112 protein-coding genes, 1 tRNA gene and 35 pseudogenes (1 of these 148 running past the window's edge) are annotated in these 115,343 nt (G+C 38.4%); 33 read left to right on the plus strand and 115 right to left on the minus strand.

The features are described from left to right. From pgeF to ACEWFH_RS13615, 36 genes and pseudogenes are all read right to left on the minus strand, one after another. On the minus strand, positions 1–247 hold the 5' portion of the coding sequence (gene pgeF, locus ACEWFH_RS13440; RefSeq protein ID WP_473724407.1) for a peptidoglycan editing factor PgeF. It extends 545 nt beyond the left edge of the window; only the first 247 of its 792 coding nucleotides appear in the window; it begins with the start codon at positions 245–247; its stop codon lies beyond the left edge, outside the window. Between the two features lie 74 nt (positions 248–321). Then, entirely contained in the window at positions 322–606 is a 285-nt protein-coding gene (locus ACEWFH_RS13445) for a YlmC/YmxH family sporulation protein (protein ID WP_066289211.1), read from the minus strand. 90 nt (positions 607–696) lie between these two features. Continuing rightward, the gene (gene sigG / locus ACEWFH_RS13450) at positions 697–1,479 is read right to left on the minus strand and encodes an RNA polymerase sporulation sigma factor SigG (RefSeq protein WP_066240567.1); all 783 of its coding nucleotides are present in this window, start codon (positions 1,477–1,479) and stop codon (positions 697–699) included. A gap of 120 nt (positions 1,480–1,599) precedes the next feature. Next, a pseudogene (sigE, locus tag ACEWFH_RS13455) lies at positions 1,600–2,320 on the minus strand (RNA polymerase sporulation sigma factor SigE). Between the two features lie 29 nt (positions 2,321–2,349). Continuing rightward, a pseudogene (gene spoIIGA / locus ACEWFH_RS13460) lies at positions 2,350–3,260 on the minus strand (sigma-E processing peptidase SpoIIGA). Positions 3,261–3,372: 112 nt separating this feature from the next. Beyond that, positions 3,373–3,567, minus strand: coding sequence for a hypothetical protein (locus ACEWFH_RS13465; RefSeq protein WP_473724408.1), 195 nt, complete (start codon positions 3,565–3,567; stop codon positions 3,373–3,375). A 636-nt stretch (positions 3,568–4,203) separates the two neighbouring features. After that, complete coding sequence (gene ftsZ, locus ACEWFH_RS13470) at positions 4,204–5,391, minus strand: cell division protein FtsZ (RefSeq protein ID WP_473724409.1); 1,188 nt, start codon at positions 5,389–5,391, stop codon at positions 4,204–4,206. A gap of 32 nt (positions 5,392–5,423) precedes the next feature. Further along, positions 5,424–6,707: a cell division protein FtsA gene (gene ftsA, locus ACEWFH_RS13475; protein WP_066240556.1), complete on the minus strand. Its 1,284-nt coding sequence runs from the start codon at positions 6,705–6,707 to the stop codon at positions 5,424–5,426. Between the two features lie 144 nt (positions 6,708–6,851). Continuing rightward, entirely contained in the window at positions 6,852–7,205 is a 354-nt protein-coding gene (locus ACEWFH_RS13480) for a small basic family protein (RefSeq protein ID WP_066240553.1), read from the minus strand. 1 nt (position 7,206) lies between these two features. Next, the gene (locus tag ACEWFH_RS13485; protein WP_473724410.1) at positions 7,207–7,914 is read right to left on the minus strand and encodes a DUF881 domain-containing protein; all 708 of its coding nucleotides are present in this window, start codon (positions 7,912–7,914) and stop codon (positions 7,207–7,209) included. A gap of 5 nt (positions 7,915–7,919) precedes the next feature. Continuing rightward, positions 7,920–8,321, minus strand: a complete 402-nt coding sequence (locus tag ACEWFH_RS13490) for a DUF881 domain-containing protein (protein WP_473724411.1) — start codon at positions 8,319–8,321, stop codon at positions 7,920–7,922. A gap of 107 nt (positions 8,322–8,428) precedes the next feature. Then, the gene (locus tag ACEWFH_RS13495) at positions 8,429–8,614 is read right to left on the minus strand and encodes a hypothetical protein (protein ID WP_473724412.1); all 186 of its coding nucleotides are present in this window, start codon (positions 8,612–8,614) and stop codon (positions 8,429–8,431) included. After that, complete coding sequence (locus ACEWFH_RS13500) at positions 8,601–9,044, minus strand: cell division protein FtsQ/DivIB (RefSeq protein WP_473727299.1); 444 nt, start codon at positions 9,042–9,044, stop codon at positions 8,601–8,603. The genes ACEWFH_RS13495 and ACEWFH_RS13500 overlap by 14 nt, the downstream gene beginning before the upstream one ends. A 2-nt stretch (positions 9,045–9,046) precedes the next feature. Continuing rightward, positions 9,047–9,379: a cell division protein FtsQ/DivIB gene (locus ACEWFH_RS13505; protein ID WP_473724413.1), complete on the minus strand. Its 333-nt coding sequence runs from the start codon at positions 9,377–9,379 to the stop codon at positions 9,047–9,049. 231 nt (positions 9,380–9,610) lie between these two features. Beyond that, positions 9,611–10,520 (minus strand): annotated as a pseudogene (murB, locus tag ACEWFH_RS13510) (UDP-N-acetylmuramate dehydrogenase). Positions 10,521–10,593: 73 nt separating this feature from the next. After that, a complete protein-coding gene (locus ACEWFH_RS13515; RefSeq protein WP_473724414.1) occupies positions 10,594–10,794 on the minus strand; it encodes a hypothetical protein in 201 nt (66 codons plus the stop codon). 164 nt (positions 10,795–10,958) lie between these two features. Beyond that, a pseudogene (spoVE, locus tag ACEWFH_RS13520) lies at positions 10,959–12,025 on the minus strand (stage V sporulation protein E). A 69-nt stretch (positions 12,026–12,094) separates the two neighbouring features. Beyond that, on the minus strand, positions 12,095–13,447 hold the full coding sequence (gene murD / locus ACEWFH_RS13525; RefSeq protein ID WP_473724415.1) for a UDP-N-acetylmuramoyl-L-alanine--D-glutamate ligase: 1,353 nt from the start codon (positions 13,445–13,447) through the stop codon (positions 12,095–12,097). Then, positions 13,448–14,419 (minus strand): annotated as a pseudogene (gene mraY, locus ACEWFH_RS13530) (phospho-N-acetylmuramoyl-pentapeptide-transferase). It lies immediately after the preceding gene. Beyond that, positions 14,416–15,525 (minus strand): UDP-N-acetylmuramoyl-tripeptide--D-alanyl-D-alanine ligase, encoded by a 1,110-nt coding sequence (locus ACEWFH_RS13535; protein WP_473727300.1) that lies wholly within the window; start codon positions 15,523–15,525, stop codon positions 14,416–14,418. The pseudogene mraY and the gene ACEWFH_RS13535 overlap by 4 nt, the downstream one beginning before the upstream one ends. Next, positions 15,465–15,791 carry a Mur ligase domain-containing protein gene (locus ACEWFH_RS13540; RefSeq protein ID WP_473727301.1) on the minus strand — a complete coding sequence of 109 codons (327 nt, stop codon included), beginning with the start codon at positions 15,789–15,791 and terminating at the stop codon, positions 15,465–15,467. The genes ACEWFH_RS13535 and ACEWFH_RS13540 overlap by 61 nt, the downstream gene beginning before the upstream one ends. 1 nt (position 15,792) lies before the next feature. Next, positions 15,793–17,258 (minus strand): annotated as a pseudogene (locus tag ACEWFH_RS13545) (UDP-N-acetylmuramoyl-L-alanyl-D-glutamate--2,6-diaminopimelate ligase). Positions 17,259–17,598: 340 nt separating this feature from the next. Continuing rightward, positions 17,599–19,533 carry a stage V sporulation protein D gene (locus tag ACEWFH_RS13550; RefSeq protein WP_473724416.1) on the minus strand — a complete coding sequence of 645 codons (1,935 nt, stop codon included), beginning with the start codon at positions 19,531–19,533 and terminating at the stop codon, positions 17,599–17,601. A 63-nt stretch (positions 19,534–19,596) separates the two neighbouring features. Next, positions 19,597–20,388, minus strand: a complete 792-nt coding sequence (locus ACEWFH_RS13555) for a PASTA domain-containing protein (RefSeq protein ID WP_473724417.1) — start codon at positions 20,386–20,388, stop codon at positions 19,597–19,599. An 8-nt stretch (positions 20,389–20,396) separates the two neighbouring features. Further along, the gene (locus tag ACEWFH_RS13560; protein ID WP_473727302.1) at positions 20,397–20,969 is read right to left on the minus strand and encodes a penicillin-binding transpeptidase domain-containing protein; all 573 of its coding nucleotides are present in this window, start codon (positions 20,967–20,969) and stop codon (positions 20,397–20,399) included. Then, complete coding sequence (locus ACEWFH_RS13565; protein ID WP_473724418.1) at positions 20,966–21,694, minus strand: penicillin-binding protein 2; 729 nt, start codon at positions 21,692–21,694, stop codon at positions 20,966–20,968. The genes ACEWFH_RS13560 and ACEWFH_RS13565 overlap by 4 nt, the downstream gene beginning before the upstream one ends. A gap of 136 nt (positions 21,695–21,830) precedes the next feature. Further along, entirely contained in the window at positions 21,831–22,190 is a 360-nt protein-coding gene (gene ftsL, locus ACEWFH_RS13570; protein ID WP_473724419.1) for a cell division protein FtsL, read from the minus strand. Positions 22,191–22,204: 14 nt separating this feature from the next. Continuing rightward, positions 22,205–23,136: pseudogene (gene rsmH / locus ACEWFH_RS13575) on the minus strand (16S rRNA (cytosine(1402)-N(4))-methyltransferase RsmH). Between the two features lie 31 nt (positions 23,137–23,167). Then, a pseudogene (gene mraZ / locus ACEWFH_RS13580) lies at positions 23,168–23,598 on the minus strand (division/cell wall cluster transcriptional repressor MraZ). Positions 23,599–23,723: 125 nt separating this feature from the next. Continuing rightward, positions 23,724–25,209: pseudogene (bshC, locus tag ACEWFH_RS13585) on the minus strand (bacillithiol biosynthesis cysteine-adding enzyme BshC). Between the two features lie 214 nt (positions 25,210–25,423). Next, positions 25,424–25,807 carry a DUF3397 domain-containing protein gene (locus ACEWFH_RS13590; protein WP_473724420.1) on the minus strand — a complete coding sequence of 128 codons (384 nt, stop codon included), beginning with the start codon at positions 25,805–25,807 and terminating at the stop codon, positions 25,424–25,426. 27 nt (positions 25,808–25,834) lie between these two features. Next, positions 25,835–26,413, minus strand: a complete 579-nt coding sequence (locus ACEWFH_RS13595) for a ketopantoate reductase family protein (RefSeq protein ID WP_473724421.1) — start codon at positions 26,411–26,413, stop codon at positions 25,835–25,837. Beyond that, positions 26,371–26,697 carry a ketopantoate reductase family protein gene (locus ACEWFH_RS13600; protein WP_473724422.1) on the minus strand — a complete coding sequence of 109 codons (327 nt, stop codon included), beginning with the start codon at positions 26,695–26,697 and terminating at the stop codon, positions 26,371–26,373. Before ACEWFH_RS13600 ends, ACEWFH_RS13595 begins: the two co-directional genes overlap by 43 nt. A gap of 255 nt (positions 26,698–26,952) precedes the next feature. After that, positions 26,953–28,491 (minus strand): annotated as a pseudogene (locus ACEWFH_RS13605) (acyl-CoA carboxylase subunit beta). Positions 28,492–28,543: 52 nt separating this feature from the next. Next, positions 28,544–28,756, minus strand: coding sequence for an acetyl-CoA carboxylase biotin carboxyl carrier protein subunit (locus ACEWFH_RS13610; RefSeq protein WP_473724423.1), 213 nt, complete (start codon positions 28,754–28,756; stop codon positions 28,544–28,546). A 21-nt stretch (positions 28,757–28,777) separates the two neighbouring features. Beyond that, positions 28,778–30,121 carry an acetyl-CoA carboxylase biotin carboxylase subunit gene (locus ACEWFH_RS13615; protein WP_473724424.1) on the minus strand — a complete coding sequence of 448 codons (1,344 nt, stop codon included), beginning with the start codon at positions 30,119–30,121 and terminating at the stop codon, positions 28,778–28,780. A 165-nt stretch (positions 30,122–30,286) separates the two neighbouring features. On the opposite strand from ACEWFH_RS13615, the gene ACEWFH_RS13620 reads away from it, so the two are divergent. Continuing rightward, the gene (locus ACEWFH_RS13620) at positions 30,287–30,766 is read left to right on the plus strand and encodes an N-acetyltransferase (protein ID WP_473724425.1); all 480 of its coding nucleotides are present in this window, start codon (positions 30,287–30,289) and stop codon (positions 30,764–30,766) included. A 34-nt stretch (positions 30,767–30,800) separates the two neighbouring features. Here ACEWFH_RS13620 and ACEWFH_RS13625 read toward each other — a convergent pair whose 3' ends face one another. The 5 genes from ACEWFH_RS13625 to ACEWFH_RS13645 all read right to left on the minus strand — a co-directional run bounded on the left by ACEWFH_RS13625 (position 30,801) and on the right by ACEWFH_RS13645 (position 33,042). Beyond that, positions 30,801–31,367, minus strand: a complete 567-nt coding sequence (locus ACEWFH_RS13625; RefSeq protein ID WP_473724426.1) for an RsfA family transcriptional regulator — start codon at positions 31,365–31,367, stop codon at positions 30,801–30,803. 87 nt (positions 31,368–31,454) lie between these two features. Then, entirely contained in the window at positions 31,455–32,195 is a 741-nt protein-coding gene (locus ACEWFH_RS13630) for an enoyl-CoA hydratase/isomerase family protein (protein ID WP_473724427.1), read from the minus strand. Positions 32,196–32,297: 102 nt separating this feature from the next. Beyond that, complete coding sequence (gene rpmF, locus ACEWFH_RS13635; RefSeq protein WP_066240492.1) at positions 32,298–32,471, minus strand: 50S ribosomal protein L32; 174 nt, start codon at positions 32,469–32,471, stop codon at positions 32,298–32,300. Between the two features lie 24 nt (positions 32,472–32,495). Further along, positions 32,496–32,843 carry a YceD family protein gene (locus ACEWFH_RS13640; protein ID WP_473724428.1) on the minus strand — a complete coding sequence of 116 codons (348 nt, stop codon included), beginning with the start codon at positions 32,841–32,843 and terminating at the stop codon, positions 32,496–32,498. Further along, on the minus strand, positions 32,749–33,042 hold the full coding sequence (locus ACEWFH_RS13645; protein ID WP_473724429.1) for a YceD family protein: 294 nt from the start codon (positions 33,040–33,042) through the stop codon (positions 32,749–32,751). Before ACEWFH_RS13645 ends, ACEWFH_RS13640 begins: the two co-directional genes overlap by 95 nt. A 141-nt stretch (positions 33,043–33,183) precedes the next feature. Between ACEWFH_RS13645 and ACEWFH_RS13650 the strand changes: the two are divergent. After that, positions 33,184–34,397 (plus strand): annotated as a pseudogene (locus ACEWFH_RS13650) (nucleotidyltransferase). Positions 34,398–34,669: 272 nt separating this feature from the next. Here ACEWFH_RS13650 and ACEWFH_RS13655 read toward each other — a convergent pair. Further along, positions 34,670–35,710 (minus strand): annotated as a pseudogene (locus tag ACEWFH_RS13655) (SepM family pheromone-processing serine protease). Then, positions 35,700–36,493: pseudogene (locus ACEWFH_RS13660) on the minus strand (patatin-like phospholipase family protein). The pseudogenes ACEWFH_RS13655 and ACEWFH_RS13660 overlap by 11 nt, the downstream one beginning before the upstream one ends. 124 nt (positions 36,494–36,617) lie before the next feature. On the opposite strand from ACEWFH_RS13660, the pseudogene ylbJ reads away from it, so the two are divergent. Beyond that, a pseudogene (gene ylbJ / locus ACEWFH_RS13665) lies at positions 36,618–37,791 on the plus strand (sporulation integral membrane protein YlbJ); the annotation flags it as partial. A gap of 37 nt (positions 37,792–37,828) precedes the next feature. On the opposite strand, the gene coaD reads toward ylbJ, so the two are convergent. Next, positions 37,829–38,317 carry a pantetheine-phosphate adenylyltransferase gene (coaD, locus tag ACEWFH_RS13670; protein WP_473724430.1) on the minus strand — a complete coding sequence of 163 codons (489 nt, stop codon included), beginning with the start codon at positions 38,315–38,317 and terminating at the stop codon, positions 37,829–37,831. 22 nt (positions 38,318–38,339) lie between these two features. Beyond that, complete coding sequence (rsmD, locus tag ACEWFH_RS13675) at positions 38,340–38,894, minus strand: 16S rRNA (guanine(966)-N(2))-methyltransferase RsmD (RefSeq protein ID WP_473724431.1); 555 nt, start codon at positions 38,892–38,894, stop codon at positions 38,340–38,342. Positions 38,895–39,232: 338 nt separating this feature from the next. On the opposite strand from rsmD, the gene ACEWFH_RS13680 reads away from it, so the two are divergent. After that, positions 39,233–39,610 (plus strand): DUF7147 family protein, encoded by a 378-nt coding sequence (locus ACEWFH_RS13680; protein WP_473724432.1) that lies wholly within the window; start codon positions 39,233–39,235, stop codon positions 39,608–39,610. 330 nt (positions 39,611–39,940) lie between these two features. On the opposite strand, the gene ACEWFH_RS13685 is transcribed toward ACEWFH_RS13680, so the two are convergent. After that, a complete protein-coding gene (locus tag ACEWFH_RS13685; RefSeq protein WP_473724433.1) occupies positions 39,941–40,216 on the minus strand; it encodes a YlbG family protein in 276 nt (91 codons plus the stop codon). A gap of 67 nt (positions 40,217–40,283) precedes the next feature. Between ACEWFH_RS13685 and ACEWFH_RS13690 the strand changes: the two genes are divergently transcribed. Next, positions 40,284–40,607: a hypothetical protein gene (locus tag ACEWFH_RS13690; RefSeq protein ID WP_473724434.1), complete on the plus strand. Its 324-nt coding sequence runs from the start codon at positions 40,284–40,286 to the stop codon at positions 40,605–40,607. A 5-nt stretch (positions 40,608–40,612) separates the two neighbouring features. On the opposite strand, the gene ACEWFH_RS13695 is transcribed toward ACEWFH_RS13690, so the two are convergent. From ACEWFH_RS13695 to ylbD, 5 genes and pseudogenes are all read right to left on the minus strand, one after another. Then, positions 40,613–41,047, minus strand: a complete 435-nt coding sequence (locus ACEWFH_RS13695; RefSeq protein ID WP_473724435.1) for a YlbF/YmcA family competence regulator — start codon at positions 41,045–41,047, stop codon at positions 40,613–40,615. A gap of 113 nt (positions 41,048–41,160) precedes the next feature. Next, positions 41,161–41,466 carry a hypothetical protein gene (locus tag ACEWFH_RS13700; RefSeq protein WP_473724436.1) on the minus strand — a complete coding sequence of 102 codons (306 nt, stop codon included), beginning with the start codon at positions 41,464–41,466 and terminating at the stop codon, positions 41,161–41,163. Between the two features lie 219 nt (positions 41,467–41,685). Further along, positions 41,686–41,958, minus strand: coding sequence for a YlbE-like family protein (locus ACEWFH_RS13705; protein ID WP_473724437.1), 273 nt, complete (start codon positions 41,956–41,958; stop codon positions 41,686–41,688). A 6-nt stretch (positions 41,959–41,964) separates the two neighbouring features. Next, positions 41,965–42,144, minus strand: a pseudogene (locus ACEWFH_RS13710) (hypothetical protein); the annotation flags it as partial. After that, positions 42,123–42,299 (minus strand): annotated as a pseudogene (gene ylbD, locus ACEWFH_RS13715) (spore coat protein YlbD); the annotation flags it as partial. The pseudogenes ylbD and ACEWFH_RS13710, both read right to left, overlap by 22 nt. Before the next feature lie 270 nt (positions 42,300–42,569). On the opposite strand from ylbD, the gene ACEWFH_RS13720 reads away from it, so the two are divergent. Beyond that, positions 42,570–43,031 carry a PaaI family thioesterase gene (locus tag ACEWFH_RS13720; protein ID WP_473724438.1) on the plus strand — a complete coding sequence of 154 codons (462 nt, stop codon included), beginning with the start codon at positions 42,570–42,572 and terminating at the stop codon, positions 43,029–43,031. 64 nt (positions 43,032–43,095) lie between these two features. Here the strand turns inward: ACEWFH_RS13720 and ACEWFH_RS13725 are convergent, their stop codons facing one another. The 3 genes from ACEWFH_RS13725 to ACEWFH_RS13735 all read right to left on the minus strand — a co-directional run bounded on the left by ACEWFH_RS13725 (position 43,096) and on the right by ACEWFH_RS13735 (position 44,689). Further along, complete coding sequence (locus ACEWFH_RS13725) at positions 43,096–43,665, minus strand: CAP domain-containing protein (protein WP_473724439.1); 570 nt, start codon at positions 43,663–43,665, stop codon at positions 43,096–43,098. Next, positions 43,650–44,126, minus strand: coding sequence for a CAP-associated domain-containing protein (locus ACEWFH_RS13730; RefSeq protein WP_473724440.1), 477 nt, complete (start codon positions 44,124–44,126; stop codon positions 43,650–43,652). Before ACEWFH_RS13730 ends, ACEWFH_RS13725 begins: the two co-directional genes overlap by 16 nt. A 134-nt stretch (positions 44,127–44,260) precedes the next feature. Next, positions 44,261–44,689, minus strand: coding sequence for a CBS domain-containing protein (locus tag ACEWFH_RS13735; RefSeq protein ID WP_473724441.1), 429 nt, complete (start codon positions 44,687–44,689; stop codon positions 44,261–44,263). Between the two features lie 158 nt (positions 44,690–44,847). Here ACEWFH_RS13735 and ACEWFH_RS13740 point away from each other — a divergent pair, with 158 nt between their 5' ends. Continuing rightward, positions 44,848–45,198, plus strand: coding sequence for a YugN family protein (locus tag ACEWFH_RS13740; RefSeq protein ID WP_473724442.1), 351 nt, complete (start codon positions 44,848–44,850; stop codon positions 45,196–45,198). A 29-nt stretch (positions 45,199–45,227) separates the two neighbouring features. Here ACEWFH_RS13740 and ACEWFH_RS13745 read toward each other — a convergent pair whose 3' ends face one another. The 8 genes and pseudogenes from ACEWFH_RS13745 to cyoE form a co-directional block, all read right to left on the minus strand. Next, a complete protein-coding gene (locus tag ACEWFH_RS13745; RefSeq protein ID WP_473724443.1) occupies positions 45,228–45,788 on the minus strand; it encodes a hypothetical protein in 561 nt (186 codons plus the stop codon). Continuing rightward, the gene (locus ACEWFH_RS13750) at positions 45,715–45,948 is read right to left on the minus strand and encodes a nucleotidyltransferase domain-containing protein (RefSeq protein ID WP_473724444.1); all 234 of its coding nucleotides are present in this window, start codon (positions 45,946–45,948) and stop codon (positions 45,715–45,717) included. Before ACEWFH_RS13750 ends, ACEWFH_RS13745 begins: the two co-directional genes overlap by 74 nt. A gap of 100 nt (positions 45,949–46,048) precedes the next feature. Beyond that, on the minus strand, positions 46,049–46,921 hold the full coding sequence (locus ACEWFH_RS13755) for a cytochrome c oxidase assembly protein (RefSeq protein ID WP_473724445.1): 873 nt from the start codon (positions 46,919–46,921) through the stop codon (positions 46,049–46,051). Positions 46,922–47,056: 135 nt separating this feature from the next. Further along, a complete protein-coding gene (locus tag ACEWFH_RS13760; protein WP_289495816.1) occupies positions 47,057–47,401 on the minus strand; it encodes a cytochrome C oxidase subunit IV family protein in 345 nt (114 codons plus the stop codon). Positions 47,402–47,405: 4 nt separating this feature from the next. Beyond that, complete coding sequence (locus ACEWFH_RS13765) at positions 47,406–48,026, minus strand: cytochrome c oxidase subunit 3 (protein ID WP_473724446.1); 621 nt, start codon at positions 48,024–48,026, stop codon at positions 47,406–47,408. After that, positions 48,026–49,870 (minus strand): cytochrome c oxidase subunit I, encoded by a 1,845-nt coding sequence (gene ctaD, locus ACEWFH_RS13770; RefSeq protein ID WP_473724447.1) that lies wholly within the window; start codon positions 49,868–49,870, stop codon positions 48,026–48,028. The genes ACEWFH_RS13765 and ctaD overlap by 1 nt, the downstream gene beginning before the upstream one ends. Before the next feature lie 31 nt (positions 49,871–49,901). Beyond that, positions 49,902–50,920 (minus strand): annotated as a pseudogene (gene coxB / locus ACEWFH_RS13775) (cytochrome c oxidase subunit II). 175 nt (positions 50,921–51,095) lie between these two features. Continuing rightward, positions 51,096–51,989 carry a heme o synthase gene (gene cyoE, locus ACEWFH_RS13780; RefSeq protein ID WP_473727303.1) on the minus strand — a complete coding sequence of 298 codons (894 nt, stop codon included), beginning with the start codon at positions 51,987–51,989 and terminating at the stop codon, positions 51,096–51,098. A 381-nt stretch (positions 51,990–52,370) separates the two neighbouring features. On the opposite strand from cyoE, the gene ACEWFH_RS13785 reads away from it, so the two are divergent. Continuing rightward, a complete protein-coding gene (locus ACEWFH_RS13785; RefSeq protein WP_473724448.1) occupies positions 52,371–53,258 on the plus strand; it encodes a COX15/CtaA family protein in 888 nt (295 codons plus the stop codon). A gap of 274 nt (positions 53,259–53,532) precedes the next feature. On the opposite strand, the pseudogene pyc reads toward ACEWFH_RS13785, so the two are convergent. The 4 genes and pseudogenes from pyc to ACEWFH_RS13805 form a co-directional block, all read right to left on the minus strand. Next, a pseudogene (gene pyc / locus ACEWFH_RS13790) lies at positions 53,533–56,974 on the minus strand (pyruvate carboxylase). 22 nt (positions 56,975–56,996) lie between these two features. Further along, positions 56,997–57,973: pseudogene (locus tag ACEWFH_RS13795) on the minus strand (FtsW/RodA/SpoVE family cell cycle protein). A gap of 5 nt (positions 57,974–57,978) precedes the next feature. Next, positions 57,979–58,161 carry a hypothetical protein gene (locus ACEWFH_RS13800; protein WP_473724449.1) on the minus strand — a complete coding sequence of 61 codons (183 nt, stop codon included), beginning with the start codon at positions 58,159–58,161 and terminating at the stop codon, positions 57,979–57,981. A 517-nt stretch (positions 58,162–58,678) separates the two neighbouring features. Continuing rightward, on the minus strand, positions 58,679–58,948 hold the full coding sequence (locus tag ACEWFH_RS13805) for an Fpa/YlaN family protein (RefSeq protein ID WP_373869433.1): 270 nt from the start codon (positions 58,946–58,948) through the stop codon (positions 58,679–58,681). Positions 58,949–59,091: 143 nt separating this feature from the next. On the opposite strand from ACEWFH_RS13805, the pseudogene ACEWFH_RS13810 reads away from it, so the two are divergent. Next, positions 59,092–59,593 (plus strand): annotated as a pseudogene (locus ACEWFH_RS13810) (peptidyl-prolyl cis-trans isomerase). Between the two features lie 41 nt (positions 59,594–59,634). On the opposite strand, the pseudogene ACEWFH_RS13815 reads toward ACEWFH_RS13810, so the two are convergent. Further along, positions 59,635–60,968 (minus strand): annotated as a pseudogene (locus tag ACEWFH_RS13815) (PhoH family protein). 134 nt (positions 60,969–61,102) lie between these two features. Here ACEWFH_RS13815 and ACEWFH_RS13820 point away from each other — a divergent pair. Beyond that, positions 61,103–61,737, plus strand: a pseudogene (locus tag ACEWFH_RS13820) (YhcN/YlaJ family sporulation lipoprotein). A gap of 170 nt (positions 61,738–61,907) precedes the next feature. Further along, positions 61,908–62,107, plus strand: a pseudogene (locus tag ACEWFH_RS13825) (YlaI family protein). 533 nt (positions 62,108–62,640) lie between these two features. Here the strand turns inward: ACEWFH_RS13825 and ACEWFH_RS13830 are convergent. From ACEWFH_RS13830 to typA, 3 genes and pseudogenes are all read right to left on the minus strand, one after another. Continuing rightward, on the minus strand, positions 62,641–62,919 hold the full coding sequence (locus ACEWFH_RS13830; RefSeq protein WP_473724450.1) for a hypothetical protein: 279 nt from the start codon (positions 62,917–62,919) through the stop codon (positions 62,641–62,643). Between the two features lie 15 nt (positions 62,920–62,934). After that, positions 62,935–63,213, minus strand: coding sequence for a YlaH-like family protein (locus ACEWFH_RS13835; protein ID WP_289497643.1), 279 nt, complete (start codon positions 63,211–63,213; stop codon positions 62,935–62,937). A gap of 78 nt (positions 63,214–63,291) precedes the next feature. Next, a pseudogene (gene typA / locus ACEWFH_RS13840) lies at positions 63,292–65,126 on the minus strand (translational GTPase TypA). 153 nt (positions 65,127–65,279) lie between these two features. Between typA and ACEWFH_RS13845 the strand changes: the two are divergent. Continuing rightward, positions 65,280–65,678: a DUF5325 family protein gene (locus ACEWFH_RS13845; protein ID WP_473724451.1), complete on the plus strand. Its 399-nt coding sequence runs from the start codon at positions 65,280–65,282 to the stop codon at positions 65,676–65,678. On the opposite strand, the gene ACEWFH_RS13850 is transcribed toward ACEWFH_RS13845, so the two are convergent. Together ACEWFH_RS13850 and ACEWFH_RS13855 are read right to left on the minus strand one after the other, a co-directional pair. After that, the gene (locus ACEWFH_RS13850) at positions 65,670–66,446 is read right to left on the minus strand and encodes an inositol monophosphatase family protein (RefSeq protein WP_473727304.1); all 777 of its coding nucleotides are present in this window, start codon (positions 66,444–66,446) and stop codon (positions 65,670–65,672) included. The genes ACEWFH_RS13845 and ACEWFH_RS13850 overlap by 9 nt on opposite strands. Before the next feature lie 125 nt (positions 66,447–66,571). Continuing rightward, complete coding sequence (locus tag ACEWFH_RS13855) at positions 66,572–66,760, minus strand: hypothetical protein (protein ID WP_473724452.1); 189 nt, start codon at positions 66,758–66,760, stop codon at positions 66,572–66,574. 166 nt (positions 66,761–66,926) lie between these two features. On the opposite strand from ACEWFH_RS13855, the pseudogene ACEWFH_RS13860 reads away from it, so the two are divergent. Then, positions 66,927–67,555, plus strand: a pseudogene (locus ACEWFH_RS13860) (YktB family protein). 102 nt (positions 67,556–67,657) lie between these two features. On the opposite strand, the pseudogene ACEWFH_RS13865 reads toward ACEWFH_RS13860, so the two are convergent. Beyond that, a pseudogene (locus tag ACEWFH_RS13865) lies at positions 67,658–68,622 on the minus strand (NAD(P)H-dependent flavin oxidoreductase). A gap of 346 nt (positions 68,623–68,968) precedes the next feature. On the opposite strand from ACEWFH_RS13865, the pseudogene ACEWFH_RS13870 reads away from it, so the two are divergent. Next, positions 68,969–70,443 (plus strand): annotated as a pseudogene (locus tag ACEWFH_RS13870) (aminotransferase class I/II-fold pyridoxal phosphate-dependent enzyme). 46 nt (positions 70,444–70,489) lie between these two features. Here ACEWFH_RS13870 and ACEWFH_RS13875 read toward each other — a convergent pair. Both ACEWFH_RS13875 and ACEWFH_RS13880 read right to left on the minus strand, forming a co-directional pair. Beyond that, on the minus strand, positions 70,490–70,612 hold the full coding sequence (locus ACEWFH_RS13875; protein WP_082820825.1) for a GapA-binding peptide SR1P: 123 nt from the start codon (positions 70,610–70,612) through the stop codon (positions 70,490–70,492). Between the two features lie 112 nt (positions 70,613–70,724). Beyond that, a complete protein-coding gene (locus ACEWFH_RS13880) occupies positions 70,725–71,024 on the minus strand; it encodes a DUF3055 domain-containing protein (protein WP_473724453.1) in 300 nt (99 codons plus the stop codon). Positions 71,025–71,238: 214 nt separating this feature from the next. Between ACEWFH_RS13880 and ACEWFH_RS13885 the strand changes: the two genes are divergently transcribed. Continuing rightward, entirely contained in the window at positions 71,239–71,667 is a 429-nt protein-coding gene (locus ACEWFH_RS13885; protein WP_473724454.1) for a DUF1885 family protein, read from the plus strand. Here the strand turns inward: ACEWFH_RS13885 and ACEWFH_RS13890 are convergent, their stop codons facing one another. Next, positions 71,668–71,790 carry a hypothetical protein gene (locus tag ACEWFH_RS13890; protein ID WP_473724455.1) on the minus strand — a complete coding sequence of 41 codons (123 nt, stop codon included), beginning with the start codon at positions 71,788–71,790 and terminating at the stop codon, positions 71,668–71,670. 353 nt (positions 71,791–72,143) lie between these two features. Here ACEWFH_RS13890 and ACEWFH_RS13895 point away from each other — a divergent pair, with 353 nt between their 5' ends. Further along, positions 72,144–73,646: a glycine betaine uptake BCCT transporter gene (locus tag ACEWFH_RS13895; RefSeq protein ID WP_473724456.1), complete on the plus strand. Its 1,503-nt coding sequence runs from the start codon at positions 72,144–72,146 to the stop codon at positions 73,644–73,646. On the opposite strand, the gene ACEWFH_RS13900 is transcribed toward ACEWFH_RS13895, so the two are convergent. From ACEWFH_RS13900 to pdhA, 5 genes are all read right to left on the minus strand, one after another. Next, positions 73,639–73,869 (minus strand): hypothetical protein, encoded by a 231-nt coding sequence (locus tag ACEWFH_RS13900; protein ID WP_473724457.1) that lies wholly within the window; start codon positions 73,867–73,869, stop codon positions 73,639–73,641. The two genes, ACEWFH_RS13895 and ACEWFH_RS13900, sit on opposite strands and share 8 nt — an antisense overlap. A 354-nt stretch (positions 73,870–74,223) precedes the next feature. Continuing rightward, positions 74,224–75,636, minus strand: coding sequence for a dihydrolipoyl dehydrogenase (lpdA, locus tag ACEWFH_RS13905; protein ID WP_473724458.1), 1,413 nt, complete (start codon positions 75,634–75,636; stop codon positions 74,224–74,226). 4 nt (positions 75,637–75,640) lie between these two features. Continuing rightward, complete coding sequence (locus tag ACEWFH_RS13910; protein ID WP_473724459.1) at positions 75,641–76,969, minus strand: dihydrolipoamide acetyltransferase family protein; 1,329 nt, start codon at positions 76,967–76,969, stop codon at positions 75,641–75,643. A 104-nt stretch (positions 76,970–77,073) separates the two neighbouring features. Further along, positions 77,074–78,051, minus strand: coding sequence for an alpha-ketoacid dehydrogenase subunit beta (locus tag ACEWFH_RS13915; RefSeq protein WP_473724460.1), 978 nt, complete (start codon positions 78,049–78,051; stop codon positions 77,074–77,076). Position 78,052: 1 nt separating this feature from the next. After that, on the minus strand, positions 78,053–79,135 hold the full coding sequence (gene pdhA / locus ACEWFH_RS13920; protein ID WP_473724461.1) for a pyruvate dehydrogenase (acetyl-transferring) E1 component subunit alpha: 1,083 nt from the start codon (positions 79,133–79,135) through the stop codon (positions 78,053–78,055). A 694-nt stretch (positions 79,136–79,829) separates the two neighbouring features. On the opposite strand from pdhA, the gene def reads away from it, so the two are divergent. Then, positions 79,830–80,381, plus strand: coding sequence for a peptide deformylase (def, locus tag ACEWFH_RS13925; protein ID WP_473724462.1), 552 nt, complete (start codon positions 79,830–79,832; stop codon positions 80,379–80,381). A 228-nt stretch (positions 80,382–80,609) separates the two neighbouring features. On the opposite strand, the gene ACEWFH_RS13930 is transcribed toward def, so the two are convergent. Continuing rightward, complete coding sequence (locus ACEWFH_RS13930; protein ID WP_473727305.1) at positions 80,610–81,518, minus strand: DMT family transporter; 909 nt, start codon at positions 81,516–81,518, stop codon at positions 80,610–80,612. A gap of 381 nt (positions 81,519–81,899) precedes the next feature. Here ACEWFH_RS13930 and ACEWFH_RS13935 point away from each other — a divergent pair, with 381 nt between their 5' ends. Further along, complete coding sequence (locus ACEWFH_RS13935) at positions 81,900–82,109, plus strand: DNA-dependent RNA polymerase subunit epsilon (protein WP_473724463.1); 210 nt, start codon at positions 81,900–81,902, stop codon at positions 82,107–82,109. Positions 82,110–82,112: 3 nt separating this feature from the next. Further along, on the plus strand, positions 82,113–83,783 hold the full coding sequence (rnjA, locus tag ACEWFH_RS13940; protein ID WP_473724464.1) for a ribonuclease J1: 1,671 nt from the start codon (positions 82,113–82,115) through the stop codon (positions 83,781–83,783). Positions 83,784–83,826: 43 nt separating this feature from the next. Here the strand turns inward: rnjA and ACEWFH_RS13945 are convergent, their stop codons facing one another. Next, positions 83,827–84,492 carry a potassium channel family protein gene (locus ACEWFH_RS13945; RefSeq protein ID WP_473724465.1) on the minus strand — a complete coding sequence of 222 codons (666 nt, stop codon included), beginning with the start codon at positions 84,490–84,492 and terminating at the stop codon, positions 83,827–83,829. Positions 84,493–84,675: 183 nt separating this feature from the next. Next, positions 84,676–85,224 (minus strand): peroxiredoxin, encoded by a 549-nt coding sequence (locus ACEWFH_RS13950; RefSeq protein ID WP_473724466.1) that lies wholly within the window; start codon positions 85,222–85,224, stop codon positions 84,676–84,678. A 252-nt stretch (positions 85,225–85,476) separates the two neighbouring features. Here ACEWFH_RS13950 and ACEWFH_RS13955 point away from each other — a divergent pair, with 252 nt between their 5' ends. Next, on the plus strand, positions 85,477–85,680 hold the full coding sequence (locus tag ACEWFH_RS13955) for a ChaB family protein (RefSeq protein WP_473724467.1): 204 nt from the start codon (positions 85,477–85,479) through the stop codon (positions 85,678–85,680). Positions 85,681–85,684: 4 nt separating this feature from the next. Here the strand turns inward: ACEWFH_RS13955 and ACEWFH_RS13960 are convergent. The 5 genes and pseudogenes from ACEWFH_RS13960 to ACEWFH_RS13980 form a co-directional block, all read right to left on the minus strand. Then, positions 85,685–87,008 (minus strand): annotated as a pseudogene (locus ACEWFH_RS13960) (hemolysin family protein). Between the two features lie 116 nt (positions 87,009–87,124). Further along, positions 87,125–87,370: a YkuS family protein gene (locus tag ACEWFH_RS13965; RefSeq protein WP_473724468.1), complete on the minus strand. Its 246-nt coding sequence runs from the start codon at positions 87,368–87,370 to the stop codon at positions 87,125–87,127. A 120-nt stretch (positions 87,371–87,490) separates the two neighbouring features. Next, complete coding sequence (locus ACEWFH_RS13970) at positions 87,491–88,612, minus strand: N-acetyldiaminopimelate deacetylase (RefSeq protein WP_473724469.1); 1,122 nt, start codon at positions 88,610–88,612, stop codon at positions 87,491–87,493. Between the two features lie 24 nt (positions 88,613–88,636). Next, positions 88,637–89,352: pseudogene (gene dapD / locus ACEWFH_RS13975) on the minus strand (2,3,4,5-tetrahydropyridine-2,6-dicarboxylate N-acetyltransferase). Between the two features lie 69 nt (positions 89,353–89,421). Beyond that, positions 89,422–90,290 (minus strand): annotated as a pseudogene (locus ACEWFH_RS13980) (LysR family transcriptional regulator). A 123-nt stretch (positions 90,291–90,413) separates the two neighbouring features. Here ACEWFH_RS13980 and ACEWFH_RS13985 point away from each other — a divergent pair. Both ACEWFH_RS13985 and ACEWFH_RS13990 read left to right on the plus strand, forming a co-directional pair. Further along, entirely contained in the window at positions 90,414–91,148 is a 735-nt protein-coding gene (locus ACEWFH_RS13985) for a sulfite exporter TauE/SafE family protein (protein ID WP_473724470.1), read from the plus strand. Positions 91,149–91,153: 5 nt separating this feature from the next. Then, positions 91,154–91,519 (plus strand): VOC family protein, encoded by a 366-nt coding sequence (locus ACEWFH_RS13990; RefSeq protein WP_473724471.1) that lies wholly within the window; start codon positions 91,154–91,156, stop codon positions 91,517–91,519. Here the strand turns inward: ACEWFH_RS13990 and ACEWFH_RS13995 are convergent. From ACEWFH_RS13995 to ACEWFH_RS14015, 5 genes and pseudogenes are all read right to left on the minus strand, one after another. Continuing rightward, positions 91,516–92,376 carry a cation diffusion facilitator family transporter gene (locus ACEWFH_RS13995; RefSeq protein ID WP_473724472.1) on the minus strand — a complete coding sequence of 287 codons (861 nt, stop codon included), beginning with the start codon at positions 92,374–92,376 and terminating at the stop codon, positions 91,516–91,518. The genes ACEWFH_RS13990 and ACEWFH_RS13995 overlap by 4 nt on opposite strands. 114 nt (positions 92,377–92,490) lie before the next feature. Then, on the minus strand, positions 92,491–93,237 hold the full coding sequence (locus tag ACEWFH_RS14000) for an SDR family NAD(P)-dependent oxidoreductase (protein ID WP_473724473.1): 747 nt from the start codon (positions 93,235–93,237) through the stop codon (positions 92,491–92,493). Between the two features lie 138 nt (positions 93,238–93,375). Then, positions 93,376–93,840 carry a CotD family spore coat protein gene (locus ACEWFH_RS14005; protein ID WP_473724474.1) on the minus strand — a complete coding sequence of 155 codons (465 nt, stop codon included), beginning with the start codon at positions 93,838–93,840 and terminating at the stop codon, positions 93,376–93,378. A gap of 491 nt (positions 93,841–94,331) precedes the next feature. Beyond that, a tRNA-Val gene (locus tag ACEWFH_RS14010) sits at positions 94,332–94,406 on the minus strand. Between the two features lie 109 nt (positions 94,407–94,515). After that, positions 94,516–95,072, minus strand: a pseudogene (locus ACEWFH_RS14015) (phosphatidylglycerophosphatase A family protein). A gap of 142 nt (positions 95,073–95,214) precedes the next feature. Here ACEWFH_RS14015 and ACEWFH_RS14020 point away from each other — a divergent pair. The 4 genes from ACEWFH_RS14020 to ACEWFH_RS14035 all read left to right on the plus strand — a co-directional run bounded on the left by ACEWFH_RS14020 (position 95,215) and on the right by ACEWFH_RS14035 (position 97,745). Continuing rightward, positions 95,215–95,946 carry an alpha/beta hydrolase gene (locus ACEWFH_RS14020; RefSeq protein ID WP_473724475.1) on the plus strand — a complete coding sequence of 244 codons (732 nt, stop codon included), beginning with the start codon at positions 95,215–95,217 and terminating at the stop codon, positions 95,944–95,946. Between the two features lie 59 nt (positions 95,947–96,005). Continuing rightward, complete coding sequence (locus tag ACEWFH_RS14025; RefSeq protein WP_473724476.1) at positions 96,006–96,521, plus strand: YjcG family protein; 516 nt, start codon at positions 96,006–96,008, stop codon at positions 96,519–96,521. An 8-nt stretch (positions 96,522–96,529) separates the two neighbouring features. After that, entirely contained in the window at positions 96,530–96,964 is a 435-nt protein-coding gene (locus ACEWFH_RS14030) for a GNAT family N-acetyltransferase (protein ID WP_473727306.1), read from the plus strand. An 85-nt stretch (positions 96,965–97,049) separates the two neighbouring features. Next, the gene (locus tag ACEWFH_RS14035) at positions 97,050–97,745 is read left to right on the plus strand and encodes a DUF421 domain-containing protein (RefSeq protein WP_473724477.1); all 696 of its coding nucleotides are present in this window, start codon (positions 97,050–97,052) and stop codon (positions 97,743–97,745) included. On the opposite strand, the gene ACEWFH_RS14040 is transcribed toward ACEWFH_RS14035, so the two are convergent. From ACEWFH_RS14040 to ACEWFH_RS14090, 11 genes are all read right to left on the minus strand, one after another. Beyond that, positions 97,717–98,355, minus strand: coding sequence for an MBL fold metallo-hydrolase (locus ACEWFH_RS14040; RefSeq protein WP_473724478.1), 639 nt, complete (start codon positions 98,353–98,355; stop codon positions 97,717–97,719). The two genes, ACEWFH_RS14035 and ACEWFH_RS14040, sit on opposite strands and share 29 nt — an antisense overlap. Continuing rightward, positions 98,352–98,483 carry an MBL fold metallo-hydrolase gene (locus ACEWFH_RS14045; protein ID WP_473724479.1) on the minus strand — a complete coding sequence of 44 codons (132 nt, stop codon included), beginning with the start codon at positions 98,481–98,483 and terminating at the stop codon, positions 98,352–98,354. Before ACEWFH_RS14045 ends, ACEWFH_RS14040 begins: the two co-directional genes overlap by 4 nt. Continuing rightward, on the minus strand, positions 98,480–98,629 hold the full coding sequence (locus ACEWFH_RS14050; protein ID WP_473724480.1) for a hypothetical protein: 150 nt from the start codon (positions 98,627–98,629) through the stop codon (positions 98,480–98,482). Before ACEWFH_RS14050 ends, ACEWFH_RS14045 begins: the two co-directional genes overlap by 4 nt. A 1-nt stretch (position 98,630) precedes the next feature. Continuing rightward, positions 98,631–98,762: a hypothetical protein gene (locus ACEWFH_RS14055; RefSeq protein ID WP_473724481.1), complete on the minus strand. Its 132-nt coding sequence runs from the start codon at positions 98,760–98,762 to the stop codon at positions 98,631–98,633. A 387-nt stretch (positions 98,763–99,149) separates the two neighbouring features. Next, positions 99,150–99,377 carry a hypothetical protein gene (locus ACEWFH_RS14060; RefSeq protein WP_473724482.1) on the minus strand — a complete coding sequence of 76 codons (228 nt, stop codon included), beginning with the start codon at positions 99,375–99,377 and terminating at the stop codon, positions 99,150–99,152. Between the two features lie 66 nt (positions 99,378–99,443). Further along, complete coding sequence (locus ACEWFH_RS14065) at positions 99,444–99,653, minus strand: hypothetical protein (RefSeq protein WP_473724483.1); 210 nt, start codon at positions 99,651–99,653, stop codon at positions 99,444–99,446. 169 nt (positions 99,654–99,822) lie between these two features. Then, complete coding sequence (locus ACEWFH_RS14070) at positions 99,823–100,209, minus strand: hypothetical protein (RefSeq protein ID WP_473724484.1); 387 nt, start codon at positions 100,207–100,209, stop codon at positions 99,823–99,825. After that, positions 100,164–100,469: a hypothetical protein gene (locus ACEWFH_RS14075; protein WP_473724485.1), complete on the minus strand. Its 306-nt coding sequence runs from the start codon at positions 100,467–100,469 to the stop codon at positions 100,164–100,166. Before ACEWFH_RS14075 ends, ACEWFH_RS14070 begins: the two co-directional genes overlap by 46 nt. Positions 100,470–100,522: 53 nt before the next feature. Continuing rightward, positions 100,523–100,711, minus strand: coding sequence for a hypothetical protein (locus ACEWFH_RS14080; protein WP_473724486.1), 189 nt, complete (start codon positions 100,709–100,711; stop codon positions 100,523–100,525). Positions 100,712–100,844: 133 nt separating this feature from the next. Beyond that, entirely contained in the window at positions 100,845–101,420 is a 576-nt protein-coding gene (locus ACEWFH_RS14085; RefSeq protein WP_473724487.1) for a hypothetical protein, read from the minus strand. Between the two features lie 178 nt (positions 101,421–101,598). Beyond that, a complete protein-coding gene (locus tag ACEWFH_RS14090) occupies positions 101,599–101,955 on the minus strand; it encodes a hypothetical protein (RefSeq protein ID WP_473724488.1) in 357 nt (118 codons plus the stop codon). A gap of 120 nt (positions 101,956–102,075) precedes the next feature. Between ACEWFH_RS14090 and ACEWFH_RS14095 the strand changes: the two genes are divergently transcribed. Continuing rightward, the gene (locus ACEWFH_RS14095) at positions 102,076–103,101 is read left to right on the plus strand and encodes a hypothetical protein (protein ID WP_473724489.1); all 1,026 of its coding nucleotides are present in this window, start codon (positions 102,076–102,078) and stop codon (positions 103,099–103,101) included. Continuing rightward, on the plus strand, positions 103,094–103,246 hold the full coding sequence (locus tag ACEWFH_RS14100) for a hypothetical protein (protein ID WP_473724490.1): 153 nt from the start codon (positions 103,094–103,096) through the stop codon (positions 103,244–103,246). Before ACEWFH_RS14095 ends, ACEWFH_RS14100 begins: the two co-directional genes overlap by 8 nt. Before the next feature lie 37 nt (positions 103,247–103,283). Here the strand turns inward: ACEWFH_RS14100 and cysC are convergent, their stop codons facing one another. Both cysC and sat read right to left on the minus strand, forming a co-directional pair. Beyond that, the gene (gene cysC, locus ACEWFH_RS14105; RefSeq protein ID WP_473724491.1) at positions 103,284–103,889 is read right to left on the minus strand and encodes an adenylyl-sulfate kinase; all 606 of its coding nucleotides are present in this window, start codon (positions 103,887–103,889) and stop codon (positions 103,284–103,286) included. A 22-nt stretch (positions 103,890–103,911) separates the two neighbouring features. Next, a pseudogene (gene sat, locus ACEWFH_RS14110) lies at positions 103,912–105,041 on the minus strand (sulfate adenylyltransferase). Positions 105,042–105,227: 186 nt separating this feature from the next. Here sat and ACEWFH_RS14115 point away from each other — a divergent pair. Then, positions 105,228–105,920, plus strand: a complete 693-nt coding sequence (locus ACEWFH_RS14115; protein WP_473724492.1) for a sulfotransferase domain-containing protein — start codon at positions 105,228–105,230, stop codon at positions 105,918–105,920. 205 nt (positions 105,921–106,125) lie between these two features. After that, positions 106,126–107,381, plus strand: a pseudogene (locus ACEWFH_RS14120) (glycosyltransferase family 2 protein). Positions 107,382–107,515: 134 nt separating this feature from the next. On the opposite strand, the gene ACEWFH_RS14125 reads toward ACEWFH_RS14120, so the two are convergent. From ACEWFH_RS14125 to wecB, 5 genes and pseudogenes are all read right to left on the minus strand, one after another. Next, positions 107,516–108,385 (minus strand): NAD-dependent epimerase/dehydratase family protein, encoded by an 870-nt coding sequence (locus ACEWFH_RS14125; RefSeq protein WP_473724493.1) that lies wholly within the window; start codon positions 108,383–108,385, stop codon positions 107,516–107,518. Continuing rightward, positions 108,382–108,894, minus strand: coding sequence for a sugar nucleotide-binding protein (locus ACEWFH_RS14130; RefSeq protein ID WP_473727307.1), 513 nt, complete (start codon positions 108,892–108,894; stop codon positions 108,382–108,384). The genes ACEWFH_RS14125 and ACEWFH_RS14130 overlap by 4 nt, the downstream gene beginning before the upstream one ends. Further along, positions 108,891–109,187, minus strand: coding sequence for an NAD-dependent epimerase/dehydratase family protein (locus tag ACEWFH_RS14135; protein ID WP_473727308.1), 297 nt, complete (start codon positions 109,185–109,187; stop codon positions 108,891–108,893). Before ACEWFH_RS14135 ends, ACEWFH_RS14130 begins: the two co-directional genes overlap by 4 nt. 5 nt (positions 109,188–109,192) lie before the next feature. Continuing rightward, positions 109,193–110,178 (minus strand): annotated as a pseudogene (locus ACEWFH_RS14140) (polysaccharide biosynthesis protein). Continuing rightward, positions 110,171–111,261: pseudogene (gene wecB, locus ACEWFH_RS14145) on the minus strand (non-hydrolyzing UDP-N-acetylglucosamine 2-epimerase). Before wecB ends, ACEWFH_RS14140 begins: the two co-directional pseudogenes overlap by 8 nt. 175 nt (positions 111,262–111,436) lie before the next feature. On the opposite strand from wecB, the gene ACEWFH_RS14150 reads away from it, so the two are divergent. Together ACEWFH_RS14150 and ACEWFH_RS14155 are read left to right on the plus strand one after the other, a co-directional pair. After that, a complete protein-coding gene (locus ACEWFH_RS14150; RefSeq protein WP_473724494.1) occupies positions 111,437–111,979 on the plus strand; it encodes a hypothetical protein in 543 nt (180 codons plus the stop codon). Further along, positions 111,897–112,493, plus strand: a complete 597-nt coding sequence (locus ACEWFH_RS14155; protein WP_473724495.1) for a glycosyltransferase family 4 protein — start codon at positions 111,897–111,899, stop codon at positions 112,491–112,493. Before ACEWFH_RS14150 ends, ACEWFH_RS14155 begins: the two co-directional genes overlap by 83 nt. Positions 112,494–112,668: 175 nt before the next feature. Here the strand turns inward: ACEWFH_RS14155 and ACEWFH_RS14160 are convergent, their stop codons facing one another. From ACEWFH_RS14160 to ACEWFH_RS14170, 3 genes are read right to left on the minus strand one after another with little or no spacing between them, the layout of a single operon-like run. Further along, entirely contained in the window at positions 112,669–113,388 is a 720-nt protein-coding gene (locus ACEWFH_RS14160) for a glycosyltransferase family 2 protein (RefSeq protein WP_473724496.1), read from the minus strand. A 15-nt stretch (positions 113,389–113,403) separates the two neighbouring features. Then, positions 113,404–114,327, minus strand: coding sequence for a glycosyltransferase (locus ACEWFH_RS14165; protein WP_473724497.1), 924 nt, complete (start codon positions 114,325–114,327; stop codon positions 113,404–113,406). A gap of 58 nt (positions 114,328–114,385) precedes the next feature. After that, positions 114,386–114,619 carry a hypothetical protein gene (locus ACEWFH_RS14170; protein WP_473724498.1) on the minus strand — a complete coding sequence of 78 codons (234 nt, stop codon included), beginning with the start codon at positions 114,617–114,619 and terminating at the stop codon, positions 114,386–114,388. 242 nt (positions 114,620–114,861) lie between these two features. On the opposite strand from ACEWFH_RS14170, the gene ACEWFH_RS14175 reads away from it, so the two are divergent. After that, complete coding sequence (locus ACEWFH_RS14175; protein ID WP_473724499.1) at positions 114,862–115,236, plus strand: hypothetical protein; 375 nt, start codon at positions 114,862–114,864, stop codon at positions 115,234–115,236. Positions 115,237–115,343 lie beyond the last annotated feature (107 nt).

Below are 115,343 nucleotides of genomic sequence, written 5' to 3' on the forward strand. Positions count from 1 at the left end.
TAGCACCATGAACTTGTTTTGAGCCCACCCAGTTTTCCACAGGGAACCCAATTGACTCTGCGAACTCTTTTCGATTTTTTCGAACCATGTCAGGATCATCGTTTACATGAAAACCCATGTTCATGGAGTGAAAGGGCTCTAAACTATTCCCGCCTTCACGCGTTGTAAAACCTGCAACCATTTTAGGATTTTGTTCCTGCCATTTAAGTAATTTAAGGTGCTTTCCAGATTGTTTAAATGTGTTCATATGTAAGGACTCCTCCTGGAAAGTTTTATCTTTATTTTAACACATTTTCTAATGAGAAAGAAAAAAAGAACCGTTTATTTCAATTGATCAAACGGTTCTTTTACATATTCATTTAATTCGCTTGCTTCCATATGTCTGACCAGTATAACATCCGCCCCGATTTTTACAATGTTGCGCCATGGTATCACAATATCATTTTCTCTTGCAAAAAAACCAAGCATCTTGCCCGCTCCTGGGATGATGATCGCATCTATCTTTCCTGTATTTAAATTGATCTCAAGATCTGCTATATGACCGAGCTTTTTTCCGTTTGCTACGTTAACGACATCCTTCACTTGAAAGTCTGATATTTTATTCATCCTTTGATCCCCGCCTTTCTTTTCCATTATATGAAGGACAAAGCTGTTTCATGTTTATGGCCAAAAATAAAAACCCGCATAAAACGGGTTTTAGCTACTTTGAATATTTTTATTCATTTGTGAGATTGCTGCTTTTTCTAGCCTTGAAACTTGTGCTTGCGAAATTCCGATCTCATCGGCTACTTCCATTTGTGTTTTACCTTGAAAGAACCTCATGGTCAAAATCATTTTTTCTCTGTCGTTCAAACGCCGCATTCCTTCTTTTAACGCGATTTCTTCGATCCATTGCATATCCTTAGCCTTATCATCACTTATTTGGTCCATTACAAATATCGGATCTCCACCATCGTTATAGATCGGTTCAAAAAGCGAAACCGGATCCTGGATTGCATCAAGAGCAAACACTACTTCTTCTTTTGGAACATCAAGTGCTTCTGCAATTTGTTGTGCTGTTGGCTCCCGAGATAATTTGTTCATAAGCTGGTCACGAACTTGCAGTGCTTTATAAGCGATATCCCTTAAGCTTCTTGAAACTCGAATCGGGTTATTGTCTCTAAGATATCGGCGAATTTCACCGATAATCATTGGCACTGCATAGGTAGAAAACTTAACATTCTGACCTAGATCAAAATTGTCGATAGACTTCATAAGTCCAATACAACCAACTTGAAATAAATCATCAACATGCTCACCGCGGTTGTTGAATCGCTGAATTACACTCAGAACAAGTCTGAGGTTTCCGTTAACCAAAGTCTCGCGTGCATCAGGATCTCCCTTATGCATCTTATCAAAAAGAATGCGCATCTCTGGATTTTTTAAAACAGGAAGCTTTGATGTGTCAACTCCGCAAATCTCAACTTTATTTCTTGTCAAGTCTTTTCCTCCTGCCGGGAGCTAATTTCAAATTAAGTATCACCGAACGGAGGGAAATTTATGCAATTGTAAATTTTGATTAAATTAGTTAATGATTCAACATCCTATATAGAATAATGTCTAAACCATCTTATTAAATTCTTTTTGAAGCCTTTTAATAATTCTTTTTCGAGTCTGGAAATATAGGATTGAGATATCCCCAGCATGTCTGCTACATCTTTTTGTGTTTTTTCTTCGCCGCCAGATAAACCAAACCGCAGTTCCATGATCTGTTTCTCTCGGTCATTGAGCGTAAACAGTGCTTTTAATAATAACTTTCGATCTACATTTGCCTCGATTCGACGAGTAATGATATCGTCTTCTGTTCCTAAAACATCCGAAAGTAAAAGTTCATTTCCATCCCAATCCACATTTAATGGTTCGTCAAAGGATACTTCAGAACGCGTTTTGTTATTGCGGCGCAAGTACATCAATATTTCATTCTCTATGCATCTGGAGGCATATGTGGCAAGTTTGATCTTTTTTCTGGATTAAACGTATTCACCGCTTTAATAAGACCGATTGTTCCAATACTGATCAAATCTTCTATATTTATTCCTGTATTCTCAAATTTGCGTGCGATGTAAACAACAAGGCGAAGGTTTCGTTCAATTAAAAGTGATTTAGCTGCTTGGTCACCAGAGGGCAGTTTTTCTAGTAGAATTGCTTCTTCTTCTTTACTTAACGGCGGTGGCAATGCTTCATTACCACCGATATAATAGATCTCATCAGACTTGAGTCCAAGTTTAAATAATAACTTATACCAATACATCGTTAATTTAAGACGCCACTTATTGAACATAATAACTCCCCTTTCACCTTATCTTCATACTAAGACGCTTGTACATGTTGCAGATACATCTTCGGGTGCACAATCGCATCAAATTGACCTTCACTTGATAATACAGTCCAGCTTAATCCAATTAAACTTTGCGGAGTAACAACCGACGTTCCATCTTTCTCAATTTCAATGTGATCAGGTTTTAAACAAGCTAAAAATTGCTGATGTCCCACTGCACGATATGGTACGAGTCTAAGTCTGTTCAGCCATGGGTGCTCATTTTCACCGGTGTCCATTGAGAGGACATCCTTAGCAGCGGTTCGAATCACTTCTGGAAATGAATCCCCATGAATGTTCATATCCAGAATCATTACAGGCATTTTAGAGATAGGATCATATAATTTATTACCAGTATCAATAAGTCCATTTGCAGAAATAATGACTTCTCCGATTGAGATTTTTACAGAGACAAGACTGTTGGAATCCATTTTTTCCACAGTAATGTCATCCACTCTTCTCTTAGAGAAAAACATAAGAGCAGGTACACCTGCAGCAACAAACATCCAGCTTATCGGATCACCCATACCTGAACTTTTTGTCGTTATAACTCCATTCATAATCACGGCATCACTTTGCATAAAGTAATGAAGAGCAAAAATTCCACCGCCTGTTACAAAGGAAACAAAATAAAACATGGCAATATTCTTCAATACAAATTTGAATCGCTTAAAGCCGAACGCCACAATCATAATCACAATTGAGAAAAAAACTTTAAGACAGGTTGTGAAAATAACATAAGTTCCGGGTAGATCACTAAAAACACATAACAAGATGCTAATAGTGAAGCAAGAAGGATTCTTGTTTTCGATGCATTGCGCTTAAGCACATACGCTGTTAGAGAGATCAAAACATAATCAATGCAGAAATTAAGAAACCAAATGACGTCCAAATAAAGGGTCATTGGTTTTCTCCTTTCTTAATTTTGAAATTAGTATAACGTATAGGTTGTTTGAAAGTCTGTCAGTTTATGAGAGAAGTATTGTTCTTATTTTCTCTTTTTTTGTCAAAAAAACTTATATGTTAGATATACGCTTTTCGGACAAGAATATGACAAAATTTAAGATTGTTTTCGCATACTTTGTTGCTTTTGGAAGTGAATGATTTCCGTTCCAGGCTGCTCGCTTTCCGCGGGGCAGGCGGTGAGCCACATTCGTACGTTTCACTCTTAAGTGTCTCACCCGCCCGCCTGTCCCGCAGGAGTCTCGCACCTTCCACTTCAATCAACTGTGCAAAGAAGAAAATGAAAAAATATTATAAACCATAAACTTCTAGAAAAAATTCTATTAAATACTTTGAAAATGACCCGATCTTGTTTCAATGAGCCGATTTTTCATTCTTTTTAAAATGAGACAGCTTTTTTATATAAGAACGAGGGTTGAAGTCTGTAAATTTTAAGTGTTGGGGCGAAACGAGGTGCCCACTGCGCGAAACTCAGTTCAGTTGGAGCGAAAAAAGGGTACACCGCGCGAAATTAAGGATGTTTGGAGCGAAACACAACTGAGTTTGAGCGAACGTGTAACAGATAAAAGAACACGTACCGTAAAACTTAAAAAACCGAATTACTGAGCGAAACGTGCTACCCTCGTAAAACATAACGATGATAAAGATATTGGTCGAAGTAACCTTATAATGTGTGTCAGCACTGACCTAGCCACCTTCGTATTTTGCAACCTTACTATTGCTTTCCATAGTCTCACATCTTGCACTCCAATCAACTTATCAATAAAGGTAATGAAGAGATAAAACGAATGAAATAACACGTTTTTTGAGAAGAACATTTTAAAAAAGACAAAACAAAAAAAGCATGCTCTCGTTTTATTGAGAACATGCTTTTACTTTTGTATTTATCTTCTTCTGTTACGACTGCGGTTACGCAGGAATGTTGGGATATCCAGCGTATCTGAATCAGCGTTTGAATAAGAAGTACTTCTTGATTCAGACTGGCTTTCTTCACGTGACTGCCCTTGAGATTGGCTCTGAGGCTGTGATTGGCTTTGTGAAGAATGAGATTGGCTAGATGCAGGAGACTGCTGCATTCTTGGACGCTCAGCTCTCTGTTGATTGTTCACCATTTTTTCAGTTTCATCAAATCCAGTCGCGATAACCGTAACTAAAATTTCATCTTTTAGCTCTTCGTTGATTACGGAACCGAAGATCATGTTAACTTCAGGGTCTGATGCGGAAGAAACAATATCAGCTGCTTCGTTAACTTCATAAAGACTCAAGTTAGCTCCGCCAGTAATATTCATCAATACTCCTTTTGCTCCATCAATTGAAGTTTCAAGAAGTGGAGATGAAATGGCTTTTTTCGCTGCTTCAGCGGCACGGTTTTCACCTGTGCCTACACCAATACCCATAAGTGCAGATCCACGTTCAGTCATGATCGTTTTTACGTCTGCAAAGTCAAGGTTAATCAATCCTGGTACAGCGATCAAATCAGAGATACCTTGTACACCTTGGCGAAGAACGTTATCTGCTTCGCGGAACGCTTCTAACATCGGTGTATTCTTGTCCACGATCTCAAGCAAACGATCATTTGGAATAACGATTAGAGTATCTACTTTTTCTTTCAAAACAGAGATTCCGCCAACAGCTTGTGTAGAACGCTTACGTCCTTCAAACGTGAACGGTCTTGTTACAACACCAACAGTAAGAGCTCCAAGATCTTTAGCGATCTCAGCTACTACAGGAGCTGCACCTGTTCCAGTACCGCCGCCCATTCCAGCAGTTACGAAAACCATGTCAGCACCGCTAAGTGCTTCTTCAATCTGCTCACGGCTTTCTTCTGCAGCTTTCTTTCCGATATCAGGATTTGCGCCTGCCCCTAATCCTCTAGTTAGTTTAGTTCCGATTTGCATTTTTACTGGTGCTTTTGAAAGATTTAGTGCTTGTGCATCTGTGTTCACACAAATAAACTCTACACCTTGTACACCATGCTCAATCATTCTGTTAACCGCGTTGCTTCCGCCGCCGCCAACACCGATTACTTTAATTGTCGCCAATTGATCCATATTCATATCAAACTCTAACATGAGCGTTCCTCCTAATGACTAGTTCCTTAATGTTATTCGAAAAATAAACCAAACCAGTCTTTGACTTTTGATTTCATGCCACCGGGCTGTTTTTCTTGAGCCGGCTTTTGGCTGGATTGTTGTTTCTTCTTTGGTAAAGGTTCTCCAGCGTTTTCAGCTAACGCAGAAGCAACTTCTTTACCTTGTACTTTAATATTTTTGTGAGTGAATTGAATCAATCCAACTCCAGCTGTAAATTTTGGTTCTCTAACTCCGATATAATCCGGCAATGAAACTCTTACATTCTGCTGGAAGATATCTTGAGCGAGTTCCAGTACTCCAGGAATGGCAGCAACTCCACCTGTTATAACAAAACCGCCTGGCAATTCGGAATATCCACGCTGATGCAATTCATCGTCAATCATCTCAAAAATTTCAGCCATGCGGGCCTCAATAATTAAAGAGAGTTCATATTGAGAGATTTCCTGATCTTGTGAAGATCCAATTTGTGAAACGGTAAATGTTTCATCTTTTGAAGCATAATCCACGAATGAATGTCCATGTTTCAATTTGATTTTCTCTGCATCCTCAGCAGATGTCCTTAAACCAATAGATATATCTTTTGTTATAAAGTCTCCGCCGATTGGAAGAACAGATGTAAGCTGCATTGTGCCTTGGTCAAAAACGGAAAGCGTTGTTGAACCACCGCCAATATCAATCAATGCCACTCCAAGTTCCATCTCATCTCGTGAAAGTGCAATAGAAGATGTAGCCAATGGCTCTAAACAAATATCCGCCACTGTAAGTCCTGCTCGCTCTACGCAACGTAATAAATTATGTAAGATTGTTTTGGAACCAGTAATAACCGTTCCTTCCATCTCAAGGCGCACACCTAGCATGCCTCGCGGATCAATAATCTCATCTGTTCCATCAACTATGAACTGTCGAGGAATCACATCTATAATTTCTCGCTCTGGAGGCACTGACATAACTTGAGCTGCCTCTATTACTCTAGCAATATCATCATCACCGATTTCACGATCTTCTCTTGATACTGCTACTACGCCATGACAAGGCTGAAGTTGTATATGGTTTCCTTTCACACCTACTATAACTGCATTGATCGGAATACCTAACATTCTTTCTGCCTGCTCAACGGCCTTTCTTATGGAACGAACAGTTTCATCAATATCTACAATGGAACCTTTTCTGATCCCAGCTGATTTTGCATGGCCAACACCAATAACATTAAAGGATTCACTGGTCATTTCTCCAATGATTACCTTAATATTGGATGTACCGATGTCTAAACTTACATAAATTTCATTGCTGTTCATTCTGTGGCACCTCCTAACCTTTCATCCATTAAATCTTCTTCATCTATAAAAGATGAACGAAATTCCTTGATTTTCGCTTAATTATGGAATAAATTCCACAAACAACGGGTTATCCCTCTTTTTTTTACCGTTTTTTCAAATTTTTTAGGCCTTTTTGCGTGAATCTGACCATTTTGAAATAATTAATCGCCTGATAACAGCAATATTATTAAACAACCTTACACCAAACGCAAAAATTGCGGCTAAATACAGGTCAATACCTAGGTGTACTCCTAAGTAAGCGAGCCCGGCAGCCAGTAAAATATTAAAGAAAAAACCTGTAATGAACACTTTATCTTCAAAACTGCCTTGCAGGTGTGCACGTATACCGCCAAATAGGGTATCTAATGCAGCCAAAACAGCTATTGATAAATAATTTGAGTATTCAGGAGGGACCCGGATATCAGACATGAAACCCAATAACAGGCCTAACAATAGTCCAAGTACCGGTAACCACATCTTAAGTTTCCTCCTTTGCCGGTTTCATAAACTTCACTTTCATACTTTTATCAAAAGCTGGCAGAATTACTTTTGCTGCTGGAGATGATTCTACAAGGAAATTTTCTCGTATAAACTCTTCTACAGCAGGTGATGCAATGATCTTCTGATGAAGTTTTTCATTGTCTTTTGCCAGCACTCTGATTTCAATTGGAAACGAAGAAACAGGCTCATTGTTTATGTAAATGTTGCCATTTACTTCCCGGATCGGTGTTTTCGATACGATACGCTGGCCATCTATACTGATTTCCTTCGCATCATATCTGTTTAACTCATTAACAAGTCTTCTAAGCATATCAGGATCAATCTTCGGCAGAGGGCGATCTACTCCAATTAGCTCGTCATTAAAAGGTTCGATCGTCATTACGATTCCTTGTCCGCTAACTGTCGTTAATCCAGCCTGTTTTTTTAAATCTGACAATGCTTTTTCCATTGCTTGGATTTTTTCACCTTTACCATCACCTTGATACTGATTTAAAAGTTCACTATACCGTTCAAACTCCTCATTAAGCTCCTGCTGACGCTGTTTTTCTTTTTCCAAATCAGCTCTTAATTCCCATAGATCTCTAGTGTCTCGAACGATAGGGTTATTTGTGGTCTCAAATTGGATCGCCAGCATTCCGCCTATTATGAGGGCAATTGTTGCAAACATGAATTGTCTTTCTTTCAACTAACTCATCCCTCTTCTGTAATAAATGGCTCCATCTCGATCGCGCTCTCTTGTTCTACCCTTACTTCTACACCATCATTGACTATTTTATCAACTAAATAGAGATTTAAAGATTTTTCCAATGTGGAAGAATTACCAATAGCGGTAATGACAAATGGTGCAGGATATTGATTTCCATCTACAGATACAACAGGTCCGATACATGCAATATAGGTATCATGAGAAATTCTCTGACCGTTTATCGCAATCGCTTCTGCACCTGATACGTGAAGTTCATCAATAACACTCCTGATATGTTCTTCATGGACGATATAATCGTTAGGGTTCGCCCCTTCCGGGATATAAGAGGAGTCTTGAAGAGTAACCTCCACTCCCTCCCCTTTCACTTTTACATTTCCAACTACCATTCTGAGCTCTTTTAAATCTTCAACTAGTTTAGAAGATATCTCTTCTTGATCAGCCAGCTTGCTTTCTTTCTTCTGAACATCCTGCTGCAGGCCTTTAAGCTCACCTGCTAATCCACGATTTGTTTTTGAAGACTAAGAATCTGGCTGCGCAATGAATCTTCTTTTTTCCATTCATTGTTTTGAACTGCATCGTGCTTTTCAATCTGTGCTCTTTGATAGGAGAAGGATAAAATGAACCCGGTAACGAGAAGGATTAAAGACAGAAAAAGATGCTTCCCATTAATTTTGCTCATTACTTTCCTCCGTAACTGCTCGGTTGTATCTTTCAAAGCGTGTGCTGATTCCTAAATAAAACGTACCTTTTTCATCTGGCTTCAGTTCATCCACTAGAGAAGGATAAGCAGAAAGCCTTTCTGAGAACTTCGAGATCGAAGTAACAACTTTGTTCCCATCTGTCATAAACAATGTTAGCTGATTTGAATTATTTGAAGCGGGTGTATGCGTTATTTCAGATATCCGATGAATGATTCCCTCAGGCAGTTTTTGAAGTTCCTGAGCCATCGTTTCAAGCTGATCAGGATCTTCCCAGCTCACGATAACCGGTGCGTTTACAGGTCTCTCATTCTTTGTAAGAGGCTCTAACATTTTACCGTTCTGAAGCATCGGATAATATGTATTTTCTTTTCTGAAATAACCGACACGCTGAAATTCGCTAACCTTGATTACTACTTGGTTAAAAAACTTTTTTCAATAGATACGGAACTGATTTCTGTGATGCTTTCTAATCTCTCTGCAATGTCGTCTTCTGAAACATTTAAATATTTTGTTTTTGTAGAGACTCTACTTTTTTCCAGAATTTCATTATCGGTAACAAAATAGTTGCCTGAGACCGTAATTTTTTTCACATGACTTAGATCAGATTGAAAATAAACAACGATCATCAATAACAGGAAGAAAAAGGACAAGTAAAAAATAAGACGGCGATTTGCTTTTTGTTTACGGTGTTCTTTCAGCTTCGGAATTCGGTCCTCAATTTTGACAACCTTTACCTTGTCCATCCTCTTCCTCCGATTTATAAATATAGTACAAGAAACCATTAACTGGTGACAGAAATAAAAGAACTTGGCAGTCAGACGCCAAGTCTTCATTAAAGGTACTGATTACAGTCCAACTATCAGAAGAAAACGAAATAAATAGTTCGTTTAGAAACGTCAAAAGTTAATTTTTTCTTGTTCTCTGTATTATAGCACGGATAAGTCCCAATTCAGCACTATTTATCCAATTTTTTGTTAATCATTTCGGCCGATAATTTCAACTTCTGTTTCAAGTTCAACGCCGTGCTTTTCTTTTATTGTTTTTTGAATAAAGCTAATAAGGTCCAATACGTCTTTTGCTTTGGCATCTCCAGTATTTACGATGAAATTTGCATGCATTTCAGATACTTGAGCTCCGCCAATCTGTGTTCCTTTGAGACCTGATGTTTCAATTAACTGACCCGCATAGTTAGGCAATGGATTACGGAACACACTTCCGCAGCATGGGAAGTTCCATGGCTGAGTGTTTTTTCTGTATTCCTTATTTTTTTAAGCTCTGCCATAATGGTTTCTTTTTCACCTTTTTCTAAGATGAGTACTGCCTCAACACAGATTCCGCCCGTTTCTTGAAGTATGGATGTACGGTAAGAAAAACGTAGCTCCTCGTTTGAAAGCCATTTTAATTCACCATCCGGAAATAGGATCAAAGCTTTTTCAACGATCTTTGACATATCTGATCCGTGTGCACCTGCATTCATAAATACGGCACCGCCAAGTGATCCTGGGATACCTGCTGCGAACTCAAGCCCAGTAAATGCTTCACGAGACATTAAAGTCGCAAGAGTAATTAGGGAGTATCCTCCGCCAACTCTTATCTTATTATCATTTTTTTCAAGGTGGTTAAGCCCCTCCCCACTTTGATAACAACACCTTCAATGCCTCCGTCGGCTACTAGAAGGTTCGATCCTCTTCCTATGGCACGAATCGGAGCATTTGCTTCTTTAATATGAGTTAAGGCTTTTTTCAAACTTTCAATGTCTTTTGGCTCATAATAAAGATCGGCAGGTCCACCAATTTTTAAAGTGGTATGATTTTTCAATGGTTCATTAACAAGTACTGTTCCTAGATCTTCATTTTTTAATGTTTCCGCTAATTGGCTATACATCATAAAACCCCTACATTCATACGCATCATTCTATTTATATGCTATGCGTTAATCTTTTCCATGTTTTCGATGTTCATAAACATCGACAAAGTAGTATTCGAATGAATTGCTGATTTTGTTGCTTGTTTTTAAAAGAAAACCACTGGATGCTCTTGAAAGTGGTTGATTTCCGCTCCAGGCTGCTCGCTTTCCGCGGGGCAGGCGGTGAGCCACATTCATTACGTTTCACTTTTAAGTGTCTCACCTGCCCGCCTGTCCCGCAGGAGTCTCGCATCCTTGCGCTCCAATCAACTTTTCAATGATGGCTTAATACATTTTGAAAGCAAAATTCTTTTAGAAAACAACTAAAGAAACAGAAGATACCCTGCCATAATTGACAGGGTATTGTCTTTAAATCGCTATGTTTAGAATAAGAGAAATTCCATTGAAACTCAAGTATTAATACCTTGAATAGCGGCTTATATTGAGGATTACCCCAATTGAAGCAAGCATCAAAGTCAGAGAAGATCCTCCGTAACTTAAAAATGGCAATGTTATACCTGTAACTGGCATCAAGCCGGTTACTACTCCGATGTTAATCATGACTTGAATGGCAACCATTCCAATGATTCCAATCGCTAAGAAGCTTCCGAATAGATCTGGAGCACCTAATGCAATTCTAATTCCACGCCACAGGAGCAGGCTGAACAGAATTAAAACAAAAACAGCACCGATAAATCCAAGTTCCTCAGAAAGTATCGCAAAGATAAAATCGGTTTGTGGTTCCGGCAGATAACCGAACTTCTGTCTGCTCTGACCTAATCCTAATCCAAGAAGCCCTCCAGGTCCAAGTGAATAGAGAGACTGGATAATCTGAAAGCCGCTGCCTAATGGATCGCTCCAAGGATCAAGGAATGACGTAATCCTTTTAATCCGATAAGGAGCTGAAATGATTAATCCTGCAAGTCCTATAAGACCAATCAAACCCATACCTACAAAATGAGAGATGCGCGCACCTGCTACAAACACCATGACAATACTCGTTCCAACCATAACAGCCCCTGTACCCAAGTCAGGCTGAAGCATGATCATAGCAAAAGCTACCATCACTAATCCGAGTGTAGGAAACAAACCCTTTTTAGTGAAGTGATCTTTTTTTGGTGCTCTGATAAATATTTCGCTAAAAAAGTAATCATGGCCAGTTTCATAAATTCAGAGGGTTGTATAGAGAAAGCTCCTACACCAATCCAGCTTCTTGCACCACCACGCACCATTCCTACACCTGGAATAAGGACTGCAATCAACAACACGAAACAAATAATCAAAAGAATCTTAGACCAGACTCTCCATGTCATATAGTTGATGTTCATAATAAAAAACATCGCTGCAATCCCCACACCGGCAAACAATAACTGTCGTTTAGCAAAAAAGAAAGCATCATCAAATTTGTATAGACCTAAATCCGCACTGGCGCTATAAACCATTATTATTCCAATGGATAACAATAATAGCGTAACCACAATCATGATAATATCAGGGGTTGATCTCGTTGCAGGCAAAGGGAAACACCTCAACTCTTATTATTTGTACAAACCTTATTTAAGTTTATGCACGGAGTTGATAAACATGTCCCCTCTTTGTTCAAAAGTCTTATATTGATCCCAGCTTGCACAAGCAGGAGATAACAATATAACGTCTTCTTCATGAGAAAGGCTGTAAGCAAGGGGAACAGCTTCTTCCACATTATCAGCACGTTTAATGTTTTCTATTCCTGCTTGTTTTCCTGCATCAGCTAGTTTTTCAGCCGTCTGGCCAAATGTAACCATCGCTTTAACATTTTTTAATGCCGGAATGAGATCGTCAAACGAATTGCCTCTGTCAAGTCCTCCAGCCAATAATATGACTGGGTTTTGAAATGCTGATAGTGCAGCATTTGTTGCTAATATATTCGTAGCTTTGGAGTCATTGTAAAAGCGCCTTCCGTTTTTTTCCTCAACATATTGAAGTCTGTGTTTCACTCCAGGGAAGGTAGTTAAAACTTGATGGATCTGTTCTATATTAGCACCTGCTAATATTGAAGCGGCTACCGCAGCCATAATGTTATAAAGATTATGCTTACCTGGAAGAACGATCTCTTTTAATTCAATTACTTTTTGCTCCTGAAAATAAAGAGTATCTGCTTTTATGTAAGCCCCTTCTGTACAATTCTTCGTAACGGAAAAAGGAATGTGCTTGGCGCGAGAGCTCTTCATCAACGCTGCTACTTTTTCATCATCAGCATTATAGATCGTATAATCAGACGAATCCTGGTTCTCAGCTATCTTCGCTTTCGCTCTTCCATATTCATCTATGGAACCGTGATAATCTAAATGTGCTTCAAAAAGATTCAGAAAAACTGAAATTTCCGGTTTGAATCGTTCAGTTCCCATTAGCTGAAAACTGGATAGTTCCGCTACTAAAATGTCCTCGGGTGTTGATTCGGCAGCAACCTGAGAAAATACAGTTCCTATATTTCCTGCTACAATTGGTGTTCTTGCGCTATTTTTTAACATATCACCAATGAGTGTTGTAGTTGTTGTCTTTCCATTAGAACCTGTTATTGCAATGATAGGTGCTTCAGAGATCTGCCCTGCAATTTCCACTTCTGTATAGATTGGAATGTTGCGCTTAACCGCTTCAGCTATCAATGGATTCTGATATGGAATTCCCGGATTCTTCACAATAAAATCTAGATTTTTATCAAGCAATGTTAATGGATGAGCTCCACAAACAACTTCAATACCAAGCTGTTCCAGTTTCTCTGCTTCCATATTTCCTTCTCTAGGGCTTTTGTCATTCACAAATAAATGCGCCCCAAAAGAATGAAGCAGTTTTGCTGCAGCAAAACCGCTTTTGGCTAAACCAACAATTAAGATATTCTTATCCTTAAAGAATTCAGTGTTTTTCATCTAAACCCACACCTCTAAATATATTCCTAATGCTGCAAACACAAGTCCTACAAGCCAGAACGTTACAACGATACGCCATTCACTCCAACCAGATAATTCATAATGGTGGTGAAGCGGACTCATCTTAAATACACGTCTGCCTGTTAGTTTAAAGAAGTAACTTGAATCATGACAGAAAGTGTTTCAATAACGAAAACTCCCCAATGATAACAAGCAAGATCTCTAATTTTGTTAAAATCGCCACAGCACTTATAGCTCCACCAAGCGCAAGTGACCCTGTATCCCCCATAAAAACTTTTGCGGGGTGGGCATTAAATACTAAAAACCCAAGTACAGCACCTACTACCGCTACAGAGAATATTGCAGCTTCAAACTGGAGAATGGTAGAAGATAGTACTGCAAATGCACCAAATGCAATGGCAGCTGTGCCCGCAAGCAACCCATCCAATCCATCTGTAAGGTTAACTGCATTGGAAGCACCGATCAGCATAAAAACAACTAAAACCGGATAGAACCAGCCAAGATCAAAAGAAAAATCAGTACCAGGAACGGAAATAACCGTTGAGAAATCGATTGCTCTTAAACCTAAGAAGAAGAGAGCGGCAATGATCAACTGGCCGATCAGCTTTTGTTTGGATGTTAATCCTAAGTTTCTCTTTTTCACTACTTTTATAAAATCATCTAAAAATCCAATGAGTCCATATCCTAATGTTACGAGGATAAGCAAGTGCGTTTCAGCTGTAATGGCAAAAAACTTCGCTGTCATCGCATAAGTTGCTACCACTAGCGCCAGTACAATTACAATTCCACCCATTGTAGGTGTTCCTTGCTTCTTTTGATGAGATTTTGGGCCTTCGTCACGAATGCTCTGCCCAAATTTCAATCTTCTTAAAAACGGGATAAAAAAGGAGAACTTAATACCGCGATTAAGAAGGATGCTACTAAAGTAAATAATAAGACTTGCTCAATCATTTTTTCGACTCCTGTTCTTCTTCTAAAAATGTAGATATAAGGGTTTCAAGTACCATCCCTCTGGATGCTTTAAAAAGAATAGCAGTGTCTTTCGATAACAAACTTTCGATTGGTTTTATTGCTTCTTCTTTTGTGAGACATTGAACAACTACGAGATCTTTTCGCTTCTGTTTCTTCAATTCATCTGCAATCCAAGCACCTTTTTGCCCTACACAAATTACATGGTTAATGGAATTGTCCACATGATTTGCAATTTTCCTATGCATTTCTTCCTCATTTGAACCTAGTTCGTACATATCACCAAGAACGGCAACTTTATTAGAGTAGTCCTTCAATTCAGAGAGTGTTTCTAAAGCAGCAATCATACTCGTAGGACTTGCATTGTAAGCATCGTTAATAAGCAGTGTTTCCTTCTTGCCGCTTTTCATTTCAAGTCTCATCGATGTTACTTTAAGACTCTCAAGACCATCTAAAATTTTATTTTCTTCTATATTCAAGTAATGCCCAATTGCTATGGCATATGCTGCATTTTTAATATTATGGCGCCCCAGCATCGGAATACGATAAACGGTTGTACCTTCTTCTAAAGTAAAGGAAACACCTTTCGCATCCGTTTTAATGTTGGAAAGTTTTAAAGTGGATGAATCTCCAAATCCAACTTGCAGTACATTTTCACCTTTGACATGAGAAAGAAGCGGTTCGTCTCCATCGATGATGAACAACCCGCCTTGCTTTAATCCATCTGCGATCTCAAGCTTTGCTTTTGCGATTCCTTCACGGCTCCCAAGCTGTTCAAGGTGACTCTCACCTATATTTGTAATAACGGCTACATCTGGTTCTGCAATCTTGCTTAACAGAGAGATTTCACCATAATCACTCATACCCATTTCGAGAATTAATACTTCAGTCGTCTCATCCATAGCCAGAATCGTTAAAGGCATTCCAATATGATTATTGTAGTTTCCTTGTGTCTTATAGGTTTTGAAATTTGCAGAAGACACACATTCAATCATATCTTTCGTAGTTGTCTTTCCATTGCTGCCTGTTACAGCAACGACAACTGGGTTAATCTTTTTAGATAGAATTTTGAGATCTTCTGTAAAAATTCTACTGTGTCAGTCGTGTAAAGAACAGGAAAATCATCTGGTAATCCAGCAGGCAGTTCTTTTCCTTCTTGCCAGATGGTAGCCGTACAGCCTTGTTGAATGGCATCCAGCAAGAAGTCATGACCATCAAAACGCTCTCCCGCTATCGGCAGATATAGAGAATTATTGCTTTTTTGTCTTGTATCTTTTGAAACTCCATCTAATAGCAGATTATCTTTTTTCCGGTCGACCGGTCTGCTAATGTGATCAGTTCTTTGATGTCTAATTTCATTTTTTCACCGCCTTAATCGCTTCCTTCGCAACGACTCTATCATCGAATTCCAACACGTCTTTACCGATGATCTGATATGTTTCATGCCCCTTGCCGGCAATTAGAATAACATCATCTGTTTTAGCGCGTTCAACTGCATATTCAATCGCTTTTTTACGATCTGGAATCGTTACATAATTACCTTCGTCTGCACCTTCTTCCATATCTTTTAAGATTTGAAGAGGATCTTCAGTACGAGGATTATCACTTGTGAAAATAGCACTGTCAGCTAGATTCGCAGCAATTCCTGCCATTATCGGACGTTTCGTTTTATCACGATCACCACCGCAGCCAACAATAGCAGTAATTTTCCCTTTTGCAAATTCTTTAATGGTTCTTAACACATTCTCCAAGCTATCTGGTGTATGTGAGTAATCGACGATCACTGTAAAATCCTGTCCTGCAATGACTGGCTCAAATCGTCCTGAAACTCCAGTTACCTCCTGAAGAGTGGAAAGGATCTGATCAAGATCTAACCCAGACAACAAACAAGCAGTCGTAGCTGCAAGTACATTATACACAGAAAATTTACCGATAAGTTTAAGTGTAACTTCTCTCGAGCCAATCGGTGTATGCAAAGTAAATGTCGTACCTTGAGATCCAATTGTTATGTTTGTCGCACGAATATCACTCTCATTATCGATTCCAAATGAGATTACTTGTGCTGATGTTACTCTCTCGAAAATTTTGGAAGCAGGATCATCATTGTTTAGAACTGCCACTTTTCGATCAGTCTTTTGATAAGTATTCCCCAATTGAGAAAACAAAAGACTTTTTGCAAACTGGTATTCTTCCATATTTTTATGGTAGTCCAAGTGATCTTGTGTCAGGTTTGTAAACACTGCAATATCAAAATCACACCCCCATACTCTTCCTTGGTCCAAGGCATGTGAAGAAACTTCCATCACAGCTACATCTACTTTTTCTTCTGTCATTTGATGAAAAGCATTCTGCAAAAATAATGAATCAGGTGTAGTATTGGCTACTTTAAATTTGCGGTCTTTTATTCTCATCTCAATCGTACCGATCATTCCAGTACTCTTACCAGCGTCTCTAAACACTTTTTCAATTAGATACGATGTTGTCGTCTTTCCGTTTGTCCCCGTTATACCGATTAAGTGCATCTTTTGTGATGGATGGCCATAAAAGGCATCAGCTAAAACAGCGAGAGCTTTTTTGTGTTTTTAACTTTTATCACTGGAATGTTTACATCAATATCTTTTTCAGCTAAAATGGCCGCTGCACCATTAGCCGCAACCGTTTGGGCAAAATCATGGCCGTCGAAGATAAGTCCTTCCATACATACAAAAAGACAGCCTTTCCCAGCTTTCCTGGAATCCATTTCAATGGAGGTAATTTCAGGATTGGCTTCAATATCCATTTCATAGTTCACTAAATATGTAAGCAATTCTTTTAATTCCATTAATCCTGATCTCTCCTCTAATCATCTTTAAAAAGTACTTTTAGGTTATTATCGTAGACCTTGTTGCTCTTGGATGTAGTTGATCTCCATTACAGATGCTCGCTTTCCGGGGGCGTGCGGTAAGCCAGCTTGTCGCTACGCACCTGCTGTGTCTCACCTGTCACGCTAATCCCCCAGGAGTCTCGCATCTTCCACTCCAATCAACTTATCAATGAAGATAAAGAACAATACAAGCAAAAGACAACAATCTTTTAGATATGTGCTTTTAGAAAATAGCCTACTTTTAAGAAAAATAAGCCAAGGCAAGATTCCGCGCTTGGCTATGTGTACATCCTTTATTTTAATCTTCCACTTCTTTTTTGTCACCCAAAAATAAACGGATGGTCTTACCTGCTTCAAGCTTTACCCCGGCTTTCGGGGCTTGCTGTACGATGTAACTGCCTTTCCCTGAAGTTTCTATTTTCAAATTATACAATAGATTTGTCAGTTCTTTTGTTTCTTTTCCTACTAGATCCGGAACGACAACTTCAGTCGCATCGAGCCAGGTTTTTTCCTTTTCGATCTGTCCTTTTTGCTTTTTCACTCCCATAGCAGAAAGACTGTCTTCTATTATGTTCCCAACAATTGGTGCAGCTACGATCCCACCGAATTGCAAGGTTTCTTTCGGATTATCGATTGCTACATAAACAACGATCTCAGGATTATTGGCTGGTGCCATACCGATAAATGAAACGATGTGATTGTTCTTTAAGTAGACGCCGCCTTCAGCTTTTTGAGCGGTACCTGTTTTTCCACCAACACGGTAACCATCTACAAATGCATTTTTCCCTGTTCCTTGCGCTACTACACTTTCAAGAGCATGTCTTACTTCTTTAGATGTTTCTTCAGAAATAACTTTTCTTTTTAGTTTAGGAGTTTGTTTACTTACTATTTTGCCTGTTATAGGGTCAACAAGTTCTTTAGCTATATATGGTTCGTATAAATAACCACCATTTACGGCCGCAGAAACTGCTGCTACTTGCTGAATAGGTGTAACCGATACCCCTTGGCCGAATGCCGTTGTAGCTAGTTCAAGTGGTCCTACTCGATCTAATGAGAATAAGATTCCTTTTCCTTCACCGGCTAGATCCACACCTGTCTTTTCTCCAAAACCAAAGTCTTTTATATATTCAAATAGTTTATCTTTGCCTAATCGCTGTCCAAGTATAACAAAACCAGGGTTGCATGAGTTTTGTACTCCTTCTAAAAAGCTTTGGCTGCCATGCCCTCCCGCTTTCCAGCACTTCAGCTTTCTCCCAGCCACTTCAATAGAGCCTGGATCGTGGAAATGGTCTTTCTCTAAGTCCACTTTCTCTTCTTCAAGTGCTGCTGCGAGCGTAATGATCTTGAATGTAGAGCCTGGTTCGTATTGCGCCCAAACAGGGAGATTTCGGTTATAGACCTCAGGTGAAACACGCTTATATTCCTCTGGATCAAAATCTGGTCTTGAGCTCATTCCGAGGATTTCGCCAGTATTGGGATTCATTGCAATGGCTATTGCACCATCAGGATTATACGTCGCTTGTGCAATATCCAGTTCCCTTTCAATGATCGTTTGTACTCGTGAATCTGTAGTTAATCTAAGGTCATAGCCATCTTTTGGTTTTTCATATTTATCAGATAGTGAAGGCATTCGCCGGCCACGTGCATCCGAGAAGAAAGATATGTGTCCTTTTTTACCGTTTAACTGCTCATCATAATACAATTCCAGTCCAGTAAGCCCCTGGCTGTCGATCCCTGCAAATCCTAACACGTGCGAAAGATATGAGCCGTATGGATAGTGGCGCTTGCTGTCTTCCGCAACAAAAACACCTGGAAGATTTAATGCTTCTACTTCTTTTGCTTTTTCATTGCTGATTTTTCGGCCGCCATTATCAATTCTAACGATAGAGGCTTTCTTTGTAATCCTTTGATACACTTCTGTTTTTGATATATTTAACAAAGCAGCCAGCTTTTCTGCTGTATCATCAGGTTCTTTTATTTGTCTAGGCACAACAAAAACGGTTGGAGCACTGATATTTGTGGCTAGTACTACATCATTCCGGTCGAGGATCTTACCCCTTTTCGGTTCAAAAGGTATATCCCGACTCCAGGAATCGAGGGCTTGATCAGTCAGCATATTTCCTAATACAAATTGAACATAGCCGAGTCTCACGGAAATGACAAAAAAGAAAGCTAGTCCAAAAACAAGAACAAAAATTAAGCGCCTGCGTACTGTTACATTTGAAACTCGCACACACAATACCTCCCTTGTATGGTTCGTTTCAAATATATGCTTGTACACAAGCGCATAGAACATTTAGTCAGTTATTGGCAGATCTTCTTCCGTATTTTCTTCTCCAGGTGTTTCCGTTTCTTCATTGTTCTCACCTGTTTCTGAATCAGTTTCTGGCTCTGATTCTTTAGGAGGTTCCAACTGAACAACGAAGAAGTCTCCTTCTTTAACAGGATTTCCAGGTTTGATGCTTTGTTTAAAAGCAAATCCGCTGCCTGTTATCGTTTCTTTCAATCCGAGAAGTTTACTGATCCTTAAAATATCCATGTAAGACCAGTCTTTTACATCGGGCATTTTTGCATCCCCTGTAGTTCTCAGAATTACACGTTCGCCCTTCATGACATATGCACCTTCATAAGGCTCTTGCTTCGTAATTTCATCTCCAGAACCGATCACGGAAACTTCCATACCCAGCTTTTCCAACTCTGTTTTTGCTTCCTTTGCAGATTGACCTGTATAATCAGGCAATTCTTTTCCATAAGACTTTTTCGTTTTTACTGAATTGCTCTTTTCTTTTGCTTCTGGCTGAATGTTTAAGTATTGCAAACTACTTTTCATAACACTCGTAAAAATATTAGCAACAGGTGTTGAACCCATTTCAGGGAACTCAACCTTTGGCCGTTCTACAGCCACATATACTAATAGTTTTGGATCATCTTTCGGAGCCATTCCAAGGAATGAAAAAACATTCTCTCCCCAGCCCGAGATGTACTTACCGTCTTTTCCTACGATCTGTGCAGTTCCTGTCTTTCCTGCAACACTATAACCATCGATCATATAAGGTTTACCTGTTCCATCCGTAACAACTGTTTCCAATATATCTCTTACTTGTTTGGCAGTTGCTTCAGAAATTGGATTGCCGGCAACTTTAGGTTCATTTGACTGAACGGTTTTTTTGTTTCAGGATCCATGATTTTGTCGATCACATAAGGCTGCATCATTTTACCGTTATTCGCAATTGCGGTTGCAGCTTGGATCTGCTGAATCGGTGTAATCGTTGTTCCTTGCCCAAAAGCAGTTGTCACTTTTTCAATTTCATAATTATAAAGAATAGAGCCATTCTTTTCATTCGGAAGATCAATATTCGTCTTTTGATCCAATCCAAATTTAGAGATATAGCTTCTGAATTTCTCGTAACCTAGTTTTTCACGGACAAGCTTTGAAAACGCAACGTTAGAAGAGTTCTGGACGCCTTCGTTGTAGGTGATCGTGCCCCATCCTCTTCTATTATGATCGTAAATAGGTCTTCCGATATTCGGAAGCTTGTATGATCCAGATTGAAAAACATCATTTCCATTATACTTTCCTTCTTGAATGGCTGCAGCTAAAGTAAAGATTTTCATCGTTGAACCTGGCTCAAAAGGATAAGATACAGCAAAGTTTGTATAGTTCTTTATATCTTTTTTGTTTGGGTTAAAACTCGGGAGTTACTCATTGCGAGTATTCTTCCTGTTTTTGGGTCCGCAACGATTCCTGTTATCTTTTCTGGTTTATATTTCTTAGCTGCTTCTTGAACGGCTTCATCTAAATAAAGCTGTATTTTTTCATCAAGAGTTAAGTAAACATCCTGACCATGTTTTGGCGGCGTAATCGATTCTTTATTGGCTGGTATCGCTCGGCTGAACGCATCACCTACAAAAGTAATCTTACCGTCTTTTTCCTTTAAATATTTGTCCAATGATTTTTCAAGACCCATTAATCCAGCTTGAACTCCATCTTCTCCGTTGCCTGTATATCCTAGAACATGCGCAGCAAAGGTTTGATTTGGATAATACCTTCTGGACTCTCTTAAAAAATCAATACCAGGAATTTTCATCTTTTCGATTTGTTCTTTTTTCCGGTATGATACTTTTCTTCCAGAAGGAATCTCTACTTGAAACCTGCCTTCTTTACTCAATAGTTCTTCTAGTTCATCCTTTTCTGTGTCTAGAACTTTTGATAATTTTCCAGCAGCTTCTTCTGGATCTTTAATGTGATTCGGGTAGTTTTTATCAAGTATAGCTATAACACTATAAGAAGGGATATCCTGCGCAATCACTTCACCATTTCGATCGAACATCGTTCCACGCTTCGCGTCTAAAACATCGCTTTTAAGCCATTTTCTTTTTCCATATTCAATCAAATCTACGCCTTCTGCTGATTGAGAAGATGCAACGAGAAAAACTTGCTCGTTAATACAAAAAAGAGCACGGTAAACAAAACCATAAGAATACCTGCTCCAACATTTTTTCTTTTAATTTCATAACAACACCTGCTTTTTAGTCCTGGACCACTTTTACATTCTTATCATCAAAGATAAACCCTTGTTCCTTAGCCAGTTTCATGATTCGTTCTGGATTACTCAGCTCTGTCACTTGTAGGTGATAATCTTCAACAATCTTTGTTTCTGCTGAGATTTTCTTTTGAGTGGCTACAACTTCAGCAGTTGCTTGATAGACAGATGCATATAGAGAAATGAGCCAAATTAATCCTGCTACTAATACAACACCCATAGCCCCCCATAAAATCACTTCACCCTTTGTAAATAATTTACGGGATGGCTGCTGTACCGGTTTCGGGTTTCTTTCAGGCTGTAACTGAATTTGCTGTTTCTGAACTTGATAGGCTAAATTACTCACTTTAGCTCTCCTCTCTATTTTTGTTTTTCAGCGATTCTCAATTTCGCAGAGCGTGATCTTCTGTTTTCTTCAAGCTCGTTTTCTGTTGGTACGATCGGTTTTCTTGTAATGAGCTTTAATTCAGGTTTGAATTCTTCTGGTATGACCGGCAGCCCTGGAGGTAGTTCCGGGCCTGTACTTGCCTTTTTGAGTATATTTTTACACGCACGATCTTCTAAAGAATGAAACGTGATGACTGCAATTCTTCCACCGACATTTAGTAGCTCAATAGAGTCATGAAGTGCATCTTCAAAGGCGTTCAACTCATCATTTACAGCAATACGAATGGCTTGAAATGTCCGTTTTGCAGGATGTCCGCCTGTTCTCCTTGCAGGAGCAGGAATAGCTTCCTTTATTATTTCGACAAGTTCACCAGTTGTTTGAATCTCTTTTTCTCTCTTGCCGCTTCAATTTTTCGAGCGATCTGTTTAGCGAACTTCTCTTCGCCGTATCTCGAGATAATCTTCATCAAATCATTAAACGACCATTCATTTACCACTTCTTTTGCTGTAAGTTCACTCGACTGATCCATTCGCATATCAAGTTCAGCATCATGCTGATAGCTAAATCCTCTATCCGCTTCATCTAGTTGCGGAGATGAGACACCTAAGTCAAAAAGGATACCATCCACCTTATATATGCCACGGTTAGCAAGCTCTTCTTTTATGTAACGGAAATTGCTGCGAATAATCGTAAACTTACCTTCATGTTCCTTCAGCACCTGACGCGCGTTATCAATAGCTTTATCATCTTGATCAAAAGCATATAAATGGCCCGTTTCTAATTGAGACAAAATTAGCGCACTATGGCCGGCCCCACCCATCGTACAATCAACATAAATACCATCTGGTTTCACGTGCAAACCATCTACAGATTCTTGTTTTAAAACAGTTATATGGTCAAACATGGAAAATTCCTTTCTGCTGTAAACTTAAGGGTTATAAATCGAAGTCCATCAGACTTTCTGCTATTTCACCAAATGAGTCTTCTGACTTTGAGAAATATTCTTCCCAAATCGATTTGCTCCAAATTTCAATTCTATTCGAGACACCTATGACTACGCAATCCTTTTCTAGTTTTGCATAATCTCTGAGTGGAGATGCAATATTCACTCTTCCCTGTTTATCAAGCTGACATTCAGCTGCTCCAGAAAAGAAAAACGTGTAAATGCACGTGCATCCTTCTTTGTAAATGGCAAGCTCTTAAGTTTTTCTTCGATCACTTTCCACTCACTTAAAGGATAGCCGAATACACATTGATCCAACCCACGAGTCAAAATAAACTCGGTGCCTAGCTCTTCGCGAAACTTGGAGGGGATGATCATACGTCCTTTTTCGTCGATGTTGTGCTGATACTCTCCCATGAACATATGATCACCCCACTTTCTCCCCTAAATCTACCACAACGCTCCACTTTTCACCACTACAAGTATTATTCGTGTGCAAAAAAAAATCCTGCTGTCTCACAGGATTTTTCTAAATTATTTTCTGGTATTTATAAATAGATAATTTTATGTTTTCCGTTGAATTCATAAGGGTATTGAATAAGTTGCTTTACAAGATGAGGCCCTATTACATTGGTGAATTGGTAAATGTTCCAAATTCTCTCTTGCAAAATTTCCGTAGGTTTTAATTGCAGCATGATCTCGTCAAATTCAGCGAGAGGCTGCTTAACTTTTTTCGAACACGCTGTTCCATCTTCTGCTCGATATAATCAATTTCTGAAAGGATTCTCTTTAGATTTTGGTCGGCAACAGGTAAGAGTTTTGAATCTATTTCTTCTGCCAATTTTAGAAGCTTTCCGTATGATGCAGTAAATTCCGCTTTGACAGATTCGATGGATTCATTGGTCTCAATCGGTCTGTTACTAGCAAACCATTCTCTTTTAAAGTCATCTGTTCCACTTTCTAAAACCTGTTTCGCTGTTAACTTCTTCGTATCCATCAGTTCGTTGATGTGATTCGTAACAAGTGTAAAAGACAGCCTTGGAGTTAAGATCGGCATTTTTCTATTAAATCGATGAAATACCTTCCCAAGCACACCCCAATAGGCAATTTCTCCTGGGCCTGCGATAAAGGATAGAACAGGCAGCATGAACTCTTGCATCAAAGGACGTGTAACTACATTGTTGCTGAATTTCTCAGGATGCTGCACCGCTTCTTCTAATAGTTCTGCCTCAGAGATGTGAAAATTGTTTTCTTTTGAAGAAAAGCCATCTTCAGAACGATATAAGAGGATTCTTTCGTTATCCTTTGTATAGAACAAATGAGCATTGTTACTTTGAACTTCTATCGGATCACGGTACCCACTTTTATTAAGTTCTTTCGTTTGAGAAATAAAAGCATCATCAATATCGTTATTATTGATGATGATATCTTTTAGAACATGGGATTGAAGTTTCTTAAATTCCGGGTCTCCAGAATCCAAAAGAATCAAACCTTCTTCTGAAAACCACTTTGAAAGCAACTTAGCAAAAAAGTGACAATGGAATCTGACTTCTCTAAAATTCGTTCAGTTTCAGCTAAGATATCACTTGTATAGGCCGTCTCGCCAAACGAACGGAATACTTCTTTTAGCCATGGCTTAACATCTTCTCTGTTCCACTCCCACAAAGATGCAGAAGACTTAACAGATGAAGCCGCTTTTAAAGATATCTTTTTTGCTGTATTATTTTTCGGAACAAAGACATGGTTAATTTCATCCATATCATGATCTTCCCCAGCGATCCAAAATATCGGAACAACCGGAACATTGAGTTCTTTTTGAGCTTGTTTTGCTAACTGAATCGTACTGATGCACTTGTAAATAACTAAAAGCGGTCCGGTAAGAAGACCTGCTTGCTGTCCACCTACAACAGCTAAACTTTCAGGTTTATTAAGTTTTTGTATATGATCCAACGTTTTGGACGAAGAGCCTATTTTATGATTATAAGAAGACAAATAATTTGTAAGTGCCTGCCTTGGAAATGAATAACGCTTCAATTCCTGCTGTCGTTTCGTCCATTCACGCTTATCATAGGGTGCTTTATAATCAAAAAACGGACAACTTCTGAATCTCCATTGGAGTACCTTTCAATAAAAGGTGATGTATGAAGCTGCATTTCCTCCAGTCTCATTTATGTACTTCCTTTCTACGTATCAATTATATCCTTAACGAGTATAGCAAAAAAATGTTAAAGACCATAAAAGATTTGCTCTAAACGTCCAAAATTCGTGAAACGATCCCATAAGTCATTAATGAAAAATAGCCGATGGAGAGTACAAGGAACTGCAAACGCCAATTAAGCCTTAAAATCTTACCGATGGACAAATCCAGCTCATTTTTCCAAATTACATATGTGAAAAGTAAACAACCTGATAAAAACAATAAAAGAAGGATCCAATAATAAGATTGGCCCCAAATCTCAACTGTCATTCTTTCGATGGCTAAAAACAAAAATAATGTCGTGCTGTCAGTCCCCGCCTTAAAGGCCTTTCTTTTCTTTTTTGTAAGTGTATATATACTCTTGTTAACAAGAAAAAAGACGATGTAAGGAACGGTTATTAAAGTAGCAATAATCGCACCTAATACACTAATCAATCATTCATCCTCTCCAATCCAATGCTTTTACAGCTTCATATACAAACCGAGAACAGGGGTGTCGACCTTGAGTTTTATCGCTCGTTTAATGATTTCACCCGTAATGCTGTCTATTTCTGTTTGCTTACCTCTTTCCACACTTTTTAACATTGAAGAGCGGTTCAATGAAGTATTTCTGCAAAGGGTTAGCAATTCCTTCCATAACTCTTCACGCCGATCGAGTAAATTCAAAACTGTGATCGCCTCTTCATACAGTTCCTTCATTATAAAAAATGCGTGTTTGTTCGTGAGCAGTTCCCCATTGGTTATTCTTAAAATAGCTGTTAGAGGATTAATGGATGCATTCATAATTAATTTTTCATAAACCATCGTTTCCCAATCTTCTTCTAATTCTATAGGGGAAAGATTTGAGTTTAGAAGCGACTTCCATTCGTGGTGAGAATTCCCCCTATATGAAGAAAGTTTAATTCTTCCATCTCCTAAATGATGAACAGCTGTATGATTGTTTTTTACAGCTCCGTGCTCCACTACACCTACGCTTACTTGTGTATGCGGCAAGATGTCTATAAAGGCAAGATGGCTGATCCCATTCTGTAAAAGAGGCACGAAATCTCACTAAAATTTTCTAGCCACTTTAGATCTTTTATTGCTGTTTGCTTAACTGTTATTATACAAAAGTGTTCATTACCACTAAATTCTTCAACAGGCTTTGCTTCTACTCTGACATTTGATTTAACACCTTTTATGTTTTCATAGGTGAGACCCGCTTTTTGTAACTCCTCAGCTTGTTCAGCACTTCTTGTATAGATAACCGGTTCGTTTCCGTTCATTTTTAGAAAATAAGAGACTAATAAACCAATAGCACCGCCGCCAATAACACTTATCTTCATAGTAACCCCCATAGCTATGTATTAACTCGATATTACCATATGTACGAAGCATTCGAAGGCTATTTTCTTGTTCATTGATGCTTTGAAAGTAGTTGATTTCCGTTCCAGGCTGCTCGCTTTACGCGGGGCAGTCGGTGATCATCTTCCACTCGACTCAATATCCAAAGAAGAAATTAAAATGAAGTTTGAAAACAACAATCCTTTAGAAAAGAGCCTATTCAAAAAACCCTCCCGTACGTGCGGGAGGGTTTCGTTTTATACAGGATAAACGGGATGTTTACGTTCGCTAAAGATCATTTCTTTGTTTTCATAAAAAGCAAAACGATTTGCAAGTTCGTCTCTCAGTGATGAAGGAGAAACGATATCATCAATGATCATTTCAGATGCAAGCTTATAAATATCAATGTGTTCTTTATATTCTTGCTGCTTTTGCTGAACAAATTGAATACGTTCTTTTACATCTTCAATTTCATTTATTTTGTTAGAATATACTGCATTTACTGCAGCTTCCGGTCCCATTACGGCAATTTGCGCTGTTGGTAACGCTATACAGCAATCCGGTTCAAAAGCAGGGCCAGCCATCGCATAAAGACCTGCTCCATATGCTTTTCGGACAATAACAGAAATTTTTGGAACGGTTACATCGCTCATCGCTGCAATCAACTTAGCTCCATGACGGATAATTCCTGCTCGTTCTACTTTCGTTCCAATCATAAATCCTGGAACATCTGATAAGAAAAAGGAGAGGAATTGAGAACGCATCACAAAGCGTTATAAAACGAGCTGCTTTATCGGCAGAATCAACAAACAATACGCCGCCTTTTACTTTTGGCTGGTTCGCAATAATGCCTACAGGTTTTCCATCAATACGGCCAAAACCAGTTACAATCTCTTGCGCGAATAACTTTTTCATTTCAAAAAAGCTTCCTTCATCAATCAGCCCATCAATAAACTCGTACATATCAAAAGGCACGTTTTGATTTTCAGGAACAATCGCTTCTAACTCTCTGCCAGCTTTAGGAGAAACCGCTTCGATAACAGGAGCTTTCTGTTTGTAGTTGCTAGGGAAGTAAGAGAGATAACGTCTAGCTTCCTCAATCGCTTCAGTTTCGTTAGCAGCTAAAAGATCTCCGCATCCACTAATTGAACAATGCATTCTTGCTCCGCCCATTTCTTCAAGTGTTACTTTTTCACCGATTACCTTTTCGGCCATACGCGGACTTCCTAAATACATGGATGCATTCTGATCAACCATGATTACGATATCACAAAACGCTGGGATGTAAGCTCCACCTGCTGCTGATGGACCGAACAGAATACAAACTTGGGGGATCATACCAGACATTTTTACTTGATTGTAAAAATCTTGCCTGCTCCACGGCGATTTGGAAACATGTCGATCTGATCGGTAATTCTAGCACCTGCTGAGTCAACTAAATAAAGCATCGGAACTTTTAATTTTTGAGCAGTCTCCTGAATTCGGATAATCTTTTCAACGGTTCGAGCTCCCCAAGAGCCTGCTTTTACAGTCGAATCATTAGCCATTACACAAACTGTTTTTCCGCCTAGTTTACCGATTGCAGTTACCACTCCATCTGCCGGAAGATCACCAGCTTGGTTGTTCGCAAATTTAGCATCTTCTACCGTATATTCACCGTTATCAAAAAGCAGATTGAGCCGATCACGGACAAACATCTTATTTTGAGAATTGTTTTTCTCATGATATTTCTGTGCACCGCCTGCTTCGATTTGATCGATCTTTTCTTTTAGTTGGTTTTCTAATTTTGCAACCATGATATACCTCCTTTAAGAGAGTGAGCGCTCGCTCAGAATATGTGCAGAGCTATTATTTTAGTGTAACGAGTACATCGCCCTCATTAACAAAATCTCCAGATGCAAACTTAACGCTTTCAACAGTTCCGCCGTCTATAGCATCAACTGGAATTTCCATTTTCATAGATTCCAAGATAATAACGGTTTGCCCTGCAGTTACTTCATCACCTTCACTAACTAATACTTGCCATACTGTGCCTGCCATAGATGCTGTAATTTCTTTCATTTCTCTCTCTCCTTTTTCTAATTACGATTTACTTACTGTTCGTTTGCTTAAATAGCTTGTCGTATAGTCACCTTTTACAAAATCCTCTTCTTTTAAAAGCATTTGAAAAAGCGGGGCATTCGTTTTAAGCCCGTTTATTTCAAGTTTTTCAAAGAATTCAACGCCTTGTTTAATACATCCCTCACGATTGGAATCGCTTACAATAATCTTCGCAATCATAGGATCATAAAAAGGTGTAACAGCGTTTCCGCTTTCATAACCTGTATCTATTCTTACATTCGCCATTTGAGGCCAAAGAAGTTCCTCAATCTTCCCAGGTGACGGGAAGAAAGTTACCGGATCTTCCGCATAAAGCCTAAACTCAATTGCATGGCCATTGCTCACAATCTCATTTTGTGTCAGGGGCAGTTTTTCACCTTGTGCAACTTGAATCTGCCATCTTACTAAATCAAGACCTGTAATACTTTCCGTAACAGGATGCTCAACTTGAAGTCTAGTGTTCATTTCTAAAAAATAAAACTCACCGTTTTCACTTACAACAAATTCAACTGTTCCTGCATTAACATAGTTTACTGCTTTAGCAGCTTTGACGGCTGATTCAGTAATTTTAGATCGAAGACTTTCCGTCAAAAAAGGGGATGGAGATTCTTCAACTACTTTTTGATTTCGGCGCTGAACACTGCAATCCCGCTCGTAAAGATGAACGATATTCCCGTGTGAATCACCCATGATCTGGACTTCTATATGTCTTGCATTCTCGATACATTTTTCAATAAACATTCTGCCAGATCCAAAGTAATTTTTGGCCCGCTGCTGTGAAGACACAAAATGTTTACGAAGATCTTCGTTATTCTGACACTTTACCATTCCGATTCCACCACCGCCACTGCTGGCTTTAAGCATAACAGGGTAGCCGATCTGTTCAGCGAGTTTAACGCCATCTTCTACATCTTCAATGGGCTCAATCGTTCCAGGAACAATCGGAACATCCGCTTGCTGCATCGTTTTTCGTGCCATGATTTTATCGCCCATCCACTCTATCGTCTGAGGTGCGGGACCTATAAATGTAATACCCGCTTCCTCTATCTTTCTGGCAAATTCATCATTTTCAGATAAAAGTCCATATCCTGGATGAATAGCGTCTACCTTATGTTTGAGTGCGACCTCTAGGATAACATCACTCTGCAGATAGGATTTGGCAACCGGTGGTTCACCAATATGTACGGCCTCATCAGCAGCTTTTACAAAAGGGAGGTCTTTATCTGCTTCAGAAAATACAGCTACCGTTTCAATGTTCATTTCTTTACACGTTTGGATAATTCGAAGAGCAATTTCCCCACGATTGGCGATTAAGATTTTTTTCATGTTTATCCTCCTTCCTGTTGTCAACATTACGTTTTTCGACAAAAAAGCCAAAAACCCTTTTTGTAAGCGCAAACTAAATGAATATTTTATTTTTAAAGAATTTTTTGCATAATTAGTATATACTATAACTATAGAGAAAAGTACAGGATGACTGGGGGAGAGCAGATGTTAAAGTATGAAGTAAAGAAATTATTAGTTAACTATAAAACGCTTGAAGAGTTTAAACAGTTCAAGGAGTATGGTGTGCAAGAACTGTCAATGCTCGAGGATCTTCAAGAAAATATGATTGAAAATGACAGCGAATCTCCGTTCTACGGAATTTATTATGGTGATAAACTAGTGGCACGCATGAGCTTATATCAAATTGAAGCTGCCTACGATCAGTATTTTGATCCTCCGCAAGATTATTTAGAGCTTTGGAAACTTGAGGTATTGCCACACCATCAAACGAAAGGACTCGGTAAGGCATTAGTAGAGTTCGCAAAAACATTCCAGCTACCGATCAAAACGAATGGCAGACAGCAATCAGGCGGTTTCTGGGAAAAGATGGGCTTTGAAGCTGTAACATATAATCAAGATCGCGATCGCGGTCAAAACCCATATGTTTGGTATCCTACAGGCGTCAGTGAACAACGCCTTGCATAAAATATAAAAAAGATGGCGAAATCGCCATCTTTTTTTAATTTCTCACTGGTACTTCTACGAGTTTCCTCGCTCTATCCATAATCTGCAAAACTTCTTTATAATCTCGGTAAACGGTCTCATACTCTTTATTCACTTTACTAAGTTTGGTCTTTAAGTTACCGTTTTCCTTCTTTAACTGCTGAAGCTTTGCTAATAATGCTTTGTTTTCAGCTTCAAAATTTTTCGCGGGTTCTTCGGTTTGAAGTTGCTGTAAAAATAGAATGATTTCATTTAACGTAAGTGGTTTCTCATTTTGATCGCTGTTTTTGTAATCGTTGTGTTGAGATAAAACATTTTCTTCTAAAATAGAGATATGATGTTTTACTTTTCTTTTATTGCGCTCTTTGCGTACTTTTTTTGCCTCTGCAATCGCTTTGTCATATTGTTTTCGGATAAGTGAGTTCCACCTGAATCCGCAGGCGGCAGGCGTTCTTGTTAATTTTTCTCCTACTTCTTCAAAAGCAACTAGCTGAGTACTGCCTTCCCGTATATGCCGTAATGTTACTTCCGCAAGAATTGCATCTTCATCTTTTGTCCAGGCATCCTGGCGCAAATTTGTCATTTAGATCCCCCATTTTAGTGGTTTGTAATAAGAATATGCTAGTGCTAGAAAAGATAGACTTTTTATTCTACTAAAATGAGGGAAAACTTATTTATTTAAAAATGCCTCTACTCTTTTATGATGATCATCCGATGCCCACAGCTTTGCACATCTCTCAATTTCGAGCTGAACACTTTTTTTAATTTTGGCTCCATCATATCTTTGAAGCTGCAGTGTTTTATAAGAGGTGATAACTCCAAGAGGCTGCTGGGTATAACGCTGTAAAAACCGCTCTGTTTCTTTTAAACTGTTTCCTTTTATCACGTATTGAATAAATCCGAGGTCCATCCCTCTCTTGGCTGTAACTGGAGTTGAACTATATAAAAGGTCCATCGCTTCAGTCTGACCAATCCTTTCTAGCAAATAACTGCCGCCTCCCCATCCTGTTGTGATGCCTAAACGGCCTTGAATAAAACCTACTTTCGCTTCGGCTCGAGCAAGTCTTATGTCACATGCAGCAGCAATTTCACAGCCGCCGCCAACCGCTGAACCGTTTATTAGAGCAACTGTAGGCTTCGGAAAGAAAAACAGTTCATCTAATACAACTCCCATTTTAGAAAGCATTCCATATGCCTGTTCTTCTGTCTTAAGAGAATGAAATGCACTTAGATCTCCCCCAGAACAGAACGCTTTCGTACCAGCACCTGTGATAATAAGAACTTTTACATCATGATCTTGCTTGGCTACATGTAAAAAATTCGTTAAAAGCTTCATTACTTCAAAATTAACAGCATTTCTAACTTCAGGCCGATTTAATGTAATCCACCCAATTCCATTCTTTTTTCCCATAATACAGGCTGTTCACTCAACTCATACACCTCCAGTTCAAAGAAAGCGCTTCTAATTTTATGTATATGAAAAAACAGGAAGCCTATAGCTCCCTGTTTTTCATTACTTGCTTACTACTTCTTTTCCTTTGTAAGATCCACACTCACGGCAAACGCGGTGAGATAACTTGTATTCTCCGCACTGTGGACACTTTACCATACCAGGCATGGAAAGCTTGTAGTGTGTACGACGCTTCGCTTGGCGAGTTTGAGAAGTTCTGCGAAAAGGTACTGCCATTTTGTATCCACCTCCTTAAAGGTTCTAGAAAGAATCATTATAACCTATTCTTTCACTTTTTGTCTTCGTCAAAAATTTAGCTAGACCTTCTAAACGCGGGTCAACCCGGTTCTTCATGTCTTCTTCCGTAACCCTCTGCCATCCTTTTCCTTCTAGAGGAGCTGGACTGTCTGTCACATCAGCAGCCGTAATTTTTAACGGTTTTTCAAGCAAAATATGCTCTTCGATGACAGGGAGAAGGTCAACGTAATGTCCTTCAACTTTGTGAAGGCTTTCTTCATCTTCGTATTCCGTATAGTTCGGATCGAAAATAAAAATTTCCGTCGTTTTTACCGAGAATGGAAATTCCACATCTACCAGTGTAGTTGGCACATGGCAACACCATTTTTCCTTTTATGTTTAAGTAAAAAGTGGCTTTTTGCTGAGTTACATCTGCATGTCCTTCTACGTGAACAGGATCAACGCTTCTGATCTCCGGGTCTTTTTCCATCACTCCGCTCGCATCAACATTTTGTTCAAACGTTAACGGTTTACGGTAAAAATTTTTAATTTCTTGTAGTGACCATTTCATGTCTTTATCACCTCAAGGCAACAGTAGTAATTATATCGGTCAAAATATAAAATGTCAATATTATATCTTTACAGTGACACTTTTGATTCTAAACTCTTTTTAGTACAATGTAAACAAGTATAATGTAACACTTAAAAGGAAGTGGAACTGTTGAAAGCAACAGGTGTTGTTGTAGAATATAATCCGTTTCACAATGGACATTACTATCATTTGCAGGAAACAAAAAAGAAACAAATGCTGAGTGTGTGATCGCTGTTATGAGCGGGAATTTTCTTCAACGTGGAGAACCGGCTCTTTTATCAAAATGGCAACGAACAAAAATGGCGTTATTAGGTGGAGCTGACCTCGTTATTGAACTTCCATATTCTTTTGCAACAAGCCATGCACCCCGCTTCGCTTATGGCAGCATCTTTTTACTCCGGGCATTAGGTGCAGAATCTTTTTGTTTCGGCAGCGAGTCCGGGGATATAAGCGTATTTAATAAAACACACGATTCTTTAGACTCGCAACAAGATGCTTATCAAGCAAACATTCGCAACTATATGTCAGATGGCTTTTCTTATCCTGCGGCCGCAGCCAAGGCTTTTGAAGCTCTTCATACACCTCTTCCGCTGGACCTTAGTAAACCGAACAACATTTTGGGTTTTGAGTACATACGTGCTAGCCGCGAGCTTGGTAATGACATTAAACCGCTGACTATAAAGAGAAAGAACGCAGATTACCATGATATCGTGCTAGGCAAGGGAAATATCGCGAGTGCTACTGCAATACGGGAAGCCATTTTCTCCGACGATATTCGTAAAGCTGAAAACTATATGCCTTCTTTCACTTATGACTTAATTTTGGAGTATAAACAACAAAAAGGCACATTAATGAATTGGGAGCGTTTCTACCCCTTACTCCGTTATCAACTATTATCTTCAAGTCCTTCAGAAATAAACAGCTACTATGAAGTAGAAGAAGGATTGGAATACAGAATGATGGAAGCAATAAAGTCAACTGACAGTTTTAAATCTTTTATGACCCTTTTAAAAACAAAACGCTACACTTGGACGAGATTGCAGCGGGCATGCCTTCATGTATTGAATAAAATTCAAAAAGAGGAGATGCATCAACTTTTAGCATCAACTCCTGAGTATATTCGTGTTTTAGGAATGACTGAAAACGGGCAAAAATATTTAAGTTCAGTCAAAAAATCATTGGAACTTCCATTGGTGACGACGGTTTCAAAATATGACTTTCCAGGACTGCGAATGGAAGCCAGAACGTCACTCATTTACGCCCAAGGGTCACTGGTGAATAAGATATCCGCTGAGAAAGAGGAATTCAATACGCCGCCTGTTATAGTGAAATGAGGAGAATCGCTCATAAAAGCTGAGAATCGCTCATAAAAGCTGAGAATCGCTCATAAAAGCTGAGAATCGCTCATAAAAGCTGAGAATCGCTCATAAAAGCTGAGAATCGCTCATAAAAGCTGAGAATCGCTCATAAAAGCTGAGAATCGCTCGTTCAGCTCGGATAAATCCTGCTGAACGAGCTTAAAACAAAATCAAAAAAAGGATGCAGAAGCCGCTTACAAGGTCCTCTGCATCCTATACTTAATTATAACTTCTTATCTTATAACTTCTTATAACTTCTCCAAATACTCTAAAGCATCATCTAATGTTTTTACAGGAACAATTTTCATTTTGGACCCTATATCTTTTTGTGCTTTAACAGCATCTTTATAGTTATTTCCTTCAACTGGTGCGAAGAATATCTCTGCACCTGCCTCATCAGCTGCTACAATCTTTTGCTGTATGCCACCAATTGGACCTACGTTCTTTTGCAGGTCCATCGTACCGGTACCTGCGATTTTCTTGCCATGTGTCAGATCGTCCTCGTTAAGCTGATCTAGAATTTCTAGCGTGAACATTAAACCAGCAGATGGTCCTCCTATCTGCGATGTATCGATTTTCACTTTCGGATCCGTTTCGATTGAAACATCAGCTACAGGAGAGGTGATGCCTAATCCTGCTTTAGGTCCCTCGTCTTGAATATACTTTTTCGGGAATTGCTCAATGTTTAGACTCACATCCATTTTCTTTTCGCCGCGAAGGATGGTTAAATCTACTGCATCTCCCGCTTTTTTAGGAGCTAGAACATCCAGCAGTTTTTTAGTTTCCATAACAGGATTACGGTCAACTGCTATAATCTTATCTCCGACTTTCAGCTTTTTCAGCAGGCATTCCAGACATGATCCCTGTCACATAAACACCGTGATATTGAATGTCTACCTTTTTCCTGCCTGTTGATAAGCTACTATTGTTGCAGCATGCTGTGAATCTTCCATCATCTGCAGCTGCCTTTGATTGTATTCTTCATCTGTTTCATCCTCTGCTCTAATCTCATCAGCAGGAATTACTTCACGATAGTCGCTAAGTTTTGCCCATATGTATTGCGGTATGTTCGCTGTTCCAACTGAAACGGTAGTAAGCATGAACACTCCCTCGTCTTTATCTCCACCATCCACACTTATGATGGGATCTAAAACCCTTGCATCCCCCGGAGAGGTTATATAGTAAGGGAGTGGATAAAATGCAATGAATGCAAATATGAGTAAAAACAAAATGATAAGTTTGTTTTGAGAGAAAAAGTTTTTCTTTTTCCCTTCTTTTTCAATGGTCATGCGAAGACTCCTTCCACTTGTTGATCTTTTCTAAAATTTTAGGCACCTGTTTTCTTCCAGCTTCTTCCCCAATTGCCATTATATCATTTACGTCTTTAAAAGCTGTAGAACTGAACTGCTCGACCATCGGACGGATCATAATATCTGCAGAAATTTCGTGCCAGCGAACCATCTCACGCTGCATGATATCTATACTTTGAATAATTACATCAAAAATAGAAGAAACTTGCAGTTCGGCTTTGAAATGAGAAATATCTACGGCGATCACAAGATCTGCTCCCATCTCTCTAGCTACTGATACGGGTACACGATCAATTACTCCGCCATCCACTAACAGTTTTCCATCAATTTTTTCAGGAACTAATATGCCAGGTATTGAAATACTTGCACGAACAGCATCTGCTATCGGGCCTGATCTGAAAACAACCTTTTCTCCAAGCAATAGATCGGTGGCCACAATTGCCAGTGGTATATCTGTTTGTTCGATGTGTTTTTGTTTTGTAAGCAGTCTCACTAATTCTTTAATCTTTTTTCCCGTAATAAATCCCATCTTAGGGACGGTATAGTCCATATAATATTTCCTTTTGAAAAGTGTTGCCATACGGTATAAGTTTTCGTCGCTATAGCCCATACATACCATTGCTCCAACTAGAGCTCCCATACTGCTGCCCGCAATCATATCAATAGGAATTTGAGCTTCTCTTAAAGCCTTTACAACCCCAAGATGCGCAAATCCCTGGCACCGCCAGATCCAAGAGCAAGTCCGATTTTCGGTTCTTTCATCCTTTGCTCCTCCTTTAGAAGCACCGTCTTTTTTAACATATGGTCTAAAGAGTGTAGCTATACGTATAAATAAGGATGAGGACAAGTAAGCATTGTGGAATTTTGGTGAGAGGAGTACTCCCTTATGAATAAAGCCTATTTAAAAACATTGGTAATGTCAGCTTCTGCAATCGTTATAGCTATTTCTATAATAATATACCCAAAAGAAACATACATGGCATCTGTAAACGGACTGAAAATGTGGTGGGACGTTGTATTTCCTTCTTTAATGCCTTTTTTTATCTTATCAGAGGTATTGATGGGGCTTGGAGTCGTACATCTGATAGGTGTATTGTTTGAACCCCTTATGCGTCCCCTCTTTCGTGTACCAGGTTCAGGGGATTTGTTTGGGCAATGGGGATTTCGTCAGGATTTCCAGCTGGAGCAAAGCTAACGGCACGGTTATGGCACCAAAAACAAATCACAACTCTTGAAGCAGAACGCCTCGTATCGTTTACAAACTGTTCAAATCCTTTATTCATGTTCAGCGCCATTGCAGTTGGCTTTTTTCATAATGCTGCGCTCGGAATTGTTCTTGCTGTGAGCCACTATTTAGGCAATTTTTTCGTTGGTCTTATCATGAGATTTCACGGCTTTAAAAAGAGCCCCAGACAAACGAAGAAAGATACAGAGGAAAAGGCTTAAAAAATGCTTTCAAACATATGCATGAAGCCCGGTTAGCGGATAATCGACCGATCGGACAACTGCTCGGAGACGCCGTTCAGCAATCCACTAAAACACTCCTTATGATTGGAGGGTTTATTATCCTATTTTCCGTATTGAGTAAGATGATGGACCTTCTTCATGTTGCAGAGCTGCTTTCAAATATACTTAATTATGTCTTTTTACTGTTCTCCCTCTCCGAAACACTGAGTCTGCCTCTGATTAAAGGAATATTTGAAATTACGTTAGGCAGCAATCTAACCAGTCTTGCACAATCGTCTATATTGCAGCAAGCTGTTATTGTAAGTTTTATCCTTGCATTTAGCGGGCTTTCTGTTCAAGCACAAGTTGCTAGTATTCTTGCAGATACAGATATTAAATTCAGACCATTCTTTATTGCCAGAATCATGCACGGATTTATATCTGCTTCTATATGCCTTATAGTATTCCCTTATTTGTATCACGTTAAAAGCAGTGCTGCTCCAGCTTTTGCCTATCTTACAGAAAAAAGTGAGAACTTCGGAGAATTCGGCATGCTCGCCCTTGCACACAGCCACTATGTAACATTAGGGTTCTTATTGCTGTCGATCCTATTATGGAACCGAAATCTAATGAAAAAAACAGCCTCCGCATTTAACGGGGGCTGTTATATTTTTCTTTTAAGGCTTCCTCTACAACTTCCGGAACAAGATCAGATACATTCGCATGATACTTCGCGGCTTCTTTCACGATACTTGAACTTAAGAAGGAGTATTGATTGTTTGTCATCATAAAGAACGTTTCTACTTCATCATCTAACTTTTTGTTGATGGAAGCGATTTTCATCTCATATTCAAAATCAGATACAGCTCGAAGTCCTCTGAGAATTACATTGGCTCCTATATTTTTCACGTAATCAATTAAAAGTCCATTAAACGAGTCTACTTTTACGTTAGGAAACTGCTTAGTCACCTCTTTTAAAAGTACGATTCTTTCATCTACCGAAAACAATGGATCTTTGCTTTGATTATTTGCTACTACTACAATTACTTCGTCAAAAACAGTTGCGCCTCTTTTAATAATGTCCAAATGACCTCGCGTTACAGGGTCAAAGCTACCAGGACAGACCGCAGTCGTTGGCATAATCTTCACCTCATGAATTGTCTTAATGACGTTTAAAAATCGTTATCGTTGTTGTTTTTCCGTACGTTTCCTGTCGGATCATATGAAAACTCCCAATCTGTTCTGGAAGTGTAACATCAGTCCCATGTTCAGCTACAATACGCCCATCAGCAGAAAGCAGCTGCAACTTATCAATTTCCTCCATATCTTTCATTAACATCTGTTTGGCATATGGGGGATCAAGAAAAATCATATTAAACTGAAGCTCTCTTTTATGAAGCGCTTTCAATGCTCTCTTCGCGTCATTGCGATAGACTTCTGTTTTCTCATCATAGTTGCATTGTTTGATATTCTCTTTAATCGTATGTATGGCTTTCTGATCTTTATCGATAAAAATAAAGTGCTCCATCCCACGACTTAACGCTTCAAGCCCAAGTCCGCCGCTGCCTCCGTATAAATCTAAACCAACTCCCCCATCGAAAAAAGGGCCGATCATATTAAATATGGATTCTTTGATTTTATCTGTCGTTGGACGAGTAGTTGTACCCGGGACAGCTTTAAGTGGTCTTCCTTTACATTCTCCTGCAATTACTCTCACGTTTTTCACTCAATTCTTTATCCGTTTTCCCTTACTAATCCTATCACAAGTATTCGTGTATTCAAACAATCAAATCTTTTTCTTATAAGTATAAGGCAATTTAAATGAGGTCATACTACTTATAACAACATCAACGAACGATGTTGTTGCCAACCGCGGAGAAGACTTACTCCCCATAAGTTCTTCATCCGGTTTCTCCTCTCCCATCGCCTTTGAACAGAAGTGATTTTGTTTTAAAGGCAACCTGCAGTTTTTGCTGCAGGTTTTTTTCATGCTAAAAAAGCCTTTAAGCTCACAAATGATTGTGCTACATTGTTTTATAGAAAGGGGAATGAACGATGATTCAACGATTTATTGAGCTTGGAGAAGGGTATTCAGATCTTTATGAACTTCTAGAGATCATGGAAACTAACAAAGACCGTGTTTCACAGTTACTATGTCTAAAAGTTAAGAAAGAAGATAAAGTGTATTCGTCACTTGTTGTGGTCCTTCACCCAGCTTCACAGGGAAAGTTCCAGCCGCTATATATCTGTCGAGAAGGAGTTCCATATCCGTCTAAGCGGATTGATTTGTTTGAGGCAAAGGCCGCTGAATTAAATAAAGAAGTGATAACATTTGACGTAAAGCCCTCAACAGATTTTGCAGAAACGGAACTTTTCTTTCACTATTTAACCGGAATTTTACGATTAAATTATCTAATTCCACCTTTATCATAAATAGGCACGCATTCAAAAATTGTTGAAAAAGTCTTTATCATTCTACTCTTCATTTTCAAGTTGATCGGAGTGGAAGGTGCGTGCCAACCACATGATAATCTTCAAGCAAGGCATCCGACGAGGAAGCTCACAGCGGTAGCATTTGCTCGTAGACGCAGGAACAAGCATACTTTCATTGAAGCGGGACAGGTGAGACTTTTAATGGTGCATAACGCCTAGAAGGCTCACCGCACACCCGCGGAAAGCGAGCACCCGGAACGGAGCTCAACCTCTTTCATTGCCAACAAAGGAGCATAAAAAAGGCAGCTTTTTAATTAGCCTGCCTGTTTTTTAAATACCCATCTTATAATCATACTCTTTTGCTTTATCAACAATCTTGCTTTCATACTCTGTTTTAATCTCTTGTTTATGGGACCTTTTTACCTCTTTAACGAAATGCAATGATTCAAGCTTTGCTGCTACTTCATCTATTTTATTGCCATCACAATAAAGAACAGCGTATTTCAGCCTTCTTGACACATAATGAACATTGCCATAGCGTCTAAGCTGTTTAGAAAACTTTAAAGAATGAAGAAAAACAGAGAGTCCACGACGATTACCTATCATAAATAAAGCCCCTTTTATTATACTGTATTCAAACATCAACAAATCACTCATTAGGATGTGATGTATCTTGGACTTAAACACCATTTGGGAAAATTTTATTGATCGACTGAAACTTGATCCCGCAATCATTTTTGTTGAAAAGAAATTAATGGCCGGAATCCCTTTCTTATATGTAACTGTTTCTCCACATGTATCGATCGATCAGTCGACAGACGCTGTAAAAAAACATGCTGTAAAAGCAATGAAAGGGAAACGGCTAACTCTGAACCTCTATTTTGTCAGGTCCGAAGAAAATTTTTATGTGTATCGTATGCGATTTTTAGTTCCTCAAGAAAAAATGTTCTGCTGCGGAAACTTGTGTTTTGACTGCATACGATTTAAAGATAATTAATAAGCTTATGCACATCCACAAGATCCGCCTGAACCACATCCACCACTGCATGAACTCTCATCAAAAAATGGATTTCCTGTTGGGACTTTAATCTGCTGTGATACACTGTCAGCAATTATTCTGCTGCACTCCATTAATAAATTCTCAAGTTCTATTTCTGATTTTTTGAACTGAGCTATTGTTTCGTGAAAATCCAGTTCTCTTTTCAGGGTTCGAACTTGTGTAGAAACAGTATGAAAGTCAGGATGGTATTTTCCGAATCGCTGAACTTCATCATATTGCTCTTTCATTTTGGCAAAACGAGCAATCATTTTCTGTGCCTCAGCATCTTGCTCCAAAATATATTTTGACTCTCTATATGCAATTGCAACACTGGATTTAGAAACCATTTCAGCTAATGATAAAGATTCTTCCAGCAATACAACTTGGTCTAAACTCATACGTCACACCTCCCTTTAGGTATGAGGTTTCTTATCTATTATAGCGGATAATGAATGGAGTTAAAAGCATAGCTGTTTATTAGAAAAAATAAAACTCTTCTAAGCAAGAAGAGTTAATGAATGTGCACCACTATATTTTTCTTTAATCCGTAATTCGATCCATCCTTTTTCTTTAACTGCAACGTAATCTTGTGTTTACCAGGACTCATTTTATTTAGAATAAACATTGACTGATTGGCATTCATCTTCCATTTATTATTAACAAAAACCGCAATGTAACCATCCTGACTACCTGGAGTTTTAGCGAGGCTGCCTTGAAATGAGAACCTTGGAATGATATTTTCGATATAGATGCGCTGTTTTTTAACATGATAATTAACAGCCCAATCCTTCTCCATCAAAGGATAAAGAGATGCCACTACAGCTTTAGGTTGTATGGTTTCAGCTTTTTCGTATCTGTTTGTTTATTATTCAAAGTAAAAACTGTTACCATGAGAAGAGCTAGTAACCCAATTGCATAAATACTTTTTTCTTCTTGTTCATGAAAAAAACCACTCCTTCTAGAGATAGTTTTTTCCATTTTATATCACTTTATCCGTCATTCCCCATTATTTAATGGATCTGGCATGGGCTGAAAATCATTTGGAAAAGGAGCATCCTCTTGTTTCACTTCGCCCATTACAGAGATCAGTTCCATAAGCAATCCAAAGTTCTGCAGCTGCTGATGAAAACGATCTACTCTCTGACCAAATGTGCGGCCATAAAATACCTTTTGCCCCCTCTTCCAGTTCAGAAACTGAAAATGGGTTTCGACTTAGCTTTCTATACCACTCAGGCTTTTCTCTAATATAATATTTAAGGTCTGGCCTTGTGTTTAAGTACTCCAATATTTCTCTTCGCACACCGCACACATCCTTTTAATCTTTGTAAGAAGGATAATCGTTCATTCTATTTTCCGGCAGCTGGTTCGGTCTGTCAGACTGATTGTTAAATTGCTGTAATAATTCTTGAACGGCGTCCATAAGACTTCCAAATTGCGATAAATATTTCTGTACATCTGTAATTTGTAGTTTACTTAAACCAGCAACGATATCTCCAACAGTGAGATCGGTTCTTGTTTTTTGTGTATTTGAACGTTCTTCTTGCTTTTTTCATTTACTTCTTTTTCTTCAGCTTTTTCTTTTGCATATTGATTCCAGCTCTCGTGTTCTTCACCTAAAACAATCCAATCCTGATAAACTTCCTTCCAGGGCCTTTTATTCTTTTAACTTCCCTTATTAATTCAGGATGTTTGTGCACAAACTCCTTGAAACTTTCAATATCAGTCTTTACCACAGAATCCACCCCCAGCCATCCACTGACGAATCATGTTTTACTACATGATACATAAGTGCCCATAAATTGGTGCGCCCATTTTTAAAATAATTGCAAAGTTAATTCTGTTTACTTTATTCTCATCCGCCTAAAAAGGTACAATAAATAAAAAAAGATTGAGGGATACACCATTGGATATTAAAGAAGAGTGGAACGCGTTTATAGAGAACAGTACTATTCAAGAACAAGAGGCCATGAAACTATTTCTAAACAGCCTAAAGGCAAAAGAGAAAAAACAAGCCTTACACATATTGCTTCTTTATTACAGTTGAAAACAAAAAGGATTGATGATCACGTACTCGAGATGGAGATGCCAAATACACCGCTATTAGATAATTCAATCGGAATCGTGCATGGCGGGCTGACTGCAACTCTTTTAGATACATTAATGGGGACGATGGCAAGTCTAGTACCAGGAAATAAAAGAGGAGCTGTAACAGTTGAGCTAAAAGTAGACTTTCTAACACCAGGGGTTGGAGAGTTATTCATTTGCCGAGCAGAAGTGGTTCATAACGGCAGACAATTAGTTCGGATGGATGGAAAAGTCAGAAACGAAAAAGGAATTTTAATTGCATCTGCTACCGGTACGTTCTTTAAATTATCTGAATAAAAGGCAATAAAAAACATAGCAACTAAAAAAGAGCTGTACTCATTTTTTGAGTCAGCTCATCTTTTTACTTCATAGGAACTAAAAAATTTTGAGTGTAATATTTATTATCTACCCCTACACCTAAGTGAGTATATTCATCATTTAACATCGTGTTTCGATGGCCTTCACTGTTCATCCAGCCTTCTACAGCCGCTGCTGCATCTGTGTAATTAGCCGCAATGTTTTCTCCGGCTTGTAAAAATTTCACTTCTTTTTCCTGCAGCCTGTCAGAAAGTGTTCTGCCATCTTTGCTTTCATGCGAAAAATATTGTTGATCCAGCATATCTTTTGAGTGCATAAAAGCAACTTCTGACGTAAGCTCATCCCACTCCAGCGGGTTCTTAGCATATTTGAGTCTCACAATGTTAGTTAACTCAAATACTTGCTGTTCCTCTGATTGATCCACTTTCTTCTGCTCTTCTTCCGTTAATTGTTGAACTGGCGGCAGATCTCCTCGATAAACGATTGAATATGGTCTTTGCTTTAATAAAACATCTGAAGTTGTATACCTGACACTCGATAACTTATTAGTAAACTTGTCAAAATAAAGTTGCACCCAAACTTTTTCTCCTACTTTAATTAAAGGTCTAAGCATAACCTCTTGTTCAGACAGTTCGAATCTAAAAAGTCTTCTCCATCATTAATTGTGATATCACTTTCTATCGGGTATTTCTGAATGATTTTGTTTGAATCTTCACCTATAGTAAATGGATTTGTATTGACTTCAGATCCAATGACAAACAACGTTACTACTTTTCCGTTTTCCACACCTGCTTGAAGGTATCCTTTTGGACTTTTATTTCCGTAGATATACCATTCGTATCCATAACTGGATGGATCAATCCTTTCAGGTTCACCCCACTGTTTTTCAAATGCAGCTATATCTTTGCCTATCCAATTGGACACAGCGTCATCAGGAATTTTCACCGACTCTTCTATGTATTCAATTTTCGTTTTAGGTTCTTGTTCTTGAAGCGAAAATTCCGGCAGCAGATCATAAAAAAATATACCAATTAAAATAAGTACGGATAGGAAAAAAGTCACCAATCCTCGCATAATGGTTCCCCCTATGTGTTTCATCTAATCTTAGTTTAGCATAGAGAGATTCGCTTTGGATTATTGGTTTAAAAAATAAGCAGCTCCAAATATAATTTGGGCTGCTCTAGGTGTAGTATGCTATTTGACATAATTTATTGTAATTGATCTCTTTGATCAGAAACTTCGGATAGCGTATGGCCTGCAGCAGAATTGCTTTCTTTAGCTAATGATAAGTCTCCTAAAGAGATAATACCAACAAGTTTATTGTTCTCAACGATTGGTAGTCTTCTTATTTGCTTTTCTGCCATGAGTTCAGCAGCTTCTTGAACAGTCATATCTGCTGACCCTGTATATAAATGGTCACTCATAACATCTGTAACCCTTGCAGATCCAGGACGCTTTTCAGCTACCCCTCGAATCACAATATCGCGGTCTGTGATGACACCTATTACCTGATCGTTTTCGCAAACAGGGATAACGCCTACGTTGTCGTTCTTCATCTTCACAGCTACTTCATACACATTGTCTTGAGGAGTAACATAGTCTACATTTTTTGTCATAATATCGCTTATTTTCTTCAAAATGATTACCTCCAGATTAATCGAATTTCTTCTTCCTTATGCTTTACGAAAGAAAAACAAATATGCATCGTTTTGACAATGATTGCATCTTTAGCGCTTTCATAATATCATTAAGAAGTGATTATTATTTCTTTATTGAATTCCTAGGAGGTTTCACAATGAAATTTGAAGAAAGCGGCTTAAACGGGAAGGTTATTGAATTCTCACTTTTAGAACATGTGATGGATAGCCATGGAATGATCCGCGCAGGCCAATGGGACTATGAGCGTATTACATACGATTACAAATTTGAAGATATGACGAATGGCGATGTTTATTATTTCCGATTCCCTTGTCATGTCATTGAAGCAGAAACAGAAACACCTCATGCAAAGGTTGAACTTGGAACACCTTATTTAGGAAAACACTATTATCCGCATGGTGTTGAGTATGACGAAGAATTTCCTAAACACGTTGTTAACCAATGCAACAAATTAATCGAAGCGTTACATAGCGAATTGCACGTATAAAAAAATCCCTCAGCGATGAGGGATTTTTTCTATTCTGCTGCACGATCTGCTGAATGAGAGGAATACCCTTCAAAAAGACGGCCTCCATATGGAGCGATTACATCATCGACAAATTGAATAACCCCTGTCTTTGTACGGCTTGAATAGTATTTATCAAATACAGAAGCAAATTGTTCAGCAAATGTTTCATTGTATTCTTTCAAAGCTCTAAGAATCCACTTTCCTTCTCCAATCCAATGTCCGTTAACACGCAAAACAAATTCATGTGTGTGATCTGCAAGTTTAGAAACTATAAATAGATCTTCTAGAGCGTTTGTTGAACCCTCGAGGTCGTTCAGAAGGTCTGTCAAATGATAACGGGCTTGTTCGATCTCAACCGTTTTCCAGGGAGTAGGTCCAGCTTTTAATAACTGAAGAGCTTCGTTTTTGATTCGTGATGCATGTCCTTTATCACATAAGATAATACCTTCAGCACACATTTGCGGAAGAGATGGCCTTGCTCGATCTATGTTTTGTTTAAAAGTTTTTGTATGTAAACATGTTATGAACGAAAACTTCAATCGGCCAATCATACTCCGTAAGTGATTCACGGTATGATTCTCCTACTGAACTATCAATGATAATAATATCTAAATCTGAACTTTCCGTTTCTTCTCCTCTAACTACACTTCCAGCCAAATATGCGACTTCACAGTTCGGATAGTGAGACTCTATAAATTTTTTGGCTGCTTGTCTTGCGCTGATTCTCATGGTATCTCTTCCCCTTCTTTACTTGGCTTTTCATTATATATTCTACATGAACAGTGTTTTTTCTTTTTTTACAAACAAAAAAATAACCAGCAAGTGCCGGTTATTTTAATTCAGGGTTTAAACGATTGTTTTGTCTTTTTATCATGTCCAGATCCGCTTTATCACGAATACGTTCCTTTTTAACCCATCTGTAAAAGATTAAACCAAGTACGAATGCATAAATGACTTCTTGGAAAATTTTCATCGTAACACCGCCGACATGCTGATCTTCTTTTGGTGTCATCGTTTCAAACAATTGTGGTACGTTCCTGTATGTTTCATAAAGCTGAAAATCAGCAAACATAATCAGAGCACATGCAGGTGTCATTAATACACCGTTGGCAAAGACGTATCCAATTTTTTTAATATCCGACAACGAATCAAGCTCTTTTACCGGACAAAGAACTGGCCACCACATCGTGAAAGCAGTTAGAAGCAGTAAGGCATGATAGCTATAATGAATAACAGGGTTTGAAACAGCTGCATCAAACACTAGTGGAATATGATACAGAGAGAATACGGTATTAAAAACGAGTAACGCAATTAGCGGTTTCGTTAGAAAATGAAAAATACGAGTTAAAACAGATTTCTTACTCAACCAGCTGCTCCACTTTACTTCAGGAACTGAAAGAATCATGAGTGGTGCAATCATTAAATATAGGACAGCCATCTGTACCATATGTACACTAAATAAGTAATTGTGCCCTAAAACTTGTACAGGAGTACCTTTAATAATAATTAATAATACTAATGCAGCTGACATTGCTGCTTTTTGCCATCCATTTGCTAAGTTCTCGGCCTTATTCCCACGAATGATCCATCGGAAGTAAACAAAAGCAAGAATAATTGCCACAATATATATAAAAGGCGGATATAGTTCGTACCAGCTATAGTCACTTAAACTAGTATGATGAACATGGTGATTATGGTGCATGTCTGTCATCTCCTTTTAGAAAGTACCCGATATTACTATACCAGTCTTTTGGGTACTTGTAATGGAATTATAGTGACAATTCGTAATTTTGTAACATGTAAAAAGGGCTGCATACTAGATGCAGCCCTTCCTTGATTACGATGTCCAAATAAGTCCCATTAAGGAAGCTACTGTAATTGCTGCAACAAGTATACCACTTGCCATGCCCCAGATTGGGAAGTCATGTCCTTTGTGGCTTAAGTGCATCCAAACATATAGCTGGAAGAATACTTGAACAACAGCCAATGTAAGAATAAACAATACAGCAAACGAATCGCTGATTTTGTCACTCCAGATCGCAAAAAACGCAACGATCGTTAAAAGAATCATCATGATAAAAGAAACGTTATGATGCTTACGCTCCTCTTTCAAGGCAAGTTTACGCTGAATCTCCTCGTGACGATGAACGGTAGTTTCAGGGTTCTGTTGGTGATTAGCCATGAGTTTAACCTACCTTTCCCATTAGATAAACAACTGTAAAGATGAATACCCATACAACATCGACAAAGTGCCAATATAGAGCAAACAAATAATACTTAGGTGCGTTAGCTAATGTAATACCTCTGTTCCAGTTTCTAGCCAGCAATGTTGTGATCCAAAGAATCCCAAACAATACGTGGGCTCCGTGGAAACCAACTAGTGTATAGAAAGCAGAACCGAATGCAGAGCTAGTAAATGTATGTCCTTCATGAACATAATGTATGAATTCATAAATTTCTAAACCTAGGAATCCAAGACCTAATAATAATGTTACGAGAAACCAGCCTTGCAAAGAACGTACTTTGTTTTGTTTTAATGAAAGTACTGCATACACACTCGTTAGTGAGCTTGTTAGAAGCAGCATTGTTGCTAAAAATACTAATGGCAGTGAGAATAATTCTGCCCCAGATGGACCATCTAAATGCATATTTCTAAGACCAAGATACGTCCCAAAAAGTGTTGCAAATAGTACAGTCTCTCCACCAAGAAACAGCCAGAATCCTAAAAATTTATTTTTACCTTCAAGGGTAGCTTTTTCAGGATGAGCAGGGAAATTAGCATCTGTTAAACGTTCTCCAGCATTCATTAAGCTCTACCCCCTTTAATGTCTGCTTCAACTTCTTCTTTATGAATATGATAACCATGATCATCAATAACAGAACGTAGGAACATTGTGATTAACACGAGTCCTAAACCAGCCCCTGCTACGATCCAGTTCGCATAGATGAAGCCAAATCCAGAAATAAACATGCCTAGAGATAAAATAAATGGTAGAATTGATCCATTTGGCATGTGAATTTCTCCTACAGGTTCTGCAGGTGTCATTTCTCCGTTACCAGCTGTTTTTTCAACATACAATGCATCAAGACCACGAACAAGTGGAGTTTGTGCAAAGTTGTACTCTGGTGTTGGAACTGGCATAGCCCACTCTAACGTACGGCCATCCCAAGGATCTTTTGTTGTTGCATATTTAGATGACGCTGAAATAATGATGTTGATGAAAAGAACAATTGTTCCAACACCCATTAAGATAGCACCGATCGTACTTACAAAGTTTGCTCCGTCAAGTTCTTGTCCAGACATATATGTATAAACACGTCTAGGCATACCCATTAGTCCTAACCAGTGCTGCGGGAAGAACGTTAAGTGAAACCCAATAAAGAACAGCCAGAAATTCCATTTTCCAAGTGTTTCATTTAAAACGCGGTTAAACATTCTTGGGTACCAATAGTATAACCCTGAAAATAAACCTAAAATCAGACCACCAACGATTACATAGTGGAAGTGAGCTACTACAAAGTAACTATCGTGGTACTGATAGTCAGCTGCAGGAACAGAAAGCATAACCCCTGTAACCCCACCCATTACGAAAGTTGGTACGAATCCTACTGCAAAAAGCATTGCTGTAGAGAAACGAATTTGTCCGCCCCACATTGTGAAGATCCAGTTAAAGATTTTTACACCAGTAGGAATTGCGATTGCCATAGTTGCTACGGCAAAAATAGAGTTTGCTACAGGCCCTAAACCAACAGTAAACATGTGGTGAACCCAAACCATGAATCCTAAAAATCCAATTAAAACTGTTGCAAAAACCATCGCGCTGTAACCGAACAAGCGCTTATTTGAGAATGTAGAAATAACTTCAGAGATAATACCAAATGCAGGTAGAATCAAAATGTATACTTCCGGGTGACCAAAGATCCAGAAAATGTGTTCCCAGATTAAAATATTACCACCCATGTCTGGATTAAAGAAATTAGCATCAAATACACGTTCGAACATAAGAAGGAAGAATCCAACTGTAAGTGCAGGGAATGCGAATAAGATAAGTCCAGAAGTAACAAATGATGCCCAAGTAAACAACGGCATACGCATAAACGTCATTCCCGGTGCACGCATGTTAATGATCGTTACAAGGAAGTTAATTCCCCCTGCAAGTGTTCCTGCCCCAGCGATCTGAAGACCAAGGACATAGAAATCTACCCCAGTATCCTCAGCTACCGTTGATAGAGGTGCATAAGCTGTCCATCCAGCTTCAGGAGCGCCACCTAAGAACCAGCTTAAGTTTAAGAGCACTCCTCCGAAGAAGAATAACCAAAAACCGACTGCGTTTACATATGGAAACGCTACGTCACGAGCTCCTAACTGTAAAGGAACGATCGCATTCATAAATCCGAAGATGATCGGCATGGCTGCCAAGAAGATCATCGTCGTTCCATGCATGGTTAATAATTGATTATAAAGTTCACCAGTGAAAATCTTGCTATCTGGTTCCATTAATTGAATACGCATTAATATAGCTTCGAGTCCTCCAATTAAGAAGAAGAAGCCACCTGCCAAAAGATACAAAATACCGATCTTTTTATGGTCAACGGTAGTGAGCCAATCCATTAACCCACTTCTCTTTTTGTGACTTTCGTGAGTTGCCACGGTGTAACCTCCTTTTTTGCAATGCTTAAGACTATTTCAATTTAAGACCTAACAAGTAATCTGCAACTGCATCAACTTCCTCATCAGAAAGGTTAACCTTAGGCATGCTATTGCCTGGTTTTACTTCTTGAGGATCCTTGATCCATTTCTTCAGATTATCTTTGTCATGTTCTAAGATCCCTGCAATACGGTCTTTATCCCCAAAACCAGTTAAGCTAGGGCCTGTGTTACCACCGTTTTGTCCAACAGCGTGACAAGATAAACAGTTCTTTTCAAAGACTTGTTGTCCGTTAGCATTAGCAGAAGATTTATCGTCAGCCGCTTTAAAGCCCGCAACCCAATTCTTATAGTCTTCTTTAGAAACTACTCTAACTTTGAAATCCATTAATGCATGTGATGCACCACAAAGCTCAGCACATTTCCCTTTATACACAACATCTGTCTGGCTTCCAGTTTCAAACCACATATAGTTCTTGTTTTTATCACCAGGGTTTGTATCTGTTTTACCAGCAAGTGAAGGAATCCAGAAAGAGTGAATAACATCAGCAGATGATAATTCAACGTGTACTTTTGTATCTGCAGGCAAAACTAACTCCTGAGATGTAATAAGTTCTTCTTTCGATACTCAAACTCCCACCAGTATTGGTGTCCCGTAACTTTAATGCTTAATTCATTCTTTGATGCTGGTTTTGCATCTGCAGAGAATTCAAACGTTCTCATAACAGTTGGTACAGCTAAGATGATAAGCAAAAGAATCGGAATAACTGTCCATAATAATTCAAGCATGTGGTTACCTTCCACTTGCTTAGGTGTAGAGTTATCACCCTTTTTCTTTCTAAACTTCAATAATACGAATGCATAAAGAACGAAAACTACCACTAGAACCAGAATCATAATACTAATAGAGATCAGCATCAGCTGGAACTGTTTGTCAGCAACTTCACCTTGCGGAATTAAAGCCGATAGAGTCGGATCTCCGCACCCCATCAAAAGAAGAGCCAACATGGCAAATAAGGAAAGAAAACGCCCTTTTTGTAGCCATTTTTTCATCACTACATATACCCCACTTTCTCGTTGTAGTCTGTTTTGACTGAATGTTCTTTCTATTCAATTCAAATAAATGTTTATTTGAATGGAAATAGCTAAATAGCTTTTTATGAAAGCCCTTTTATGTAAAGGCAATTACAGGAACAGCACAATTCAAGCGCTGTTCCGGTAAGAATTTCTATATGTTTACTAGAATCATGGCTACAAACATAATCGTCATGTAGTTCAAGGAGTACACAAACATCATACGAGCCCATTTTATATCATCTTTCGTCTTTAACCCTGAAAGTGCTAGGATCAGCCAGCCCGTTCCTAAAACGGCAGCCAAGACTAAATAGACAACACCAAAGTCGAACAGGTAAAGAGACACTGGTATCAAAGCCGCCACATACCAAATCATCTGACGTTTGGTAAGTGCAAATCCGGATACAACCGGAAGCATTGGAATACCTGCATTTCTATAATCCTCACAGCGCTTCATAGCAAGAGCTAAAAAGCGAGGCGGCTGCCATAAGAACATAATTAAAAATAAAATCCAAGCAACCCAGTGAAGATTTGCGTCAACTGCGGCCCAACCGATTAGCGGCGGTACTGCACCTGATATACCTCCGACAACCGTATTAATAGAGTGGGTGCGTTTTAACCACATCGTATATACAACAACATATACGAAGAGTCCGATGAGTCCTATTACAGCTGCAGTTAGAGTCGTCATAGCCAGCATAACTGTCCCGATTGCGGATAGAATAATACCAACCCATAGTACTTGACTCGGATTGATTCTGCCAGTCACTGTCGGACGCTCAATCGTTCGTTCCATAAGCTGATCAATATCTCTATCAATATAGTTATTTAAACAGCAGCCTCCCGCTATAACTAATGCTGCACCTAATACACAAAGAATTAAGGTAACGATGTTCTCTGAAAATAATAAATCATTATATTTTAAGGCCAAGAAAAATCCTGCGAATGTCGTGATTAAGTTACTCATAACGATTCCAAGTTTTGCAATGGTCAAAAAATCTTTCCAGGTGCCTGTCGGGTTCGCTTCTGAAAGCGGTCCAGGTTCCATTACTTTGTTAGCGGCTTCATATGCAGTTGAAGTCTTGCTCAACAGATACACCTCCTTTTTTAGAGTAAAATGTTCCAAATCTTTCTTTTGTTGTTATTTAAGCCCTCATTCATTCTATATGGGCTTGACTCTAAAATCAACGGTAAAAAAATGTCTTTATCTGTTCACAATATGTAAAGTAGAACGTTTTACCTATATGATAGGATAGTGATATATAAAGAAAATGTCCTCTAACATTATAAAACAAAACAAGTGCTTTGTATACTTCGACTAATATAGACAACTTCTTATATTATTTGTACTATCGGGGTGTCTGTATTACTAGTTGAAAATATTACAAATTTGTGAACGGTTATAGGACAAAAAAAGCAGGTGAATGAATTGAAAAGAGCTTATCAAATCTATTCTATTATTACTACCTTTGGTATGTTGCTCGTTTTACTCATGGGAGCTGTTGTAACAAAAACAGATTCCGGTGATGGCTGCGGAAATTCCTGGCCTCTCTGTTATGGAGAACTATTGCCAACGGCACCTAAACTTGAAACCATCATTGAAGTAAGTCATCGTTTCGTTTCTGCATGGCTCGGAATCTTAGTTATCATTTTAGCTATATGGGCATGGAGACGAGAACCGCATAAAAAAGAAATTAAAATCCTAGCAGGCTCTGCAGTGTTCTTTATCGTCCTTCAAGGGCTTTTAGGAGCAGCAGCTGTTATCTGGAGTCAGTCATCAGCTGTGCTTGCTTCTCACTTTGGATTTTCACTTGTTTCGTTTGCAAGTGTACTGCTGTTAGCGATTCTTTCATTTGAAGACCGCGACCGGCCTTTTATTGCTAAGGTGTCTTCAGGATTCAAAAAGAACATCTACTGGTTATTTGTCTATTTGTACGCTGTAGTTTACACAGGAGCTCTAGTAAGACATACCGGGTCTAGCATGGGCTGCGGTCCTGAGTTTCCTCTTTGTAACGGTTCTGTACTCGCAACATTAGGCTCACAAGCTAGCATACATTTGATGCATAGAATCGCTGCGATCGTACTATTCTTGTGGATTGCGTATTCTTGGTATCATGCAAGAAAGCATTACAGTGACCAGAAGGTTGTGAATAAAGGTTTTCAGTTTGCTTTACTATTTGTCATCTTGCAAGCTGTATCAGGTATTATGATCGTGCTTTCAAACTTGAACTTGTTTGTTGCTCTATCACATGGTTTGATTATTTCTTTCCTGTTTGGTACGTTGAGCTATTTAGTATTGATTGTTTATCGAAAATAACAAAAGACCAAGGCGTTTTAATGGCGCCTTGGTCTTTTTATGTTTTTCATGGATGTTTTCACTAAAACTACGTTGCTCTTAAAGGTGGTTGATTTCCGCTCCAGGTTGCTCGCTTTCCGCGGGGCAGGCGGTGAGCCCCTTGCCGCTTCGCGCCTTAAGGGTCTCACCTGACCGCTTGTCCCGCAGGAGTCTCACACCTTGCGCTCCAATCAACTTATCAAAGAAGAAATACAAAACACCTTTAAAAACAGCAACGATATTTCAGAAACCATCCTTATTTGATTAATTCGATAAGCAGATCTCCAGCCGCAATACCTTCACCGTTTTGAACAGAAATTTCTTTAACTGTTCCGTCAAATGGAGCTTGTACTGTCGTTTCCATCTTCATTGCTTCTGTGATCATAAGATGATCACCTTTTTTAACTTTTTCCCCTTTTTCAACCAGAACTTTTATAACTGTTCCAGGCATGCTTGCACCAATCTGTGAAGGATTGGACGGATCTACTTTTTGCTTAGCAGATACCGTAACTTTAGCACTTTCATCAATAACCACGATTTCACGGGATTGACCGTTCAGCTCAAAGTAAAGAACTCTTGAACCATCGTTTTGTGCCTCGCCAATTGATACCAATTTAACGATTAGCGTCTTTCCTTGCTCGATCTCCACCTCAATCTCTTCACCAAGGGTCATCCCATAGAAGAATGTAGGTGTGTCTAGAACAGAGATGTCTCCAAATTGAGTATACATCTTTTCACGATCTAAAAAGACTTTTGGATATAATGCATATGCTAATACATCAAAACTTGTCACTTGACGGTTGATCTTATGGAACAATGTTTCTTTTATATCATTAAAATCAGCGGCTTCTAAAAGCTCTCCTGGTCTTACAGTTAACGGTTCTCTACCCTTTAAGATAATCCGCTGCAGTTCTTTTGGAAATCCTTCATACGGCTGCCCAAGGTATCCTTGGAAGAACTCTACAACTGAGTCAGGGAAATCTAGTGAGTCACCTCGATCATAAACAGCATCTTCCGTGAGATTGTTTTGAACCATATAGAGAGCCATGTCTCCAACCACTTTGGAAGAAGGAGTTACTTTAACGACATCACCAAACATATCGTTCACTCTGCGATACATTTGCTTGACTTCATCCCAGCGGTCGCCAAGGCCAACAGCTTTTGCTTGCTGCTGAAGATTGCTGAATTGTCCACCTGGCATCTCATGTTCGTAAACTTCTGGATCAGGGGCAGTCATACCGCTCTCAAAACCAGAATAATATTTTCGAATATCTTCCCAGTAAGAAGATAGTTGCTTAGCATGATCAATATTTAAGTCGGGCTGTCTTTCATTACCTGCTAATGCATAATAAAGAGAGTTGGCACTCGGCTGAGATGTCTGTCCAGCCATAGAACTTACAGCAACGTCCACGATATCTACACCGGCTTCTGCTGCTTTTGCGTACGTGTAAATACCATTTCCGCTCGTATCATGCGTATGAAGGTGAATCGGAATATCAATCGATTGCTTAAGTGCAGATACAAGATCGTAAGCAGCCTGAGGTTTTAACAGACCTGCCATATCTTTAATCGCAAGAATATGAGCACCTTCTGCTTCTAATTCTTTTGCTAGATTCACATAATAGTTCAAATCATATTTCGTTCGGCTTGAATCCAGAATATCTCCTGTATAGCAAATGGCTGCTTCTGCAATCTTACCTGTTTCACGAACGGCTCTGATTGCTACTTTCATACCTTCTACCCAGTTTAGGCTGTCAAAGATACGGAAAACATCAATTCCTGCCATAGCAGACTTTTTCACAAACTCCTCAACAACATTGTCCGGATAGTTTTTATAGCCTACAGCATTCGAAGCTCTTAGTAACATCTGGAATAAAACATTCGGCGCTTTTTCTCTAAGTTTTATGAGTCGATCCCACGGATCCTCATTTAAGAAGCGATAAGATACATCAAACGTCGCTCCGCCCCACATTTCCAGAGAAAACATGTCTGGCCACATTCTAGCAGTCGGTTCGGCAATGTGAAGAAGATCGTTCGTTCTAACACGTGTCGCTAGCAGTGATTGATGACCATCACGGAACGTAGTGTCTGTAAGCAATAGTTTCTTTTGATCCTTTACCCACCGTGCTACAGCTTCTGGTCCTTCAGCATCTAAAAGCTGTTTTGTACCATTTGGAATAGGCTCTGAAACTTTAAGCTTTGGAATACGCGGCTTATCAAATAAAGGTTTTTCCTGCTTTGGAAGTCCCGGAAAACCATTAATGGTTGTAGCACCAATATAAGAAAGCATCTTGGTTCCTCGGTCTTTACGCTTCGGAAAAACGAAAAGTTCGCTGCTTGTATCAATAAACGAAGTATCATAATCTCCGGATAAAAACTTTTTGTGTGTTACAACATTTTCAAGGAAAGCAATATTCGTTTTAATACCACGAATACGGAACTCTTTTAAGTTTCTTAGCATTTTGGAAGCCGCTTGTTCATATGACAATGCCCATGTAGAAACTTTTACAAGCAAGGAATCATAAAATGGTGTGATTATCGCACCCTGAATCCGTTTCCTGCGTCCAGACGCACCCCAAAACCTCCGCCAGAACGATAAGCCATTATTTTCCCTGTATCCGGCATAAATTGATTGGCTGGGTCTTCTGTCGTAACACGGGATTGGATGGCATATCCATGGCAATATATATCTTCTTGCTTTGGAATTCCGATTTCTTTTCCATGTAGTGATAACCCTTGAGCAATTAAAATTTGAGACTGTACAATATCGATTCCGGTAACCATCTCTGTAATGGTATGTTCAACCTGAACCCGAGGATTTACTTCGATAAAGTAAAAATTCCCATCTGGGGTAACAAGATACTCTACTGTTCCCGCATTGATATAACCGACATGCTCCATCAAGGATACAGCAGAATCGCAGATTGCATAACGAAGTTCATCACTTAACGAAACACTTGGAGCAACTTCTACAACCTTCTGATGTCTTCTTTGTACAGAGCAATCACGTTCGTATAAATGCACAAGGTTTCCTTCATGGTCTCCAAGGATTTGTACTTCGATATGTTTTGGTTGTTCAACAAATTTTTCAACGTAAACTTCATCTTTACCAAATGCCGCTTTCGCTTCAGATTTGGCACGATCATAACTTTCCGCTAAAGAGTTCTCATTTCTGACGATGCGCATTCCGCGTCCGCCGCCACCCATAGACGCTTTAATAATAATTGGAAAACCATGTTCATCTGCAAAATCCTTCACTTCAGAAAGACTGTTAACAGGGCCGTCACTTCCAGGTATTACTGGAATGTTTGCATCGATTGCAGCCTGTCTTGCTTTTACTTTATCTCCGAATACATCTAGATGCTTTTCATCAGGCCCAATAAAAACAATGCCTTCTTCACGACAGCGTTCTGCGAATTCTTTGTTTTCGGATAAAAAGCCGTATCCGGGGTGAACGGCGTCAACACCGTTTGTTTTAGCAATTTCGATAATGCCCTCAATGTCTAGATAAGCATCGATTGGTTTTTTCCTTCACCAACTAGGTAAGCTTCATCCGCTTTATAACGATGATAAGAACCCGTATCTTCCTTTGAGTATATAGCTACTGTTCGAATATCCAGTTCTGTACACGCTCTGAAAATTCGGATTGCAATTTCTCCTCGGTTTGCTACTAAGACTTTGCTGATTTTTCTGCTCATACAAGTTCCTCTCCTTTTACCTTTACATAATAGCTCTTATCTTTTTATTTACTTCAGGCTGTTTGTCAGGTACTTTTTTGTTCAGATTTACTTTTGCAGATATGTTTATAAGAATTCCCATCGATGTTAGAAACAAAAGAAGGGATGAGCCCCCGTAGGAAATAAACGGCAGCGGTACTCCTGTAATGGGAAGCAACCCTACAGCTGCTCCAAGATTAACGACCGTTTGGATGCCGATCATACCAGAAATACCGAATGCTAATAGACTTGTGTATGTATCATTACTTTGCATTCCAATCCAAAAGCCTTTTAATACGATATACCCTAATAACATAATGATTAAAAAGACTCCGATAAACCCAAGTTCTTCCGCAATAATCGCGATTATAAAATCAGTATGTGGTTCAGGCAGAAAGCCGTATTTTTGAATGCTCTCACCTAGACCAGAACCTGTCATTCCACCTGCAGCTATAGATATATATCCATTTACAAGCTGGTACCCATCACCTGCAGGATCTTTAAACGGAGCATATGCAGCATCAAAACGGGAAAGCTGTTCATCACTTAATTGAAAAAACAATCCTAGACCCACAATTCCGGCTAAAGCCGCCATAGAGAAAATATGCTTAAATTTAATCCCGGAACAAAATAGGATGATTCCTGCTACACCTGATACGATTATGCCTGTCCCTAAATCGGGTTGCATTAGTATCAACAGAAACATGATGCCGAAAATGGTTAATGGGGGAATAATCCCTTTTTAATATCATTCATTTTGCCTTGTTTCTTTGAGTAGATAGCAGCTAAGTAAATGGCCAGTGTTAACTTTATAAATTCTGCGGGCTGAATACCAATCGGACCTATGTAAAGCCAGCTTTTCGCATTATTTACTTCTCGGCCAAACAACAATACTGCAATCAATACAAGGATAGATACCAATACGATAGGCATCATGAGCTTTTTATAGATTTGGACGTTGAATCTCATCGTAAAATACATAAGCCCTATTCCAGCAAGCAAAAAGATAAGTTGTCTAGTGAAGAAAAACTGCTGCTGTAATCATACTTATTGATCGTTACCCCTATACTTGCGCTGTAGATCATGACTAATCCAGCACTGCACAATAATAGTACGGCTACTATCAAAGAATAGTCATAGGGTCTTACTGCTTTTTTCACGTTGTTCACCTTTCTCCTCTCTGTCGAAGTCTGTATCTTTATAATTATTAGATATTGTATCACAGAAACCTTTTTTATTTCTGATTCAACTCTGAAAGATCAGCTTCTTATAATGTTTCGTTGGGTGTGTCTTGTTTTTGAATAGGCTTTTTTCTAAAAGTTTGTCTCGATTGAAAAGTTAAATGGAGTGTCCGGTGAATGTCTCCAACCTGAGAAGCTTTTGGGGCATGCGACGAGGAAGCACCCTTCAAAGAATTTACACAGTTTTGTTTTCTAAAGTATTGTTACTTTTTAATTTTTTGTCCATTCGCTTCTTTGACAAGTTGATTGGAGTGTAAGGTGGGAGACTGCTGCGGGACAGACGGGCAGGTGAGACACTTAAAAGTGAAACGTTATGAATGTGGCTCACCGCCCGCCCCGCGGAAAGCGAGCACCTGAAACGGAAATCAACTCCTTTCAAAACAACAACACGAAGTTATGTATATAAAAAAATCCAGTCCAAGTGTATTATCGGACTGGGTGTGTATCATTTTTTCATTGAAGCATCGTGCAAAGCAGTAAGCTGCTTTTCTAGCGACTCTAATAACTTCTTACCTGCGTCTTCTTCGACCAGGTTCAAACGGACTGCAAAATCTATTTCACGGGATAAACCAAACATTTGCGTATCCAATACTTCCTCATAGAGGGGACATTGTGGCATTGTTAAGTTTTCCATTTGAACTTCAATTAGTTTCAGGATTTTATCTGCATCTGCTTTTAAGAGTTCAAATGCCCTTTCCCGATGTCCAGTTGCCATCTCAGCTGACAATGATCATCCCTCCGTTCGCCACGATTTCTACCTTTAAATATAAAGGTTTGCATAAAAAAATCAACATATTACAGTATTCATATAATCGTGCTATGCTTTTAATAGCGTTTTCATTATTCAAGGAGGTTTTTATGGAATTCATCGTTGCCCTTAATGGGAAAGTGAACTATCCCCTTACATTAGATCCAAGTGTTTGGATTTTTGATGATAGAAAAGAGGATTTAACCACGTTATTTGACTTAGATAAGTCAAAGGAAAGTGAACAAGAGAAATACTTAAAAGATGTATCTGCTCATTGGGATAGAGAATTACAAGAAGGAGCAATCCCTCCATCTGAACAAGAAAAAGAAACCGAAAACCACGTTAAAAGAAACGCTTTTAACAGGCTCTTTCGCTATCTCTCTCTCTTACTTTATCTATAATGCACAACCGCACCCTGACGCAGAAAAAGTTATCATTGAATCAGGGGACGGTAACGTAGAAATCACACTTAAAGAAGCACAAGACGGCTATTTTGCATTTTCTGATCACGGTAAGCCGTTAAAAGAAGATGGACCGGTACATTTTTATTTTGCTGATGGACGAAATAAGGAAAATCCCATCAAGCATATTTCTGCCATCACAATTTTATAAAATGGACATTTTGACAGCTCAATTAAGGGCTGTCATCTTTTTTATAGCAAATCAGCTGCGATCTGTGCAAGCGACGAACGCTCACCCTTTTCTAAACGAACATGTCCGCTTAGCGCTTGGTCTTTAAACTTCTCCACGACATACGTTAATCCATTAGTAAACTCGTCAAGATAAGGATGGTCGATCTGCTGCGGATCTCCGAGCAAAACAATCTTACTACCTTCACCAACCCTCGTTAAAATCGTTTTCACTTCATGCTTGGTTAAGTTTTGGGCTTCATCAATAATAATAAATTGATCTGGCAAGCTTCTGCCACGAATATAAGTGAGCGCTTCTACATGAATGGAGCCAATGCCCGCAAGGATTTTCTCCAGTTCTCCAGACTTTTTTGTGTTAAATAAATATTCTAAGTTGTCATAGACAGGCTGCATCCAAGGCTTTAACTTCTCTTCTTTTTCACCTGGAAGATAACCGATATCTTTCCCAACAGGTACGATTGGACGGGCTATGAACAACTTGATATAGTCTTTTAAATCCTCAGTCTGAAGAAGAGCTGCAGCAAGGGTGATCAGCGTTTTTCCGGTACCCGCTTTTCCGATGAGCGTAACAAGAGGCAAATCTTTTCGTAGAAGCAACTCGAAAGCCATTTTTTGCTGAACATTTCTAGCTCGTATTCCCCAGATCTGCTCAGAATCATACCTTAATGGTTTTAGTATTTTACCATGATCATCTACTTTTCCCAAAGCAGACACCGAAGACCTGAAAACGTCTTTTAATATGACAAATTGGTGGGGATGAAACGAATGTCCGGACAGTTCAATCAGCTGAAGTTCATTTTTTTCATAAAACTTATTTAGAAGATCTCCTTGGACATAAATTTCTTTATAACCCGTATACGTTTGATCGTTCTTATCGATTACTCTGTCGCTTAAAAAGTCTTCTGCCTCTATTCCAAGAGCATCAGCTTTAACTCGGACAAGTACATCTTTTGAAACCAAAATGACTTTAATGCCGCTCTTTTTCTCCTCTTCTTCTTGCTTTAAATTTAGTGTCACAGCAAGAATTCGATTATCGTTCGTCGGTTCCACAAATGTTTCCTGCAGTCTTTTAAATGATTTATGGTTGAGCTCTACTCGAAGCGTACCGCCATTTTCAAGGGAACTCCTTTATGCAGCTGGCCGTTTTGTCTCACACGATCGATTAATCGGGAAACTTCCCGCGCATTTCTTCCAATTTCGTCCATATAACGTTTTTTGGAATCCACTTCTTCTAACACAACTGCAGGTATAATTACTTCACTATCTCCAAAAGATTGTATCGAATAAGGATCCTGCAACAGCACGTTCGTATCTAGGACGTATCGTTTATTCAACATTTAGCCTCCTGACTTAATGTAGTTCTATTCATTTAGCGTTTTTTATGGACTGCCTATTAAAATGTATGTACGAAGGAATAAAGTTAGAAGAATGTACAAAAAATAACGGAAATGACTTGGAAGGATTGATACCGATGAAGATATTCCGTATTGCCGCCGTCCTTTGTGCGATATTCGTACTGTTTGGCTGCATGAACAATAACAATAATAAAGATAATGCACAAAATGACCAAAACACTCCTCGGCTTACAAAAGTAAATCAAACAGCAAACAGCAAGAAACCTGAACAGCCAAAAGGATCTCAAGAAATTTCAAAACACCTTGTAGGGTTAGCAACAGGTATCCCTGGTGTTGAGGACGCAACAGCAGTCGTATTAGGCCCTTATGCCGTAGTTGGGATAGATGTTGACCGAAAGCTTGATAATTCTCGTGTAGGATCCATAAAGTACTCAGTAGCAGAATCACTAAAGAATGATCCAAATGGTAAAAACGCCGTAGTTACAGCAGATCCTGACACTGTTGAAAGGCTCCGTCAGATGGGTATACAGATTCGCCAAGGCCACCCAATCGGTGGAATTATGAGAGAACTAGCAGGAATAGTAGGACGCTTAATGCCTCAAATACCACACAGTATCCAAACAAAAAGCCTTCACCTACAGAAACAAACAACAGTCAATTAAATAAAAAAGAAGAAAAGCAACTTAAGAATCAACAGCAAAAACAAGAGAAATCGGATAAGAATCAGCCGCAAAGACTGAATGAAAGTTGATTTGACGATAATCAAAGACTCATGTAGGCGGAATTTAAGCCTTCATGAGTCTTTTTGATATCCTAATGGATTAGTGTTGAGGCGAACGGTGTCGAAAATCGGATAAGGCATCTCATTCATTTAATTTTCCAATTTCTTTATGGTATACTGTTTGAAAGAGGTGAAATACGATGCGTGTAAAATGCGTATTATGCGATACTATAGAAGTCATTGAAAATGAATGCTCACTAGCAAAAAACTAAGAAACCGACCTATACACACATTCATGTGCGAACCTTGCAGAGAACGGATAACAAGGAAAACTGCACAACGTGAAGCTACTGGTAATTTCACATTATATCGAAGTCCGGATACGAATAATGATTGGTAAGAGATTAATTTCCTGGATCTTACATGGTACGATTGCCGGCATCTTGCTGGCTTGTTTTTTTATATCCCAGAAACAATTTTCAAGATAAAACTTTACACTTTTTTGTTAAATATTGATTTTATGCCACTGCCTGATTACATCATTTTCAATGAATTCCTTCAGTTTATTCTGCACATTTTTATTGCAATTGGATTAATCGCAATCGTTGATTTACTTTGTGACGTGTATAATCGTCCCTATTTACTTTCTCTCGTCATAAATGTGATCATGTCATTTACCTTCTTCCCACTTTACGATATGGCAGTCTCAAAGCCTTTTCAGCCCCCATTAACTATGCCGTTTATTTTATGGCTCATCGGACACATACTTTTTGCTTTCCTAATTGGATTCTTTGTCTCTCATATTCACAAAAAAACTTGGCTGACGCCTAACCTTTCGCGTCAGCCTTAGTTGCGCTAACTTGTACCTCGTCGAATATCATGATGCGAACAAGTTATACTTTCTGATCGCGCAAAAAAAGAGTGCTGAATAAATCAGCACTCTTCGTTAAATCTAGGTTCATTTTGAATTCCTTCATATAGAGCATCAATCACATCTATAAAAAACTTTTCAGACTTTTCTATGCCGTTCACTTCAAACAGCACAATGTAATAAGGTCCTGAAATCGAGACGGATGTTATATTCACATGGTGATCTTCTATAAGAATCTCACTAAAAAATTCAAAAGTCTCCTTAGCTGCTAAATCATGGGGTCTTTCTTCATGTACTTTCTTAATGCTCAACCAATTAGAAAGAGCGTCAACAAGCTGCATCTTTCATACCCCCAGTCAGCTATTTTCTTTTTTACTTTGATATAATCTGACTTTATAAATAATCAAGATGAGTGCAGCTACAATAAGTCCCTCTGCTACCGGCAGACCGATGCCAAAGAACGCAAGTGGCATACATCCGATAATTAAAAACAGATAAATGACTGCTGACTTTAAAGGCGGCAGTTTCTTTGCGAATCCTAGCTTGAAAACAATAATACTAAGCACTGTAATGATTAAATATAACAGCAGAAAAGCTCTGACAGGGTCGTTTTCAATCCCTAGCAATAATGCCATGGATGATGAATCTTCCCCTGTCGCTTTCATGATTTCTTGTTTCTCCACGATTCCCACTCCGATCGTTAAGAAATGCGTTTAGCCTTGAGCAAGCTTCTTTTTCTTCTCTACTCTTTCACGTTCGTTCTTATCAAGCACTTTTTTACGAAGACGGATGCTCTCTGGTGTTACTTCACAGTACTCGTCATCGTTCAAGTATTCTAACGCTTCTTCTAGAGACATGATACGCGGTTTTTTCATGCTTACTGTTTGGTCTTTGTTCGCAGAACGCATGTTAGTCATCTGCTTCACTTTGACGATGTTAACCGTAATATCATTTTCACGAGTGTGCTCCCCAACGATCATACCCATGTATACTTCTGTTCCTGGCTCAACAAAGATCGTACCACGGTCTTCAACACCCATGATTCCGTATTGAGATGCTTTACCGTTCTCCATTGAAACCAATACACCTTGGCGACGTCCACCAACGTTTCCAGCAACCATTGGCTGGTAGCTGTCAAACGTATGGTTTAGGATTCCGTAACCACGAGTTTGAGTTAAGAACTCAGTCGTGTAACCGATCAACCCACGAGCAGGTACCATGAATTCAAGACGAACTTGTCCAGAGCCATTGTTCACCATGTTCTTCATTTCACCTTTACGGTCTCCTAAAGATTCCATGATTGCACCTGTGTATTCTTCAGGAATATCAATTTGCACATGCTCAACAGGCTCACATTTCACGCCATCAATTTCACGAACGATTACTTCAGGCTTTGATACTTGAAGTTCAAATCCTTCGCGACGTAAGTTCTCGATTAAGATTGAAAGGTGAAGCTCACCACGTCCAGAAACTGTCCAAACATCTGGAGAATCCGTGTTTTCAACACGTAGACTTACGTCTGTTTCAAGCTCAGACATTAAGCGCTCTTCAATTTTACGGCTTGTTACATATTTACCTTCACGACCAGCAAATGGTGAGTTATTAACTAAGAAAGTCATCTTCAATGTTGGCTCGTCGATACGAAGAACAGGAAGTGCTTCTTCTTGACCTTCAGGGCAAACTGTTTCCCCAACGTTGATCTCTTCCATTCCAGAAACAGCGATAAGGTCTCCAGCTTTTGCTTCGTTGATTTCAATACGCTTTAGGCCTAAGAAACCAAACAATTTTGTAACACGGAACTTTTTCACTGAACCATCAAGCTTCATTAATGAAACAGCTTGACCTACTTTAATCGTTCCACGGAATACACGACCAATACCAATACGACCAAGATAGTCGTTGTAATCTAGCATCGTAACTTGGAACTGAAGAGGCTCAGCACTGTTATCTTCTGGTGCAGGAATTGTGTCAATAATCGTATCAAGCAAAGCTGTCATGTCTTCATCTTGCTTGCTCGGGTCCATACTTGCTGTCCCTTTAAGTGCAGATGCATAAACAACAGGGAATTCTAATTGATCTTCTTCAGCACCTAGTTCAATGAATAGATCGATTACTTCATCTACAACTTCTTCTGGACGTGCAAAATCACGGTCAATTTTATTTACTACTACGATTGGTGTTAACTTTTGCTCAAGCGCTTTTTCAAAACGAAACGTGTTTGTGGCATACATCCTTCATATGCATCGACAACAAGTAGAACACCATCAACCATTTTCATGATACGTTCCACTTCACCACCAAAATCGGCATGTCCTGGAGTGTCCATGATGTTAATACGTTTCTCGTTATAGTTAATTGCTGTATTTTTAGCTAAGATTGTAATTCCACGCTCGCGTTCTAGAGCATTGGAGTCCATAGCACGTTCATTAACTTGTTCATTGTCACGGAATGTTCCTGATTGATGTAGCAATTTGTCCACCAATGTCGTTTTACCATGGTCAACGTGGGCAATAATCGCTATATTGCGTAAATCATCTCTTCTATTCAAATGTATTCTCTCCTTATATCCTATCTCTTTTTCTTATCATTTTTTGTTCAACTCGACTATTATATCACAAATTTGTTGAAAGGCTTTTTCTTTTTATGTAAATTCGGTACACTTACGATATAGTATAGACAAGTTTTTGGCTTGGAGGTCATCATGAATATTATTTTCTTCATCATCGCACTTTTAACCGCGCTGGCAATATGCGGTATTGGGATAGCTATCGGGGAGAGAAGCTGGTTAATCTTTTTCGTATCGATCGTTTCCGTTTTTCTACTTATGGGATATGGATTTTCACTTAAAAAAAGCAAAGAGAGCGTTCTTAATGGAACGTTCTTTTTGCTAATAGTTGTTTTTGGCCAAGCTATAATGCTTTTGAAAGTGGTTGATTTCCGTTGCAGGTGCTCGCTTTCCGCGGGGCAGGCGGTGAGCCACATTCGTAACGTTTCACTCTTAAGTGCCTCAGCAACCATTCTAAAGAAAACAGCCAGACTCAAAAACCACATTAAAAATTTTTTAGAGAATAAGATTCAGTCTTTTTTTGCATCAAGTTAAGTGATCTAAGATTTCTTTATGCAATCCAGGTTTAGCGGCCAGAATGCTGTTTTGTTCAAGTAGCTGAACAGGTTCACCATCAGTTCGAGTGACGATTCCTCCCACTTCATTTAAAAGAATCAGCCCCGCCGCAAAATCCCAAGGCGATAGTCTTAGTGTCATATAGGCATCCAACTTACCTGAGGCGACATATGCGAGTTCGATGGCAGCAGATCCATAAGATCGAGTTCCTCTAGATTTTCTAATTATCTGCTGGACATTCTCATGATTGATGCGTCTGTTAGGTCCAGCCCATGTAGCGTTGACACCAACAACCGCTTCGGATAATGTCACTTCTTCTAATTTTGGTAATTTCTTTTCATTTAAGTATGCCCCTTCGCCTTCTTTTGCAAAGTATAGGTTATTTCCTTCAACATCGTATATTAATCCCATTCTTCCAATACCGTTTTCGTAAATACCGATTGAAATTGCAAAATTAGCTTGCTGGTGAATAAAGTTCGTTGTGCCATCGATGGGATCGATTATCCAGATGATACCCGATCTCCCTTCAATTTGATCACCATACCCTTCTTCTCCAAGCACTTTGTGGTCAGGGAACGTATGCTGTATCTTATCAATAAAAAACTTTTCGATGTTTTTATCCATATCCGTGACGAGATCCGCAATATGTGATTTATATGTAATCGTTAACGTGTTCTCAAAAGAATCTTTAAGTAACTGTGCAGCTTCAAGTGTCCATGTCTTCAGATGTTTCTCTATAGATTTCATTTCCTCATTAGTCACGTTTTCACCCCTTACCTTTTTTATAGTATAAGTCAATTTCATCTTCTTCACAAAAAAACGAACCATCCGTTCATGATGGATTCGTTTTTGTTATCCGCTATCAGCTTGGATCATCCTTCTAATCTCACGAGCTCCAGCCTTAATCGTTCGAGCTTACGCTTAGATTCATTGATCTGTTTCTGATCTTTTAACTTTAAAGCATCAAACAAAGTAGCTAATTCATAATCAATCTCAAGTTTTAAAACTGGAATTCTTCTTTCTGCATCCGTTCTTTTTAATGTATTCATTACTTGTTTCATTTCACCGGCACATCCTTTCTTTTCTCGTATTCTTCGTTTCTTTATTTTATGAATGAGTCATGTATATGGAAACGGCACTTTGCGGAATCTAATGCAAACATTTTTTAAATAACATTTCGTGTGATAAACTTCTTTGTAGCACTTGATAATCAGGAGGAAATTTTTCATGACATTCAATGGATTTAAAGCCCAAGATTTTAACGTTTTCCAAACACCTGGTCTTGATGATCGCATGAAACAAATCATCAGCCAGATCAGGCCTAAGTTGGAGACTCTCGGAAATAGATATGCTGAAGAACTGACTGCTTTCACTGGAGAAGAGATGTTTTTTCATGTCGCTAAGCATGCAAGAAGAACTGTAAATCCTCCGAAGGATACATGGGTTGCTTTTGCTCCTAACAAAAGAGGTTACAAAATGCTGCCACATTTTCAGATTGGACTTTGGGAAACACATGTTTTTATCTGGTTTGCACTCATATACGAAGCACCTATAAAAGATTCGTACGGCAAAGTCTTCCTTAAGAACCTCAATAAGATTAAAAAGGACATTCCTAACGATTTTGTTTGGTCAGATGATCATATGAAACCAGAAAGTTTTACTCATCGTGAGGTCAAAAAGGAACGATTAGAAGAAATGGCAACCCGGCTTAGCACCGTAAAAAAGCGGAATTGCTTTGCGGCGTTCGTATTGAAAAAGATGAAGCTGTGAACATGAGTGAAGATGACTGGTACGATCGTATTACTGAAACCTTTAAAACGCTCTTACCCCTTTATAACTTAAAGAAAAAACTGTAATAAAAATAGTGGCAGGAAGCAGAAGTTTAGCTGCTTCTTACCACTAGTATATTGCCATACAACATAAATGTATGGGTATGTATCATTATTGTTAGAAAAGTGTTAGAAAAGGTTGTTTAATTTTTGTTGAAGTGTTTCTGATTCTGTTTTTATTCGTTGGAACAGTTCTTCTACGCTTGGAATATCTTTAATCCTTCCAACGATTTGTCCAGCCCAGCCAAAACCCTCTTCATCTTTTCCTTCATATATAAACTTTTGATTTGCTTCTCCACTTATATAGTTCTTTAAATGTTCGTAAGTACCATCTTTCTTTTCCTCTTCTAAGATTTTTAATGCAAAATCCGTACGCAACGTTCGGCCCGGCATACCTAAAACCCTTTTAATAACTACCGTATCCATCTCAGAGCTTTCCACAATAAGCTTTTTGTATGCTGCGTGTGCATGTACACATTCCTTTGTTGCGATGAATCTGGTCCCCATCTCGATCCCCTCTGCTCCAAGAGACAAAGCTGCCATAAGTCCTTTACCATCACCTATCCCTCCAGAAGCAATAACCGGAATAGATACACTTTCAGCAACTTGAGGGATCAACACAAACGTACCTGTATCATCCTTGCCTATATGTCCGCCGCCTTCTTGTCCAACAGCCATTACAGCATCTGCCCCTGATTTTTCTGCTTTCATTGCTTGGCGCACACTGGAAACGAGTACAAGTGTTTTTATATTTGTATCTTTTAGACGGTCCAGTACGGGTGCCGGATTCCCTCCAGTGATACTAACTACTTCAACACCCTCTTCAATGGCAGCTTCCAGCATATCTTCATAAGATCTGCCATGCTGGCCAATCGCGAAATTTACTCCAAAAGGACGTGACGTTAAACTCTTAGTTTTCTGAATCTCTTCTCTTAATGCATGATGATTTGGCAATGACATCGCTGTAATCTGACCTAATCCCCCGCATTTGACACTGCTGAAGCAAGTTCCGAATAAGCTAAGTATGCTAGCCCGCCCTGTATAATGGGAAGTTCAATATTTAATAAAGCTGTTAGTCTAGTGTTCAATTGTATTCCTCCTTGAAAATTAAATCATTTACTTACATCTTCATGCATTTTCTGTTATACTTCTTTTGTTTTATAAAATAACTCTTTTCTAAAGGATTGTTGCTTTAATAATCTTTTTTATATCCTCTTTGAACAGTTGGTTGTAGTGGAAGATGCGAGACTACGGCTAGGACAAGCGGGCAGGTGAGACACTTAAAAGTGAAACGTACGAATGTGGCTCACCGCCTGCCCCGCGGAAAGCGAGCATCTGGAACGGAAATCAACTACATTCAAAAGCAACAACGAATACGAAAACAGCTATAAAACTAACAAAAAAACATATAAGTTCACGATAGATGAGGTGTAGTATAAATTGTCTCAACACGAAACTCCTTTATTTACTGGTTTGCGTGAACATGCAAACAAAAACCCATTGCAGTTTCACATTCCAGGCCACAAAAAAGGGCAAGGAATGGATGAAGAATTCAAAGATTTTATTGGACCTAATGCATTATCAATCGATTTAATTAACATCACTCCCCTTGATGATCTTCATCACCCAAAAGGGATGATCAAAAAGCTCAAGCTCTAGCAGCACAAGCTTTTGGGGCTGATCACACATTTTTCTCTGTACAAGGAACGAGCGGAGCGATCATGACGATGATCATGTCTGTTGTGTCACCAGGAGATAAGATTCTAGTGCCGAGAAACGTTCATAAGTCTATTATGACAGCCATCGTTTTTTCAGGTGCAACACCAATTTTTATTCATCCTGAGATTGACCCTGAGCTGGGAATTTCACATGGTATCACTCCTGACAGCGTAGAAAAGGCTTTAAACCAGCACCCAGACACAAAAGCTGTACTCGTTATCAACCCGACTTATTTTGGTTTTGCTGCAGATTTAAAAGGAATCGTTGATATTGCACACCGATTCGATGTACCTGTACTTGTAGATGAAGCCCATGGTGTTTTGATTCATTTTCATGATCACATGCCACTATCCGCAATGCAAGCTGGTGCAGACATGGCTGCAACAAGCGTTCATAAATTAGGAGGATCTTTAACAGGCAGTTCCATTTTAAATGTTAAAGAAGGACTTGTCTCTCCTGAACGCGTTCAAACCATTTTAAGTATGATGACAACAACTTCAACTTCTTATATCCTGCTTGCTTCACTAGACGCAGCACGAAGACGTCTAGCTACTGAGGGATATACGCTAATCGAAAAAACGATTTCATTAGCTAATGATACAAGAGCACAAATTAATGATATTCCTAATCTTTATTGTGTAGGCGAAGAAAAGCTTGGTACATCTGCAACATTTGATTACGATCCATCCAAGCTTTTAATTTCTGTAAAAGATCTGGGTATTACAGGTTATGATGCAGAGACGTGGCTTCGTAAAAATTACAACATTGAAGTTGAATTATCAGACCTGTATAACATTTTGTGTTTGATCACAACGGCGGATCATGAAAAAGATACGATGGTTCTCGTTCAAGCATTAAAACAACTTTCTGAAGAGAAAAGCACTTCAAAGAACGAAGAGATCAAATCGATTCCTGTACACGTACCTGACATTCCAGTCCTTGCACTGTCACCTCGTGACGCTTTCTATGCGAATACAGAAAGTGTACCGTTTGAAGAATCAGCTGGAAGAATTATCGCAGAGTTTGTAATGGTGTACCCGCCTGGCATTCCAATCTTTATACCAGGTGAAATTATTACACAAGAAAACTTAGATTATATTAAAGAAAACCTTGAAGCTGGGCTCCCAGTTCAGGGTCCTGAAAATGCAGAATTAAAATATTTAAAAGTTATCCAAGAGCAAGTTGCCATCCGTTAATAATGAATAACTCCACAAAAAAGAAGACCTTCTCAGGTCTTCTTTTTTACTTCTCTAATTTAGCTTGCTCTTGGCAATGTGGACATTTGTTTGAATACAAAGTTGTTACTTTTTCCTCTTCAAAATGCTCTATTGTTGTTTCACACGTTTGGCAAATGATTACTCCCATCCGATCCATCTCCCTTCACATTTTGAAAGCGCTTACGTTTATATTTATATATTATTATGTCACATTTGGTTTGTCAATACATTTAGTATAACACATTAAAAAAATGTGTTCATTAATCATATTGTTCGATAACAGGAATGTGCGGGACTGCTTCTTCAAAGAAAAGCGCTAAATCTTCCGCTTCTTTAAGGGTCTTAATATGAAACACCTGCTTAATATATTCCAAGTTTCGCATATCATTTGAATCTAATAAAGCTGATCTTCCAGTCTGCATGCAGACCACTAAAGGCTTACCAAAAAACATATTCGTATAAACAATGCCAAAATCATACCTGACTGTATCTGTAGTAAAACCTACAAATCGGACATTTACGGATTCACTCTCGTCATACAATTTTTCAAACCATTCCATGTTACCCCTCCTCGTATGATTTCACTGTTCATCGATCGGGCTGCGTATAACCTGTTTTAAATAAATGAGGTATACTAATAGGACTGTAATTGAATGTAAGAGTAATTCCCTTAAATATGGATATTTAAACTCCAATTTGTCAAAATCTTCTTGAAATATGATATACTATTCTATGTATAAATGCCCTTAAAAATGACTAACTGGAGTGAGTTACATGTCTCAAAATGCTTATATAAAGCTTGTTCCCGCTTCTGAAAAACAGATAATCACATTAGAAGAAGTGAAAGACTTACTCATGTACTACCGTTCCATCACCTCCAAAACAGGCGATCAGCTTTCATGGGGTTATTCCGATGCAGCCTTTCCATACACCGTTGAGGAGAAAGAAGAAGCGGACCATAAATGGTTTTATTTAAAAGGTATAGATCCCCGGAAAAACAAGTATATCTTAATAGGTGTAGGAACAGAGAACAAACCAGATTCAGACGAAATCGCCAGCTACATTCAAGTTTCATTAACCGATATTTCTACGCATGGAGACAAGGGAAAAGCAAATGAGTTTTGTAAGTTTTTGGCTTCAAAACTGAAAGGCGAACTCCATCTTTTTAACGGTAGGGTGATGTATTATTATCCGAAGAAATAATTACTCTTGAAAGTGGTTGATTTCCGTTTCAGGTGCTCCTTTTCCGCGGGCGTGCGGTGAGCCCCTTGCCGCTATGCGCCTTAAGGGTCTCACCTGACCGCTCGTCCCGCAGGAGTCTCGCACCTTACACTCCTATCAACGTATTGAATGATGTAAAAAATTTCTTTGCAAGCCATCATTTATAAACAAGTGAAAGCTTAAGCAACTAAAAAATTAGCTGTATCAATTTTCCAATAACCCTAAAATGTTATCAAGTTTTTTTAACGTTAAAACTATACACAAAATCACAGAGGCACTTAATATTAAACTTTACTTTATGGCAACAACTTTCTTCGTAGAAGCTATGAAAAGGTACAATATCCAATAGGAAGTTCAATCATATGATTGGACTTCCTATTTTATTTTTACTACAATGTAAACTTTCGGTCCCTTAGGGGAAAATAAAAAGAATACATATCGAGAAAGGATGTGAAGAAATGAAAAAACAACCTAATACTGTTTTTATCGTTTCACTATTGATTTCTATCGTTTTTATTATTATAGGAAGTTTATTTCCTGCCGAATTCCAAGCAAAAGCTACAGCAATTCAAAATTTCTTGCAAGAGAAATTTGGCTGGTTTTATCTGCTGTCTGCTACAAGCTTTTTGATTTTTGTTCTTTACTTGGCTTTTAGCAGGTATGGTAAAATTAAACTTGGAGAACCAGATGAAAAGCCTGAATACCATACTGTTACGTGGTTTGCCATGTTATTTAGTGCAGGAATGGGAATTGGCCTTGTATTTTGGGGTGTAGCAGAACCGATAAGTCATTTCTATACACCACCTTCAGGAGAAGGCGGAAATGCTGCTTCAGCACAAGCTGCTCTCAGGTATAGCTTCTTTCACTGGGGATTACATCCGTGGGCAATTTACACGCTTATCGGACTATCTCTCGCTTATTTTAAATTCAGAAAAGGAGCACCTGGTCTGATCAGTTCGATCTTTAGTCCATTATTAGGAGATAAAGTAAATGGACCTATTGGAAAAACAATAGACATTATTGCTGTTTTTGCTACCATTTTTGGTGTTGCGACATCACTAGGTCTTGGCGCAGTCCAAATTAGCGGAGGCATTTCATATTTAACGAATATCACTAATAACTTTACGACACAGTTAATTATAATAGCTATCGTTACTGTATTATTTACTCTTTCTGCTCAAACGGGATTGAACAAAGGTATTAAATACTTAAGTAACCTTAATATTCTTCTTGCTGTCTTACTAATGGCTTTCTTGCTCTTTGCATCGTCTACTAACTTTATTATGGATGTCTTTGTTCAGTCTTTAGGAAATTATCTACAGTATTTGCCGAGTATGAGTCTTAAGCTAAGTCCATTTCGTCCTAGTGAAGCAGGATGGATTCAAGGCTGGACCGTCTTTTATTGGGCTTGGTGGATTGCTTGGGCACCTTTCGTAGGTACCTTTATCGCTCGTGTATCAAAAGGGAGAACGATTCGTGAATTCATATTAGGAGTATTGCTTGTACCTACCGTTTTCGGTGCTCTGTGGTTTTCTATATTCGGAGGAGCAGCATTACATCTCGAGATATTTAATAATGTCGGTTTAAATAAAATCATTACGGATAAAGGGACTGAGATTGCCTTATTCGCTCTATTTGAAAACTTACCGTTTGGTTCAATCATGTCGGTGCTTGCTATATTCTTAATCAGCACGTTCTTTATTACATCTGCTGATTCAGCTACATTTGTACTTGGAATGCAAACGAGCCATGGCCGTTTAAATCCTTCTTCTATGACAAAGTTTGTTTGGGGAATAGTGATTGCAGCTGCAGCAGCAATTCTTTTATATTCCGGAGGTTTAGAAGCGTTACAAACAGCGTCCATCATTGCCGCATTCCCGTTTGCGTTTGTATTGATCTTTATGATGTTCGCTCTGCAAAAAGCGTTATCTGAAGAAAAAAGTAATACTTGGACTAAATAAACCAGAGTTTACCTGTAACATAAATAACGGTTAATGAGATCGTAATATTTAATGCCACTTTCCTTTTTTGAATGAAGCGCTGTGCTACTAGGAAGTTGAAATAACCAAACATCAGCAATAGGATTGTTTCGTAAAAACTATGATCATGGTGCGAGAGAAAGAGAACAAATGAATATCCGCACCACATCATAAATTGAATAAGTATGCTAAGCAATACGTTCATTTCGTCCTCCATGTACTTCTTTATAATTAAAGGGTATGACACGTTTTGCAATATATGATTGAATGAAAAAGGCTGGTTTCCCAATCTTTGTCGCTCTAGAATGTGGTTGATTTCCGTTACAGGATGCTCGCTTTCCGAGGGGCGTGCGGTGAGCCTCCTTGTCGCTTTGCGACCTTAGGAGCCTTACCTGTCCCGCTAATCCCCCAAGAGTCTCGCACCTTGCACTACAATCAACTTTTTGTTGAAGATGCTTTGCTCCAAATAAAGGACTCAAAAACAACAACCTAATAGAAAAGAGACATAAAAATCCCCTTGCAAGCTGAATTTACAGCCTGAAGAGGATTTTTGTTTTATTTATTTTACGATATGAACCGGAAGTCCAATCGCAACTTCAGCTGCTTCCATCGAAATTTCTCCGAAAGTTGGATGCGCGTGAATCGTCATTGCGATATCTTCAGCAGTCATTCCTGCTTCGATTGCCAATCCTAATTCAGCGATCATATCAGATGCATTTCCACCTGCGATTTGAGCTCCTAAAACAAGTCCATCTTCTTTACGAGTGATAAGTTTCATGAAACCATCTGTTTCGTTCATAGATAGAGCACGTCCATTAGCTGCAAATGGGAATTTAGATGCTTTCACATCAAATCCAGCTTCTTTAGCAGACTTTTCATCATAACCTACAGTTGCAAGTTCTGGATCTGTGAATACAACAGCCGGAATAGCCATGTAATCGATCTCTGCAGCATGTCCTGAGATTACTTCCGCTGCTACCTTACCTTCGTAAGAAGCTTTGTGAGCAAGCGCTGGACCTTCAACTACATCACCAATTGCATAAATGCCACTGATGTTTGTTTGAGCTTTTTTGTTGATTTTGATAAGACCACGTTCAGTCATTTCAACACCAACTTGCTCAAGACCAAGTTCTTCTGTGTTTGGACGACGACCAACCGTAACAAGAACATAGTCAGCTTCAAATGTCTTAGACTCACCTTTGATCTCAGCTGTTACAGTAACCCCGTCTTTTGTTTCTTCAACGCCTTTAGCCATAGCTTCTGTAAATACTTCTACATTGCCTTTTTTCTTTAAACGCTTAGAAACGACTTGGCTCATTTGCTTTTCAAATCCAGGTAGGATCTGCTTGCTTCCTTCAAGAATAGTTACTTCAGTACCGAAGTTTGCATAAGCAGTTCCAAGTTCCATACCGATGTAACCACCGCCGATTACTACCATCTTCTTAGGAATTTCTTTAAGAGCAAGTGCTCCTGTAGAAGAAATGATACGGTCACTCCATTTGAAACCAGGGATTTCAATTGGACGTGATCCTGTAGCGACAATTGCATTTTTAAACGTGTATGTTTGAGAGTTTTTCTCATCCATGATACGTACAGTGTTTTCATTTACGAAATAAGCTTCACCACGAATGATTTCAACTTTATTTCCTTTTAGCAATCCTTCAACACCGCCAGTAAGCTTCTTAACGATGCCCGCTTTCCAGTCTTGAACTTTGCTGAAATCAACTTTTACGTTTTCAACAGTAATACCCATATCTTCTGAGTGATTAGCATGTTCTACACGGTGACCTGCATTAATTAAAGCTTTTGATGGAATACAACCTACGTTCAAACAAACGCCGCCCATTTCTGCCTTTTCCGCAATAGCCACTTTTTGTCCTAATTGTGCAGCGCGAATTGCCGCAACATATCCCCCAGGACCTGAACCAATAACAAGTGTGTCTAACTCAATTGGAAAATCTCCTACTACCATCGAATTACGCCTCCATTACTAATAGTTGTGGATCGTTCAATAAACGCTTAATGTGATTCAATGCATTTTGAGCTGTTGCACCATCGATCAGACGGTGGTCAAAGCTTAGAGATAGTGCTAATACAGGAGCTACTACAACTTCTCCGTCTTTAACTACTGCTTTTTCAGCGATACGGCCGATACCTAAGATTGCTACTTCTGGGTGGTTGATTACTGGTGTGAACCATTGACCGCCTGCAGAACCGATATTCGTAATCGTACAAGATCCGCCCTTCATCTCTTCACCAGAAAGCTTACCATCACGTGCTTTAGTAGCTAACTCATTGATTTCAGAAGAGATTTTGAAGATGGATTTACGATCAGCTTCTTTAACAACCGGTACCATTAAACCGTTATCTGTATCTGCCGCAATACCGATGTTGTAATAGTGCTTGTACACGATTTCTTCGTTTGCATCATCGATTGATGCATTAAGCACAGGGTATTCACGTAGTGCAGAAGTTAATGCTTTTACCACGTATGGAAGATAAGTAAGCTTGATGCCTTTATCAGAAGCAACTTGCTTGAACTTCTTACGGTGTGCAACTAGATCAGTAACGTCCACTTCATCCATTAGTGTAACATGTGGAGCAGTATGTTTGGAGTTAACCATCGCTTTAGAGATCGCTTTTCTAATTCCTTTGATCTTTTCACGAGTTTCCATTTCTCCAGCTGGAATAGCTTTTGGTGCTTCTTTCTTCGCTTCTGCTTTAGGTGCTTCTTCGCCAGCTTTTGGTGCTTCAGCTGCCGCTTCTCCACCACCGCTTACAAACTTGTCGATATCTTCTTTTAATACACGTCCGTTATCTCCAGAACCTTGTACTTTACGAATATCAACTTCTTTTTCACGAGCGTATTTACGAACAGAAGGCATTGCGATAACACGCTTAGATTCGTCTGCTGGTTCTTCTTTAGCTGTATCTTCAGTTTTATCTGTTTTAGCTTCTGATTTGTCAGCTTCTTTAGCTTGATCAGCAGTCACATTCTTCTCTTCTTCAGCTTTAGGCTGTTCAGGAGCTTCATCGCTACCGCCATGAGCATCAGCAGGAATCTCACCTTCTGCTTCGATCGTTACTAGAACATCACCAACAACAGATACTGTTCCTTCATCTACTTTTAATTCAAGAATTTTACCGTCTACAGGAGATGGGATTTCTACTACAGCTTTATCGTTCTGTACTTCAAGCAGGATATCGTCTTCTTTAACTGCGTCCCCTGCTTTAACAAACCACTTTACGATTTCACCCTCGTGAATTCCTTCACCAATATCGGGAAGCTTAAATTCATATGCCACGACTAACGCCTCCTATTTTGTTTCAATCTTTTTTATCTAATGATGTGAAAGAGCTGAAAGGAGCAGTCAATGATGACCATCCTTTCAGCTTGCATTTTTGTTTTTTAGAAATTGTAGACTTTCTTTGCTTTATCTACAATATCACGATGATCTGGAATCCAAACATCTTCTGCAGAAGCATATGGGAACACTGTATCTGGTGCTGTAACACGCAGTACAGGTGCTTCTAAGTGAAGGATCGCACGGTCATTGATTTCAGCTACAACGAACGCTCCAATTCCAGCTTGTTTCTGTGCTTCTTGTACTACAATCGCTCGTCCTGTTTTTTCAACAGAAGCCATGATTGTTTCAATATCAAGCGGGCTGATTGTACGAAGGTCGATAACTTCAGCAGAGATGCCTTCTTTTTCTAATTCTTCAGCAGCTTTTAGCGATGCGTGAACCATAGCACCGTAAGTAATGATAGAAACATCCTTACCTTCACGTTTCACATCAGCTTTTCCGAGTTCAATCGTGTATTCTTCCTCTGGTACTTCACCACGGAAAGAACGATACAATTTCATATGTTCTAAATAAACTACCGGATCATTGTCACGGATAGCAGAGATTAAAAGCCCTTTTGCATCATAAGGAGTTGAAGGAATTACAACTTTGATACCAGGAGTTTGATACATTAACCCTTCAAGGCTGTCTGCATGAAGCTCAGGTGTTTTAACTCCTCCACCAAATGGTGAACGGATCGTTACTGGAGAAGTATAAACTCCGCCGGAACGGTATCTCATTCGAGCCATTTGTGCTGCAACTGAATCAAATACTTCGAAAACAAAACCAAAGAACTGAATCTCCATTACTGGACGGAAACCTGTAAGCCCAAGACCTATTGCAAGTCCCCCAATTCCAGACTCAGCTAGCGGAGTATCAAAAACACGCTCTTCTCCAAACTCTTTTTGAAGTCCTTCAGTGGCACGGAAAACTCCGCCGTTTTGACCAACGTCTTCACCGAAAACAAGAACTTGTTCATTGTTCTTTAATTCATTGCGCATAGCGTCTGTAATTGCTTGAATCATAGTCATTTGAGCCATATTATTTCGACTCCTTTGCTGTGTATTCTTCTAACTGCTCACGAAGGTTGAACGGAAGGTTTTCAAACATAAACCCGATTAGGTCAGTAACCTTTTGCTTAGGTGCTCCGTCTGCTTTCTTGATGGCAGCTTTAATATCTTCTTTCGCTTCTTCTACTACTTTATTTTCTTGCTCTTCAGACCATAGATTTTTCTTCTCCAAGAACTTACGGAAACGAACAAGTGGATCTTTCTTTTCCCATTCGTTATCAAGATCTTTTGTACGGTAACGAGTAGGGTCGTCTCCTGCCATCGTATGTGGTCCATAACGATAAGTAAGAGTTTCGATTAATGTAGGACCTTCGCCAGAAATGGCACGCTCACGAGCTTGTTGAGTCGCTGCATACACTGCAAGAATATCCATTCCATCAACTTGAATACCTGGAATACCAGCTGCAACCGCTTTTTGAGCGATTGTCTTTGCTGCAGATTGTTTTTCAACTGGAACCGAAATTGCAAAACGGTTGTTTTGAACAACGAAAATCGCATTAGCACGGTAAGCCCCTGCAAAGTTCAATCCTTCATAAAAGTCACCTTGTGATGCTCCACCGTCACCAGTGTAAGTGATACATACGTTCTTTTTACCTTGTTTCTTAAGTCCGAAACCAACACCAGCAGCTTGAATGATTTGTGCACCGATAATGATTTGAGGCATTAATACGTTCACGCCTTCAGGAATCTGTCCACCCTGGAAGTGTCCACGAGACCATAAGAACGCTTGAGATAATGGGAAGCCGTGGAAAACCATTTGAGGAATATCACGGTATCCTGGAAGAATCCAATCTTCTTTATCTAATGCAAAGTGAGTTCCAAGCATCGAAGCTTCTTGTCCTGCTACTGGAGCATAGAAACCAAGACGTCCTTGTCTGTTTAAAGAAATAGCACGCTGATCCCAAATACGTGTGTAAACCATGCGGCGCATAAGTTCTTGCAGATCTTCATCAGACAATTTCGGCATTGCCGATTCGTTAACTATTTCTCCGTCTTCTGAAAGAATCTGGAACGTTTCAAATTGATCTTGAACAGCATCAATTGTTTTCGTCATGAAAAGTCACCTCTTCCTTTCTTTTACCCTGTCAATTTTCCCTGATCTTAAAAACATGCACATATTTTACAGGTTGCCCAAAGTGAATCATTTTTAAGACAGGTTTATATTTTTAAAAGGCTTTTAGGTATGCCTTTGTATACCCATTGAAGTTTTCCCTTGTACACAAGAGCTAAACCATCTTGCGGCATCCTAACTGTATTACTATTTTATGTAACTAGAGTAACACAACAATCCTTTTCACGTAAATTAGTTTACACCACTGCTGAAACACAGTCAATCTATAGATAACATATAGTAATAACAACTTTAAGAGTTTTTTCTCATTAAGCTGCTAACTGTAAATTTAAAAACTGTTTCACTTTAAAACACCCACTGTATTAGTCACCTTTTGAGGTAAAATAAATTAGAACTTTAACCAGCCAATTATTTTCCCTAAAAGATTGTCGCTTTTGAGACATCTCGTACGCCACCGCGTATTGCGCTAATGGAACTCATAGTAAGCCCAACGGAAAGCCAGTATCCTAAAATGAGTAACAACTATTTTCATAAACAACATTAATTACGACGATAACAGCCATTGATAATGAACAATAAAATATTATTTTTCCGTTCTTTTTTATTAAAAAAACTCTATGTTATGATAAGAGGAAATTAAGTTTAGATAAAAGTTCAAGGCACGGAGGTTATGCTTGTGTTAACCATGAAAGATATTGTAAGAGAAGGTCATCCTGCTCTTAGGCAAAAAGCTGTTGAAGTACCTGCACCTTTCTCAGAAGAAGATATTCAAACCGCTAATCAGCTTCTTGAATTTGTAAAAAATAGTCAAGATCCTGAGATTGCAGGTAAATACAATCTAAGACCTGGAATAGGATTAGCAGCACCTCAAATTGGTATTTCCAAACGTATCTTTGCTTTCCATGTAACTGATGAGAACGGCAAATTATACAGCTATGCATTATTAAATCCTAAAATTATCAGCCACTCTGTTCAGATGACTTACTTAGACGGTGGTGAGGGTTGTCTATCTGTTGATAGAGATGTTCCTGGATTTGTTCCACGCTATGCAAAAGTGACTGTAAAAGGATTTACTCCAGATGGTTCGGAAGTAGAACTTAAATTAAAAGGTCTGCCTGGGATTTGTTTTCAGCATGAACTCGATCATTTAGACGGTATCATGTTCTACGACCGTATCAATGAAAAGCAACCATTTGAACCACCAGCAAATTCAGTTGTTTTTAGATAACAAAATGAAGAGGAAGATTACCAGAAGATGACTCATAAGGGCGCAGAAAAGCCTTTGTGGGTTATTTTTATATGAATTTTTACAATAATAATCATTCACAGCATCTTTTCGTAAGACTTAACACAAAAAAGAGGAATGACATCATTCTCGAGTCATTACCTCTTTTCTATTTAAGCTGCATCACACTCGTACCTCCGGATATCGAAGTACTCATTTTAAACTGAGTGTTTACGCTGATTGGTCATGTTTGATTGTAATAGCATTAACTCGTTTTTTCTTTCCTGTTAAATATACTCCTGCAAAAATGAATACCAGTCCTAAAAATGCGATAGGATGGATCTTCTCATTTAATAACACACTTCCCCAGATCACGGCTGATACAGGAACAAGATATGTAACGAGAGTGGCAAACTCTGCTGAACCGGCAGAGATCATATAATAATACAGAAGGTACGCTAACCCTGATCCAAACACGCCAAGACCAATAAAGGAGAGTACAACATTTTGATGGAATGCATCATCAGGCAAATGCCAGCCTCCAGTAATCCCCATCATTAATGCACTTAATAACAATCCAGCCAGGAGAGTTGTAGAGGCTGTTATCCACACGGTCGTATCTTGCAAATGCTTCTTAGCATATTGTGAACTGTAACCATAGCAGCTTGTAGCTGTTAACATTAAGACTATACCTAAAATGAGCTGGTTCTTCGCAAGTCCTGGTGCATCAACATCCATTAATAATATAATCCCCACGAAACCCACCATAACCCCTATCCACTGCCTCCATTGCATTCTGATAGAAAAGAAGAACACACCCATCATCGTTGTCCAAATAGGTGTTGTTGCATTCAGAATGGCTGTATATCCACTGTCCAAGAACGTTTCACTCCAGGCAATTAATCCCCATGGAATTCCTGCATTCAATACGCCTACCAAAGCGAGTTTTTTTACAGGAATAGACCTCCAGTTTACGGTTTGTTTACTTAATAGAAATAAAGGCAGAATGGTTAGTATCCCGAGCAAACAGCGTATAAATACAATTTGCCAAGGATCAAACACACCAAGAAGAACCTTAATGAACAAAAAAGACATTCCCCAGATTAAACTTAAAACGAACAGTGCTGAATAGAGTTTCATCACTTCGACTCCCTCTTTTAAAAAAATCCATTATTGAAAATGTAACAATTTCCCTCTCAAAATCTTGTTTCAATTACACATACTATGTAATAAAAAAAGGACGGAGGGTAATAAATGAAAAAGAGAATGCGTTTTTTAAAGAAATTAAGAAAATGGGTCAAACAACAAAATAATAACGGAAAATTGATTATTAACTAAGTTAAATTTCTCTTAGACTATAGTCATTATAATGGATAACACAGCACTCTTAATAGTTATTATTTTTCTATTATTACGTGTTTTAACATGAACCTTTATGAAAAAACATGAAAAACATGTCACTTTCCTTTATAATAGGACGAAGAAACTCAAAAACTACAGACCGGTAAGGAGACATGAAAGATGATTTATAAAGTATTTTTTCAAACTAGCTTAACTGAGGTTCCTGTTCGCGAACATACTCAAACAGTATATGTAGAGGCTGAAACGATTAATGACGTACGTAAAAAACTAGCTGACCGCAAATACAACATTGAGTTCATTCAAGAAATTAACGGTAAATTTCTTGAGTATGAAAAAGAAACGAATTCATTGGAATTGGAGAATGTATAATTTATGAAATTTGTAAAAAATCATCAAGCCGCTGTATTTGCACTTGGCGGTTTAGGAGAAATCGGTAAAAATACGTATGCCGTTCAATTTCAAGATGAAATAATCTTAATCGACGCAGGCATCAAATTCCCAGAAGATGAACTTTTGGGAATCGATTACGTAATTCCTGACTATACGTATCTTGTAAAAAACGAAGAAAAAATTAAAGGATTATTCATCACACATGGTCATGAGGATCATATTGGCGGTATTCCTTATCTTTTAAGACAAGTTAACATTCCAATTTACGGGGGTAAATTGGCACTCGCATTAATTAAAAACAAACTTGAAGAACACGGTTTGCTACGTCGTGCGCAATTACATGAAATTTCGGAAGATGATGTGATCAAGTTCAGAAAAACTTCTGTAAGCTTTTTCAGAACTACACACAGCATTCCAGACTCATACGGTTTAGTTGTGAAAACACCTCCAGGGAACATTGTACATACAGGTGACTTTAAGTTTGATTTCACTCCTGTTGGTGAACCGGCAAACTTAACGAAAATGGCTGAGATCGGAAAAGAAGGCGTTCTGTGCTTACTTTCTGATTCTACTAACAGTGAAGTTCCTGGATTTACGTTATCTGAAAGACGTGTCGGAGAAAGCATTCAAGATATCTTTAGAAAGATGGAAGGAAGAGTGATCTTCGCTACTTTCGCATCAAATATCCATAGATTGCAGCAGGTAGTTGAAGCTTCAGTTGCTAACAACCGTAAAATAGCTGTTTTTGGACGCAGCATGGATTCTGCTATCACTGTAGGACAAGAACTTGGATTTATTAAGGCACCAAAGAATACGTTTGTGGATGCAAATCAAATTAACCGTCTTCCTGATAACCAAGTTACGATTTTATGTACAGGAAGCCAAGGTGAACCAATGGCAGCTCTATCTAGAATTGCTAATGGTACACACCGTCAGATTCAAATCATTCCTGGTGATACTGTTGTCTTTTCATCTTCACCAATCCCAGGCAATGCACTTAGTGTAAGTAAAACGATCAACCAGCTATATCGAGCAGGTGCTGAAGTTATTCATGGATCATTAAACGATATTCATACTTCAGGACATGGTGGTCAACAAGAACAAAAGCTTATGCTTCGTCTAATGAAGCCAAAGTTCTTTATGCCGATCCACGGTGAATATAGAATGCTTAAGATGCACACCAAACTTGCTTCTGATTGTGATGTTCCTTCTCAAAATTCATTCGTTATGGATAATGGTGAAGTACTTGCGCTGTCCCAAAACGAAGCGATGGTTGCAGGTAAAATCCCTTCTGGATCTGTTTATGTGGATGGAAGCGGAATTGGCGATATCGGAAACATCGTTTTGCGAGACCGTAAAATCCTCTCAGAAGAGGGACTTGTCGTTGTCGTAGTAAGTATGGACATGAAAGAATTTAAAATTGAAGCAGGACCTGATATTATTTCTCGTGGATTTGTTTATATGAGAGAGTCCGGCGATCTGATTCATGACGCACAAAGTTTACTAAGTAAGCACCTTGAAACGATTATGAATGAAAAACGAACAACTCAATGGTCAGAAATCAAAAATGAAATCACAGATACATTGGCGCCGTTTCTGTATGAAAAAACAAAAAGACGTCCAATGATTCTTCCTATTATTATGGAAATTTAATAAACATAACAAAAACCGTTCCCTTTATAAGGGTAACGGTTTTTTATTCTTCATTTGCCATTTGTTTTTCTAAACGATTAATATCTTTGTCCTTGCCGATTACAATTAGTACATCTCCCTGACGAATCGATTGGTCAGCTTGTGGTGATACAAATATATCTTTACCTCGTTTAACCGCAACAACATTGCAGCCAAATCTTGCACGAATATCAAGTTCAATCAAAGATTTCCCATCCAGTTTTTGCGTTGCAACAAGTTCTACTATGCTATGTTCATCTGATAATTCTAAGTAGTCCAGCACATTGTTGGAAACGATTTGGTGAGCGATTCGAACGCCCATATCGCGTTCTGGATGAATGATCTTATCTGCTCCAATTTTCCTTAACACTTTTTCATGGTAATCATTCTGGGCTTTAACCGTTATTTTGCCAACACCCATTTCTTTTAATATAAGCGTTGTGAGTATACTGGATTGGAGATTATCTCCGATGGCCACTACAACATGCTGAAAGTTCCGGATACCTAAACTTTTTAACACACCTTCATCTGTTGAGTCAGCAATAACAGCATGTGTCACAATATTTGAAAACTCATTCACTCGATCTTCATCAATATCAATTGCTAATACTTCCATCCCCTGATCAGACAAAGCTTTGCACATACTGCCGCCAAAACGCCCTAAACCGATAACAGCAAACTGCTTCTTCAAACATACTCACTCCAATCCCCTATGTCATAGCCTTATTTTACCACATTTTCTATCGTTCATAATCTCATCTTATTGCATCATATGTATAAAATTGAAAAAAACTCGTTAACCACTCATCTTCTTTTTATATTGCAAAAATAACCCAAGAGCTAAGTCTTGGGTTATTCCAATAATCATTAGATATTAAACTTCTAGAGTTTTTTGGCCAGGCTTCCAGTTAGCTGGGCAAAGTCCACCAGTTTGAAGCGCTTGAAGAACACGTAAAGTTTCTTCAACGTCACGACCGATGTTGTTGTGGTTAACTACAGAGTACATTAACTCACCTTCAGGAGAAATGATGAATAATCCGCGAAGAGCGACACCTTCTTCTTCGATTAGAACACCATAGTCACGTGCTACTGAGTGGTTAGTATCAGCAGCAAGAGCATAATTTAACTCGCCAAGACCGTTCATGTCACGTGGAGTGTTGATCCATGCTTTATGAGTATGAATTGTATCAGTGGAAACACCAATTACTTCAGCATCTAGGTCTTCAAACTCGTCAAAACGGTCGCTAAGAGAAGTAATCTCTGTTGGACATACGAAAGTGAAATCCATTGGATAGAAATAAAGAACTGTCCATTTATCGTTCTTCATGTTCTCTTCAAGGCTTACTTTTCCAAATTCCTTATTTGGTAATACTGCATCCATTTCAAATCGAGGTGCTTGTTTTGCTACCATACGTTCTGCCATAGGTGAAAATCCCTCCAAAAAAACTGTTTTATTTACATGGGTTATTATAGTACAACCCTTATTTTTAGTCAATATTAAATAATAATTAATTTAAATAAGGATTGACGTTCCCACTTTTTAATTTCTCCTTAATGATAGCAAGTTAAACTTAGAAAGTGAAATTATCCGCTCATTTTGGCAGTTTTCATTCTCAATCAAGCAGTTTGAATTGAGGATTGCGCGGGAAATCATATAGCAAAAGGAGTGATAACAATGCCATATGATTCTGTAAGAGAACTGCCTGATGGGGTAAAAGATAACCTCCCCCACCATGGGCAAGAAATCTATAAAGAAGCGTTCAATTCCGCACTTAAAGAGTATAAAGAGGAAGAGACAGCACATAAAGTAGCATGGAGTGCGGTTAAACACAAATACAAAAAAACAGAAGATGGTACGTGGAAAAGTAAAGACTCCTGATTTACTACTCAGGAGTCTTTATTTTGGAATTTGTTTCATTTTCCTCAGAAAGCTTTTCTATGCCGATCTTTTTTATCTGCCTTCCATCTAATTCTAGAATGGTAAAACGATAGCTCTCATAATTAAAGGAATGGTTGGTATCTAAGTCGATCGACCTCGTTAAAACCCATCCTCCGATTGTATCAATTTCAGAGTTATCTATATCCAGCGCAAACATTTCATTTATTTGAGAAATCAGTACCTTCCCGTCTACAACGGTTTGATCGTTACTAATTTGCTGAATTTCTGGTTCTTCATCCACATCGAACTCGTCTCTGATCTCTCCGACGATTTCTTCTAAGATGTCCTCAACGGTAACAATACCTGCAGTCCCTCCATATTCATCTACAAGAACTGCCATATGTGTTTGGTCTTTTTGCATTTTGACCAAGAGCTTCTGAATAGGTATCGTTTCATGGACGGTTATGATTGGCCGGATATATTCATTTAGTTCAAAATTTTCTTTGCTGAAATGTTCATTAAAAAATTCCTTTATATTAACTAATCCAACAATATGATCTTTATCCTCATTTCCTACTGGATACCTCGTAAATTTTTCTTCACGCATAATCGCCATATTCTCTTCACACGTGTTTTCTAAAAATAAACAAACCATCTCAGTTCTAGGTATCATAATTTCTTTCGCTATTCGATCATCAAACTCAAAGATCCTATTCACATAACGATATTCTGATTGATTAATCTCGCCCCCTGTAAGCTTTCTGAAAGGATTAGACGAAGTTCTTCTTCTGTATGTACCACTTCATGTTCACTTGCAGGACTAATGCCGAAGATACGTGTCAACATATTCGCTGATCCATTTAATAAAAAGATGAATGGGTACATGATTTTATAAAATATAATAATCGGTTTTGCTGTCGCCAAGGAGACAATTTCCGCTTTTTGAATCGCAACTGTTTTAGGTGCTAATTCTCCTAAAACCACGTGTAGGAAAGTAATTAGAAAAAAGCAATTGAAAAAGAGAGAGTATGCGTAATCCCTTCATTCAATCCAGCATTTTCAAATAAGGGTCTTAAGAAAATCTCTACTGTTGGTTCACCGAGCCAACCGAGACCGAGCGCGGTAATCGTTATTCCTAGCTGACAAGCTGATAAATATCCATCAAGATTACCTAAAACTTTTTTAGCGGCGATGGCTTTCCCATTTCCTTCTGATGCTAAATGATCGATTCTCGTTTTACGCACTTTAACAATAGCAAATTCAGTAACCACGAAAAAAGCGGTTAGAATGATAAGTAAAATAATCATAAGGACATTTAAGATTGGCATATGAACCTCCCCATCTTGAGATGAACTTTATATTTTTAAGTGATTGGTCAATTAATTCCCTGTTAAAACTAGCGTTAAACAGAAATAAAGGGGCAGCATGGCTGTCCCCAGGAGTGCTATGATTGTAGTCTGCTCTCAACAGCCTGACAAATTTCATCTGCTGACATACCATGAGCGTTCAAGACAGAGCCTTGAGTAACCGCGTTTTGCATGCCCATAACATTCTCATCCTGTCCGGAAATTACACAGCAATCACAGCCATTTGCATCTTGTTCCTGACGAAGCTCCACTACATCATGCCCTGCAGCTCTTAAAGCATCAGAAACATTCGTTAATGATTGTTCCACACCAATTCTAGCCATATTCCCACCTCCTTACCTTTGTTAATGTTTCCAACTCATAATGGGAATATGTAAAGGAGGTTTTAGTGTTGATTGCATACTCAGCCTGTTAATAAAAAAACGACCACTTGGGCCGTTTTTTCATTTAGTACCTTTATAGGTCAAATATTGAATCATAAGATCCACCGCGTACTGAATCGCTTCTTCTTGCGGCTTTAACTTTGAATGATGAAGACCGAATGGCGTATCCACCCCAAGCCAGAACATAAAGCCTGGAACTCTTTCTAAAAAATAACCATAATCCTCACCTGTCATCGCTTCTTTGCATTCAATAACATTCACCACATTATTTTTTTCTGCAAAATCCATAAACTCTCGAGTTAACGCTGGTTCATTGTCTACTTGCCTGTAATTAGATCCATAATCAATAACCGCTTCACACTCAAAACCACTTTTTATTCCTTGAATGAGTGCCTCAATCCGTTTTTTCACCTTAACCATCGCCTCTGGAGACAGGGTCCTGATCGTTCCTTCCAGCCTCGATCGTTCGGCGATTATATTTTGTTTTGTTCCACCCGTAATTTTACCAATGGTGATAACAGCTGAATCCAATGGGTCAATATTACGGGAAACGATTGTTTGCAATTGTGTCACGAGATGGCTAGCAGCGACAACCATATCATTGCTATGGTGGGGATATGCTGCATGTCCACCCTTTCCGATCAGATCAATAAAAAGTTCCGAAGTATTTGCAAATAACAAACCTTCTTTTACAGCAATTGTACCTACCGGATATTCAGGTGCAATGTGGAGTGCGGTAATCATGTCAGGCTTTAACTGTTGAAACAGATCACTCTCGCGCATCGGAAGGGCTCCACCTGGCCCTTCTTCAGCAGGCTGAAAAATGAATAAAAGATGGTCGTCGATAGGGTTGTCCGCAAAATGAGACAATAATCCGATCGCGATCGTCATGTGAAGATCATGGCCACATGCATGCATCATACCGTCGTGAAGCGAGGAAAAATCATACCCCGTTTCTTCTATTATTGGCAGTCCATCCATATCAGTGCGATAAGCGATAGTCTTTGACGGATTTTTCCCGATCACTTTCACAAAAATACCGGTTTTCCACGTATGAATTTCCAGATAAGTTTGTGGAAGTGTGGAGATGAAATCAAGGATATACTTTTGAGTTTTAAACTCTAGAAAGCCTGGCTCCGGTATACGGTGCAAGTCTTTTCTTATCTCAAGCAATGATTTCATCTTCTCTCATCCCCTAGAATCAAATTAATCGTTTAATTGACGAAGCTCTTGTCTGATTTCTGTTTTTGATTTCGTTTTTTCGTCGATTTTTTCAAAACGCGTGCTGGTGTTCCGCCGACAACCGTGTAAGGCTCTACATCTTCAATTACGATTGCTCCTGCAGCAACTACCGCACCTTTACCTACTGTAACACCTTCAAGTACAACAGCGTTTGCACCGATTACAACATCGTCTTCTACTACTACTGGCTTAGCAGAAGGCGGCTCGATCACTCCAGCTAGTACCGTTCCTGCTCCAATGTGACAGTTCTTTCCTACTGTAGCTCGTCCACCTAATACAACGTTCATATCAATCATCGTACCTTCACCAATAACAGAGCCGATATTAATTGAAGCACCCATCATGATAACGGCATTATCACCAATTTCAACTTGGTCACGAATGATTGCGCCTGGTTCGATTCGTGCTTTAATGTTTTTCATATCTAAAAGAGGAATCGCAGAGTTGCGACGGTCGTTTTCGATAACAAAGTCTTCAATGTTACTTTCGTTTGCTTTGAGAGCAGCTTCGATCTCTTTCCACTCACCAAACAATACTGCTGTATTACCAGAAGGGAATACTTTTGTTTCTTTACCAAAGTCAATATTTTCAAGATTACCTTTTACGTAAACTTTTACAGGTGTAGATTTTGTTGAGTTTTGAATAAAAGAGATAATTTCGTTTGCATCCATCATTTTCATGTTTGTTAGTTCCTCCTTAAAAGTCATTCTGTATTGTATTAAACCACTAAATTTAGAAAGATTCAAACCTTATTCATTCGTTAGTTTTCGGATTAAATCCATAAATGCATTCACTTGTTTCAGTTCAGATCCCGTTCCATGATGAATCAGCCATGTATCTCGCTTAATCGTGTTACCTCTTTTATCGGTTAAAGGAATCTTAAAAACATCATCCTCTGGTCTGAGACTGATAGAAGGCAGAATGGCATAGCCAATTCCGTTTAACGCCATCTGTTTACACGTTTCGATTTGGTCTACAACAATCGTTTTTTGAGGTGTTGTTTTAAAATGAGAGTGCCACCAGTCCTGGATTTCTTGATAGTAGGTTGAATGACTTTTAAATTGAATAAAAGGCTTTGAAGTTTCAGCTAGCTCGTCTAATGAAGAGATCGTTGTATCAACCAAATATAAATGATCGGACAGAATATGCTCCTTACTTCCTCGCCATTCGGGATTTCCTCTAACAATTCCAAGATGTATTTTATCCTCATATAAATGCTTTATGATCTCTGAACTCCACCCTGTTATAAGAGAAATATTTACATGAGGGTACAGATTGACATATTCTTTTAAAACATGTGGCAGCCAGTATTGTCCGATAATGGATGCTACAGCAAGCTTCAGTGTCCCATGAACGTGTTCTGAGAGGGATTGTAGCTCTTCTTTTACCATTTCTTCTTTTGAAGAACTTCTGAAACAAACGAGATAATCTTTTCACCAGCTGGGGTTAAATTTAAACCCTTTTGTGATCGAATAAATATAATCGTCCCCCAGTTATTTTCGATGGATTGAAGCCGCTGACTTAGAGCTGGCTGTGAAACATATAGCCTTTCAGATGCTTTCCTCATATTTAATTCTTCCGCAAGAACTTTTAAGATACGAAACTCGGATAACTGCATACATACTCCTTTTTTCGCGCGATAAGTTTTTCTTATTGAACATTGTCCATTTTATGTAATTTATTTTAAGTATACCGTAACATAGGATGTATATGTAAGCAGAATTGAAAGGACGTGAGATTCATGATGTATATCCTTATACTTGTCGGTTTTGCAGCTACTTTTGTTGGTACGCTTTCTGGAAGCGGAGGGATGATCAACTTCCCCATTATGCTGCTGTTAGGTGTTCCTGTTCACTCAGCGATTGCCGCTAACAAGTTTGCCAATATGTTCAGTTCTTTCTCAAGCTTTTTTGTTCTGCTGCGAAACAATGATACGAAGCTCGCTCCTTACTTTATATCAGGGTCGGTGAGTTTAGCAGGTGGGATTTGTGGCGGCTTGATTGCTTCAGCGATCTCAAGAGAACATTTAACGATTATTGCCTTGATTTTACTAACGGGTGCACTGTTTTTAACGTTTATAAAAACGAAGAAAGACGTCAACCCAGAAAAAGAAACAAAACAGCTGCCAGCAAGGAAGTACCCTTACCTTTTTGGGATCGGGGCATATGACGGTATGTTTGGTCCTGGTCAAGGAACGATGCAGATGCAGCTCTTTTTACGAAACGGTTTCACCTATATTCGAACGCTTTCGTTTACCCGATTCAACACATTTTTAAGCTGCACCGGTGCTGTATTCACTTATTTATGGGCTGGTCATTATATGTGGGGTGTTGCTATCCCATTAACGATTGGCAGTATTTGCGGGGCACAAGCTGCGATAAAACTAGCACCAAAATTAAAAACAAAACAAGTTACAATCCTTATGAGGACTGTAACTGTTCTGCTCATACTTCAATTAGTTATTCAGTGGGGGTAAGAAAAATGAAAATTACTGGCATCCATCACGTCCAAATATGCATTCCACGCGATAAAGAAAAGGACGCAAAAACGTTCTATCAAGACATTTTGCAACTTGAAGAAATAACAAAGCCCGAAGCTCTTCAAAAAAACGGCGGCATGTGGTTTCAAATCGGTCATCAAGAGCTTCATATTGGTGTTGAAGACCAAACTTTTAAAGGTAAACATCATCCGGCTTTTTTTGTTGAGAGCCTTCAAGAATTCCGAGACCATTTAATATTTCATGCCATACAGATTCAAGAAGAACTCCCGATCCCAGGTTTTAATCGCTTCTCGATTCGTGATCCGTTCGGAAATCGAATTGAATTTATTGAGCGGAACTTAGGTTAAAGGTTTCCCTTATCCTTACCATCCTCTGGTTCAACGTGAATTTGAATGCTTTCGACATTATAAGCCTCTTTAATCGTATCTTCTATCTTTTCTGTGATTTCATGGCTTTCAACAACGTTCAAAGAAGGATCAACTTTAATCGTAACGTCAATGATGGCTCGGTTACCGTGTTTACGCGCTTTAAGATCACCAACATTCTCAACGCCTTCAACATCAAGAATTTTGTGCTCCATTTCTTTTCCTTCTTCATAATCAAATCCGTCAGAAAGGTTGTGAGACGTTTCGGAAAAAATTTCCCAGCCTGTCTTAATAATGATAATACCAACTAATACAGCAGCTGCTGGATCTAGCCAAGGCAAGCCGATTTGCGCACCAAGTATACCAACTGCTGCTCCGATACTTACAAATGCATCGGAACGATTGTCTAACGCTGCTGCTTTTAGGCCTTGACTATCCGTTTCTTTCGCAACTTTGATGTTATAAAAATAAACGATCAACATAACCGCTGCACCGAACAATGCGATCATAGCTGCTATTAAAGACGGCTCCGTTTCAACCCCATTAAACATTTTTTTAATAGACGAGATCAGGACTTCGATTCCGATAACAACCATAATGAAAGAAGCTACCATAGAGGCTATGGTTTCTGCACGCAGATGACCATACGGATGATCTTCATCTGCAGGTTTACGTGAAATTTTAAGACCAATCAATACTGCGATTGAAGCAATAATATCTGTCGCATTGTTCAAACCGTCAGCAACTAAGGCATCAGAATGATAAATAAAGCCTGACACCAATTTAACGATAGAAAGAAAAATATATGCTCCTAAACTAATATAAACACCGCGTTCCACTCTTTTTGCTGATCAGATTGCATTCTCTATTCTCCTTCGTTCAATGATACCTTTTACATCATAAAGAATGGTTTCCGGGTGGGTCTAGAGCAATCTTTTTCCCTATAGGAAACATTAATGTTCGTAAATCATTTTTCTTGTCATTCCGCCATCGATTGTAAGGTTTTCCCCAGTGATAAAATTATTATCACTTTGGGCAAGGAATAAACAAGCTCTTGAAATATCAGACGGAACTCCTACTCTTTTAGAAAGATGCTGCTCATGGTCGATCTCTCTCAGCTCCTTATAATTTCCCGTATGAATCCAACCAGGACTTATTGCGTTTACTGTAATAAAATCGTCTGTGAATGAAGCAGCAAGTGCATGTGTTAACGCTACAATCCCACCTTTTGTAGCAGCATAAGCTTCAGAATTCGGTTCAGACATAGACGCACGTGTTGATGCCATGTTTATGATGGAACCGCCGCCAGATTGAGACATAAACTTAGCTGTTTCTCTTGAAAAAAGAAAGACGCTTCTTAAATTTGTATTTATGATCTCATCCCATTCATCCACTGATAATTCATAAGGAGATTTCCATTTTGAAAGACCTGCATTATTGATCAAACAATTGATTTTACCAAGTTTATCATGTGTTTCTGTCACAGCTTTTATGATTTCTTCAGGATTTTTAACGTCACACGTAATACTCATTGCTTTATGTTGTATGTGGCGAACTTCTGCTAACGTCGACTCAAGTTCGTTTGCGTTATAGTCTATTAACGCTGGAATCCAACCTGCTTTAGCAAAGTCGATCGCAATTTGTTTTCCGATCCCTTGTGCTGCTCCTGTTACGATTACCACTTTCGTATCATTAACCATAATTCATAACCTCCATCTCATAATATGTACTACTCTAGTCATTCCCTATCTTCATTCACTTTCAACACTACTTCTGATTAAACAAATTAAACAAAGTCATCAAAAAGAAAACTGCCGACAACGTCGACAGCTTAAACATTACTTCTTTCGCCATGGACCACATGGCGGAGGGCATGGTGGTGGACAAGGACATGGCGCTTGCATGATTGGTTGAGTTGTTCCACAAAGATTTTGCTGCGTTGCCTGGTTTACAACGTTCGTGTTCTGCGGGAAATAATGTACATATTTGTAGTTCATTTGATTTACTTGTGTTGTTTGAGTTGGATGGATCAAAGGAACATATACATCTTGTTGATTATATTGAACTTGTTGATTGGTAGGACTAAATTGTGCAGGCAAAACTTGTGGAGGGTAGTATTGAGATGGTGAAACTGGCGGATATCCACAGCCACCCATCTGGGGCATCTGTGCCATAGCTCCCATTGTAGGACCCATTTGTCCCATTGCACCCATAGTTGGCCCCATTCCCATTGCTCCCATGGTTGGTCCCATTGGTCCCATTCCCTTTTTAGCAAAAATGCCAGGGCGTTTAAATAAACCCAAAAAAATGTTCTCCTTTCAAAAACCTTAAATCATATTTCTCTATATTTTATGTAGGACGACTTAAAAAGTTCGTCCAAATTTGAAAGAATTAAACATCTTATTGGGTTATCTCAAAAACCAACATTAAAACTGGTGCAGTTTAGGCTCTCGAAACGGGTGACCACATATACTAGGAGGGGTATATCGACAACGAATCTTAGAAATTATCAAAGTTATTCTAGAATTTCAGGACTTATTCCGGCGAATTCCGGCTATAATACGGCAAGTTTTCCTCACATAACGGCGAGTTGGCAAAAAACGACAGGCGCAAAACCAGTTATATACCCCGGCTCCCCAAATAACATTCTACTCACAAATACCAGCTTACCATTCACCTAGACAACGTTCACTCACCTTAGATCTAGTATTATATAAAAACGCTAATAAACAAAAAACTTCTTATCTGTTAAATAAGAAGTTTACGTATATTATGTAAGATTCATTGTGTGTTATGGTGACCTGTGAGGGACTTGAACCCCCGACCCCTTCCCTGTCAAGGAAGTGCTCTCCCACTGAGCTAACAGGTCTTAAATTACAATTTAAAATATACTTTATCAGTATGGCTCTGTCAATAAATTTTTCATGCCGCTTTTTATTACAAAAGCCCCCGTATAATCGGAGGCTTGATTCCTTCTATTATCCAATCTTCTCTTCATTCTCGTGCTGAGCGATCTCCTCAGCTGATAAGCGCTCTTGTTTATCCCGAAGTCTGTGTGCCAGACGGCTTGATGCATTCGCTGCAATACTTGCTACAAGATCATCTAAGAAAGTGTGCACTTTACCGTTTGCGATCTTAGTATCTAGCTTCTGGATAATTCCCATCTTAAATTTATCCAGGTGTCCAAACGTTGTAACAGCTATGCTTCCATATCCGAAAACAGCACCTAGTGCAATCGTTTCATCTACGCCAAACAATCCTTCGTCCTGTTCCACGATACTCTGCAATGGTTCAGAAAGCTTTTTTGTTCGGCCAAAATATCTAGTTCAACCCCTACTAAAATGGCATGCTGTATCTCCCGTTTCATTAAAACAGCATCTACACTTTCAATACACTCTTCTTTCGTTAAACCAGGTGAAAACGGTATCTGCATTTCATAAACTATATCTGCAATCTCAGGTATGGTGACGCCTCTTTCATTCAGCAGTCTTCTAGCAGCTGCCTCAACTTCACGACTGTGCACTCTATTTTTCAACAGACTTCACCTCATTTTTTATGTTCACTGTATGGCGGCATTCGTATTGATTCTTTCATTATATCATTATGTGTTACAATTATACGAGTTGAATGAAAACGCTTATAATTTATGATAACTGTCAGCAAAGGAGATCCATTTTATGGCCATACTTAAGGGTTCTATTACAGATGATAAGATTTATAGCAAGTACTTGGATGAAGAAATTGAATTACTCATTTATCTTCCTTCCAAGTTCACACCTCTCGTTAAATATCCAATTCTAGTTGCACAAGATGGCAGAGACTATTTCCAACTTGGAAAGCTGGCAAAAACCGCAGATAGGCTAATGGAAGAAGATCAAATGCAAAGCTGCATTATTGTTGGTGTTAACCATAAAGGGATTGAAGATCGAAAAGCTAAATATGATCCTACTGGTGAAAAACACGAAAACTATATTCGTTTTAAGGCATTTGAACTTACATCGTACCTAAATGAGAAGTTCAACACCCTTCAATTAGGTGCTGGAATGGGCTTAATTGGTGATTCACTAGGCGGTTATGTGGCTTTCAAATTGAGCCTTCTGTATCCCAATACATTTGGCAAAGTTATTCTGCAATCTCCTTATATTCCCGATAGTCTCATTGAGACAGTTGAGGCTATTGAACAGATGCAAACCTTAACCATCTATCATTCTATTGGAGACGAAGAAGATCAATTTACAAATCCAGAAGGCATCACGCGTGACTTTTTAACTCCAAATAGGAAGATGAAAAACTTGTTAAATAATCTAGCACTGGATTATGAATACGATGAGTTTCAAGGAAATCACCTGTGGGTAAACTGGCAGAAAGATTTAGTTCCTGCGTTAATGTTTCTTTACAACAATCACTAACTGTGGGAAATAAATAGAATATTTGGTATACTAGTTCAAAAGATGAGGGAGGAAGAATTATGAAATACGGTATTGCTATTTTTCCATCAAAAAATCTACAAGATAAAGTAAATTCCTACCGAAAACGGTATGACCCGCATTATGCCCTTATCGCACCTCACATAACATTAAAGGAACCATTTGAGGCGACTGAAGAAGAGCTTCAGGATCAGATTGCCTATATCTCATCTGTTGCTCAGAATATTAATCCGTTTTCAATCATGATTAACAAGGTGGGCTCCTTTCATCCTGTTAATAATGCAATCTACTTAAAAGTAAACGAATCTGAAGAATTAAAGTCACTGCACGATCAGCTGTATTCAGGTCCGCTCGAACATCAGCAGCCTTATAATTTTGTTCCTCATTTAACGTTGGGACAAAAGCTATCGGACGAAGAACATTCGGATGTCTTGGAACGTCTTCGTATGATTGACATTGAACACGAAGAAAGAATTGACCGTTTTCAATTGCTTTATCAACTTGATAACGGATCATGGACTGTATATGAAACATTTCGTCTTGGTAAAGGAGTATAAGCAGATTGATTAAGACATACACAACGAACGAACATGGCTTTCAAGATGCTTTGTCTGTCAGAAAAGATGTATTCGTTCGTGAACAGCAGATTGATGAAAGTGAAGAAATTGATGGAAACGAAGATGTTTCCCTTCATTTTGTTCTATACGATAACGTTACACCTGTTGGAGCGGCCAGGCTTCGAGAAGTAAACGGTGAAGGAAAAGTTGAACGGGTTTGCGTCCTTTCTTCTCATCGCAAAAAGGGTTTAGGAGAAGAATTGATGAAGGCAATGGAAGAAACTGCACTCGATCGGTCTTATTCCAGCCTTATATTATATGCACAAACTCAAGCAGAAGACTTTTATAAAAAACTCGGGTTTACCACCACTTCTAAAGAACCTTTTCTAGATGCCAACATACCACATGTCGCAATGAAAAAAGTATTGAAATCGTCCACTTGACGGCTTCAATACTTTTTTCGTTTATAAACATATATTCTCGTCAAAACTGTACAATAATTCGTATTTTATGAGGAGACAATGGTTGATGGACATTCATGTTGGACAGTTAACGACCGAACTAATCGTGGGCTTTGTTGCTCTTTTTATACTCACAAAGATTTTAGGCAAAACGCAAATCTCACAAATTACACCCTTTGATTTTATTTCGTCTATCTTTTTAGGAGAATTAGTCGGTAATGCCATGTATGATGATGAAACTTCTATTTTTGTTATTTTGTATGCTATTTTGATTTGGGGAACAATGGTTTACGTCGTAGAAATTGTCTCACAGAAATTTAAAGGTACTCGTAAGTTTTTGGAAGGAGCACCTACAATCGTTATTCGTAAAGGCATGATCGACCGTGAAATGCTTAAGAAAAGCAAGCTTGATATTAACCAGCTCCAAAACCTAGTCCGCCAAAAAGGCTTTTTCGGATTAAGAGAAGTTGAATATGCCATTTTAGAATCCAATGGGTCTCTAAGTATTCTTCCAAAATATCAATATGGGCCGCCAAATAGACAAGATATGAACTTGCATAGTCAGCAACAGCCTGAACTGCCAGTTACACTAATATTAGATGGAGAACTTAATCCTGATAATCTTTCTACAGCAGGAATCTCGAAAAAAGAACTAATGGAGCAGCTTCATGAACACGGCTATTCTAGGGTTGAAGAAGTTGTTTACGCCGAAATGTCAGAAGGCAAACTATTATTTATGCCTTTAACTGATCCGAAAAAATAACAGGTTTTCCTTTCGATATTTTATACATTGCTTTTCCTTCTTCAATAAGCTGTATGAAATATGCTGAAACCGCTGTTCTAAATAGCGTATACATCCCGATATTAGCAGGCTGTATATTATGTAGCGTTAGCATGTTTGCTATTAATTCCTCCATTGATATTCCAGACTCACCTGCTTTAACAATAATAGAATGAACCTGGCTGGCTATTTTTTCATGAACGTCGATATTTTCTTGTATGACTTCATGATATTCTCTTACGAACTTTCCATGCCCAGGAACCATTCCTTCTATATTCATGTTTTTTAATTTTTGTAATGTGTGCTGATTCTCTTTCGAATTTACGATAAAAGGAATCTTATGTTTTTCTAAAACATCACTGCCTAAAAATGCATCTGCCGCAAATAAAATACCTTTGTACAGTACTCCATATTGATTATGACTATGCCCAGGTAAAGCAACGAGCTCAAATGGAAATGCATTATCCCATATTCCATCCGTACAGATCTCATCCACTCTTATGGAAGGAGCTTCCAAGAATTTATTCCTCATCTCGCTAAGAGGAAAGTTCCCGTTAAATAAATAGATGGGTTCAAGGATCGAGTTTCTCATAACCGCTTCTTCCAAGGAAGGAGCAATCGTATGTACGTTAAAATTTCTTTGAATATATTGAGCTCCCCAAAATGATCTGCGTGCGCATGTGTAATAAAGAGATGTGTAATAGGTAGATTCTCATTCACAAGATGCTGAACCGCTTTTTTGCGGCAGAAGATTCTAGACCTGCATCAATTAACATCCCCTTGCTTCTATCTTCATTTACAATATAGCCTATATTTACTGCGCTATTAAAATAGTAACATCCTGCTGCTATCTCTTTAAATTCCATTTTAAACACTCCAAATAATTAGTAGATTAAACTGTGTTGCTAAGAAAAGCTGTTTTGGTATCCATTGCTGTTTTTGAAAGTAGTTGATTTCCGTTCCAGGTGCTCGCTTTCCGCGGGGCAGGCGGTGAGCCACATTCTTAACGTTTCACTTTTAAGTGTCTCACCTGCCCGCCTGTCCCGCAGGAGTCTCGCACCTTCCACTACAACCAACTGCTCAAAGAAGAAAAAATATCTTCTAAGTAACAACCTATAGAAAACAGCCTAAATAAAAGCTGTTTTGGTAACCCTTGCTGTTTCTGAAAGTAGTTTATTTCAGTTTCAGGTGCTTTGCTTTCCGCGGGGCAAGTGGTGAGCCACATGCCCCTTTTGCCTTTATAGGTCTCTCCTGACTGCTCGTCCTAGCCGAAGTCTCACACCTTCTATTTTCAATCAATTTATCTTAGAAGAGATTGAGCTGAATGTGCAGAAGCAATACTGTTATATAGAAAAGCTATTGAAAGCAGCAAAAAAAGAAACCCTTCTAGATGGTTTCGTTTAAAAATAATCCTTTTCCTTCTATTTCACTTAGAATTTGATCAAAACGTTTCTTTTCTTCTACGGCAAATTTTTTATTGTGGTTAAATGTGTGTACATTGTCATTTTGAATAGGAGGTACTTTCGATACGATCGGTAAACCTTGTTCAGGCCTTTCCATTCGACTAGCATATTGCATTCGCTGAATCGGTATATACGGTAAAATATATCCCATATGCAACATCTCCTTTTCTATTTATTCCCTTATCCTATACCCTTTTCCTTCTAAATGATTCATTTTTCATAAAGAAAAAGCACTCTTGATTAAGAGTGCTCTAAAAAACACGTTGGATTGCTTAAGCCCACGGGTCATAAAAACAGCCGTTGCTCGAGCTTGAGCTAGAACTAGAAGAAGATTCATGATGTTGATGACTTGATGAAGATTCATGCTTTTTGTGGCTAGATTCATGTTTGCTTGAGCTGGAGCTAGAACTTGAGCTAGAAGATTCACAATGATCCTTCTTTTCATGGATTATAACTTTATCTGCTTTGATAATTACTTTATCAGCATAAATTTTCTTGAATTTCTTCTTTTTACAATTAAAACAATCTTCCATGTTTCAACCTCCTCGTATAGTACATCTTATGCATGTCTAACGAGTTGGTTATAGGCTGTCTCACTAAAAATTGATGGCTATATGGTTTACTGCTTTAGCGCGGTAATTTTGTTTATGAAAATAAACGAATGCTTCCACAGTAATATTTTCATCTATACTGTTTTTAAAAGGAACTTGAAAATCATCCAGTGAAAGCTTATCACCGCTCTTGAATTTTGTTTCACGAAGAGGACAGATCCACATCTCCCCACGTTCTTTTGCTTTTTCAGCCCATTCGTTATCCATATACATCCAAATAGACTGAAGCATTTCATCATGTGAGGGCGAAGCGATTAAAGAGACAATCTTTCCTTTTATGGCGCAAGCTTCAGCCGGTTGAAACCGAAAGCAGATATACGGATTCTCTAACGTTTCTGTTCCTGTATTCTCGATATAAAATGAGCCGCGCACAAAACCTTTTTTTCTTTAGTAAAAATAACGGAATAATCGAAGTAACTCATACAATTATAGCCTGCTTTTTTCAGCGGTTCGGTCTTTGAATCATCCTGCGCATTTTCTTCAAAAACAGGCTCAGATGTCCGGTTAATGTTAATTCGTTTTTCCATACTTTTAATACGCTGCTGATAGAGATCGATCTGCTGATCTTTATCATTCATCTCATCTTGAATACTTTTTAATAATTCTTCATAACCCTGCATACGTTTTTCCATTTCATGTTCTTCTAATCGTTTTAGTTTTTTTGTGAGTTCATCCACTTGCCTTCTTAATTCTTGGAGTTCTTTTTCTTTATCTTCAATAATTTGAAGGATTGATCATTGTTCGTCTCACTTTCCAAACGTTCGATTGTTTCTTCAGCAAAAACAAGCTTCTTTTCAAGGTCAAGTGCTTTTTCTTTGTAATAGTCAACCCTGGATATGAGCCGTTCATAACTTAGTTTGTCTTTCGTACCCATGCATCTTCCCCTTGCAAATTAGGCTCTTTTCTTATTGTATGTAGCCCCCAACCAATCGTTCACTTTTTTTCTTAAACAAAAAAGACCTGCCGGTGAAATCCCAGCGGTCCTTTCTGTTCTTCAGATCTATTGATTATTGATGCTGTAAGCAACCTTCTACTGCAATCTCTCCAGTATCAACGGTTACAACACCAGTTGAAAATACTTTTTGGCCTTCTTTGTCAATAAGTTCTACCTCAAATTGATTTCCATCCGTTGTTTGAACAACAGCAAGGTTAAAGTTATATTGGTCACCTGTAGAATCCATAGTGCCTCTTCCTGAAACGATTAACTTTAATCCGCCGTTATATTCATCACAGCAAAGTGTATCTTGTGTGAACTCAGTAGCTGTATATCCTGTATTGTTTAAGGATAAATGGAATCTACTCCCAGATAGATGGTGATTAGGACAGATATCTACTGTTATAGTCGCTCTGCCCTCTTCGGTTGCACCGTCTTCTTCGTTCGTTAGTCCGCTGGCACTTCCTCGTGATCTACACAGACAGCCTGGCCTGGGATATATGTCCGGGCATTGTTGTGGAAACATTACCTCTGGACATATTTCTCCCTCGCTTTCCTCTGCATTTAGGTCATTCTCACGAGGTGAGCAGAACTTAGCCAATACCTCTAGTTTCACTTCTGCTTCAACTTGAATGTCGACACAGAACATAATATCAACAGCAAAGAAGTTGGAGAAGGACTATTTAATAACACGGTTCCTGTTGGAATACGAGCAAAGATTTTTGTAATACGGCAGTAAAGGTCTGTTCCATCCGGATAACACAACACGAATGATTCGAATACGGATGCATTTACCAGCTGCTCCGTTACAACCACTCCGTTACGGTCTACAACTTGAACCTTAATGTCAGTTGTAAAAGAAGCTCTACAAGCTGTGCTTCTGCAAAACCTCCGTTAAGTGCTACCGTTACATCTCTCTTATCTCCAACTTGCTCGCATAGATATAGTTCAGCGCATGCTTCGTTTGGTTCACCTGAAAGCGGGAATGCTGGCGGAGTTTTAGGTACTTTCGTAACTAATCTTAACGGACGGCGTGAAGGATCATCCAATGCTTCTTCTATAGCTTCGATTTGTTCAGGACTAAAAGAAACCGTCTTTCTTACGTTTAGTGAATCAGTCACCCAGTCGTAAACTTTTTGTACGCGGATACACTCATCCTGCAAGTGTTTATGATTATTTCCCATTGTTTCCCTTCCTTTCCTCATCATGATCTGAAGATTCCATACATACTATGGGAATAGAGTGGGTTATGACACAAGAACGAAAGCCTATTTTTATAGATAAGAGTTTAAGGAGGAGCAATCATGAGACCAGTATGGTATCAGAATCAAAGTGTATGTGATTTGACCTCATTAGAATATGAAGCTCTCTGTCTGCTATTGCCTTATTGGGGATTGCAGATCTCTGATGATGGAGAGACTATTTCAGGTGCTCTTTCCACATTTATGATTGGAATTCAAGGACTATCACAACAAAAAGCAAAAGAACTAGATCAACTTTTAAAGCATACAGGAATAACAATTACGACTGACGATCATGTAAAATGCGACCAGCGCTTTTATGTGGACTTTCATAGCGGTCATCCTATGCCGCTTGCACTAAATACACCTGAAAAACAGCTCTACTATTTAAATCCTTCTCCCTCTTTCCGTCTGCCCGTACAGTCCGGAATACACAAAGGAATAACCTTAAAAAGGAAAGATGGACCACTATTCTTAGCTGTTCAACCTACTTTTGAAAACCAAATAGCGGAATGGATCAGTTATTTAGTGATACAAACATTTTTACGTTTTTCATTCGAATCATTGTCATCCGTTTCTGAAGCTACATTTTTCACGTGCGCTAATAAAGTGTTGAGCAAAATAAACAGCAATTTTGCAGCTGTACAGATCCCTTTACTTCAACAAGAAGAATCGATGATAGAACAAACTGAACCCAAAACAAAACTTCCTTCTAATAAGAAGGAAGTAGATAACTTTCATGAAAATACCGAAAAGGCTCCTGTTAAATATCAGTTAGACGGATCAAAAGTGACCGTCGTACCACAAATAAGACCCTTTTCTGCATCAGGTTCCCTTATAACCAATCATGTTCCTAAACCATACGATAAAGAACAATCCTTATATCGAGATGCAAAACCAATAAGTCCTTTCAAATCAAACAACATAAGAGAAAAACGATACAACCATTCAATACCAATCCATCTGATCCTTATAAAAAATCCGTCATTCGTCCATTTCAACCAAATCAAAACACTCCCTCCACAGATACAGAATATAATGACAAGGCATCTAGGATATTTAGACAGAGGAGAGATGGAAAGTGAATAAAGATGATCTACAAAAACTTTATTCTGAAATTAAAGCAAACAAAGCCAAAAATGCTGGTAAGAATCAATCTCTTATAAAACCTGCTGCAAAAAAAGGCTGCGGTTCATGCGGTAAAGTAACGTGGAAACCGAATAAAGCAAAATGAAAAAGCTGTCACCCATACGCGGGTGGCAGCTTTTCGATTACGTCACATATTGGTGTTTAATCAAATATTCTACAACCTTTACTGCACATTCTGTAATACCCATAGACTCTGTTTGAATCACTATTTCTGGATTTACAGGCACTTCATATGGATTAGAAATACCCGTAAAATTAGGAATAAGTCCTTCTCTAACTTTTTTGTAAAGCCCTTTTGGATCTCTATTTTCACAAGCTGAAAGACTGCAGTCTACATAGATTTCTATAAACTCATCATTACCAAATTTACTTCTAACAGCTTGACGATCTGCTTCAATAGGTGAAATCGCAGCAACTAACACAATGACACCGCTATCTACAAAAAGTTTTGCAACTTCCCCAATTCTTCTAATGTTTTCTCTCCTGTCTTCTTCAGAGAATATTAGATCTTGATTCAATCCATGACGGAGATTGTCACCATCAAGCAAAATCGTAGACAGTCCTTTTTTGTAGAAAATACGTTCAATTTCTGACGCTACAGTTGACTTTCCTGATCCAGATAAGCCTGTAAACCAAAGTACAAAGCTTTTATGGCCATGAAGTTTTTGTTTCATTTCCTTTGATACATTCATATTCTGCCACGTTATATTTTTATCTTTTTGATTCAATAATTGAACCTCCTATCATACATTATTCAGCGTAATGATTTCGTAAAATTGAAATCACTTCAGGTCTGCTGAAATTTGGTGGAATTGCTTCATTTCCCTAAGCATTTCCCTTACTTTTGTTCCCGACAATATTAATCTGTCCTTTTCATCGTGAGGACAGGTCTTCACCGTTGCCATCGTATTACATCTTGTACAATAAAAACTATTTTCAAAGAACACTGGGGTGATACCTAACTCTTCGTTTTTGAATTTGTTAAATATATTTTGAGCATCATACGGTCCATAGTAGTTCCCTACTCCAGCATGATCTCTTCCAATAATAATGTGGCTGCAGCCATAATTCTTTCTTACGAGGGCATGAAAGATCGCTTCACGTGGTCCTGCATATCTCATAGATCCCGGAAAAGTACTTAAAAGGACCCGTTCTTTTGGATAATAATGTTCGAGTAGTACTTCGTAAGATTTCATTCGAGTTGGTGCAGGAACGTCATCCTGTTTTGTCTCTCCAACTAATGGATGTAATAAAAGACCATCCATCTGTTCAAGAGCTGTTTTTTGAAGATATTCATGTGCACGATGAATGGGATTTCTAGTTTGAAAAGCAACAATTTTTTCCCACCCCTTCGCTTTAAACTGTTCTCTCATAATCAGTGGATCTATATAATAATGTGGAGCTACTTTACGAGGAGGTTTTTTTAGCATCGTAATACGCCCACCGACGTACCAGTCACCTCTTTGTTTTATATTTTTCACCCCGGGATGAGCAGAATCTTCTGTAGCATATACAAGCTTTGATTCCAAAGAATGATCGGGCTTGTATACATCGGTAATTTCTATTTTTCCATAAACCGTATTTTCATAAATTAATACAGCTTCACTCACTCTAATGACTTCTTTTGCTTTTTGTTCAGATACTGGCAAAGTAATAGGCAAAGACCAAGGAAGTCCGTTAGCAAGTCGCATATCATATAGAACAGACAAGTAATCAGCTTGGCTCATAAATGAATTTAATGGACTAAATGCACCAATTGCAAGACACTCTAAGTCCGATAAACTGATTGGGTCTATCTCTATAAATGATTTTATGTGTTTGTATTCGGCATCTAATTGAAACCTATTAATCAAACTTCCACCATGAGGAAGAAGGGTCATCTTATTTCACCTCAAAATTTTAGTGAATTAGCATTTGCTAACTATTAATATAGTATGTCGATTAAAAAGGTTCTGTGAGCCAAAAATAAAGGATGATATATTTTGAAAAACAATAGAAACAATGACCGTTCTGTTTCACTTGATCCATTTTTCTTTAATTCATTTCCAAAGAGCAGGACCCATCTTATGTTTCAAATCTTTACTGGTCTTCCTTATGTAAAACATGATCCATCCCAACATTTATATGAAGGATTGCCTCATCAATTTGACCAACAAGAACAAGCAATAAGAAGTATAAAAGATAACGAATTTCTTTCTGGCCACCTTTACTATTCAAAAGTATGGGAAAACAAATTGATAGAATTAAATATAAAACAAATTTTTTTATACAGAGACCTTCGCGATGTATTGGTCTCCTACAACCATTATATTGAAAAAGTGAATGCCCCTTTGTTCCACTATTTTGTAAAACAAAATCTATCACATAAAGAAAGGTTATTAACCATTATTAATGGGATAGATTCGCCAATATTAATACATCCTGGGATTAAGGATTGGTTTTCAGCATTTATTGGCTGGTTACACAAACCTGAAGTACTATCTATTCAATTTGAAGACCTAATTTCAGATGAGGAAACCCAAACAAAAACATTTACTCGTATTATTCAATTTCTTTATAATGATACACTTCCACTTCAAATGAAGATCATGCTTCAATCCATACGAAATAATATCAACCCGTCGCAATCAGCAACATTTAGAAAAGGAAAAATCGGTAGTTGGCGTGAAGAGTTTGATGATGAAATTAAAGAGGCTTTTAAATTATCTGCAGGAGAATTATTAATTCAATTAGGATACGAAAAAAATAATGATTGGTAACCATCTAACTTCTTCTTTTTGAGGTTCATAAATAATTCTTGCCTGAATATCCATGTCCAAATTTATTTTGTCCGCATACAATGCTAGAAAAGCACTATGAAGTTCATAGAGTAATTGATTCTTAGGAGGAACCTTAGTGAAAGTAGGAGTTGTGCTCCCCGTCTATCATCAAGAAAGGGAGTATATTTTTGAATGTATTCAGTCAATGGAAAATCAAACGTTCCGTGACTACAAGCTTGTCATCGTATTGGATGGACCAAATGAAGAAACTGTAAAAGCTGTAAAGAAGCCAGCCAAATGTTAACAATACCATTTGTAATTATCGATAGAAAAGAAAACCTCGGTATTTCCCCCACCTTAAACCAAGGATTTAAACTTTTACAAGATTGTCCATATTTCACTTGGATCTCTAGTGACAATCGCCATGATCCTAATTTCTTGGAAAGATTAGTGGTCACAATGGATCAAGCAAAGCCAGGAACGGTTTTAGTATATTCTTTTTATAGAAGAATTGATCAGAATGGCACACCCATTACCTATTCAAAAGCATGGTACGATTATGTAGAGTACTTTATGACGAGAAAGAGAGAAGAGATCTTTCAAAACTGTTTTATTGGTGCATCGTTTCTATTTACGAGAGACGCCTTTAATAAAGCAGGAGGCTATCGCAATAAATTTCCGAACGTACAAGATCATGACTTTTGGATTCGTTTATTACAGCATGGAGATTTTGTTTTATTGCGTGAATATATAATGGAATATCGTTTCAATGGTAGGTATGCTCTAACAACAAACATTCCACCTGAACAACTAACAATGGAAAGCATGGCAAGCAGCATTGATGTTAGAAAATTAACTGGTCAAATTCCTAAAGTAAGCGTTATCCTATATTCACACAATCATGTACAAACCGTTAAGTACGCCATAGAAAGCGTTATTAGCCAAACGTTTAAAGACTTTCAACTGATTGTTATCGATAACGGTTCTACTGATCATTCTCCGGATTCCATACACAAAATCCACGAATCACGTATGGTTCCCTTGTTATTAGCAAACAGGAGCCGAGCAAAAACATTAGAAATTGCTCTAAGCTACTGTATAGGCGAATATGTATTATTTATGAACGGTGATGATTGGCTAGATCCCCAAGCACTGCAAATTATGGTTCAAAAACTGGAAGCATTACCATCAAACATTGAAATGTTGTTGTCAAACCATAAGAACTGGCTCGAACGCCGTAATCGATTAATTCCTGGATCTATCATATCCGGACAAAATTATGGCAAATACTCCTTAACACCCCATTTACCTTATGCTGTCATGTATAAATTAAATTCGATCTCTAAAGAGTTCAAAACTCTTACAGAACCAATTGAATATCACTTATTTCATAAAAACCGTAAACAAGGAAATAGCCACTATTTAAACATGGCTCTGTATCATAAGCGAATTAAAAAATAAGAATGGTCCCGTGTAGTTAGATAACGTTTTGAGTTACTTCCTTTCACGGCGAAAAAGGTGTCCCATTTGTTTGGAACACCTTTTTTATTTGTTAGCTACTATAAGTGGTCAAAATCACTCTGTTTAGCTTCAGACTAATTGATTTCTCTAGAAAAAGAGAGAGTATCATATAGAGAATCCTTAAGTGTAAAACTCGGATTCCAACCGAGTTCTCTGACCTTGCTGCTATCCATTAATTCAGGTGATTTGTCAGGTTCTGGTTGTGATGATGAATATACCAAGTCTAATTGTGTTAATGATTGATAAATCGATAAAACGTCGTTTAAAGCTGTTTTCCTTCCTGAACCAATTTCATAAACAGAAAACGCCTCTCCTTTTTTGAAAAGAATGTCATAACCAGTAACAGCATCCCTTACATCTAGAAATTCTCGTTCATTTAACAAATGAGTGAGCTTAATTCCTTCAGCTTGCTTTTCTTTTTCCATTTTTACGATCCGTTTTGCTAATAAGGAAACAATACCTGAAGAATGCCCAGGTCCAATTAAGTTGCATAATCTAACGGTTACGACATGAAGGTTAAACACTTTTGCCCACTCAATGGATAATTGCTGTTGTATATTTTTACTCACCGCGTATGGATGGTTAGAGTTAGATAAAGCAGAGCCTGCAATAATCGTTCTGCAGTTCAAAACATTTAAACGAATTGCTTCAAGAAGATGAAAAGTTCCTAGTACATTGCTATCAATAACAGAGCGTGGATCTAACCATGACTGAGCTACAGAATTAATCCCCGCAAGATGCAAACAAAAATCAGGTTTATGCTTTTTTATAACCTCGATTATTTGTTGTTGGTTTGAAAGATCGCATATTTCCATCTCATAATTGGAAGATGATTCTATTCTTCGAGAGATTCCAATTACCTTGTAGCCTCTCTCCGAAAAGTATTTACAAGCATGTTGCCCTGTAAAACCTGAAGCACCCGTAATAAGCAGGGTTTTACTCATTTCAACCAATCTTTTAATTCTTGCAGCTGTTTTTTATATGGTAAAACACGATAATGAGAGTCAATCCTGGAGTTAAAAAGAGTTCTGTCTAATCGCGGTTCGGTGTGTGGGATAATATCAACGTCATCTTTTTGAAAAATGTCTTTTATGAGATTCAGGAGTTCATATTTGGAAAGAGTTTCAGGAGCGGTTAAATGATACAAACCTGAGAGAGGATGATCAATCGTGTGATGAATAAATTTGGCAAGTTCTAACGTGGTAACACCGTTCCATTTTACATGTGTAAATCCCTTAATAATCCCTTTTTGGTTGATAAACCAGTGAAATAATCCGATGCCATTTTTTAATTCAGGTCCGATAATGGATGTTCTAATGGTCAAATGAGGATTTGTTTTAATTTCACCGAGTTGCTTCGTTTTAGCATACATCGTTAATCCATCTGGGATGGACTCTTCATTGTAGTTTCCTTCATGTCCGCTAAAAACACAATCCGTACTAATGTGAATCAGCTTTCCCCATACACATTGAGTTGTCTTGCTAGTTCGTGAGGAAGTAAGCTATTTACAAGAATTGCATCTCTTTGATGAAAGGCGGCATACTCATTAAGAAGTCCGATACAATTAATAATAAGATCTGGCTTATTTAATTGTATGACTTCTTCAATTTGATTTAAATTCGTAGCATCTAGCATAATATGGCCTTCTGTTCCATCTCTAGAAGTAAGGAGCAGCTGGTGTGGTGTGTTTGCTTTAAAATAGGATGCGATCATATGGCCTGCCATCCCATTAGCCCCTAAAATCATTATTTTCAATTCAGAAAACCACCCTCAACAAGCATCTGATGGATCTCTTCCTTAGTCATTAAGTCCTTTTCAGAACTATAGCTCTCAAGTTCAACCTTCTCATAGGAAGCATAATGTTGGTTCAAACCTTCGATATCAATCGTTGGTAAGATAACAAAATACTCACTGTCAAAATATACAGTTGTTGCACTCTCATATTCAGATAAAAGGATCTCATGCAGCTTCTCCCTGGGCGTTTCCCAAGTTCAACCATGGTTACTCCCTTTTCCCCTGACGCATCAATAAGAACTTGTGCCAAATCTGTAATCTTGCATGTAGGCATCTTCATAACAAAGATCTCTCCCCCTACACTTTCATATGTTGCCTTAAACAATAAGCTGATCGCTTCTTCTAACGTTAAAAAGAATCTAGTCATTTCAAAATCCGTTATTCCTACTTGACCTTTATTCTTAATCTGACTTTTAAATACATGAATAACGCTTCCGTTCGTCCCTAATACATTTCCGCCTCTTACACAAACAAAACGGGTATGCTTGCTTAACAGGTTCGCATGAATGATTAATTTCTCGCCGATCGCTTTTGTCATTCCATATAAATTAGAAGGATTTGCTGCTTTATCAGTTGAAATATAAATTACTTTTGTTACTTTATGATAAATGGCCGTTTCAATTACGTTCTGTGTGCCTTGAATGTTGCTTTTCATTGCTTCATAAGGCTGCAGTTCACAAATAGGAACATGCTTTAATGCTGCAAGATGATAAATATAATCTATACCCTCACTTGCTCTCATCAAGGAATCTTTATCCCTGATATCACCGATCATAAATGTGAGCTTTGGATTATAATCAAATTGTCTTTGCATAGCCACCTGGCTTGCTTCATTACGAGAAAGAATAATGATCTCCTTAGGTTCTTTCGGCAGAAGCTGTTTGACAAGTTCGTGTCCCCAAGAACCTGTTCCCCCTGTAATTAAAATTCTTTTATTAAACAATACTATTTCCTCCTAAAATAAACTTTACGACTCGATCTGAAACATTCAAATCATCATATCCCTCTGGAATGGACCATTTTTTTCTTTATGTGTCATTACTTTAACAGAAGATAAAATCTGTTTAGCTGATACTCCAGATACACAGTTGCTTCCGCATTCAACCGTTTCTGGACGTTCTGTACTGTTTCTCATCGTTACAGTTGGCACCTGAAATAAACAGCATTCTTCCTGCACAGTACCACTATCTGTTAAGGCACAAAATGCGTTCTTTTCTAACTTTACAAAGTCAAAAAAGCCAAATGGTTCATGAAATTGTACGAGCGGGTGCATGTTCAGCTTTTTGCTCTCGATAAATTTTGATTTCGTACGAGGATGGATCGAACAAACAACGGGCATTTGGAAATGATCCGCAACTAAATTTAAACCTGTTAATATTTCTTTTAAATGAACGTGATTGTCCACGTTTTCTGCACGATGAGCTGTAACTAGCATATAATTTCTTGCTGTAATTCCTAATCGTTCTAATATCTTGCTGTTATCAATTGAATCCTCATATTTGGTTAACACTTCATAAATTGGATTACCCGAAACCATAATTCGGTTTAAAGGAACTCCTTCTCTTATTAAGTTCTCTCTGCTGTACTTTGTGTACGGGAGATTGAAAGTCGATATGGCATCAATAACTTTTCTGTTCTTTTCCTCTGGTACACTAAGATCAAAACAACGATTGCCCGCTTCCATGTGAACAACAGGTATGTTAAGCCTTTCAGTTACAATGGAAGAAAGAGCACTATTCGTATCTCCGAGTACCAATACCTTATCAGGCTTTTCATGTAACAGGATCTTTTCTAGCTCTGAAAACAGATGTGCAATTTGGTTTCCGAAAGAAAATTGCTGTTTCATTAAAACATAGTCTGGTTTTCTAAGTTGAAACTCTTGGAAAAACACGTCATTTAACGATGGGGTAAAGTTTTGACCCGTATGAATCAAAATATGGTGATCTGCTAATATATCAAGTTTTTTTATGATTAAACTTAAACGAATGATCTCTGGTCGTGTTCCAAGAATAGTTACTATTTTCAATGAAACTCTCCTTTCTAATTAAAATTAAAACTATATATTAAACTATGATTGTACCTGTTATGTGGACTAGACCCCTACCCTATTAATAAAAAAAGGCGCCCTTTAAAAGGACGACCTTAGAACAACTTTTCACTTCATTCATACTATGGCTTATAAGGGTTAAAGGAGCTAGAGTATGGCAAAAAGTAAAATTCTATTTGTTTTTTATTTACCAAGCGGCGGTATGGAAACATTAAACCGCCAGCGCTGTAAATCATTAACCAGTCATGGTATAGAGTGTCATTTATTATACTTACAAAACGGAACCGGTATGCAAAACATATCGCAGATCCCTACCTATATAACAAATAAGGATTCAGAAATAAAAACCATATTAGCTAAGAATTTTGATGCGATCTTCGTTTGTTCAGACTTTACTATGCTTCAACGAATTCGAAATTTGGGATATAGAGGCAAGCTTATTTATGAAATTCAAGGATTAGGCAGCTATAAAAATGCAGAGAAAATCCTGACACAAGCGAAACCAATCCTATTAAAAGACTCAAACGGCATTCTGCTCCCTAAAACTGACCATTTAATGAGCTTAGTAGAATTACATTATCCATCTTTTCCAAAGTATTGTTTTCACAATTGTTTTGATACCACTGAATTCTGTTATCATTCTAATCCCCCTGACTTATCCAGTTATTGGCTGGGTAGGGAGATTAGAACTGAATAAGAACTGGGATGATTTTCTCATGTTTGCCATGCGTTTTATCAAAAGGAAACCAAACACAAAGTTTTGGATGTTTATTGATGATACACTTAGCAGCCCAAATGAGAAATCAAGGTTTTATAATCTATTACAAAGATATAAGCTGACGGAACAAGTAACGATTCACGCAAATATTCCTCACAAAAAAATGGCAGACTATTTTTCTATCATTGGTGATAGTGGAGGTTTCTTATTATCGACTTCCAAAGTAGAAGGATTCGGTTATGCGGTCATTGAAGCGATGAGCTGCAGATGTCCTGTTCTCTCTTCTGATTCTGATGGTGTTAAGGCATTTATTACGCATAATGTGACAGGCAAGTTTTATATCAATGGAAATATTGCATCTGCCGTTGCACAAGGAACTGAACTAACAGACAATATAGCATTGCGAACTCAGATCATTAATCAGGCATTAAACCGCTTATCTCTTTTTAATTTAGAGACGTATGCACAAGAGTTTTTAAAGATTTTAAAATAGAAGCTTTTTTTGTAAACCTTGTTGTTATTGAAAGAGGTTGATTTTCGTTTAACTGTCATAGAATAAAATAAAAATGAGGTTTAACAATAACAATCTTTTTGAAAAAGACCCTATAGAGAAGAACTGCATAGAAAGAGCCGCTCGCATACTTGGCGGCTTTTTTCTTATGTTTATTCTACAACCCTTTTTGAATGGCAATTTTAATAAGCTCATTCATTTTGCTGATGTGACGCTGAATCGTTTTTAGCAATTCTTTGCGTATTTCAATTTTATGTTTTTTGCTTCCCATGTTGCTGTGTATTCTATAATTAACGAGGCTTTCCGGATAATAATGAAATTTATAATTAGAAAGGACTCTTAACCAGTATTCGTAGTCCTGGGTGTAGAGTAATGTTTCATCGAAAAGTCCACACTCTTTAAAGACACCCATTTTTAACATGACTGTACATCCGTTTATTACACAGCCGCGACGCATTCGTTTTAAAAATTGAACTTGGCTTGGAAAGCCCTGACCTTGTGAATGAAATACGATCGATCCCTGTTCGTTTATTACATTAAAGTTTGAATAGCTTGCGACTGCTTGATTAGCTTTCATAAAATTTAGCTGTTTTTCAATTTTGGTAGGATGATAGAGATCATCGGAACTAAGCCAGGCAAAATAATCACCGGAAGCGTGACGAATGCCTGTATTTAGCGCTGAAGCAGTACCACCATTACCTTTTTCAATGTATTTTATTCTATTTAAGTATGGAGCGATTTTTTCATTGTGAACGGTAGATCCATCATTTACAACAATAACTTCAACATTCTTATAGGTTTGGTTTAAACTGCTTTCAATCGCTTTATGGATGTAGGGACAATTATAAAAGGGAATCACTATGGATACTTTGATCAATGAATAAATCTCTCCTTATCCTTTTTTATTTTGTAAATACTGTTTAATGGTATGAACCATCTCTTTCGCTCTTATCTTGGTTGTGTGTCTTTGTTTAATTAATTGTAATCCGTTTTGGACGATTTGGTTCCGATGAGCCTCATTAGCTAAGAAATATTCTACTTTCTGCTTAAAATTTAATTCATTTATGGTCACAAATGTCTTTCCATCTATAAAACCTAAATCAGATAATTCTTGTGAAGAGGGAGCGGCAAGCAAAGTACCACAAGCTAGTACTTCAAAATATTTTAGGAGCGGAAAATGATGAATAGAGTCACAGGTTAGAAAGATTTTTGCTTTGCTTATTGTCTCAGCATACCGATTACCAGCTAACTCTTTTCTTACAATTCCGTAACCCGGATGTGCAGGGTGAACAAATCGAGGATCTTTTTTAAAATGCTGAACAAGGCGATGTCGAAATGGATATATATGTTGATAAGTGGCTCCAATTAATAAAAGCGGAATCTCCTTAGGCACGGAATAGGGGTGGAATATTTGGTCTGGAACATGATGAGGAAACCAAACAAGTCGATTTACATGGTCAGGTAACCACTTTTTAAATGCGTCTCTATAATGACAAAAGATGAGTGCTGGTTTTTCTTGATGAATCAAAAAATCCCGTTTCGATAACTTATAATGCAGATCATGCATTAACGTACCATGAGGAATTGATAAATCCTTTAAACCTCTTATAAAAGGTCTGTATTCAGGTTTGTAATCATTCAAGAGAATAAAATCGGGTTTTATTGAAAGCTGATTTAGTATATCGTGAATGTTTCCGTCATACTGCCATTTTGTTAAGTTGGTAAGTTTAGCGAGCTCGAGTTCTAAATAAAAACTGCTTCTTTCTAGCTGCAGTGAACGGTCTTTTGTAATAAAGAGAAGGTTAATCTTGTTCATCTCTATCTCCTTTTTTCTATTTAAAAAACTCCATGCAGATGCATGGAGTTTTTCTTTTTTATAGTTCAACTAACAAAATTTGGCTAAGAGGCACGTAAGAACGAGTAGCTCCTGCTGAACCTGCTTGTGAAAATACAACATAGTCTCCGCCAACTTCTGCTACTCTTACACCTGTTAAGTCAGGTGTACCTGCTGGTTGGTTAGAGTTTAGAAGGAACACTTCAGAAATGATTTGCTGAGATTGAAATAATTGAACGAAGAAGTAACGATACGGACCAAAATAAACTGACATTGAAAGAACACTCCCTTAAAACATTGGGCAATATATAAGCCCTACTTTAATATATTCTTGTCAATGATTTTGGTTTGGACAAACGTCTTTCTTTTAAAAAATGGACTATAGAAGCAACTGCCTATTTAAAGAAAAAATGGTTTAATACCCTATCTCCAATTCGTACAAACTCCCATATAGTATATTAACCTGATAACTGAGAGAAATCAGGTACATGTATCTATTTCAAAGGAGGAAATACATTGAGTTTATTTAATAATGGCTCATGTTGTGGCAATGGCAATACAGCTGGCACAACGAAATCTAAGTGCGGTGGCTGTGTGTGTGAACTATTAAACCAGCTTGCTAACGCTAGAATGAACGGTAACTTCTGTACAATGGGACAGCAACAAGTAGTTCAACTTGTACTAAAAGGTGCTCAAGAACCGCTTAGCGTTGCACCAGGTCAAGCAACTGACTTTACTGTTTTAAGTTTCGACCCTGAAACTTGCTGTGCAGTCTTTTCATTCCGTCAAACTGGTAACGAAACACGCACAATCGTACTAGATTGTCGTTGCATCTGTGGAATCATTTGTGTTCCAGAACGCAACGGCGGCGGCGCGCCATCAGCACTGTAATCCACTACACTCTCCACTAGGCTGAAGAGTAAAGGATACAGCCACAACTTAAAATAGGACTGATGAGAATAGGATACAGTCCAAGACACGAAAAAACCCCGAATCCC

The organism is Fictibacillus sp. EA-CB0309, from assembly GCF_055814265.1.

Excerpts from the sequence above, each read along its gene's own strand:
- ACEWFH_RS14060 (WP_473724482.1), bottom strand. The coding sequence starts at position 99,377 with ATGGGATATATTTTACCGTATATACCGATTCAGCGAATGCAATATGCT.
- ACEWFH_RS14095 (WP_473724489.1), top strand. The coding sequence starts at position 102,076 with ATGAGACCAGTATGGTATCAGAATCAAAGTGTATGTGATTTGACCTCA.
- ACEWFH_RS13760 (WP_289495816.1), bottom strand. The coding sequence starts at position 47,401 with ATGGCTAATCACCAACAGAACCCTGAAACTACCGTTCATCGTCACGAG.
- ACEWFH_RS13880 (WP_473724453.1), bottom strand. The coding sequence starts at position 71,024 with ATGGAATGGTTTGAAAAATTGTATGACGAGAGTGAATCCGTAAATGTC.
- ACEWFH_RS14135 (WP_473727308.1), bottom strand. The coding sequence starts at position 109,187 with ATGATTTTAGGGGCTAATGGGATGGCAGGCCATATGATCGCATCCTAT.
- ACEWFH_RS13490 (WP_473724411.1), bottom strand. The coding sequence starts at position 8,321 with ATGGTAGTTGGAAATGTAAAAGTGAAAGGGGAGGGAGTGGAGGTTACT.
- rpmF (WP_066240492.1), bottom strand. The coding sequence starts at position 32,471 with ATGGCAGTACCTTTTCGCAGAACTTCTCAAACTCGCCAAGCGAAGCGT.
- ACEWFH_RS13875 (WP_082820825.1), bottom strand. The coding sequence starts at position 70,612 with ATGGGAGTAATCATTTGCCAAACGTGTGAAACAACAATAGAGCATTTT.
- ACEWFH_RS13955 (WP_473724467.1), top strand. The coding sequence starts at position 85,477 with ATGCCATATGATTCTGTAAGAGAACTGCCTGATGGGGTAAAAGATAAC.
- ACEWFH_RS13515 (WP_473724414.1), bottom strand. The coding sequence starts at position 10,794 with ATGCGAGACTCCTGCGGGACAGGCGGGCAGGTGAGACACTTAAAAGTG.
- ACEWFH_RS13990 (WP_473724471.1), top strand. The coding sequence starts at position 91,154 with ATGAAAATTACTGGCATCCATCACGTCCAAATATGCATTCCACGCGAT.
- lpdA (WP_473724458.1), bottom strand. The coding sequence starts at position 75,636 with ATGGTAGTAGGAGATTTTCCAATTGAGTTAGACACACTTGTTATTGGT.
- ACEWFH_RS13930 (WP_473727305.1), bottom strand. The coding sequence starts at position 81,518 with ATGAAACTCTATTCAGCACTGTTCGTTTTAAGTTTAATCTGGGGAATG.
- ACEWFH_RS14080 (WP_473724486.1), bottom strand. The coding sequence starts at position 100,711 with ATGGGTACGAAAGACAAACTAAGTTATGAACGGCTCATATCCAGGGTT.
- ftsA (WP_066240556.1), bottom strand. The coding sequence starts at position 6,707 with ATGAACAGCAATGAAATTTATGTAAGTTTAGACATCGGTACATCCAAT.
- ACEWFH_RS13805 (WP_373869433.1), bottom strand. The coding sequence starts at position 58,948 with ATGGCAACTGGACATCGGGAAAGGGCATTTGAACTCTTAAAAGCAGAT.
- ACEWFH_RS13950 (WP_473724466.1), bottom strand. The coding sequence starts at position 85,224 with ATGGCAGAACGTATGGTAGCAAAACAAGCACCTCGATTTGAAATGGAT.
- ACEWFH_RS13615 (WP_473724424.1), bottom strand. The coding sequence starts at position 30,121 with ATGAAAAAAATCTTAATCGCCAATCGTGGGGAAATTGCTCTTCGAATT.
- ACEWFH_RS13935 (WP_473724463.1), top strand. The coding sequence starts at position 81,900 with ATGATTTATAAAGTATTTTTTCAAACTAGCTTAACTGAGGTTCCTGTT.
- ACEWFH_RS13630 (WP_473724427.1), bottom strand. The coding sequence starts at position 32,195 with ATGGGAAAAAAGAATGGAATTGGGTGGATTACATTAAATCGGCCTGAA.
- ACEWFH_RS13900 (WP_473724457.1), bottom strand. The coding sequence starts at position 73,869 with ATGAACGTATTGCTTAGCATACTTATTCAATTTATGATGTGGTGCGGA.
- ftsZ (WP_473724409.1), bottom strand. The coding sequence starts at position 5,391 with ATGTTAGAGTTTGATATGAATATGGATCAATTGGCGACAATTAAAGTA.
- ACEWFH_RS14150 (WP_473724494.1), top strand. The coding sequence starts at position 111,437 with ATGGCAAAAAGTAAAATTCTATTTGTTTTTTATTTACCAAGCGGCGGT.
- ACEWFH_RS13600 (WP_473724422.1), bottom strand. The coding sequence starts at position 26,697 with ATGAAGATAAGTGTTATTGGCGGCGGTGCTATTGGTTTATTAGTCTCT.
- ACEWFH_RS14125 (WP_473724493.1), bottom strand. The coding sequence starts at position 108,385 with ATGAGTAAAACCCTGCTTATTACGGGTGCTTCAGGTTTTACAGGGCAA.
- ACEWFH_RS14170 (WP_473724498.1), bottom strand. The coding sequence starts at position 114,619 with ATGTCAGTTTATTTTGGTCCGTATCGTTACTTCTTCGTTCAATTATTT.
- ACEWFH_RS14165 (WP_473724497.1), bottom strand. The coding sequence starts at position 114,327 with ATGAACAAGATTAACCTTCTCTTTATTACAAAAGACCGTTCACTGCAG.
- ACEWFH_RS13895 (WP_473724456.1), top strand. The coding sequence starts at position 72,144 with ATGAAAAAACAACCTAATACTGTTTTTATCGTTTCACTATTGATTTCT.
- ACEWFH_RS14000 (WP_473724473.1), bottom strand. The coding sequence starts at position 93,237 with ATGGTTAATGATACGAAAGTGGTAATCGTAACAGGAGCAGCACAAGGG.
- ACEWFH_RS13915 (WP_473724460.1), bottom strand. The coding sequence starts at position 78,051 with ATGGCTCAAATGACTATGATTCAAGCAATTACAGACGCTATGCGCAAT.
- ACEWFH_RS13965 (WP_473724468.1), bottom strand. The coding sequence starts at position 87,370 with ATGGCTAGAATTGGTGTGGAACAATCATTAACGAATGTTTCTGATGCT.
- ACEWFH_RS14040 (WP_473724478.1), bottom strand. The coding sequence starts at position 98,355 with ATGAGAAACTCGATCCTTGAACCCATCTATTTATTTAACGGGAACTTT.
- ACEWFH_RS13620 (WP_473724425.1), top strand. The coding sequence starts at position 30,287 with ATGTTAAAGTATGAAGTAAAGAAATTATTAGTTAACTATAAAACGCTT.
- ACEWFH_RS14115 (WP_473724492.1), top strand. The coding sequence starts at position 105,228 with ATGTTTCAAATCTTTACTGGTCTTCCTTATGTAAAACATGATCCATCC.
- ACEWFH_RS13740 (WP_473724442.1), top strand. The coding sequence starts at position 44,848 with ATGAAATTTGAAGAAAGCGGCTTAAACGGGAAGGTTATTGAATTCTCA.
- ACEWFH_RS14025 (WP_473724476.1), top strand. The coding sequence starts at position 96,006 with ATGAAATACGGTATTGCTATTTTTCCATCAAAAAATCTACAAGATAAA.
- ACEWFH_RS13505 (WP_473724413.1), bottom strand. The coding sequence starts at position 9,379 with ATGGACAAGGTAAAGGTTGTCAAAATTGAGGACCGAATTCCGAAGCTG.
- ACEWFH_RS13610 (WP_473724423.1), bottom strand. The coding sequence starts at position 28,756 with ATGAAAGAAATTACAGCATCTATGGCAGGCACAGTATGGCAAGTATTA.
- ACEWFH_RS13750 (WP_473724444.1), bottom strand. The coding sequence starts at position 45,948 with ATGAGAATCAGCGCAAGACAAGCAGCCAAAAAATTTATAGAGTCTCAC.
- ACEWFH_RS13985 (WP_473724470.1), top strand. The coding sequence starts at position 90,414 with ATGATGTATATCCTTATACTTGTCGGTTTTGCAGCTACTTTTGTTGGT.
- ACEWFH_RS14020 (WP_473724475.1), top strand. The coding sequence starts at position 95,215 with ATGGCCATACTTAAGGGTTCTATTACAGATGATAAGATTTATAGCAAG.
- ACEWFH_RS13830 (WP_473724450.1), bottom strand. The coding sequence starts at position 62,919 with ATGCAGCTTGTTGACGCTCTTTCTAATTGGTTGAGCATTAAGAAAGTA.
- ACEWFH_RS13765 (WP_473724446.1), bottom strand. The coding sequence starts at position 48,026 with ATGAATGCTGGAGAACGTTTAACAGATGCTAATTTCCCTGCTCATCCT.
- cyoE (WP_473727303.1), bottom strand. The coding sequence starts at position 51,989 with ATGGAACCTGGACCGCTTTCAGAAGCGAACCCGACAGGCACCTGGAAA.
- ACEWFH_RS13835 (WP_289497643.1), bottom strand. The coding sequence starts at position 63,213 with ATGGCATTATTGCTAGGGATTGAAAACGACCCTGTCAGAGCTTTTCTG.
- ACEWFH_RS13730 (WP_473724440.1), bottom strand. The coding sequence starts at position 44,126 with ATGCGAGGATTGGTGACTTTTTTCCTATCCGTACTTATTTTAATTGGT.
- ACEWFH_RS14090 (WP_473724488.1), bottom strand. The coding sequence starts at position 101,955 with ATGGGAAATAATCATAAACACTTGCAGGATGAGTGTATCCGCGTACAA.
- ACEWFH_RS13695 (WP_473724435.1), bottom strand. The coding sequence starts at position 41,047 with ATGAGTTTAGACCAAGTTGTATTGCTGGAAGAATCTTTATCATTAGCT.
- ACEWFH_RS13480 (WP_066240553.1), bottom strand. The coding sequence starts at position 7,205 with ATGTGGTTACCGGTACTTGGACTATTGTTAGGCCTGTTATTGGGTTTC.
- ACEWFH_RS14035 (WP_473724477.1), top strand. The coding sequence starts at position 97,050 with ATGGACATTCATGTTGGACAGTTAACGACCGAACTAATCGTGGGCTTT.
- ACEWFH_RS13755 (WP_473724445.1), bottom strand. The coding sequence starts at position 46,921 with ATGCACCATAATCACCATGTTCATCATACTAGTTTAAGTGACTATAGC.
- murD (WP_473724415.1), bottom strand. The coding sequence starts at position 13,447 with ATGAAAAACACTGAATTCTTTAAGGATAAGAATATCTTAATTGTTGGT.
- ACEWFH_RS14085 (WP_473724487.1), bottom strand. The coding sequence starts at position 101,420 with ATGTTCTGTGTCGACATTCAAGTTGAAGCAGAAGTGAAACTAGAGGTA.
- ACEWFH_RS13970 (WP_473724469.1), bottom strand. The coding sequence starts at position 88,612 with ATGAAATCATTGCTTGAGATAAGAAAAGACTTGCACCGTATACCGGAG.
- ACEWFH_RS13445 (WP_066289211.1), bottom strand. The coding sequence starts at position 606 with ATGAATAAAATATCAGACTTTCAAGTGAAGGATGTCGTTAACGTAGCA.
- pdhA (WP_473724461.1), bottom strand. The coding sequence starts at position 79,135 with ATGACGAAAACAATTGATGCTGTTCAAGATCAATTTGAAACGTTCCAG.
- ACEWFH_RS13680 (WP_473724432.1), top strand. The coding sequence starts at position 39,233 with ATGATTCAACGATTTATTGAGCTTGGAGAAGGGTATTCAGATCTTTAT.
- ACEWFH_RS13885 (WP_473724454.1), top strand. The coding sequence starts at position 71,239 with ATGTCTCAAAATGCTTATATAAAGCTTGTTCCCGCTTCTGAAAAACAG.
- ACEWFH_RS13855 (WP_473724452.1), bottom strand. The coding sequence starts at position 66,760 with ATGAAACAAGTAATGAATACATTAAAAAGAACGGATGCAGAAAGAAGA.
- rnjA (WP_473724464.1), top strand. The coding sequence starts at position 82,113 with ATGAAATTTGTAAAAAATCATCAAGCCGCTGTATTTGCACTTGGCGGT.
- ACEWFH_RS13845 (WP_473724451.1), top strand. The coding sequence starts at position 65,280 with ATGAATATTATTTTCTTCATCATCGCACTTTTAACCGCGCTGGCAATA.
- ACEWFH_RS14050 (WP_473724480.1), bottom strand. The coding sequence starts at position 98,629 with ATGGAATTTAAAGAGATAGCAGCAGGATGTTACTATTTTAATAGCGCA.
- ACEWFH_RS13850 (WP_473727304.1), bottom strand. The coding sequence starts at position 66,446 with ATGAAATCTATAGAGAAACATCTGAAGACATGGACACTTGAAGCTGCA.
- ACEWFH_RS14075 (WP_473724485.1), bottom strand. The coding sequence starts at position 100,469 with ATGGAAAAACGTATGCAGGGTTATGAAGAATTATTAAAAAGTATTCAA.
- coaD (WP_473724430.1), bottom strand. The coding sequence starts at position 38,317 with ATGCCAACGACTGCGGTCTGTCCTGGTAGCTTTGACCCTGTAACGCGA.
- ACEWFH_RS13645 (WP_473724429.1), bottom strand. The coding sequence starts at position 33,042 with ATGAAATGGTCACTACAAGAAATTAAAAATTTTTACCGTAAACCGTTA.
- ACEWFH_RS13725 (WP_473724439.1), bottom strand. The coding sequence starts at position 43,665 with ATGCTTAGACCTTTAATTAAAGTAGGAGAAAAAGTTTGGGTGCAACTT.
- ACEWFH_RS13625 (WP_473724426.1), bottom strand. The coding sequence starts at position 31,367 with ATGACAAATTTGCGCCAGGATGCCTGGACAAAAGATGAAGATGCAATT.
- ACEWFH_RS13685 (WP_473724433.1), bottom strand. The coding sequence starts at position 40,216 with ATGATAGGTAATCGTCGTGGACTCTCTGTTTTTCTTCATTCTTTAAAG.
- ACEWFH_RS13495 (WP_473724412.1), bottom strand. The coding sequence starts at position 8,614 with ATGAGCAAAATTAATGGGAAGCATCTTTTTCTGTCTTTAATCCTTCTC.